The following is a 102,479-nucleotide window of genomic DNA, read 5'->3' as shown; positions in this document are numbered from 1 at the left end:
CGAACACCCTGACGGGTGTCGGGGTGCGCTCGTTCTCCCAAACCTCATCACAATCCACGTCTAAGGTCTCTCTGAGCAGGTTGGCGAGTTGCATTGGACACTTCTCGCCACCACCTGCTCGTTCCTCAAACTCTCATCTAGACAGTGCCTCTATCGGTCAATAACCACGAGTAACGAATGATCTGTTTCTGGGAAGTTGAACTGGGTCCAGAGAGCCCTTCTGTGACACGCTACGACCCCGTTACGACGACCGACAGTTCGTCCCTGCCCCGATAGTAACAATTGCAACGATTCACACACCGCTCACAGACAGACCCGGGGACCGGGCCGTTACGTCCGGTCTCCGGGAGACTATCGTGAGTAGGTGTGCAATGACGTTCAGTGGCTACTATAGCAATCGAACAAACCGGTCAGTATCCTAACGTTCTTTACGGATGATTGCGTACCTAATGAATGCGCACGAAAGTGCGCCGAGCCGGAGCCCAAGCGTCCAACAAGCACTCCGGCTCAACGATCCGCCCCCGCGTAGCGGGAGCAATCCATCATTGACGTTGGCGAAATAAAGACCTGCCGACGTCCCGCCGGACCAGAAGCGACTGCATTCGGTTTCCTTGCTGGGTTGCGTTCCGTCGCGTCGGGGCCTGTAGACGGAGAACGCTATGGCCTCGAGAATCACCATCCACTGCGAGTGCGGAACCGACCTCCGCGCGACGACGACCGACGGGCCGGTCACCTGCCCCGACTGCGAGTCGACGTTCGCCGCGAGAATCATCCAGCTTCCCGACGATCACGATGCATCCAGCTATTTCCACGGTACTCACACGTGTCGCGGCCCGTGAGGACCGTGACGTCACGGCGCTCCCGCCGCTGTACGAGGTCGTCGACCCCGGCGCTCTGGCCGCCGTCCTCGACGCTCCTGCGGACGTCACCGTCCGCTTTGCGTACGCTGGCTACCTGATCGTGATCGACACCGGGCCGCTCGAGGTGGAGGTGATCGACGAGGATCGGTGACGGCTCTCGAATACCGCCGCCTCGCATCTTCGAACACCACTCTGGACCGTGCCTGAATCGGGAAGGGGTACGAACGGAGTCATATTCACGAGAACCGTCAGACGCTTTCACTCCGCCCCGGAACGGGCCGGCTTTTTCACGACGCCCGTGGACGTCGTACGTCACCGTGGTCGTCGGAGACGTCGCCGCACTCGTCGCCGGAACCCTCGCCCTCTGGATCGGCGCTCGCCTGCTCGTGACCGGTGCCTCGAGACTCGCGGGTGCGGCCGGCGTCTCGCCGCTGGTGATCGGACTCACCGTGGTCGCATTCGGGACGTCCGCGCCGGAGATCGTCGTCTCGACGGGAGCCGCACTCGACGGTCGTGGAACCCTCTCGATCGGCAACGTCGTCGGCTCGAACGTGTTCGACCTCCTCGGCGTGCTCGGAATCGCCGCCGTCATCCGACCGACTGACGTCGGTCCCGTCGTCGGCTTCGCGCTGGCGTGGCTCGCCGTCCTGACCGCGTTCGCGGCGATGGTTCTCGCGACCGGGCAGCGTGTGACGTGACTCGAGGAGACCGCGTTGCTGGTAGCCGACGCGGGCTACTGGATCGCGAGCGCCGCGGTCTGAACCCGGAGAGGACACCCAGCGGTCGCGGAACGCGGTAACACGAACGTTAGCGGGCTCCTATTACTCCTCGACACGTACGACGTGTATGAACATGCTCGTCGACGGCGAGTGGCGAACCGACGCGTACGAATCGACCGACGACGACGGCGCGTTCGAGCGGGGCGAGACGACGTTTCGCGACTGGATCGAGAACGACCCCGACGCGACGTTCCAGCCCGAAGCCGGTCGGTATCACCTGTACGTCTCCTACGCCTGTCCGTGGGCCCACCGAACGCTCGTCGTTCGGGCGCTGAAGGGACTCGAGGACGCGATTTCGGTGTCGGTCGTCGATCCCTACCGCGGCGAGGACGGCTGGCAGTTCACTCCCGAGAAGGGGGGTTGTACCCGCGATCGCGTTCACGACGCGGACTACCTCAGAGAGCTGTACGTGCGTGCCGATCCGGACGCGACCTGTCGGGTAACGGTGCCCGTCCTCTGGGACACACGCGAGGAGACGATCGTCAACAACGAATCCAGAGAGATCATGCGGATGCTCGACACCGAGTTCGACGACGTCGCGACCCAGGACGTCGACCTCTATCCCGAGGGGTATCGCGACGAAGTCGACCGAATCATCGACGAGATCTACGAACCGATCAACAACGGCGTCTACCGGGCCGGGTTCGCGACCGAGCAAGAGCCGTACGACGAGGCGATCGACGACCTCTTCGAGGCGCTCGAGCACTGGGACTCGGTACTCGGCGAGCAGCGATACCTCGCCGGCGATCGGCTCACGGAAGCCGACGTCGCTATGTTCACGACGCTCGTTCGGTTCGACAACGTCTATCACACGCACTTCATGTGTAACGTCCAGTACATCCGCGAGTACGACAACCTCTGGCCGTACCTGCGCGATCTGTATCAGACGGGCGTTCCCGTCCGAGGGGAGACGACGTCCGGCGTCGCCGGGACGGTGAACATGAGCCACATCAAGGAACACTACTACACGACCCACCCGGACGTCACCCCCAACCGAATCGTCGCTCGAGGCCCCGACCTCGAGTTCGACGCGCCCCACGACCGGGACGAACTGCCGGGCGATCCGCCGTCGGATCTCGTCCCAGTCGGTGCGGATTGACGCGAACGGTTCGTACGTCGCGGATCACTCATACGGATTACTGTAACTGTTTACCGGCGCACCCGTCGCCCGGGTCGCGGGTGCGCCGACAATGACTTACAGTAAACCGTATCACTTCGGGACTCGATTATTGCTCCGTTCTCGCTCGAGGTCGACGCCGTCGGAGAATCTCGATCCTTGCGATATCTCGCGATCCGTGGGCCGAAACGGGAGGCGAGTGACTGTTGTGAGGTAAAACAAACGAGGAGAGTCAAACGGTTCGGTTCGGTCGACTGAGTCTAGTCGTCTTCGGCGTCGTCGTCCGTCTCCGGTTCGGGCGCCGACGGCCGCAACCGGTCCGGGTCGGTTCGCCACGTTTCGTATCTGGACTCGACCTCGTCGCCCGCGACGAACGCCCGCCAGAAGATCCACGCGAGGACGATGATCGGAAGGACCGGCAGTATGACGATCGCGATAATCGCCGCCATCACGTACCCGAACGCGGACATCTGGATGTTCGGGACGTAGCCGGTCGATTCGGATACCTTGGTCGACATATGAGTGGGTACGAACGTCCCGATATTCGGTCTTTCGATACCAGGAGTCGCGATCGAAACCGTCTGTTGGCCAACTGACAGTAGATTTCTCGCCGATTCTGCTTTCTGGTCGATCACTCAGTTTCGAGTCCCGACCGGCTATTTTCGCCGTCCTCGAGCACCGACTCGGCGTCGTCCTGCGGTCGGTAGCCGAGTTCGAGCATCGTCTCCGACAGCGAGAGGAACCGCTCGGAGTTGGCGGAAATGCCGTGTGCGGTCGCGGGCGTTCGCTCGAGCGTGGTGGACGTGGCCGCTTCGATCAGTCGTCGACAGTCTTCGGGGCTGAGCCACATCGCGCGGGCGAACCGTTCGCCGGGGCCGTCCCGGTCGGCACACTCCTGGCGGAGTTCCTCGCGCGTGAGCAGCCAACCGATCCGGAGATTGACGACGTCCAGACCGTGACGTTTCGCGTAGTAGGTGCCGAGCGCCTCGCCGAAGACCTTCGTCACGCCGTAGTAGGTGTCCGGATCGGGCGGCTCGTCGGGCCGAACGACGTCGGGACGACCGACCGTCGACTCGGGGCGGATCGGCGAGACGGTGTTCGCCATGTTGACCGCGTGATTCGAACTCGCAAAGACCACCCGCTCGAGGTCGTTTTCCACGGCGGCGGCGTAGACGTTGTACAGCCCCTCCACGTTCGGTCCCGAGACGGCGTCCCACTCCGCGCGGGGGTCCGGGTTGGCCGCCAGATGGATCAACACGTCCTGTCCCTCGAGCGCGTCGAAGACCGCCTCGCGGTCCGTTATCTCGATCGGCGTCGTCTCGAGGTCCTCGGTTTCGCTGTGCGAGAAGAGCGTAAGGCTCATCCCCCCGGCCGAAAGCGCCTCGATCGCTTCCCTGCCGACCGCCCCCGATGCGCCCGTGATTGCGACGTTCGTCATAGGCGAGTGACACCGACCGGCCGGAAATAGGTCGGGCCAGCGCCTTCTTGCCCGCTCGAGTGCGGGCGGGTGAATCAGTGTGGAGTCCACCGACACAGGCATGTTCTCCCGTCACGTGAAGTGTTACCATGAGACAGGTAGAGGTGTTCGAGGAAATCGACGCACCGCCCGACGTCGTCTGGGACGTCCTCCTCGAGTTCGACAGCTACCCGGAGTGGAACCCTTTCGTCCGGCGGATCGAGGGAGTTCCGAAGGAGGGTGAGCGACTTCGGGTTCGAATCGAGCCGCCCGACTCCCGTCCTATCACGTTTCGGCCGACGGTCGTCGCCGCCGAGGAGAACCGCCGACTCGCCTGGCTGGGCCGGGTCCTCGTTCCGTTCGCCTTCGACGGCTACCACGAGTTCCGACTCGAGCCGATCGACGGCGGCGATCGGACCCGTCTGCTCCACCGGGAGACGTTCCGTGGGGCACTCGTCCCGCTCCTGTTCGATGCCAGGCGAATCGAGCGCGGGTTCACGGCGATGAACCGGGCCATCAAAGACCGCGCGGAAAACCGGGTTCGCGTGGCAGGGTGAGCCGGACGAACTCGGTTTTCACGTTGCAAGGTGAGCCGGGTGAAAGCGACGGCGAACCCGTTCGATTCTCGCCCCGCCGAACGGCTACACCAGTTCCGGAAGCCCCTCGAGTGAGTCGATCTCGTAGTGGGGCTCGGGGTCGGCCGGAAGGTCGTACCCGACCCGGTGTTTCCGTCGGATGAACGCCGAGTGCACCCCGGCCGCGTCGGCCGCCAGAACGTCGACGCGGCTATCGCCCACGTACAGCGGGTTCGTCGCACCCAGATCGTCGATCGCACGCTCGAGGTAGTGTGGCGTCGGCTTCTTGCGTTCGATCCCCTCGATCGAGGGCTCACGTCCGTACCAGACCTCGAACCCCTCGAGATCACAGCGCTCGAGGATGTTCCGAATCGTCTCGTGCTGGTTGTTGCTCACGATCGCCGTCGGAACCGAGAGTGCCTCGAGCGAGGACACGTCGTCGTAGACGCCCTTCCGTCCGGCCTCGAGTTCCGCGAGTTGGGCCTCGATCGCGGCCCGTTCGCGAGCGTGCCAGAGCCCCTCCGGATCGACGCCGTGATAGTCCGCAATGTGGCGAACCGAGTCGGGGTCCGGGCTGACGAGCGTCCGAACGTGGTCCGCCGGCGGTTCCGTCACGCCGACGTTCGCGAACGCCTCGCCGATCGCCTTGAGCAACACGTCCCGGTCCGTCGGCGTCGTCAACACCCCGTCGTTGTCGAAGATCACCGCATCGTAGCGCGTGTCCATCGGTTCTCGAGACGAACCATTCCATCGACCCTACCTGAGTGTGACGGATTCGCCGGCTCACTACCCCTTTCGGGACGAGACCAACGGGTAGCCGAACGTCGTGGCAACGAAATCGTCCGGGGGTTCAAGTACGGGCGGGCGACCAGAGCCGGTTATGTCCGACGAGATCGGCGTCCGGTTCCGTTCGACTGTCGATGCGAAGCAAGCGCGAGCGTGACCACCATGGGACACAGAGCACTCGTCGCCTACCGGCGACCCGACCGTCTGTTCGACGTCCGCTACAGCCACTGGGGCGGGGAAAACCTCTCTTTGGCCGAACGGATCACCGACGAAACGCCGCTGGCCGAGGGTGCCGTCGAAACCGAACTCCTCACGGGACCGATCGCCCGCGATCGGGTGCTAACTGACCTGCTCGATCCCTGCGTTCACGAAGCGCTGTACATGGTTTCACCCGTCGACGACTACGCCGTCGAGGTGTACCGCGTCTGCTGGCTCGAGTGGGGAGACGGCCGCGACGAAGGACGCGGCGCGATCGTCAGGGCCGATCCCGACCGCGACGGAGAGATCCGTGCCTGGTTTCGAGCCGTCAAGACGACGCTGGGCGATACGATCGAGATGGGGGCGCTCTCGCGGCGGGCGGCACAGGCCTACCTCGAGTCGCGAGTGTGTGAGGACGAACGCGGGATCGTCTACACCTACCGCAACAGGACTGACGACACCGACTCCACGTACGCACCTCGGCCGGATACCTGGCTCGAGGACGACGACCAATGAGGGCCGGGCGAACGCACCGATCACCGCCTGAGCCTGCCGATGTCACGTCAGCGCTTCGGTCACACGCGAAACCCCAACCTCCACTGTCCTCCCCCGTCACTCGCTCCATCGCGCGTCCGCGAGCGTTCGCTGGACGACGTCGTTCCCGACGGCTTCCGCGAGCGTCTCGAAGCCGACGCGCTCGCTCCGATCGTTCGCGTTCGCAACCAGTCGCGAGACGATGAACTCGGGCGTCGACCGCCCGACTGTACCGAACCGCGGCTGGTAGTCGACGAGCAACTCGAGGTCCGGATTCAATCCCTCGGCGAAGATGCCGTCGATTCGCGCCGCCGCCGGCAACGGCTCCAGATCGTCCGCGAGGTGAGTGACGAAGACGCCGAGGGCCTCGCGGTCGACGGTGAGCGTGACCAGTCCGTGCAAGAGATCGGCAGCACTCCCCGGTTCGGTGATCGCCTCGAACTCGTCGACGAGCATCAGCGTCCGTCCGCCCGAGGACAGCGGGGGCACGACCGAACGCAGCGTCGACTCGAGGACGCCCGCGTTGAAACTCGCGTGACGGCGGTGAAAGACCAGCGAGTCGACGGGCGTTACTTCCGCCCGCTCGGCTGGGACCGGAAGCCCCATCGTCGCGAGCAACACGACCTGGCACAGCGTCTCGAGCAGCGTCGTCTTCCCGCCGCTGTTCGCACCCGTGAGGACGGCTACGCGCTCGTCGCCCGGAACCGAGCCGACGTCTTCGGGAACGTCGGTGACGTCATGATTTCCTAACGCGTACGTGACCGGTTGGACCGCCTCTTCGTCGCGGGTGGCAAGCGAGAGGTTTCGCGCGTCGACGACCGAAACCGTGGCCCGCTCGCCGTCGACGAACGTCGGACGGGTACAGTCGTACTCGAGAGCAAATCGGGCGAGCGAAAGCTGCAGGGCGATGTCGTCGACTGCCTCGACCGCCCGGTCTACGGCGTCACGTGATTCCTCGAGAGCGTCCTCGAGGTCGGACGCGACGGCCGCTTCTCGCTCGTCGATCGCCGCCGTGAGGTCGCTGCGAAGCGACCGCAACGTCCCGCCCACGAAGTCGGTCGCGTCGGCCGCGTCGGTCACCATCGCATCCCGAACCCGGTCGATCGTCACGTCCGTCTCGGTCACCAGTCGGTCCTCGAACGCCTCGCGGAACTGGTCGACGTCGCGGACGCCGTCCGATCGAAGCTCGTCGATCACCTCGAGTGCGTTCGCGTCCATGTCCTCGACGGTCCCGAGCGTCCGCCGGAGGCGATCGAGTTCGTCGTCGGCACCCGTTGCCACCCGATCGCCGTCGAACGCGGCGAGGGCGTTTGCGGCCTCCTCGAGTCGATCACTATCGAGGTCGGCGATCGATTCGAACGGGCCGGAGTCGACGCCAGCCTCGAGCAGCGCGAGGGCGGCCCGAACGGCGGCGAGTTCGCTGCCGTCGCGTTCGTCGTACCGGTCGTAGGCGTCGAGGACCGCCGTTCGGTCGTCCTCGGGGAGTTCACGCCAGGCGTCCCGTGCGGCGACGACGTCGTCGAGTCGTCGGTTCATCGCGTCGCGACTCACAAGCGGCGTGAGCACGCGGATGCGATCGGCCGCGCGCTGGGTCACCGCGTGTTCGACGGCCAGATCGAGCAGTTCCTTGTACGCCGATCGCGCGTCGCTCGTTGCCAGGGTCTCCATGCCGTCGCCGCCGGTCGCCCGACGCAGAATGCGGGTCGCTCGACCCCGTGCGAGTCCGGCGTCGGCGAGCGCGCGAACGTCGCCGCTCTCGATCGCCTGGATCGCACGTTCCCTGCCCATCTCCTCGATCAACGTCTCCCGCGTCTTCGGGCCGACCCCCCAGTACTCCTCGAGTCGCATACGAAAGGTCTACGAGCCGATACTCTTGAACACTGTGTCATTCTTCGGAGGCGACGGTCGGCCCGGAACGGCTACGACCCGCTCGGAACGGCAACGATCCGCTCTGAATGGCCACAATAGGCACGAACGTGCATATCATATAGAGTTGAAACGGGGAGAGAAAGCACAAACACGGGGATTTTTATCGGCTCGAAGCCGTACTGACTTCCATGACTGATGGGCGGGGCGAGACTCCCCGGCGAACAGGAATGACCGAAAAGTGCGGCGTCGTCGGCGTCTCACTTGCCGGTCGGGACGCGGCACGACCGTTGTACTACGCACTCTACGCGCTCCAGCACCGCGGCCAGGAGTCGGCGGGGATCGTCACTCACGACGGCTTCCAGCAACACAGCCACGTCGAAATGGGGCTGGTCGGCGACGCCTTCGGTGAGGGTGACCTCGACGTCCTCAACGGGACCTCCGGAATCGGCCACGTCCGGTACCCGACCGCCGGATCGGTCGACTCGAGCTGTGCCCAGCCGTTTTCCGTCTCGTTCAAAAGCGGCTCGCTCGGGCTGAGCCACAATGGAAACCTCGTCAACGCCGACGAAATTCGTGACGAACTCGCGGCCGTCGGCCACGCTTTCACAAGCGACGGTGATACGGAGGTCATCGCCCACGACCTCGCACGAAACCTGCTCGAGGAAGATCTCGTCCGAGCGGTCAAACGAACGATGCGTCGCGTTCACGGCTCGTACTCGCTTACGATCTGTCACGACGATACGATCCTTGGCGTCCGGGATCCGCAAGGCAACAGGCCGCTGTGCATCGGAAAGCTGGAAGACGGCTACATTCTCGCCTCCGAGTCGGCCGCGATCGATACGCTCGACGGCGAACTCGTCCGCGACGTCGAACCGGGAGAGATGATCGTCCTCGAGGAGGACGGACAGGGGTTCGACTCGTACCAGCTCGTCGAGAGCGAACACACGGCCCACTGCTTTTTCGAGCACGTCTACTTCGCCCGCCCGGACAGCATCATCGACGGGACGCTCGTCTACGAGGCGCGGCGAAACCTCGGTCGGAAGCTCTGGGAGGAAAGCGGGGTCGACACGGACGTCGTGATGCCGGTTCCCGACTCCGGGCGGGCGTTTGCCTCCGGCTATGCGGACGCCGCGAGCGAAACGACGGCCGACGGAGAACCACGTGCAGAGGGAGACGACGGCGTCGAGTTTGCCGAGGGACTGATGAAGAACCGATACGTCGGTCGGACGTTCATCATGCCGACGCAGGACGAACGTGAGCGAGCGGTTCGGCTCAAACTCAATCCGATCAAATCGACGGTCGAGGGGAAGACCGTCACCCTCATCGACGACTCGATCGTCCGTGGAACGACCTCGACGCAACTCGTCGGATTGCTCAAAGATTGCGGTGCCAAAGAGGTCCACATGCGCATCGGCGCGCCGGAGATCGTCGCCCCCTGCTACATGGGGATCGATATGGCCACGCGCGAAGAGTTGATCGCCTCGGACAAAACCGTCGCGGAAATCCGGGACGCAATCGACGCGGATAGTCTCTCTTATCTCTCGACTGACGCCGTCGCCGAGGTCCTCGGGAAAGAGCGGATCGACCTCTGTCTGGGCTGTGTGACCGGTCAATACCCCTACGACATCGAGGGCGAGGAGACCGACCGCGACGTGAGCCGCCCCGAACTCGGCGAACGGCCGGTGTTCGCCGACGACTAACGGGACTGACTCTGCGGATTGCTGTCACTGCGTACCGGAGCGACCGGGTGCCGTCCCGCGGTCTTCGGTAACGACTTGCAGTAAACCGTATCAGACGATCTGCCGTGAGTCTTTACTGGTCGATAACCTGCCGTTTTGCGACCGACCGGCAATCACCCATCCCAGACCGTATCAGTCGTTTTCGGCTCGACACCGACCGATCTACGATTTTCCCGGCATACAGCGGTACCAGTCCGTGTGGAACTCCGGTCGAACCTGTCGGTTTTCGCATCCTCGACGTTTTACATCTGCGCCCAGAACCGTACGTCATGACGAGAGAGGGCGAACGGGAAGACAAACCGATCGACATCCTGCTGGTCGAACCGAACCCGGGGGACACCCGTCTCTTTACGGAGTCGTTCGACGACGCGAAGCTCACGAACAACGTCCACACCGTTTCCGACGGCGACGCCGCCCTCGAGTTCCTCCATCGGCGCGGCGAGTACACCGACGAGTCACACCCGGATCTCGTCCTCCTCGAGCCCCAGTTACCTGGGAAAGACGGCATGGACATCCTCTCGGAGATGAACGACGAACCGGTGCTCCGTGACATCCCCGTCGTCATCCTCACGAGTTCAGATGTCGGAGAACAGATCGTCAAATCCCACGGCCTCGAGGCTGACCACTACGTGCAAAAGCCGGTCGAGCCCGAGGACTTCCTCGAATTCGTCCAGGAGATCGAGGATTTCTGGCTCTCTATCGTCCAGCAACCGGCGAGCGACACCTAATACGGGCCGGGATTCGACACGCGGCCGTCTCTGTTCGCGTCGGAACCGGATGCAGGAAGTTAAGTAACAGGCACACCGACGAGTAGGCATGAGTCTGGGACAGCGCGTCTCGAGCGACCACCAACTCGCGCGGCTCCTCCAGATCGGGGTCGTCCTCGAGGAAGTCGTCGAGTCACGCGCCGCCCACCACCTCGAGTCGCTCCCGCCCGAAAAGCGGGAGGCAGTCGACGAGGAGGTGCGGGAGTTGCTCGTCGAAGCCGCTGAAGAGTCGGCCGACCACCGCGAGCGACTCGAGGCGCTTATCGCCGACCTCGACGCCGAAACCGTCGCCTACGAGGAGATCAACGCGTTAGTAGACGCCCAGTACGGTCCGCCGGAAGACACCGACGGCGTCCTCTACGATCAACTGTGTAACGAGGAGACGGCGTACAAATTCTACGACGACCTGATCGACGCGATCGAAGCCTCCGATGCCGAATACGCGCTCGATCGAGATCGACTGCTCGAGACGCTCTCCGAGATCCGCGAGGAGGAAAAAGAGGGAGTCGAAGAGGTAACCGAGATCATGGAGCATCGGGCATGATCGGGGCACAGCTCGAGACGAACACGGAGACCGACGGAGGAACGCGATGAACACCGCAGATCAGTATCTCAAAGCGATCTATCTCGCACAGCGGATGGAAGACGGACCGGCGTCGACCGGAACGCTCGCGGACATACTCGAGGTGAGCCCGGCAAGCGTCAACGAGATGATCGGGAAACTCGAAGAGCGCGGACTCGTCGACCACGAGAAGTACAAGGGAGCCAGCCTGACTGACGAAGGTCTAGAGCGTGCCCACGACGCATTACAGACGTACTGTATCATCGAGCGATTTCTCACGAACGTCCTCGAGGTCGAGGAGTTTCGCGCCGAGGCACGAACCCTCGAGAGCGTCATCGACGACACCGTCGCGGACCGTCTCGACACGATCATCGACCGACCCGAGGAGTGTCCCGACTGTTTCGATCCGGAACGAGACTGTTGTGAGCGTCTCGAGGTCTGCGGGCCAGCGAACTGAGACGGGCTGTCGTCCGTCACTGCCGTGCGAGCGCGACCGGCCCAGCAACTGGGTGGATCGCGGCCGACCGTCCGTTCGACGACGGGTTGTCACCGATCGCCGAACCGAACGTACCGTCTGCCGACAGCCGCCGCACCGGCGAGTGCAACGACGGTCACGAGACTCAGTCCGATCGGGAGACGCCAGGTCGCTCCCTCCCAGTCCGCCTCGAAGACCGTCGCGTAGTAGTCCGCCGCCGACTCGCCGTGGAGGACGACGAGGACCTCGCGGTTGTTCTCGAAGGCGTTGTCGTTCCAGTTGGCGCTCCCGACGACGGCCGCCTCGCCGTCGACGATGGCGCCCTTCGCGTGGATCTTTTCGAACCGGTCCGTCCTGTCGTCGACCAGTTTCGCCTCGAGCGGAAGGTCCTCGTCGGCGGCGGCACGCTCGAGGTCGGCGACCAGTTCCGCGTTCTCGTCTTCGTGATACCAGGTCGCGTCGAGCAGGATGCGGACGTCGACCCCGCGGCGAGCGGCCGCGAGGGTTTCCTCGAGGACCGAGCCGTCCGGGGCGATACTCGCCTGTTTGACGAGGATTTCGTCGTCGGCGTCGCCGAGCAGTTCCTCGAGCCGTCCCGCCGCGTTGTCCGGCGTCACCAGAAGTTCGGCGGAGTCGACCGGAACGGTTTCCGGCCCGTGATCCGTGGCGAACTCGACGTCCCGATCCTCGCCGTCGCCGTCGACGAACGTCGCGTTCGAGCGAAACGCCGCGCCCGTTTCGGTGTCCCACCCCTCGTAGTCGGCCCGGAACGTCTTCGCCAGCGCGTCCGCGAGTTCCGGATCCTCGAGACGGACGCCCCACCCCCGACTCGATTCGCCCCCGGTTCCAGACGGCCCCCAGTTCTCGCTCGTCACCAGCACCCGATCGTCAACCACTGCGTACTTCGCGTGATGGAATCGGTAGCGCGCACCCTCGCCGCCGACCGCTCGCACCCCGACGTCCCCGTCCTCGAGTCGGTCCAGAATCGGTTCCGTTTCGGCAGGCGTCCCGCCGACCGGTCCTGACTCGAGGAGGACCGCGACGTCGACTCCCCGACCGGCCGCGTCGACGAGCGCCTCGGCGACGGCCGGAGACGTGAGCGTGTAGGCCCCGAGAAGGAGCCTGTCGTCGGTCTCGCGGATCGTCTCGAGGGGCACTTCCGGCGAATCGGGAAGGACGAACGTCGTCGCTTCATCGACTGCGACCGTCGCAACGGAAAAACAGGTGCCGTCCCGCGGATGCCACCGCCCCTCCGCGGGATCGATCGACCCATCGTCGCCGCGGGCATCGGCTTCGAGTCGGTACCAGCGTTCCGCGGTCGGCGCGCTGTCGTAGGCGACCGCGTCGACCGTCTCGGTTCCGTTCCGGAGTTCGAGTTCGTCGCCGTCGACTGCGAGCCGGACGGTCCCCTCGAGTTCGAGAACCGGATACTCGGTCAACTCCGCCGTCGCGTCGGGATCGGTGCTGAGGGCTACCCGACCGGCCACGCTCTCGTTGGGAACCGTCGCGGTCGTGTGGCCGTCGGTGATCGTCCAGTTCGCCGGACGCGTCTCGGTCGGCGTCTCGAGGACGAGGTACTCGCCGACGTTTCCGTACGTAGTGGGATTCGGATAGAGTTCGACGATCCGCGGTTCGCTCGCCGGAGCACCCGTCCCGTCAACCGGAACCCACGTGGTATCTGAATCAGATCCCGCCTGCGGAGCGCACTCGAGTCCGTCTGTGACTGGGTCGGTACTCGTCGTCAGTTCGTCTCGGTCGGTGGCTGGCGCTCCGAGTGCAGTCGCGGAACCGACGGCCGACGCGAGAAGGAAGGCGCTAACGAGAGTCGTGACGAGGGCGATACGACGGGCAGTCATTGGTCGGACTGGCCGCCCGATCGTTTAAAAAGATCAGGACGGTGACTTGATGTCAGGCCGCCGGCTCGAGATTCGCCCGTTCGGCTTCGGCCTGCACGAGGTACGCCCGGTCGTCGGCGTACTCGGCGACGACCTCGAGGGCTGCCTCCGTGCCGATCCGGTTGAGCGCCCACGCGGCGCTCGCCCGGACGCGGTCTTCCTCGTCGTCTTCGAGGACGTCCGCGAGCGGGTCGATCGCACGCGTGTCACCGATCAGACCGAGCGCCCGCGCGGCCCAGCTTCGAACGTCGGGGTTGTCCTCGGCGAGTTGATTCGCGATCGGCTGGACCGCCTCCTCGGTCCCGATCTCGCCGAGCGCCCTGAACGCCGGTTTCTGGAGATCCGGGTTGGAGTCGACGTAATCGAGCAGGGTGTCGACGACGTCGTCGTCGGCGACGCCGATCTTTCCGAGAATGCACATTGCGTCCTGATTTCTGCGGTTTGCCTGCTGGAGCATCGGATCGATCGCCTCCTCGGGACCCATCCGCTCGAGCGCCTCGAGGCAGTGTTCTTCCATGAAGTCCGAATCGAGGCTCTCGTAGGCCAGCAAGATCTGGTCGACGTTGCCGCGTTTCTCGTGGACCTTGAGCGCGTGCCACTCCGGCGGGAAGTCCTTGACGTGATCGAGGACGTCGTAAAAGCCCTCACGCCGGAGCTGTTCGCGCACCTCGAGATCCGTCCACTCGGTGGCGTCGTCGACGGCCGACTCGAAGTCGTCGGTCGCCTCGAGCAGCGCCGCGATCGTCTCCGCGTCGTCGTCGGGATCGAGGTCCGCGGCCTCGACCGCCGCGGTGACCTCCTCGAGCGTCTCGGAGAGTCGTTCGGGGACGTTGCCCTCCTCGTCGCCCTTCTCGCCGAGTTCCGCACCGCTTGCGGGCTCGAGATCGCCGGCGGTCGAGACGTCGCTTCCGAGCAGATCGTTCGCGTCCGCGAGGAATGCGTCGACCGCGTCGATCAGCTCCTCGTCGCCCTCGACGGTCCAGCGCGTTCCCGTGATCGTACTCCCGACGCCGTCGATTTCGCCCACGACGTCTTCGGCGTACGGCCCCCGCTGGTCCTCGAGGTCGTCCTCGAGGTCCGAGAGATCGCCCTCGATCTCGTCGTGACGGTCCTGGAGTTGCTCTTCGACCGCTGGTTCGTCGTCCTCGTCGTCTTCGTCCTCGTCGTCGGTTTCCGGCGGATCCGGGATCTCGACCGCCTCGAGGTCCGTTCGGAACGACTCGAGGTCGGCCTCGACGACGTCGAGGTCGTCTTCGGTTTCGGCCGCCTCGAGGTCGGTCTCGAGCGTCTCGAGGTCCGATTCGAACGCCTCGAGGCGGTTCTCGGTGGCCTCGAGATCGACCGACGGCTCCTCGTGTTCCTCCTCGGCGGCGGTCTCGTCGTCACCGTTTGCCCCGTCTTCGCTCATGCTCTCACCCTCGTCGCGAGACGACGCCGACGCGTGACAGTGTCCATACGCTACGGTCGTGTCAGGATCGCCCTAAGCGTTTCCATGCACGTCCGTTTGCGCCGGCGGCGGGTCCTCGCGCCAGTAGAACCAGGGACTGAGCGTCATGTAGGCCATTCCGAGTATCAGGAGTGCGAAGGGAAACGACCGGTTGGCGAAGCCGGGAGCGAGCACCGCGAGGACGTGGACGACGCCCATGATTCCGGCGTCGCGGGCGAGCAGGTCGGGGTACTCGATCCGGGAAACCATCAGGTAACAGAACGCGCCCGTGATCGCGAGGACGAGCCACGGGCCGGCGACGTCCGCGAGGATCGCCGCGCCGAGGATCGTCGCCGCGAGCGTCGTCTGGACGCCCTCGGTGTAGCTGCCGGTAACGTCGTACGCCGTGTACATGCCGAGTCGCGTGACGGCCGTGGCGACGAACAGCGCGCTGACCGCGAGTACGAGGAGCAACTCGCCGGTCACCGCCTCGAAGCCGATGCCGAGGCCGTCGGTGACGACGACGAACGCGAGGACGGCGGGCGCGACGGCGAACGAGGAGACGTCCGCGAGCGAGTCGAGGTAGGGGCCGGCCTCGGTGCCGCCGTAGCGGCGCGCGAGGATTCCGTCGAGTCCGTCCGCGACCGCGGCGAGGAGGATGAGGCGCGCAGCCAGATCGATGTCGACGAACGCGACGACGACGGCGACGAAGCCGAGGGCGGCGTTGGCGATCGTCACTGCGTCGGCGACTCCCAATCGACCGACGAACCGCGGAAGCATAGTCGGCGATTCGGCGGGCGGATACCTTACGTGTTTTCGTTTCGACACGGGCAAACGAACGGAAACAGTCGGCCGGTACTGACGCATCCCGGGCCGTCTCAGCGCGTCTCGAGTCGATCATCCCGGTGACACGTGAATTCAGTCGCATCAGCGTCTCGAGAGCGCCATTCCAGCAAATCGAGAACGAATCGGGGGGGTTATATTTCGACTCTCCCAAGTCGAGCCATGAACCGGCGCGTCTACCTCGCGGCCGTCGGAACCGCCGCCTCGAGCGGGCTGGCGGGCTGTACGTCCATCCTCAGCGCCTTCGAGAGCGAGCCCTGCGATGGCGAGAGCTGTGACATCGGGATGACTCGAAACGAGTTCGTCCCGGTCGAGTACGAGACGACGGTCGGCGAACCGGTCGTCTGGAAGAACACGAGCGGTGCGGATCACACCGTCACCGCCCTCGAAAACACGCTCCCCGACGGCGCTGCGTACTTCGCGACCGGAGATTACGAGGACGAAGAGACCGCCCGGAGCGCCTGGCACGAGTACCGCGGCGGGTACCTCGGCACTCGAGAGACGTACGAACACACGTTCGAGGTCCCGGGGCGATACGATTACATCTGCGAACCGCACGTCAAAGGCGGAATGGTCGGGACGGTTATCGTCACCGAGTGACTCGGAGACGACCACTCCCTTCTCGACGGAGAACGCGCCGAAGCCCCGTTGTGAATCGCGCTTCACAGAACGACTATTGAGTGAGCCCGAGTAGCCGGTTCCGTGAATGCAACGATAATCGGCTCCCAGATGGGAGACGAGGGCAAAGGTGGTATCGTCGACGTCTTCGGCGACGGCGCGGACGTCGTCGTTCGCTACCAGGGCGGGGACAACGCCGGGCACACCGTCTCCGAGGACGGGACGGAGTACGCGCTTCGGCTGCTCCCCAGCGGCGTCGTCCGGGGAAAAACCGGCGTGCTGGGCAACGGCTGCGTCGTGAACCTCGAGACGCTGTTCGACGAGATCCGACGGCTACGAGAACGCGGTCTCGATCCCGATATCCGCGTCTCCGGACGGGCGCACGTGGTATTACCCTACCACCGACTGCTGGACGAAGCGACGGAATCCTCGAGGAGCGAGCACGCGACCGCGGTCGGGACGACCGGAAACGGTATCGGCCCCGCTTACGAGGACAAGGCGAGCCGTCGCGGGATTCGGATCGCGGACTTGCGTTCCTCGTCGGTCCTCCGAACCCGCCTCGAGTCCGCGGCGGACCGGGCACGACGGATCGCCGAGAACACTTCAGAGATCGAACCGGGGAACGCGTTCGACGCCGATCACCTGCTCGAGACGTATCGAGCCTACGGCAGGCGACTCGAGGAAGAGCGAATGATCGTCGACGTCGGCGAGTACCTCACCGAGCGCTCGCGCGAGGGGAGCACGATCCTGTTCGAGGGTGCCCAGGGAACCCACATCGACGTCGACCACGGGACGTTTCCGTTCGTCACCTCGTCGAATCCGACCGCGGGCGGTGCCATCGTCGGCACGGGCGTGAGTCCGTCGATGGTCGCGGACGGCCACGTGATCGGCGTCGTGAAGTCCTACCTCAGCCGGGTCGGGAACGGTCCGTTGCCGACGGAGTTCGACGAGGAAGTCGCCGCCGAGTTCAGGGACGCAGTCGGCGGCTTCGGCACCGTCACCGGCCGCCCTCGCCGGATCGGCTGGCTCGACCTCCCGATGCTTCGGGCCTCGGCGCGGCTGAACGGCTTTACGGGGCTCGCGTTGAATCACGTCGACGCCCTCGCCGGACTCGAGGAGCTTCGGGTCTGTACGGCCTACGAACTCGGCGGCGAAACCCTGCGAACGCCGCCGTCGACCGTCGAGGAGTGGCGGCGGTGTACGCCGCGATACGAGCGCTTCGAGACGTGGTCCGACCGCGACTGGTGGGCGGTCGCCGACGACGGGTACGACGCTCTGCCGGCGGCCGCTCGAGCCTACGTCGAGTACGTGCGAGACGACCTCGAGTGTCCGATCTTCGCGGTGGGCGTCGGACCGGACCGGGAAGAGACGATCGTTCTCCGGAGCCCGTTCGAACCGGCCGAACGCGACAGCGACGAACGAAGTCTCCGAGACGATCACCCGGTTTCATCGTAATCGAGTGCACTATACAGAGAAACAACGGTCGTCCCAGCAGGATACCGGCGGTACGCCGGCCGTCCGGGACGGCGGTCGCCGGAGGATCCATCTCCGGGAGGACCACGATCGAATGCCACCGATGACGAACACCAATCGATGACGAACACCAATCGATGACGGACGAATCTCTCGATACGGACGCAGCGTTCTCGCTGCTCGCGGACGAAACCCGCGTCCGCATCCTCGAGGAACTCGGTTCCGCGACCGCGTCACCGGAAACCGGCATTCCGCGGCTTTCCTACGCCGACCTCAAATCTCGAGTGGGTATCCGAGACTCCGGGCGATTCAACTACCACCTGACGAAACTGGTGGGTAACTACGTCGCGAAGGAGGACGAAGGGTATCGACTGCGGTGGCCCGGCCTGGTACTCTACCGGACGCTCGTCGCCGGTCACCTCACGGACGAGGCGGGGTCGGCCGTCGACCGCTTCGCGGTCGGGACCGACTGCCATCGCTGTGGCGACTCGATCGAGGCCTACCGCTACGAGACGCTCTTTCGAGTCCGGTGTTTCTCCTGCGAGGCCACGTACACCGACGTCTACGTGCCCTCCCACGGGCTCGTCGACCGCGATCGGACCGCGATCCTCGAGGCCGTTCACCGGCGTACCCGGACGATACTGGACTCGATGACTTCAGGCCAGTGTCCGTGGTGTGCGCGGGAAGTCAGCCCGGAGATCCACGAAGGCGACGGATCGCTCCCCTCGCTCCACGACACCCGAGACCTCGAGCCGTACGTCGTCTACCACTGCACCGACTGCACCGGCTTCCAGTACGTGCCGGTGTCAGGGGTACTGCTCTATCACCCCGCGACCGTCGCCTTCTACTACGATCACGGGCTGGACCTCACCGAGATTCCGGCGTGGGAACTCCCGTGGGCGGTGACCGACGACGCGACGACCGTCCTCGAGACCGACCCCTGGCGGTTTCGCGTCAGGATCGACCTCGCGGACGAGTCGTTCGTCGCGCACCTGGACGAGGATCTCGAGGTCGTCGACGCCGCTCGAGAACCGCGGATCGACGAGTGACGGCCCGTCCGAACCTCTCGTACGGCTGTCTATCCGGACGACCGTCACGACAGACTTTTCACCACCGACTGTTACCACCTAGTTGTATGAGCGACTTCGAGCAGTTCAGTCAGGTCGGCGAAGCGGACGTCACACGAGCGATCGGCCAGGAGTGGACCGAGGAGTTCATGGACTTCTCGGATTCGGACGTGATCGTCGTCGGCGGCGGGCCATCGGGGCTGACGGCCGCGAAAGAACTCGCCGAGCGCGGCGTGAAAGTGATGGTCGTCGAGAAGAACAACTACCTCGGTGGCGGTTTCTGGCTCGGCGGCTTCCTGATGAACAAGGTCACCGTGCGCGATCCCGCCCAGCAGGTCCTCGAGGAACTGGACGTCTCCTACAAGCAGTCCCAGGACAGCGAGGGACTGTACGTCGCGAACGGTCCGGAGGCCTGTTCCGGCTTGATCAAGGCCGCCTGTGACGCGGGCGCGAAGATGCAGAACATGACCGAGTTTACGGATATCGTCATCCGCGAGGATCACAAGGTTTCGGGGATCGTCATGAACTGGACGCCGGTTCACGCCCTGCCCCGCGAGATCACCTGCGTCGATCCGATCGCGGTCGAGGCGGATCTGGTCATCGACGCCACCGGCCACGACGCGATGGCAATCACCAAACTCGACGAGCGCGGCGTCCTCGACGCGCCGGGTATTCAGGACGCAAAAGAGCGCGGAAAGGTCATGGACCAGACCGACGACGACACCTACGGTGCGCCCGGCCACGACTCGCCCGGCCACGACTCGATGTGGGTCGGCAAGTCAGAAGACGCCGTCGTCGAACACACCGGTCTCGTCCACGAGGGGCTGATCGCGACCGGCATGGCGACCGCGACCACCTACGGCCTGCCGCGGATGGGTCCGACCTTCGGTGCCATGCTCGTCTCGGGCAAACGCGCCGCCCAGGTCGCGCTCGACGAACTCGAGATCGACGCGCCTGAAGTCGAACTCACCTCTCGAGCGCAACCCGCCGACGACTGACGTCGTCTCAAGCGCGTCATCCGGGGGACGACACGACGTCTCACGAGTTTCGGCTCTTGAGCCACGTCGCGCCTTCCTGCTGAAACCGTTCGAACCACTCGAGATCGTCGTGGAGGACGCGGTAGACGACGTCGTGATCGATGGTTCCGTCTGGTGGGCGAGGACGTTCCAAAATCCGACCGCCTCCTCGAGGTGCGTCTGCGTCCCGTCCGAGATGACGTCTAACTCCGCGAGCGCCAGTATCTCGGATTTTGCGGTTCCGCTGGACTCGATCCCCTCGCTCGAACGGACGTGCTGTGAGAGATCGATGCATGCCTGGATTGTAGTAACAACTGGAACTATTTACACGCTGATCGTACAACCGTCGTGCGATCAAGTCGGTTCGACGAACGGATCGAGATGCCGCCGGATCCCGGCGCACGAAGGGCGATTCTCGAGGTCCACCTCCGCGGCCGGCCGCCGAGAACTGCCGCTGAGACGACGTCGTCGAGTACACCGACGGATACGCCGCGAGCGACCTCGCGTTGCTCGCGGACAACGCCGCCCGGAAGGCGATGCAGGCCGGCGACCGCGTGCGCGAACGTCACCTCCTCGAAGCCGTCTCCGAAACGACTGCAAGCATCGGTAGTTGATCCCTCGATCGACGGCCGACCGCAAGGGTTTCACCCGGTGGTACGACTAGGTAGTACATGGTCGATCGAGTGACTCTCTATCGCGCCCCCTCGACCGTCGCCGACGTCGACGAGATCGCCGACTGGCTCGAGACCCGCGTCGACGCCGAACTCACGGTCCGCGATCGCGTTCTCGACGTTCACCGGACCGACGATCTTCCGGAGCAGTTCGCGGAGGCGCGCGTAACGTCCCCGTACGACCGGTCGACGGGAAACACGATGCTCGGGACGATCCGCTACGAGGAACGTGCATTGGACAACCCCGAACGAGAGGGAGGTGTCCTCTACGACGGTCTGCAGGTCCAGCGGGCGCTCAACGCGGCGCTGCCGGACGACGAGCGCGGCCTCGAGACGGCTCACGTCGCCGTCCTCGATCGGGCAATCGGAACGTGGGGGGACCACGACGGCCGCTGGCACAAGCGAGTGAACGTCCTCGGACAGCCGGCGCTGGTTTCCGTTCCGGGGCTGTACGAGGCACCTGCAAAGCCCGAATCGTACTACAAGGAAAAGCAACGCCACGCGTTACTGTCCGGCGACGCCCCGCCGCGTGAGGTCCTCGAGAACCAGGTCGACGGGGAGTTTCTGATCGAGGACGATCCGCGGACGACCGACGCCCTGAAAGGGTACGCTCTTCAGGCCTATCACTACCTCGAGACGGGCGAGGGGTTCTGTGACCGGCCGGAGTGTCGACTCTTCAACGCACACTATCACGAGGACCTGATCGGGGCGCAGTTGCGCGACCCCACCTTCTGTACGGAGCATGCACAGCTCTACGGTACCGGCTGACCGACCGGTCGCTCAACTGTGACAGCTGTTCGAGGTAACGGAAACGAATCCGGTATCGACGTGACACTGACTGCAGTCAGAGAGTACACCGGAGGGACCGACCAGTCGTTCGAGTTCGTTCTCGAGTACCGCGCCGGTCCACAGTAGTGAGCACTCGAGCGGTTTGTCACAGTAGTCATCCGGTCAGACTCGAGAAGCCGATTCGAAAACGCCCCACAGTTCGTTATAGCGATATGTGGTTTACATAGAGAGTTCGGCGACGGTTTCGAACGTATCCCCGGCGACCGACTCGGCGACGGCTTCGACACTGAGGTTTTCGGGGACCCGTCCGGGATACTTTCGCCTGAAATACCCGAGCGTGTTCTCGAGGTCTCGCCGGAGGAACTCGTCTGCGTTCTCGTGATCGGTCGGGACGGCCTGGGGCCAATCGAAGATTTTCACGCCGTCCTCGCTGAGGAAGACGTTGTACTCGCTCATGTCGGCGTGGACGAACCCCTTCGCGTACGCGCGCGTAATCTCGGCCAGCAGCAGATCGAGGACACCCAGAACCTGATCGTCCTCGAGTCTGGTTCGGGAGAGTTCGACGCCGTCCATCTTCTCCATGACGATCGCGTGGCGGTTCTGGTCGATCGGCTGAGGGACGGCCACGTCAGGGTAGAGCTCCTCGAGCGTCTCGTACTCGCGTTCGGCGGCTTTCCGTGCGGTGTACATCCAGGAGACGTGTTCGTTGTCCGAGGCGTAATCGCGTTCTTTGTGGACCTCCCGGAAGTTGGTGTACCCCTCGCGGTGGTACTTCAGCGCGAGCGGTTTGTACGATCGAACTTCGTACACGTCGCTTTCCTTGCCAACGCCGAGTGGCGACCCGAACTCGGATATCGTCTCCCGTTCGGCGAAGGCTCGCAACGCGAGCGCGTCGTACCCCTCGAACTGGAGGGTGTACCCCTCGTACTGGATCGTCTTCTTCTCGATCAACCCCCGTTTGAGACAGCGCTCGAGGCGGTAGTCGACTTCCTCGTCGGTCAGACTGGAGAACTTCGGGAGTTTCTCCCGCTGGACCCACTCCGAAAAGCGCATCCCCTGTTCGACCCCGGAGAGGAGATAGAAGTCCTGCTCGTCGAGTTCGGGTAGTAACCCGGCTACGTTCCGCACCATGAGCGGACGTAGCCGGTGGGTACGTAAAAACGTCGTGACGCTCCGCGACGGTCGCCGTGGGGGTTCGGCCCACTCGATCGGACCGTCGAAGTCGTTTGCAGTGGACCCGCAGGGTATAGCGTGGATGCGCCGCGTGATCGATCGGTTGGCCGGGGGGACAGCCGCCCGTGTCACCCTGGCTTTCTTGACTGGAGAGCGGGTAGGGCGTCCAAAACAGGACTGATAAATCAAATAACGATATATCAAATCCGAGGGGCCGGGGAAATCGATTTCTTCTCTCCGACATCCCGTCGTTCGGGAGGGATCCGCCGACTCGAGCACCGAGATGGGCGAACCCGTGGCGGAGTCGTTCAGCCGCCAGTGCAACCGCACGGACGATTCGCCAGCCGCCGGTCCGACCGCACATTCAAGTCGGTCGCCTCCGACCGATCCAGTATGTCCGACTTCGCAGACGAGCAGTGGCGACTGATACGGGACGACCCCCGCGACGGAGCCACGCAGATGGCACTCGAGGAGATCGCCGCCGAGACGGCTCTCGCGGACGACCTCAGAACGGTTCGAGTGTACTCGTGGGAACCGAGTACGCTCTCGCTCGGCTACCATCAAGACGCCGACACGGTCGACTGGGAGTACTGCGAACGGGAGGGAATCGACGTGACCCGCAGGCAGACCGGTGGCGGCGGGATCTATCACGACCGGTACGCCGACATCTCCTACACCATCGTCGCGCCGGCAGCCGAGGTCCCCGGCGACCTGATGGCGTGTTACGAACTGTTTTGCGAACCGATCCTCGAGGCGTTCGATCGGATGGGCGTCGACGCCGACTTCGCGGCGTCCGAGCAGGACGCGATCTACAAGCCGTCCTGTTACCTTCGAGACATCAATCCCGCACACGACATCGTGGCCCCCGCAAGCACGGACGGACCGGGTGGAAAGATCAGCGGCAACGCCCAGTACCGCCAGCGCGACGTCGTGATTCAGCACGGCTCGATCAGTTACGACCTCGAGCCCTCCCGCCACGTCGGCGTCTTCGAAGGTGACGTCGACGAATCGACCTTCCTGGATCGGGTCACGAGCGTCCGCGAGCAGGCCGGGATCGAACGCGACGAAGCGGTCGACGCCCTCGCCGCATCGCTGGGCGAGTGGTGTGACGCAGAGAGCTCGGACTGGCGACGGTCGGAACTCGAGGCTGCAAGAGAGCTCGCCGAAGCGAAGTTCGGCGCGGATGGCTGGGTGAGAGAGCGCTCGGAACCCGAGTCGGTCGAACGCTGAGACGGGGTATCGTAACGACGCGCCGATGGAACCGCGATTCGTCTGCGGCCTCACCTGACGGCCCCGGAGATGACATCGCGTTTCGAACTGGTCGAAACGGTAGACGCGGTCACGCCACGCCCCGACGACGCTTCGGTATCCCTATCACGGATCGGTACTGACTGGCGTCTATGAACGTCGGCGCACACGTCTCGATCTCAGGCTCGCGCGTCTCATCGGACGACGAAACGCCACCGTACGACGACATCAGAAACGCGATCCCGCGGCAACTCGCCTTCGGCGGCAACTGCGGGCAGATTTTCACGACGTCGCCGCAGGTCTGGGCCCAGCCCGACATCGGCGACGACGCTGCCGCCGGGTTCCGCGAGAAAACCGACGAGAAACTCGAGGGGCCGTGGGTGATCCACACCTCGTACCTGGTCAACCTCTGTACGCCGAAAGAGGACCTGCGGCGGAAGTCCACAGAGAGCATGCAAGCGGAACTCGACGCCGCCGAGAAACTGGGCGTCCCGTACGTCAACGTCCACCTCGGCGCTCACACCGGCGCGGGCGTCGAGAGCGGTCTCGACAACGCCGCGAGCGTCATCGACGACCTCGACGTTCCCGACGATGTCCAGATCCTGATCGAATCCGACGCCGGCAGCGGGACGAAACTCGGCGGCGAGTTCTCCCACCTCGCGGGCGTCATCGACCGGACGGACACGGAGATCGGGATCTGTATCGACACGGCCCACACCCTCGTGGCGGGCAACGACCTGACCACGCCCGAATCGGTCGACGAAACTGTCGGACGATTCGACGACGAGGTCGGCCTCGAGTACCTCGAGTACATCCACCTCAACGACTCGAAACACGACGTCGGAACCCACAAGGACGAACACGCCCACATCGGTGAGGGCTACATCGGCGAGGACGGCATGAAGGCGATCGTCAACCACCCCGACCTTCGGGATCTGCCGTTCGCCCTCGAGACGCCGACCGAGGACGGACGCGGCTTCGCCTGGAACGTAAAGAAGGTCAAAGAGCTTCGCGAGGAGTAACGAGCGGTCTCGGCTCCGTCGCGAAATCGACCCGCTTTTCACTCGAGACGGACGTACTGTCGGTCGTGCGCGAGTTCTCCGAAACCTACCTACGCCGAACCCGCGAGGGGATGTGGGACGACTCTCGAGTCCCCCTCGAGCCCCTCGACCTCGAGACTCGCGAGCGCGTCCTCGACGTCGGCTGTGGGACCGGCGAGTTGAGTCGGGTTCTCGCGTCCGAGTGTTCGGGCGAAGTGATCGGCAGTGACGTCGACCGGCGATTGCTCTCGGTCGCGGGTGAGCACGTTCCGGTCGTCGCCGGCGACGCCTTCCAGCTGCCGTTTCCGGACGACTGTTTCGACCTCGTCGTCTGTCAGGCGCTGTTGATCAACCTCCCCGAGCCGGCGGCGGCGCTCGCGGAGTTCGCACGGGTTTCGAGCGAACTGGTCGCAGCCGTCGAACCGAACAACGCCGCCGTCGACGTCGACTCGAGCGTCGACGCCGAGAACGACCTCGAGCGTCGCGCTCGAGCGGCCTACCTCGAGGGGATCGAAACCGACGTCGCGCTCGGGTCCGACGCCCGCGAAGCGTTCGAGGCGGCCGGGATCGACGTGCTCGAAACCAGGCAGTACGACCACGTCCGGACCGTTGAACCCCCCTACAGCGAGCATTCGTTGACCGCGGCCCGCCGCAAAGCGACCGGGGCGGGACTGGCCGACGACCGCGAGACGATGCTCTCGGGCGAGATGACCGAGGCCGAGTACGACGACCTCCGGAGTGAGTGGCGCCAGATGGGACGTACCGTGATCGACCAGATGGAAGACGGTGAGTATCGCCGAACGGAAGCGGTCCCGTTTTTCGTCACGGTCGGACGCGCGTAGACAACTTCCCTGTAGTACTGTGGCACTCGTGGAACCAAGCCGCCCTCGCCACCGGCGACGACGGCCGGTCAGACCACGTCCCCGCGTACCGTCGCCCCCTCCTGTGATTCGCGCCAGGTGTGAAGTTCTCGTGCAGCGTCCGTCGCCTCCCCCTCGTCCATGCCGAGCATCTCGAGGGCGGCGGAGAGCGTCGGCAAGGCGAGTTCGCTCTCACGAAGCTTCCGGAACGCCTCGTCGCTTCGGGTGCCGTCGACCCACAGGCAGACGCCGCGGGGATCGAGCAACTGGGTGTAATCCTCGCGTAGTTTCGCCCCGCGAAGCCGCTGCGTGACGTTGTCTTCGAAGGAGGCGTTGCACACTTCGAGGTGAATCGGTTCGTCTCCCTCGAGTACGTGTGCGGCGAGACACTTCTCGGGAGCCGCGTGGCCGTTCGCGTTGGCTCGCAGATAGTCGGGGAACTCCGCTGCCCAGTCGGCCCGGACCGACTTGCCGACGCCGGCGATCCCGTGGGAGTCGCGAAACGCCGCGTCGGGATCGGACTCTCGCTCGCTCGAGCCGTCTTTCCCACCCGTCCCGTCGACGGCCGCGCTGTCGTCGCGAACGAGAACGTCCTTGGTCAGGTAGACGTCGAGGCGTTCGATCGGATCGAGCCCGAGCGCGACGTCGCCGAACGCCCACACCTCGCGAACCGGGACCGGCATCCGCTCGTTCTCGACGGTGTCGACGAGTTCCTCGAGGCGGTCGACCGCGTCAGCGCGACCAATGTCGCTCATCGGCGGGAGATGGGGGCTCGAGGCGCAAAACCGTTTCTCATACGAACTGTATCAGGCTGCCTTCGACCGATCCGTCGTCACGTAGACCGTCTTCCGGACCGTCGCGTGGACGGTTCCCTCCGCGTCGACCAGATCGACCGTGTAGTGGCGATCGATCGACTCCGTCCCGTCGGCCTCGAGTTCGGCTCGGATTGCCGCGATCTCCTCGTCGGAGAGCGAGAATTTCGCGTACAACGTCTCTCGACCCGGCTTCTTGAACCGAATTTCAGCTTCCTTGTCCCAGACGACGTACCCGTCCCCGAGGCTTTTCATCAGCATCATCATGTAGAACGGATCGACGGCACCGTAGAGACTGCCGCCGAAGGTCGTCCCGACGTAGTTTCTGGTCCGCCAGTTCAGGGGGAGTTTGATGCGAACCTCCTGCCAGTCGGGAGCGACGTACGTGACGCGGCCACCGGTTCGACGGTACGCGGGAAAGAGATTGAACCCGATCCGATAGAGCCGGGAACGCAGGGCCGAGAGCATAGAGCAGCTACGCCCACTCGCCTCGAAAGTGTTGGCAAACGCCCCGTCAGTGGACGGCGGTTCACACTACTCGAGTCCGAACCCGACAGCGTGGGTTCCCGCTCGTGACCGACGCCGATTCGACACGTCTCTCTTCCCGTCCGGTTCTGTCAAGAGAGCAGGTTTTTATCCGTTCCGGGTGAACGAACACCCATGCGACACCGCGTCTTCAACGAGGACGGCGAGGAAGAACTCGTCTTCGTCATGGGCTGGGGCAACCGCTGGACCCACGAGAACGTCAGCTGGCTCGTCGGAACGCTGACCGACGCCGACTACCGGGTCCACGCGTTCGAACTCCCCACCAACATCGACGACTTCAAAGCCGACTGGCTCGAGCCGATCGCGGAGTACGTCCTCGACCTCGAGGGCTACCAGTTGCTCGGTCACAGCGCCGGCGCGCTCGTCGGACAGGCGTTAGACGGCGCGGACAACCACGTCTACCTGAGCCCCTGGTGGGGATTCGGCCCACGACATCCCGATCAGTTGCTCGAGGCAATCTCCAGAGTCCCGACGACGCTGCCGTGTCTCCCGGTCGGCGAGATGGACGAGCCGACCCTCGGCGAGTTGGCGACCGACCACCAGATCGCGACGATGCCCCGGTGGGTCTCGCCCGCGTTCGTTCGGGAGATCCGTCACGCACAGCAAGAGATGCTGGCGATCGATCACGACGCCGTCGTCTTCTGTTCGCTTCGCGACCCGATGATCGACCACCGGCCGATCGGCGAGCGCGTCCCGGCCGAACACGTCGTCCTCTACGACGGCGGTCACGAACTGTTCTCCTCGCCGACTCGAGAGCGGTACACCGACCTCCTGCTCGATTCGCTCGAGGAGGGTGCGTCGGTCGTCGAAGAACGCGCCCGGATACCCGTCTGATACGGATCTACGGTTCGGGGACGGACGGCAGTGAGCGGATCCGACGGTGAGCGCGCGTAGACGAAACCGTGATGCGTGCCCGCCCACAACGGTCCGACGATGGAGTGCAACCGGTGTGACGAGGAAGCGATCATGCACGCCGCCTACTCCGGGGCTCACCTCTGTCCGGATCACTTTCGCGAGTCGGTCGTAAAGCGGGTCCGGCGCAGGGTCCGGCGGGACGACCTCGTCCCCCACGACGTCACCCCCGAGGACCCACAGACGTGGGTGATCGGCCTCTCGGGTGGAAAAGACAGCGTCGTCCTCACGCAAATCCTCCACGACACGTTCGCCGAGGATCCCCGGATCGAACTCGTCGGACTCACGATCCACGAGGGGATCGAGGGTTACCGCGACGAGAGCCTCGAGGCCTGTGTCGAACTCGCCAACGACCTCGAGATTCGCCACGAGGTCGTCAGTTACGAAGAGGAGTTCGGTATCCGGATGGACGACGTCGTCGAGGACGACCCGGAGAACATGGCCGCCTGCGCATACTGCGGGGTGTTCAGGCGGGACGTCCTCTCGCGGTACGCCGAGGAACTCGAGGCTGACCTCCTGTTGACCGGCCACAATCTGGACGACGAGGCACAGACCGCGATGATGAACTTCCTCGAGGGTGACGTCGAGCAGATCGCGAAACACTTCGACGCCAGTCTCGGCCCACTCTCCGAACGCGAGGAGCAATCGGAGTTCGTCCCGCGCGCAAAGCCGCTTCGGGACGTTCCGGAGAAGGAAGTCGCCCTCTACGCCCACGTCGAGAACCTCCCCGCCCACATCACGGAGTGTCCCCACTCGAGCGAGGCCTACCGCGGCGAGATCCAACAACTCCTCTACGGCCTCGAGGAGAACCACCCCGGGACGCGCCACTCGATTCTCGCCGGTTACGAGGACCTGGCCTCGATCGCCGCCGAGGAGTTTAGCGGCGACGACGGGGCCGAGCTTCAGGACTGCGTCGAATGCGGCTCGACGACCACCCGCGACGTCTGTCGAAAGTGTTCGTTGCTCGAGTCACTCGCCTGAGACGGATTACTGTAACTATTTACCGGCGCACCCGCCGCCCGGGTCGCGGGTGCGCCGACAATGACGTACAGTAAACCGTATGAGACGGCCCGGTTATCGGCGTTGAAACTCAAGCCAACGGGTAGAACAGGTCGTCCGGATCGGGCCAGTAGATGCGGCCGTCGTAGACGATCGGGTCGTCGGTGTGTCGGACGAGCGCCTTGATGCCGGCGGCGTCGGTCGTGTTCCGGACGACTTTTCCCGTAAACGTCGACTCCGCGTCCGGGAAGTCCGGATTCCAGTAGTAGCCCGGACGCTTGACGTACGCGTAATCCTCGACGACGAAGCGACCGTCTCCGGCTGGTTCGATACCGTGTAGATGGCCGTAGTTACCAGGGTCGTTCTCGGCGATTCGGGCCAGGCCAGCGCCGACGATTCCGAGATCCGAGCGACCCGCTGCGTACTGTTCGGCCACCAATCGGGCGTAGTTCAGGGGAAACCCCGCAGCGAGCAGGTTGAAAAAGAGCCGACGGACGTCAGACGAAAGCGTCGGTTCTCGATCCGGCTGTCGAACGACGGCGGCGACGCTCCCGTGCTCGATTACGGCTTCCCCGACGTCGACCGAATCCGGGCCGTCGAGCACGAGCAGGCGAGCGTCGACGTCCTCGAGGTGTGCTGGATCGAGCGTCCCATCCGGACACGCGAACGAGCCATCACAGTCCCCGACGAAGTGTAGGAGGTCGGTTGGCGTCGACAGCAGGTCGGCGAGTTCGTCGTGGGAGACGTTCCGATGGACCTCGACCGGCAACGGATCGGGCGGCCGCTCTCGAAAGCTTTCGGTCGTCGCTTCGGCGGCCGAGGCTCGATCAGGGTCGTTTACGACCACGACCCGACGGACGTCCGCGTCCCGGTACTGCACGAACTCGAGTTCGTTCTCGAAGCCCTGTATTCGACCCTGATAGGCGTGATCCGGCTCCGAATCGGCGAACCAGCCGACGAACGGCTCGAAGTCCACTGGATCACCGCGACCGACGCCGGTCTCGTTCTGGCCGGGTGCGTCGCCGAACCGATCGGCGACGTCGGGCTGGAGGACGAGGCCGATGTCGTTTAATGCAAACGGAAGCACCGTCGCGTTCTCGATCGTCGGATCGACGTACCAGCGACGTTTCCACTCGGGGAGAGCGGTTTCGAGCGCAGACTCGGGCAGCTCGAGGTAGGTTCGGAGGCGTTCGGCGTTGGTCGCGCCCTCGAGTCGATCGACGTCTAACGACTCCTCGGAGAAGTGGCTCCACTCGGAGAGAGACAGAGCGTCGTAGCGCGTCTTGACCAGTAGATCGAGCTGGAACGTCCGGCGAACGAGCTTCCCCACCTGGATCTGGAACTCAGGAAGCGGATCGAACTCGTGGGTCAATCCGACTGCAGGGGCACGGATCACCGGTCGGTCCCGATCGGCCGTGGTGACGGTTGCGCCGAGGTAGTACGCAAACGGTGTGGCGGGGAACAGCCACTCCGGCCCGTCGGGTACGATCAGTTCGATGCCCGTTTCTGGAACCGATCCGGCGACGGCATCGGGAACGACCGTCTCGTCGCCGAACTCGAGCAGCGGTGGATGTCCCTCGCGAGCGAGACTCGCGTTTTGAACGCCGCTATCGCCAAGGGGTGCCGAGAGGTGTGAGAGGGCCGTCGCAAGGCCGTCAGTCGTCGGTGCGACAGTGATCGTGTGTCTGGGATAGCTCGGGGCGTCGCTGAATCCGAGCGTGACGACCGTGGAGTGATCGAACGAGAGGCCGAGGCGCTGGTCGGATCGCCGCTGCAGGGTCGCGGTGCCGTCGAAGCGGACCACCGTCAACGGTCTCGACAGGAGGAAGAAGTAGTAGCACCGTTCGGGCAGTTCGACGGTTTCTCGCTCAGTTTCGACGTCGAACAGGTGGACGATCGAGTCGTCCTCGATCGCGAAGACGTTCGCGTGAACCGCAGGGAAGACGAGTTCGGACGCGCGACCGCTCACCGAGGCGTGTATTCGTCTGGGAATCGGATCGAGGTCGACCGCCGGGGCCGGGGTATCCCAGCCCATGGTTTCGATCTCGACGGTGCTATCCGAGAGATCGACTGCCCGAACGGTCGGTCCCGACACGTCGACGTCGATGGGGTCCATCACCGGTTTCAGGGCGTGATACACTGAAAGTCTATTGGCCCAGTAGTACCACCCGGTACGGTTCGGTACCGGAACACCCGATCGAGCGACCGGTCACCGACTACCTTCCTGTGTGGAACCGACCGGATCGACGGCCGGGTGCCCGCCGAACTGAAACTCGAGCCGTGCGCCGCCCGTGGATCCGTTCGCCGTAACGACCGACCAGCCGTGGGCGGCCGCGATCTCGTCGACGATCGCCAGTCCGAAGCCGGTTCCGTCGTCGTCGGTCGTAAACCCGTACTCGAGGACCTCGTCGACGTGGCCGGCGGGGAAGCCAGGACCGTCGTCTTCGACGACGAACCCGACGATCTCGTCGCTGGGGACGCCGCCCGATTCGCCGAGCGGTGACGCGTCCGACCCGACCGATTCGCGGTCGATCGGTCCGACGGTGACGGATACGTCCGTGCCGCCGTGCTCGATGGCGTTCCGGTAGCAGTTCTCGAGCAGTTCCTCAATCCGGGAGCGGTCGCCGTCGACCGTCGGGAGGTCACCGACGTGCAGCCTGGCGTTCGCCGTCTGAACGTGGGTCCAGGCTTCCTCGGCCGCAACGCCGAGGTCCACGGGCGACGGGTCGCCGACGACGTCGCCCTGGCGGGCGAGCGAGAGGAGCTCCTCGATCATCCGCTCCATTCGCTCGAGTTCTTCGGAGATGATCGTGAGCGGTTCGAGTGACTCCCGCTCGAGTGCGAGTTCGGCGTTCCCGATCGCGATCGACAGGGGGTTCCGGAGGTCGTGACTGACGAGGCTGGCGAACTCGTCGAGGCGTTCGTTCTTCCGCTGGAGTTGCCGCTCACGCCGCTTCTGGATCCGGATGTCGGTGTAGATTAGATACCCCCGACGATCGGCACCGTCGGTCGAGACGGGGACGCTTCGCAGGAGAAACGGCTGCTGTCCGTCGACCGTCGACCGTCTCACCTCCTCCTCGAAGCGCTCCGCCGAACGAGCCGATTCGAGCGACGCTTCGACGGGAGCCTCGACCCCCGAAGGCACGATGAGATCGAGTACCGACTCGCCGACTGCATCGTTCGGCTCGTATCCGAACAGTCGGACGAACGCAGCGTTTGCGTCTTTGATGCGGAGCGTGTCCTCGTCGACGACGTATTGAATCGCGGCGTCGGGGATGTTTTCGAACAGTGCCTCGAACCAATCCCGTTCGGCCGTGAGTACCGCCTTGGATGCGGTTCGGCCGACAGCGTGCTCCGCGATGGTACACAGCAGCTCCGCGAGCCACGTGTCGGTTTCGTCGTAGGCCGCAGCCGTCGTCGAAATGAGCTGGAATGCGGCGGTGTCCCCGAGCGGCACCGACAGCACCGCACGGTAGCTATCGACGGTCGGTCGAGCCCAGTTTACCTCGCGGACGTCGTCGACCGTGATCGTCCGGCCCTCGGCGATCGTTCGCCCGACGATCCCCGCATCCGCCTCGAGCGGTTCCGCGTCGAGTTGCAGGTCCGTCCCTCGGGCGGCCCGTACCGCTATTCTGTCGCCGTCCCCGTCGGCGATCGTACACGCGTCGAACGAGAAGACGGTGTCTGCACCCTCGACGAGCAGATCGTACACGACGGCTCTGGACTCGGCGTCGCCGAGTTCCGACCCGAGGTTTCGGAGCCGCTCGAGCCGTTCACCGGTCTCGAGCCATTCGGAATGTCCAGACGACGTCTCCCGCTCACTGTAGGCAGAGGACTCGCTCACGGCACGGCTGACCCGCCGGGCGAGGAGATGGACGTCATCGTCGTTCGGCGTCGGCTCCCGTCTGACGACGTCGGTCGCTCCCGCCGCGAACAGGTCACGCACCACCGGCGACCACTCACGGTTCGCAAACGCCACGACCGGGCTGGAGAAATCGCGGCCGCCGATCGACGATAGTCGCTTCTCGAGGGCCGCCATCCCCCCGGCATCGACGACGACGCATTCGACGGCCGTCGCGTCCTCGACGGCGATATCGTCGGCGAGAATAACCTCGTACTCGTCGAGGGCGATCGACAGCGTCTCGGTCGTCCGGTCGTCGGTCCCAACGCAGATGATCCGGGACGACGAGGTCATTGATTGCAAAACGCAACGTACCGGGGGTGGTTAGCGTTTGTGGCGGCCTGACAGGCCGATGACTCGAGTTCGTCGCTGTCGCTCGTTTTCCGGACGACGCGACCACAGCGTTCGTGAGACGATCACGGTCCTGCGATTCGCTGCTGGCACCTGCATCGACGCCAATCTCGGCCCTCTCCAAACGCGAGAAACGGGACGGTGGTCGTTCATGCGCGACTGAGGCTACCGTGGGGAGACCCAGTAGTTGCGCTCCGGCCTCGAGGAGACCAACTCCGGAACGCTACTCGGTGCGCTCGAGGTGCGAAAAGTTCGCCGGAATCCCCTCCGACGAATACACCGGCGACGACGGTGCAAGCCTCGGGGAGCGGACCGAGCGTGGCTCGACAGCCGCGAAATCCGGCGGACGTGATCGGTGCTCGAAGCGCCCGCCTGTCCGACCTGCGGCCAGTACTCGCGTCGTACGACGTGTCTTACATCAGGTGATGCCGACAATACGGGCGGCCCCGAGCAGTCCCCACGCCGTCGCGAGCAAGACTCCGACGTACAGACAGTTGCCGACTCCGGAAACGAAGAGGAACCGTCGGAGTGGATAGGCGCTCACCCCCGCAACGATCGTCATCAACCCCCGAATTCCGGGGACAGCGTTCGTCACACAGATGGCCATCCCGCCGTAGGACTCGAACTGGCGTTCGACGAACGCGAGGCGGCGCTCGCTGATTCGACCCTGAACGACCTCCGGAAGCGACTCGAGGTACGGCACCGTCCGACGGAGCCCGAAGAACTCCGAAGACTCCTCGTTGAACCCCCGATAGAGCGTCCACTGCCCGACCGTCGCCGCGCCGACACAACCGACGACGGCCGCGAGCGTTAGCGCACTACCGGGGTCGGCCACCGTCACGTACCCGACGAAGACGACCGGCGGCTGCAACAGTTTTCCGACGACCAGCCCCTCGAGATAGAAGAGGACGACGAGAATCGGAACGCCGATCGAGACGGCAATCGCTACGAGGTCCATCCACCACCTCCGCGTGCGGGCCACCGCTTTCTCCATCCGCGTGCGGGCCACCGCTTTCTCCAGCTCCGGTATCGGTCACCCACCGCGCAGCCTCGCCGACTCCGCATAGTGGAGCAGTGTAACTGATACCACATGTGTTCTCTGATGTCAGGATGGATTGGCTATTCGGACGCCTTAAAGCACGAGCGGTGCGTTTACGGAAGTGTTCGGACGCACCATCGACACTCCTGGGAACGAGACAGTCCGTGAAAATCACGCCAGCCTGTCGTCATACGGTCTGCCCGCAGTCAGTTCCAGCACGGCCGCAGCCCGTCTTGCGGTCACGCGGATAAATCGGTCCGTCGGTCCACTTCCCCTCGAACGCGATCGCGGCGAAGGGTTATCGGATGACGTCGACGCCGTTCTGTTTCTCGAGTTCCTCGCGGCCGCCGTCGCTCTGGGCACCGAACCCGGAGTTCGACTCGACGTTGTTGCTCGCGTCGAAGTCTGCCTCGTTCAGCCCCTCGATGCTCGCACGCGACTTGTCGGCCTGTTTCTGCGTCGTCGGGCCGAGCACCTGTGCGCTCTGGACCCCCGTCATGATCGCCATCACGCGCACTTTTCCTTTGTAGTTCTCCTGGATACGCGCGCCCCAGATGACGTTCGCCGAGGCCTCGAGGCGCTCGGTGATGTTATCGGCGATGCCTTCGGCCTCCTTCAGCGTGAGGTCGGGACCGCCAGTGATGTGGACGAGTCCGCCCGAAGCGCCGCGATAGTCAACGTCCAACAGCGGGTGGTTCATCGCGTCCTTGACGACCTCGTTGGTCTTGTTCTTGTCCTGTGTTTCGCCGACGAGCATCACCGCAACGCCGCCCTGGTTCATGATCGTGGACATGTCCGCGTAGTCCAGGTTGATCAGCGAGGGCTGGGTGATCGTCTCCGAAATACCTTTGACGGTCTCTGCGATGATCTGGTCCATCACCGAGAACGCTTTGCCGATCGGGAGGTTCGGGACGTAATCGAGCAGCCGGTTGTTGTCGAGGACGATGATCGAGTCGGCCTGCTCGCGCAGCTTCTCGAGGCCTTCCTCGGCTTTCACCGTCCGGGCACGCTCGACGTTGAATGGCGTCGAGACCATGCCGACGACGATCGCACCCTGTTCTTTGGCGATCTTCGAGACGACCGGTGCCGCACCGGTCCCGGTACCGCCACCCATGCCCGCGGTCACGAAGACGAGGTCCGCATCCCCAAGGACCTCCTTGACCGTGCTCTGGGCCATCTCGGTGGCGCGTTCGCCCATCGACGGGTCGCCACCCGCACCGAGTCCGTTCGTCAGCGACTTGCCGACGAGAATCTTCGTGTCGGCCTCTATCATCTTCAGGTGCTGTTTGTCCGTGTTGACCGCCACGGTGTCGGCACCGTCGACGCCGATATTGTACAGACGATTGATCGTGTTGTTCCCGGCACCGCCACAGCCGACGATGACGATTCGTGGATCACCGAACTCGTCGTCGTCGAGTTCGGCGTCCATCTCGCGGGCCTCCTGTTCTGCGTTTTCGAGGGCGTCCTGAACGATATCCTGCATCGTTACACCTTGGCCCACGTTCGTTTGCCGGTCTGCTCGGTCTGTCCGTCGTACTGTTCGTTGATCATCTCGCGTACTGCCGACCGGATTGCTTCACTTCGGTTCGGGAACTCACCCGAATCGACGAGCTGTTCGACCTCCTCGATCTGCTGTTTCGGAATTCGCAGTGTCACACGCTCCATTGTTGTATTCCCCTGTGGGTAAGACGTCGCGCGCCCCTGTCAGACGCAGCGTGTCTTACGCTGGAGAGGACCTGGTTCGCACGTTTTCGCCATTTCCTCGCCGTTGTAAGACAATCGTCTTACGCGAATAAACGGAATAGTGGCAAGGGTAATAAAACTATCGTCAGACGTGACTTTCAACGTCTTACGACACTCGTCGATTCGTACTACCCCGACTCGAGGACGTCCGCAGCGGGCGTTCGACGGCCACAGCTCGGGCAAAACGCCCAGTCGGATCGGAGTTCGTCACCACATTCACAGAACAGGCGGTGTGAGGCTTTTTCGCCGCAGTTCGGGCAGTACACGTGGTCGTCGTCGACGTGTTCCCCGCACTGGCCGCATTGCGTTCCGCCGGAGCCGGGGTTTGGAGTACCGACTCGTCTGTCGCCGTCCGACGGCGGCACTCGTTCGCGTTCGTTCGTCGTCTCGACCGCTCGGTCGTCGACCCCCTCGAGCGAGATTGTGACGTTGACGTCCTGTGGCTCGCGTGCGTGTGTACGACGCGTCCTGTCGACTGGTTCGAGGCGGTCCGTGAGCAGATCGTCGACGCGTTCGCGGACGAGGTCGTCGATCGCCGTCTCCTGAGAGTCACGTTCCGGCGATCGCTCGCTCTCGGACGGCGCGTCGAGGTACGACCTGAGCGCCTCGCGCATCGCTTCGCTTTTGGACGTCTCGAGGGCCTCGAGTTCCTCGACGAGGTCGTCGTCCGCGCGGAACGTGATCTTGCTCATGCGTTCGGGTTACTCCCGTGTTATGGGCCATCCTATATCAATCATTCTTCCGTTCATCGATACCGACACGTTCGCTGTCGGCGAGAATGATAACCCTTATGTTTGCTTCCGGGTCTACGTTGACGTGCGACCGCCCTTAGCTCAGACTGGTAGAGCAGTCGACTGTAGATCGACTTGTCCCCCGTTCAAATCGGGGAGGGCGGATCCAGTTTCTCGCCGTTTTGTAGTCGGAGTGTATAACGGCGTTTACAGCCATTTTAGACAATCTGCCCCAGAGGTTCTCGTTCGCATGATCGGGCTGAAAATGTGGATTTGGGCTTGAAACCAGTTGGGAGGTCGCTGCCGTGTGCCGATTTTTGTAGTCGAAATACGGGGTGGTCGGAGTGACACACCCTTGACCTCGCCCGGGACGTCCACCCGCCGCCGTTGTAGAGCCCACGTTGCCAACCAGTTCGCTCGGGAGTTCGGTGACGATCGCAACCGCGCCCACCACTGCGGCGACTGTGACAGCTACACCCGTCTGAGCCGAGGCTCCGCCGCCGGACTCGAGTCGGTCCCGACATCGGCCATCGTGTCAACGAAGGCCCCCTCGAATTTCTTGACTGCTGATGGATGCGCCGAGAAGTCTGCCGGCGAAAACACCCTGCAGAAGAAAGCAAAGAACCATGCTACCCGTCGAGGTCGAAACCTTGAATGACGGGTTTCCCTCGCCGTCGAGCGATACAACTCGGCGGCACCGCCGCTGCACTCGCACTGACCGGACGGACCGCCGCGGACGCTGACGACGAGTCCGAAGATGATTCGGATCCAAACGACGAATACACCATCGGCATCTCGGTGGGCGTCGACAGGGACGACCTCACAGAGATGCAAGCGGAGATCGTAGAACGGCTGGAAGAGGGTGAAATCGAAGAGAACGAGGCACAGGAGGAGCTAGAAGAGGGTCAACTCGAGCTCTTCGAAGCAGCGATTGAGGAAGTCGAATCTCATCTCGAGGAAACCGACCACGTAACCGTCGTCGACGCCGCACCCGGCAGCGGCCTCGTCCTCGTCGACGGTGAACCGGCCGCGTTAATCGAGGCCCTCGAAATAGACGAGGTCCTGGCACTCGTCCCCGAAGAACAGTTCGAAGGGGCCGACGGAGAGTCCTGACTCTCTGTTTCTCGTACGGTCGGTCGCCTCTGTACACCACGCTCACACCGCATCAACGGCTGTCGAGTCAAGATCACGCAGATTTTGGACGCCGCCTCGCTGCGTTTCCCACGATGGATCGATCGTCGCAACCAGGCGGTTCTCGAGTTTCGGCGCCGTCACGATCGGACGATCAACGCGGCCACGAAAACGATTACGAACGCAACATAGAAACTCGTAAAATTATGGATGAGTGATTTATTCGTGGGCAATATCAGCGTTCTCATCGTCGGCATCGACGGTGTCGACGAGGACGTCGTTCGTTACTCGTCATCGTCGTTTTCATCGTTATCGCCGAGTGTCACAGTTCCCGAAACGTCTTCATCGTCGATTTCCACGGTGCCCTCGTGTTCTCCTACTTCGTGTTCGACGCTGACCGTGTACTCCCCTTCCCCGAGATCGGCGAACTCGACCTGTCCGTCCTCGCCAGTTTCATCCTCTTCGTCGACGTCCGCTCCATCGACGTGGACGGTGGCACCCTCGAGTGGTTCTTCGTCCTCGTCTTGAACGTCAATCGTTAGTGTGTACGTTTCCACTTCTTCGTCGTCCTCGTCGTCCACTTCATCGTCGTCCTCGTCGTCCACTTCATCGTCGTCCTCGTCGTCTACTACGTCATTTTCGTCTTCCTCGTCGTCTACTACGTCATTTTCGTCTTCCTCTTCGCCAGGACCCTCGTCGGCACAACCCGCCAAGACTGCCACTGCTCCGGTTGCCCCGACAAGTTTCAATACCGTTCGACGTGTGTGTCGATCTCTTCGTGTCATAGTGACCTCGGAGTCGAAGTTCACTCCTTCGGGAGAGGAGTTCGTTCGACTCCTGTGTCAGTTATTATTAACTTCTCCTTTCAGTCGAAGAGACCGTCATCGTTGTCGTTCTCTTCATTATCGTTGACCTCGTCGTTGTCCATGTCATCATTGACTTCGTCGTTGTTCATGTCGTCGTCTACATCATCATCATCATCGACTTCGTCGTCGTCCATGTCACCGTCAACTTCATCATCGTCGTCGACGTCGTTCTCGGGCTCCATCGTGACGTCAATTTCGAGGAGATTGAAATCAGGGTTGAGGAAGGAAGCAGTCGCGTTCATCGTTCCGGTATCTCCCACATTTGCCTCCACGGCGCCGTTGTCGATCATCAGGTGCGCCAGCGTTCCGCCTTCCCCACCGGTTTCGATCCGGATCGAGTACACATCGTAGTCGTCATCGAGTTCTGCTTCATCTGGGTCGTAGTGTTCGATGAAGTCATTCCGCGTGCTAGTCTCGAATTGAGCTATCACAGTGAACTCAGCATCCGGGTAGAAATCGTGTGCTTGAACGACGGCCTCTCCCGTTTCCTCCTCTTGAGCAGCGACGCTACCAGTGGTGCTCGCTGCTCCTGCGCCAACTGCGAGGGCGGTGGCAGCGAGTGTCCCCTTTTTCATGAAGTCTCGTCTCGAGTCGCCCACGGGTTCGTAGTTGTTTTCGGTCATATTGTTTCGATTTTGATTTGTTCGGTCGTTTCGATTCTCGTCAACTGCATCGCAACGCGTTGTTCTCTCGATGCGTCGGTCGCTCATCCTCTTGGTCATCACCTCCGATGATCCGATGAAATGAACCCCACAGTTGTACGTAAACCCCCATAGACACTACTGAACGGGAATCGTACTGAGACTGGTTTACTGGTGAACGGCCAGCAATCGAACCCGCGAAATCAATGGTTCGCTACCGAAGGTTCGTTCTCGAACAATGCAAACGATACAGAAATATCGTATACAGTGCGTTACGTATCACCCGTGGAGGAACAATTACGGCTCCAGAACGTCGATTGTTACCTGAGCGTCGTGTCGCCCAGTTCACTGTCGGCGAGTAGTGTGTGTTCGATGAGGGTCGCAGTGGCTCGCCTGATCCGTTTCGAGAGGGCGCTATCGCTGATATCTTCTTTTTGAGCGAGTTCGGATAGCTGAACCGTTCGGGGAGTATCGTAGTATCCGTTTCGATACGCAAGGAGGAGCGTATCTCGATAATTGGGTTGGAGTGTGGTTTTATCGACTGTGGAACTGGTGTTTTCGTTGGGAACCCCCGAATTGTGCACCTTTTGTAACGTAACCGGGATCTCCCTGTTGGTCGCTTCCATATTAAATTCGGACAGCGCCATATGCGAGTCGAAAAGGAGGTGAAATTCCCATTCGTTTGCTGTACCGGTTGCTTTGAGAACTCGACCTTCGTACTCGATCAATGGTTGAATGATACCATCGATATCGTCGTCGTTCCACTGAATCTCGAACAGCGTTTTCTCTTCGGTGGACGTGATTGCGTCCACGGCGTCGATATCTTCTTCTTCGAGCAACGTCGTTCGAACCTCCGCCGGTTCGATATGGGAAATCCACACTAGTGGCCAGTTTGGTTTGTGCTTGCTTCGAAACGGCACGACCGGTTCGAATTCGATCACTGCGTCAGGGATGGTATGAAATATCTGACCGAGGATAAACGTATCCGCTGGGACAGTTATTTCAGCGATCACAGCCATCGTATCACACTCTTCGATCCAGGATTCGAGATTCTGGTGTGGCGTTCATTTCTTCGTCACCCCCTCGTCAGGTCCAACAGGGAATCGCCACTATCTATTCACTTGAATCCATGCCTTCATTGATGAAGACGGATCTTCCACTAGATTTGCTTCTATTTCTCACTCCGCGATATCCGGGTTCGTAATAGACAGTTCGCTACCGAACTGACTACACCCCCAGTATTTCACCTTCGGTACTGTAGTCCTATCCAGGTTATACATTACAACAGCGTACTGGAATAGCTCTTCAGTCTATAAATAGAATTAACCATGTCAGTTATTGCAGAAATATCCGTTCCCGTAGATGCGTTCGTCCTGGGACGTATACTCGATGACGTTCCAGCGGTGGAGATCGAACTCGAACGTATCGTACCACTCGAGGAAGGCATCACTCCCCTGTTCTGGATTTCCGGAGCAAGTGCCGGCGAGATAGAGGCTATTCTCCGTGATCAACCCGAAATTGAAAACTTCGATGTCGTCACACGCATCGGAAACAGAGCGCTGTTCGAAGTTACGTGGGATCCAGAGATCACCGGGTTAATTCAAGCACTCATGGAAACCCGTGCGAAAATTCTCGAAGCTACCGGTACCGCACGACGATGGGATTTCAAAATCCGATTCCACTCCCACGATAATTTATCTTCGTTTAATGTCCGGCTCACAAATTTGGGTATTACTGTTACACTCCGAAAGATCTATGTGCCGTCACCAGACGACACAACGGACGTCCTCTCCTCCGACCAACGTGAATTACTCTTACTGGCGCACCGAGAAGGGTACTTCAAGGTCCCTCGGCGAACGACACTTTCCGAGTTAGCAACGAAAGAAGGAGTCAGCGATAGCGCAATTTCCCAGCGCCTGCGACGCGCATTGGACTCGTTTATATCGTATGAATTGATCTCTAAAAGACAATGAGCGCGTTTGAGATCCGAGTACGTCGTCGAAAAACACGTTAGTTTCCGCCGTCGTCATCGCCATTCTCGTCATCGTCTTCGAACGTGACGTCGACCTCGATTAGATCCCACTCGGTGTTCTTGAACGAGGGAGAATCGCCCACCGTTCCCCGATCGCCGGGATTCGGATCCACGTCGTTGTCGATCATCAGGATCACCGGCTTGCCCGCCGGTTCACCGACCTCGACTAACGCCGAGTAAACGTCCCAATCGTCGTGGTCGGTGAACACGTCTTCGTCCTCGTCGTACTCCTCGAGGAATTCCCTCCTGTTCCGTTCCTCGAAATCCGACAAGATCACGATCTCCTCGTTCGGGTAGTAATCGGTCGCTTTGAGGATGACTTCCTGAGTATCCTGAGCTGTGGCGTTGGTCGCAGTGGCTGTCACGCCAGCACCAGCCACGAGCGCAGTCGCCCCGGCCGTCCCTCGTTTCCCGAAGCCTGTCGATTCGTCCGCACCATCCTGATTATTTGACGTCATGGTTAGAGGTCGACCTCCGTTTCGATTAGATTCCGTTCGGGATTGCGAAACGAGGCGATGTCGTCCATTGAACCCGAATCGCCAGCTTCGACGTCCGGATCATCGTCGTCGGTGTCGATGAGTAGATGTCCCAGTTCACCTTCACCCTCGCCGATATCGATCCGGATTACGAACACCTCCCAGTCGCCAGGGTCGTCGAACTCCGCTTCGTCCTCATCGTACTGTTGTAAGAAGTTGTTTCGCGTCCTCGTCCCGAACTGAGTTAGAATATCGAAATCGGCCCCCGGGTAGTAATCGCTTCCGTGGAGGACGGCGACTACGCCGTTGACCGCCGTGGCGATAGTAACAGTCGCTCCAGTACCGACGGTGAGAGCGGCGGCCGCGAGACCTCCTTTCTTCATGAACGTTCGCCTCGAGTCGCCTGCTTGGTCCCGGATGTTTTCTGTCATACTGTCTGTAGTCGCGTTTGCCGGTTCTCGGTGTTCTCATTCGTTCGTCTCGCCAGCCCAACTCCTCGCGTCTCGCCTGCAGTATCGTCATCCCCTACTGCCACCGATCCGTCGGGAATCGTTCCATCTCGCTACGTGAAGGGATACTCGTTGTGTGCATAAACCCCCACAGACAATACCGAACGGAGAGCGTTGTCGAAGTGTCTCGCAATTGAATGGCCGACAGTACATTTGAGCCGACCGCTAGTTCGCCATCGAACACGACCCAAGAACCGCGATAGCTTCCTCCTCGGGTCGCTGTCGAAGTTCATCGATATCTCCGACCGCCATCTTCAGAGGTATACCAACCACTGGACGTCACCGCACACCTGATCGCACGACGAGAGCGCGGTTCGGAGCGTGCGCGGTTCGGAGCGTACGCGGTTCGGAGCGAACGGAGTGAGCGAGAACCGCGACGATGCGAACGGGGAACGCAGTGACCCGTGAGCGAGTGGACGAGCGAGAACCGCGGAATGGCGAGCGGGGAACGAAGTGACCCGTGAGCAAGTGTAACGAACGAGAACCGCGATGATGCGAACGGGGAATGCAGTGACCCGTGAGCTGTGCGATCAGTGGGTGAATAGTTCCAGTTGTTACTAGAGAGGTGGAAAATGGTTGTATTCTGCGTACGGTTCCTCGAGTGTACATTGGTTGGATCCTGTGAACGCATCTACGACACCCCCCTTGCGACTAAACCACGTGTCCCGACATGCGCTCCTAAGGGTTGATACGGTTTACTGCAAGTCAGTACCGGAGGACCAGGTGTCGTCCCGCGATCGCTCCGGTACACAGTTGCAGCAATTCGTATGAGACGGTGTAGTACGCCCTAGTTGGTATTGACCCGCGAGATGATCTCTCCGAGGAACGTGTCGTAATCCCGCGTCTGCAGGTAGACGGTTCCGGGTCCCGTAAACGTCATGACGTAACCCTCACCGCTCAACATCGTCTTCTTTAACCCACCGACACGGTGTGTGTTGAAATCGACCGACTCGTCCCACGCAACGGAGTGACCCGCATCTACGGTCAGAGTTTCACCGGGTTCTAACTCCTGTTCGAGGATACCGCCGTAGCTCCCGACGAACAGCGTTCCCGTCCCACTGGCCTCGAGGAAGAAGAGCCCTTTTCCACCGAGTATCGAGTCCAGGCCGCCCGAAACCGAATCGGTCGTAATGCCCGCTTCGTTCGCGACGTACGATCCCGACTGGACGTAGACGGATTCCGAATCGAGACCGACTCCGGTTACGTCTCCCGGTTGCGTGTGTGCGAATCGAACCGTCTGTCCGTTGGCGGTCGCAGTAAACGTGTTCCGAAACAGCGTTTCACCGCTGAGTACGGAGTTCTTTACCGACGAGAACAGTCCGTCGGAACTGCTGTGGGTATCCATTTCGACGTGTTCGCTGTAACTCATCATGGAGCCGGCTTCGACCGTAATCCGCTCGTCGGCATCGAGGGTCGCCGAAACGACCGTGTAGGACGGATCGTGTGTGAATTCGTAGTTCATATGACTGGTTTTCAGTCACAATGTAAGACTAAATATGTTTCCGTCAGTGCCAGCAAGATATATGAAATCTCCCAAACGAGACCGGCGGTATACTACAGTAGCCACTGAACGTCACTGCACACCCGATCGCGGTTCGGAGCGAACGCGGTTCGGAGCGAACGCGGTTCGGAGCGAACGCGGTTCGGAGCAGAACGGAGTGAGCGAGAACCGCGGAACGGCGAGCGGGGAACGCAGTGACCCGTGAGCAGAACGGAGTGAGCGAGAACCGCGGAACGGCGAGCGGGAAACGCAGTGACCCGTGAGCTGTGCGATCGGTGTATAACTCGTTTCAGTTGTTACTATAGCGGTGTGGCGTTTGTTCCGGTGAGAACACGCGAGAGGCGAACTCGAGACCAGTCCGGAGTGAACTGGCCGCGGACGGGCTGGCGACCGGAACATAACGAATTCCGAGCGAGGGCTCGAGTTTTTCGACACCCATTTGCATCTGCTATCCGGACAGCAATCCGGTACTCGTCGCGCAGTTGACTACTCGTCGCGCAGTTGCGTGACGACGGGACAATCCGCGTTCAACAGGACCTGCTGGGTCGCGTTCCCGAAGACGGCTTTTCCCGTTGGCGACTGGCGTCGACCGCCGATGACGAGATATCGCGGCTCGAGAGCGTCGACTTCGGCGAGAATTTCGTCTGTGACGGTCCCGATGCGCCCGCGCGGTTCGATCCGCTCGAGGTCGACGTCGTCGATCGTGTTCGAAACGAACTCGGTGACGAACTGCTCTGCGGTCTCTTCTTCCTGACTGAACGAGAAGTCACCGAAGCCAGGGATTTGCTGGAGGGAATCCCTGTGGGAGGCGTACTCGTCCGGCGGAACGACGTGAAGCGCGACGAGCGTGTCGTCGTACACCGTTGCGAGATCGTAGGCGGTCGTGATGACGTGTTTCGATCGTTCAGTCTCACCGACTGCAGCAAGTATCGTCATACGGTGCAGGAAGGCCCGGAGTTACATATATCTACACGGGACGATCCGACCCACCCGACGGCTGCAAGCGCCTGCCGATTCCTTTTGCAGCGGCTGAGAGTAGATCGACGTATGGCCGAAGAGGGGCCGAACCGCGACCGTGCACAGGACCGATCCGAACAGCGCAAATCCCGTCGAGCCGATCGTAGCGAATCGATCCTCGAGGACGTCGAACGACACCTCGGCGAACTCGAGTATCCGGTCACGAGCGAGGAGATCGCGGCGGAGTACGGCAGCGAGCCGATCGACATGCCAAACGAGACGGAGTCGCTCGGGAGCGTGTTCGACCGACTCGCGGGCGAACAGTACGACGACCCCGAAGAGGTTCGCGAGGCTGTTTACGGCGAGATTACGGGCGAAGCGGGCGACCAGCACGAAGCCAATCCCGAGCGCGACCTCTCGCGACTCGACGAGGAAAAGCAGGGCAATCTCGGCGAGAGCGGAAGCGATACGCTCTGAACCGGGTCGTCGAGAGTGGTACACGGGCTCTCGAGACGGGCTCGAGCGTGTGGGGTCCCACGCGCGCTCAACGCTGGGAGTACACCCGGCGCACACTGGATACTGGGAGTACATCGGCGCACACTCGATACCGGGAGTACATCTAATCCCGGAGACTGCATCTGCTAAGACGGTTCACACTACTCACGCGACGGCTGTTCGAGTAGGGTCTGGGTGTCTGGGCCGACCCGCCGTGACTATCGCAGCCGGTGGAACTACTCTATCGCGGTTGGTTACACCGTTAGCACGCGCGCGGCCAGCACCGAACGTGTGACCGGCAGTTCGCGAACGGAAGTGCATCGACTTTCGACGACTGCTATACGATAGCAGAACGGATTTACGTCAGCGACCACTGTCACCGCGTATGGATTACGAGTCGAGTCTCGACCGGGCGATGGACGACGTTCCCGACATCGGGGGCGACGAACAGCGGCTACAGATCCCCGACGCACAGGCCCAGAAGGACGGGGCGTTTACGCGATTTACGAACCTCGGCGAGATCGCCGACGTCCTCTCGCGCGAGGACGAACACCTCCACCGGTTCATCCAGCGGGAGATGGGAACGAGTGGAAAGTTCGAGGACGGACGCGGCCGGTACAACGGAACGTTCTCGACGACGGACTTCGACGCGGCGGTCGACGCCTACGTCGACGAGTACGTGCTTTGCTCGGAGTGTGGCCTTCCGGACACCCGACTCGTCCGCGAGGACCGAACGCCGATGCTGCGGTGTGACGCCTGTGGGGCGTTCCGGCCGGTGACCAAGCGATCGACGAGCGCACAGCAACAACAACAGACCGAAGCGGTCGAGGAAGGCAAGACGTACACGGTCGAGATCACCGGAACCGGGCGAAAAGGCGACGGCGTCGCGGAGAAGGGCAGCTACACGATTTTCGTCCCCGGCGCGGACGAAGGAGACGTCGTCGAGATCTACATCAAGAACATCTCGGGCAACCTCGCGTTCGCTCGACTCGCCTGATACGGATTGCTGTAACTGTTTACTGGAGCGACCGCGCCACGGTGCCCGGGCACTCCGGAAACGACGTACAGTAAACCGTATGAATCGGGAGTTCCGATCGTCGGTCGATTTCTGGGAACCTCGTACTCGACGTCGGACGGACCGCGAACCTCAAGTCAGTTTGGGTTAGTTACGCGAACGTGGGACTCTCGTTCGATCTCTTCGGAACGCTCGTCGCCGCGGACAGGACCGAAAACCCCGCCGGAGCCGTCGCAACCGAACTCGAGCGCCGCGATGTTCCGGTTCCCGACGACTGGGCCGAAGCCTACGCCGAGCCACACGTCGACGTCCCGGCGGGTGCAGAGGTTCCGCTCACGACTCACGTCCTCGACGCGCTCGCCAGTCGCGGGATCGAAAGCGAGGAACACGTCGTCAGACGTGCGGTCGTCTCGGCGTTCGAGCCGGCGGTCCGAACGAACGCCGGCGCGCTCGAGGCGGTCAGTGCGGCCCGGAGTCGGGGACCAGTCGCAGTCTGCTCGAACTGCAGCGTCTCCGGCCTCGTGGATCGAACGCTCGCCGAGTCCGCACTCGACCGGGACGACTTCGACGCGGTCGTGACGAGCGTCGATTGCGGCTGGCGAAAACCCGCCCCGGAGATATTCGAGACGACGGCGGACGAACTCGAAATCGCTGTCGAGGACCTCCTCCACGTCGGCGACGACCCGCGGGCCGACGGTGGAATCGAGCGCATCGGCGGGACGGCGCTGTTGCTCGAGGAGTCGCCGCTTCGGACGGTTCCCGATCGGTTCGCCGAACGAGGAGGGGAGACCGACCGATGACGGTTCGAAATCTATCGATGACCGCTCGAAACCGATCGATGACCGCTCGAGGCCGACCGGGTCGAACGGCGGTGGTTCGATTCGGGGTCGACGGACCGACGGCCGATCGGACCAGAGACGGCGAAACGAACGCGTTCGTCTGGGGGGTGAAAGCGTGGCGCTGACGACGCTCGCGCTGATCGCCCTCGCGTTCAGCCTCGATCTGCTCGTCGGGGAGCCACGAAACGCCCTCCACCCGGTCGCCTGGTTCGGCCGCCTCGTCGACGCGGTCGACCGGGAGTGGAGCGACGACGAGCGGGGGCAACGACGGATCGGCGTCGCCATCGCGCTGGTCCTCCCGCTCGTCCCGGCCGCGGCCGTCGGCGCTCTCGTCTTTTTTATCGGCGAGTTCCAACCGCTGGCCGGCGCGATCCTCGCCGGAATCGTCCTCTTTCTCTCGATCAGCCTCCGGTCGTTGCTGGAACTCACCGACGAGGTCGTCGTCGCCAGCGACGGCAACCTCGAGACGGCCCGCGAGCGAGTTCGCGGTCTGGTCGGCCGGGACGCCTCGACGCTTTCTCCCGAAGAGATCCGGAGTGCGGCGATAGAGAGCGCGGCGGAGAACCTCGCGGACGGGCTGGTTGCGACGCTTCTGCCGTTTGCCCTGCTCGCGCCGGTGTCGCTACCGCTCGCTGGGGCAGTCGCCGTCTGGGTCAAGGCCGTCAACACGCTGGACTCGATGCTCGGCTACCCCTCGAAACCGATCGGGACCGCGAGCGCTCGACTCGACGACGTCGTGATGTGGATTCCCGCCCGGCTTACGGCGGCCGCGATCGCCGCCGTCGCCGGGGATCCGCTGGCGCTCCGTCGCGCTCGTTCGTGGGCGAAAGCACCTGCCTCTCCGAACTCCGGCTGGCCGATGGCGACGTTGGCCTGCGTCCTCTCGATTCGGCTGGTGAAACCGGGACGCTACGATCTGAACCCCGACGCTGCGTTGCCGACCCTCGAGGACGGCGATCGAGCGCTCGCCGTCGTCGGGACGGCGGCGGTCGTTTCGGTGCTGATCGCCGCCGTCGGTTCGATAGTGGTCGACACGTTCGGGGTCGTCCTCGAGTTCGCGGCGTTCGACCCCATCGACGTTCGCGGTCGGATCGGCGACTGGATTCGGACCCGGACTCGCGTGGCCGAATCGGCTGAGTGGTTCCTCCGTCGGACCGCGGAGGTGAAACGGTGATTCGTCGCTGGCTCCGTGCGACGCGCGGTGCCGTCGCCTTCCTGACCCGTCTTCCGGTAGCCAGCCGCGAGGACCACTGGGAGGCGTTTCGATCGACGCCGGGCGCGTTTCCGCTCGTCGGTCTCCTCACAGGAGCGACCGCGGCGGTTCCGTTGCTCGCATCCGGCGAGCTGTCACCGGCGACCGTCGCGTTCGGGTACCTCGTCGCGGTCTACCTCGTGACCGGGATCAACCACCTCGACGGCGTCGCGGACGTGGGCGACGCGGTCGTCGTCCACGGCGACGTCGAACGCCGACGGGCGGTCCTGACGGATACGACGACCGGCGTCGGCGCGCTGCTCGCGGTGACGGTCGTGATCGTCGGCGTCGCCCTCGGGGGATACGGGCTCGCCGGAACGTCCCCTGTCGTCGCGGTCGGCGTCGCCGTCTCGGTCGAGGTCGGTGCGAAACTCGGGATGGCGGCGATGGCCTGTTTCGGCTCCGCAGGGTACGACGGGATGGGGCGACAGTTCACCGCGTCCTCGACCCCCAACGGGTTCGTCCTCCCAGGGGCCATCGTATTCGCGGTGGTAGCGTTCGTCTGGCCGCACCCGGCCGCGATCGCCCTCTGTGCAGCGATCGGCGGAACGGGGCTCGTCTGGTACTGGGCGAACCGCCACCTGGGCGGCGTCAGCGGCGACGTCTTCGGGGCGGCAAACGAGATCGGACGCGTCGTCGGTCTCCACGCGGGGGTGATCGCGTGGACGCTGTTGTGATGTGTGGTGGAGAGGGGACGCGCCTCAAGAGCGCCCGCGAGAAGCCGCTGTATCCGATCTGCGACATCCCAATGGTCGACCGGGTGACGGCCGCACTCGAGGCTGCAGAACGCGTCGGGACGATCTTCGCCGCGGTGTCTCCGAACGCTCCGGAGACGCGAACACACCTCGAGGAATCGGACGTTCGAAGCCTCGAGGCGATCGAAACCCCCGGAGACGGTTACGTCACCGATCTCCAGGCGGTCCTCGACCGGCCCGAACTCGAGACGCCGGTTCTCACCGTCGCCGCCGACCTCCCGTTGCTCGAGGGCGACGTTGTCGATCGAATACTAGAGAGACACGGCGAGGAAGACGCCTCGCGAACGGTTTGCGTTCCGCGGGCGCTCAAACGACGGCTCGGAGCGAGCGTCGACTCGAGCGAGCACCGAGACGAGAACCTCGTGCCGGCCGGGGTCAACATCGTCGGCAGCGATAGCACATCCATGACACACGTCAGTTACGACGTCCGACTCGCGGTCAACGTGAACAGGATCGAAGACGCCCGACTCGCGGCGGAGTTACTCCCTCGACAGGAGGTGGAGTGACGTGCACCTACTCCTTGCGGCCGGTACGACCGAAACGGCGCTGATCGACGGCATCAGCGCGGCCGGTGCATCGCCGGAGTTGATGGCACACACGCCCTCGGCCGACGTCGAAATCCTCGAGTACGGCGAACCGGTTCTCGCACCCGTGACGCCGGTGAGTCCGACGGGCTGTCCGACGCCCGCGGCGGTGACGCGGGCGGTTCGAGCGGTCGTCGACGTCGATCTCTCGGTGATCGACGCCGGACTGGCCCGGCCGACGGGTGCGCCGACGGTCGGCCTCGGGGTCGAACCGGGTACCGACCTCCGGGAATCCGAGGCGGTTCCGGACGCGGCGGCAGTCTACGAGCGCGCACGCAGTTTCGGGTCGAGCCTTCCGGCCGAGGAGGTCGTCGTCGGCGAAACCGTCCCGGGCGGGACGACGACGGCACTCGGCGTTCTCACCGCACTCGGCGAACCCGCGAGCGTCTCCTCCTCGCTCCCCGAGAACCCGATCGATCGCAAGCAACGGGTCGTCGAGGCGGGACTCGAGGCGAGCGGCCTCGAGCCAGGAGACTGCGCGGGAGAGCCGCTGTCGGCGATCCGGGCCGTCGGCGATCCGGTTCAGCCGACCGTCGCCGGCCTCGCTGCGGGGGTTCTCGACGCCGGCGGCTCCGTGATCCTCGGCGGGGGAACCCAGATGGTCGCCGTCGCTGCGGTCCTCCGACACGCCGGGGTCGACGATCCGATTTCGATCGCGACGACTTCGTTCGTGGCCGGCGAGCAGGGCCGTCGACTCGAGGACGCCTGCGAGCGACTCGAGTGCGACCTCGTCGTGACCGATCCCGGATTCGAGGCGGGTGGTCACGTCGCGATGGACCGATACTGCGCCGGCGAGGCGAAAGAGGGCGTCGCGATGGGCGGTGTACTATCGCTCGTTCCGGACGGGAAGATGGCCGCAGTGAGAGAGCGGTTCGTGGCCGTCTGCGATCGGCTCGGGATCGACTCGAGTGAACCGTCGGCGACCGGAACCGGTCGTGGCGATGGCGGAACATCAGCGCCCGGACGAAGCCAGGAAGGAAGCTGTAGATCTCAGGAGGGAACCCGTGGATCTCAGGAGGGAACCCGTGGATCCTGACGCCGTTCGGACCGTCGGTCGGGTTCCCCACGGCGGCGAGACGGATCCCGACGTCCTCGGCTTCTCGGCGAACACCAATCCGGAGACGCCCGAGGGCGTCGAAACCGTCTACGAGGACGCACTCGAGGAGTCGCGGCGGTATCCCGACGACGAGTATCCGGCGTTTCGGGCCGCCGCGGCCGCGTTCGTCGACTGCGATCCCGGCCGCGTGGTTCCCACGCCGGGCGGGCTGGCGGCGATCCGACTGGCGGTGGAGACGACCCTCGAACCGGGCGACGAGGCGCTGGTTCCGTACCCGAGTTTCGGCGAGTACGCCCGGGAGATTCGCCTCCAAGGAGCGTCACCGCGGTTCGTTCGATACGACGATCTGCCCGAACTGCGCTCAGCCGCGCTCGAGACGGCCGCGCTCGCCGTCGTCTGTACGCCGAACAACCCGACCGGCGACGCGATCCCGTCCGAGACGCTGGAGCGGTTCGCCGCCCGCTGTGCGGATGCCGGGACGACGCTGCTGGTCGACGAGGCCTTTCTCGGCTTCACCGACCTGCCGTCTGTGGCCGGCTTAGACCGGGAGAACGTCGTCGTCGCCCGATCACTCACCAAACTGTTCGGCCTGCCGGGGCTTCGCGCCGGTTTCGCCGTGGCTTCCGGAGACCGACGGGACGCGCTCGAGGCCGCACGCCGGACGTGGTCGGTCGGAACGCCGGCCGCGCGGGTCGGCACGCACTGTCTGGAAGACGCGGCGTTCGTCGCCGCGACCCGAGACCGGGTCGAACGCGAGCGCGAGCGAGTTCGCACGCGTCTCGAGCCCCGATTCGACGTCTATCCGTCTGACGCCCCGTATCTCCTCTGTGACATCGGCGACCGGGACGTCGCGGACGTGATCGAATCGGCGCGCGAGGATGGCGTCGCAATCCGGGACGCGACGACGTTTCGCGGGCTCGACTCTCACGTCCGAATCGCGATCAAGGACCGTCGACGAAACGACCGGTTGCTGGCCGCACTCGGAGTCGAGTGTGGCAACTCGGGGCGATGACCGAACGAGCGCAAGCCTATCGGGCGATTCGACGCGACGGGGTGCTTCGAGTCGACCGACCCGAAACCGAGTGGCTCTCGAGCGGCTGGAACGGCGGCCGGCGACGAACCGACTGCGCGTACAACGTCTCGGTTCCAGAGGGATGGAGCCGGACGGACCTCGCGGCGTACGCCGACGAGCGCCTCGAGAGGGCCGACCTCGAGTGTCTCGAGCGCCACAGTCAGAACGGACTCCGGGATGCGATCGAAGACCGGCCGCCCGTCCTGTTCACCGGCGTCGATCTCGAGCACGCACGTGGCGCGCGATGTGGCTCTGTGACGGTCTATGCGACGGCAGGGATCTCGAATCCGGCAGCGTTGCCGATGGATCCCGACAGTGGAACGCTCCCGACCGATTCCGATTTCGGATCGACGTCCGACGGTCGTCGGGGAGGTGAGCGTGGATCCGAAGCCGACACGCGACCCGATCCGGGAACCGTCAACCTCGTCGTCGGGACGACGCGGGCGCTTGCAGACGGAGCGCTTGCGAATCTCCTCGCGGTGGCCGCCGAGGCGAAGGCGGCCACGCTGCTCGCGACGACCGGGTTCCCCGGAACGACGACCGACGCGATCGTCGTCGGACACGATCCGGCGGGCCGGGCCGCCGCGTTCACCGGAAGCGCGACTCCGGTTGGCGAGGCGACGCGGGCCTGCGTCCGGGAGACGGTTCGTGCATCGCTTCGATCGCGGTACGACGGCGACGGATCGATTCCGGATTCGGTCGCGGACGCAGACCACGGCACAGCCACGGACGTCCGGGCACAGGTATTTCAGCCGGCGCTCGAGGAGAGCGAGGATCGAGCGCAATGACGGGAGGCTGCCCCCGACCGATGGTATAAACCGTCGCGTGCCCAATCCGCGGCCGATGACGGAGGACGACGATCCGACGTCGATCCGCTCGCTCGCAGTGTCGGCCGAGGACGTCGTCGACGCGTACGCGTACAGCCGGGAGAACCCGGGCGATGCGGTTCTCCGCGTGACGCCGCCGTTTCACGGTCGAATGCGCGCGCGTATCCACGTCTACCGGATCGACGACGCCCAGCTCACCGATGCGATCCACGTTTCTCCCGATGCGATCATCGAAGACGACGCCACCACAGCGTATCCGGAGTTCGTGGACGACCACGGGGAGGGCGACCAGGTCGACACCGAAACGATCCGAACCCGTCACGCCGAAGCGATCGAATCGTGGCGAGTACGAGCGCGAAATGCGATCGTCGACGAAGTCGAACTCGAGACCGACGACGGACGCCACCGCGTCGAGATCAAGCGGCTCGAATAAGGTTCCTCCTGGCTTCGAATTCGTCCGCAACCGGTTCCAGTTCGACTACTTTCACTTTCACCTCGCACGGATCGGATTGACGTACCGTCCGTCCAATTGAGAGGTATGTCGCTGATCGTCGACCGAAGCCCGGCACACGAAACGCCTGACAACGAGTGCAGCCTCGAGGAGACGGAACGGACGCGAATCGACGTCACCGACCTACACGCCGGAGGAATCGAAGCGTTCGTCGAATCGAGCGTCGACACCGATTACGTCTCACTCGAGACCCGCGGCGCTCGAACGTACCTCGTGCTCGAGGAGTGATACGGACTGCTGTAACTATAGTAGCTACTGAACGTCATTGCACACCCGATTGCCAGACTGATCGCGATCGGTGTGTAAATCGTTTCAGTTGTTACTATAGCAACCGGAGCGACCCCAGGACGACCGGTCGATCCGGGAATGACGTACAGTTAACCGTCTCAGCCAGTACGAACCCACTCGCACAACCGGTCGGGGAGCGCGTCGCGCGTCTCCGGACCGACCGCGAACCGCTCCACGTCACCCCTCGTTTTGACCTCGCCGAGAAATCCGTCCGTCGAGCGGTCTTTGATCGCGGCGAGGACGGGCACCGGCGCGTCGAGCGCCGATCGGGTCGCCTCGACGAACCGATCGCTCTCGAGTTGCATCGGAGCGATCTCGTCGATCACGAGACAGTCGCAGTCGCCCCGATCGACGGCGGTCTCGAGAGCGACCCGTGAGAGCCGATCGACGGCCGACACGTCGACCTGGTATTTCCCAACCCGTGGACCCGACTCGTACCGAACGTGGGCCATCACGGCCCGTTCGTCGGCCTGGAGCGCGACGATTTCGAACGCGACGCGACCACCGTCGTCGCGGATTTCCGGACAGGAGAGCCCGTCGATCGAACAGCCGCTTTCGCGAAGTGCGGCGACGGTTCGTTCGAGAACGGTCGTCTTCCCGCTCCGTGGCGGACCGGTGATCAGGGCGTTGTTCGGCACGCGTTCTCGATCAATTCGTGGATCCGCAGAATCTAAGCTCCAACGATCGGCGCGTCGCGAAATATACGGGTCGAGTCGCGGATCCGTCCAGTCGATGCCCCGATAACCCCTGCCGGCCCCAGACTTTTCACCGCGTTCGTGGGAGCGAGCGGCATGACTCGGACACCGGAGGACACCCGCGACGATGACGATCAGCGCGTTTCGGGCCGTGAGAGTGCAACGCGGCGACGAGTGCTCGCACGGAGTGTTAGCGCGTCGATCGGCGTCGTGGGAGCGGCGGGTTCGACCACAGCGGGCGAAACCGATCGAGCGCCCGGAGCGGACGCCGCGACGGCCGACCGGGAGGACGATTCCGTGACGGATCCGCCGCTCGAGCCCATGACGGATCTGCCGCTATTCGACGCTCACACGCACGTGATTCCCGAGGAGACGCTGGATCGTCCGCCGCTGAGCGGCGACGAACTCGTCGAGTGGATGGACGACGTCGGCGTCGACCGCGCCGTCGTTCTCGCGCTCGACTCGCCGGAGAGCTACCCGGTTCAGGCACCGAGTTGGTGGGTACTCGAGGAGGTCGAAGCGCACCCGGATCGGCTCGTCCCCTTCTGTACCGTCGATCCCCGGACGCTGGTGTACGGTGACGAGCCGGTCGAGAACCTTATCGAGCGATACGTCGAACGGGGCGCTCGCGGATTCGGCGAGTTGAAAGCGGGACTGCCGATCGACGACTCCCGGCTCGAGACACTTTATGAACGCTGTGCGGAGTACGATCTCCCCATCCTGTTTCACACCGACGAGAAGGCGATGATGGACGAGGTCGGCCTCCCGCGACTCGAGGACGTGCTGGCGTCGTACCCGTCGGTCGACTTCCTCGCACACGCCCACGCGTGGTGGGCACACATCTCCGCGGACGTGAGCTGGGAGGATCGGGGACAGTATCCCGACGGTCCGATCGAACCCGGTGGCCGGGTCTCCGAACTACTCGGTGCGTACGACAACATCTACGGCGACATCTCCGGGTTCTCCGGCTGGAACGCGCTCACCCGTGACGAGGAGTACGCACAGGAGTTTCTCGAGGAGCACTCGGAACAGTTGGTCTTCGGAACGGACTACCTCTATCCGGGTCAGGAGATCAGCCACTTCGAGCTCTTCGATCGGTTCGACCTCGACCGAGACGCGTGGGCCGACCTCAGATATCGGAATCTCGAGGGCGTGTTACGGTGACGTGTTCGGGTCGTGCCGAACCTGTTCGGGTCGTGCCGATCGTGGGGGTGGAGGGGTGTCCGATCGGCAGCCTCACCGGTTAGCGAAGTTTGCGGTACGCTCGAAGGACGAGGGAGACGGCCGTTCCGAACCCCGGAATCCGCGAGGAAACCGCGGCAGCGCCCAGCAGGAGGGCTCCGCTTTTGTGACGTCCCTTCGAGAACTCCATGACGGCATCGATGAGCGTCGTGACGACGCCGGCGTTTTTCAGCAGATTCGATCGGTCGCGTGCACCTGTCGTGGACATATCCCACGAGACGACCAGCGAGGGCAAACGCGTCTCGCTTGCGTACGCCGAGCGCGCGTCTCGGTCGTCCAGTAGTTGGGACGTGGTCGATCCCCGAATCGAACCGGTAGGCTGACGTCTCCGCGGACGGGTTCGTCGATAATGAGACTCGCGAGGGTTTCGACGGACGACGGACCGAGAGCCGGACGGTACGAGGACGGCGTCGTCCACGGTGAGGACGGCAGCTACGAGGTCGGCGTCGACGGCGAGTTGCTCCCGCCCTGTGAGCCGTCGGCGCTGTACTGCGTCGGGCGCAACTACGCCGAAACGCTCGAGCAGATGGAGTACGAGCGACCGGACGAGCCCGACTTCTTCATCAAACCGCCAGCGTCGGTGTGGGCACACGACGCGCCGATTCCCTACCCCTCGTTTACCGACGAGTTGACTTACGCAGGGGAACTGGCTGCGGTCATCGACGAACGGTGTCACGACGTCCCGGAGGCCGAAGTACCCGAGGTCGTCCGCGGCTACACGATCATGAACGACGTCGATGCGTTAGACCAGCAGGGCCGAACCGCACGGAAGGCGTTCGACGGATCCGGCCCGCTCGGACCGTGGCTCGAGACGGACGTCGATCCGACCGATCTCGAGATGCACACGGACGTATCCGGCGAACGGCGACAAGAGGCACACACCGGACTCATGCTGTTCGACCCGGACGAAATAGTCTCGTACCTCTCGAGGCGGTTCACCTTCGAACCGGGCGACGTCGTCGCGTTCGGGAGCCCCGCGAACCCGGGGCTGATCAAACCCGGAGACACCGTCGAAATTACCTACGAGGGCGTCGGAACCCTCAGGAACCCGGTAGCGAACCCGACCGAGTGAGAGTACACTTCGTCGAGCGGGCCATCGAAGGAGCTGACGATCGAGACGGTTCGCGTCGGTCGAAAGGGGCCCACCTCGACGGAAATCGGTCGGAAAGGGGTGGCCACGCCGACCTCGGTCCATTCGCTTACGGGTTCGTGCTGACTCCACCCGAAGAGTGAAGCGAGGACCACGAAACCGGCTGGGACGCATCGGATGGCGGCGAGGGAGACCTGTCGGAAGCGGATCGCGACGAGCTGATCCACTTCGGAATCGGCGTTCGCGGTCAGTTCGACGCCGACGATCGGTGCCGAGGGCGACGAGTTCGAGTGGGAGGCCAGTGAGACCGGCAGGCAGCCTTACTACTGTTCGCCCCACGCCGGCTTCATGTACGGTGCCCTCGAGATCGAGTGAGCGACCGGCGGTGACTCGACCCCCGCTGATCGCCGATCGTCCGATTCCCGCCGATCTCCGGTCACCCGATCCCCGCCAACCGACGGCCCGTTTTGGTCCGTCTCACTCGAGAGGAAAGGCACTTCCATCCGCGGCCCGTGCCGGTGGATGTGAGCGCCGAGTCCCGCCGAGTCGAGGTGTATCCGGGCTGTGAAGCCGTCGTCGAGTTCGATCCGGACCTCACGTTCGAGTGCGTCGAGGACTGTACGTGGTGTTGTCACCACGGTGTCTTGCTCTACGACCGGGACCTGATCGAACTCGCTCAGCGGGCGAACCTCTCCGAGACGACGACCGATTTTCGCGGCGAGAAGTTCGTGACCCGCGAACGAAAGGACCGAGATACGCACGTCGCCGAAGACGGTCACGCCTGCGCGTTCCTCCGCGAGGACGGCCTCTGTTCGCTTCACCTCGAGGACGACTGGAAGCCGACGCGGTGTTCGGTCTTCCCGCTTGCCGTCTGGCTCGAGGAGGACGGCCTCCACGTCGATATTCGCGAATCAGCCCACGACCACTGCGACGGGTTGAACGTCAGCGAACGGACGGTCGTGGACAACCTCGAGGCGTTTCTCCCGGCGGTTCTCTGGGACCTCGAGAATCCGGATTCGGAGCGAGAACTCTGAACGAGAGACCCGACGATTCGCTCCAGTGGACGACGATTTCACTCGTCTGAACGACCAGAACGGTTCTCGGGGCCGGTTGCTCGTTTACTGCGTGAAGTGCTACCGCACGTCTCCAATGATTTAAACGTGTGCCGAGCGTAATTCGTCTGTGACAGAAGAATCCGGGCGACGGAACCTCCGTATGCCCAACAGCGATGAAGTATTCGCCGTCGTAACCGAACACCTTGGTGGCAACCACGTGCAACTGCGCTGTGAGGACGGCGAAGAGCGCCTGGGCCGAATTCCGGGTCGGATGAAGTACCGCACCTGGATCGAGCAAGACGACATCGTCGTCGCCGAACCCTGGGACTGGCAGGACGAGAAAGCCACCATCGAGTGGCGCTACACCAGCCAGGACGCCGATCAGCTCCGCCGCGAAGGTCATATCGACTGAAACGCCAACTTCTCTCGAGTGCAACGCCGATTAGCGACAGCGCTGTGGCGAGTGATTGGTGGACTCGGCCCAGATAAATCCTATCCGGCGATATCGAATCATAGTTCGATCGACAGTAGCGATCAGTAGTCGAGGGTTCGGTACGGGAGTCGAAACGGGCCGAACAGACTTCCTCCCCCGAATTTTATACGATCGGCGGAGAACGTGTAACCGCTCATGAACGACGACGAGCTCCGTCGCGAGGTCGAACGACTTCGCGACGAGGTCGACGCCCTCCATCGTCGACTCGAGGCGATAGAGTCCGAACCGCCGCCCGAATCCGAACCCGGCGAAACCGACGACGTCGACGGTTCGGACGAACCGACTGCCGCCGAAGACGTGGCGACGACGGGGGACGAACCGGACGACCCCCCGGAGTCGCCGGACGCTGCGTCGACGGAGTCGCCGGGCGGCAGTGCGGTCAGCGAACGGCTGGCAGCCGACCGGGACTGGGAACTCGCGCTCGGGGTTCGGTGGCTCGGACTCGTCGGCGCGCTCGCGCTCGTCGTCGGCGTCGTCTTCTTCGTTCGTCTCGCGATCGAGATCGGGTTACTCGGTCCCGCCGGGCGCGTCGCGCTCGGTGCGCTCGCCGGCGTCGGGTTGCTCGCGGGAGGTCGGTTCGCGGCCACCCGGCAGGGGTACGTTCGCTGGGGACGCATCGCCGCCGGAACCGGGCTGGCGATCGCGTACTTCAGCGTCTACGCCGCCTACGGCTTCGACAGCTATCGCGAGGCGATCGGAACGCCGCTGTGGGCAGTTCTCGCCGCATTGACGGCGCTCGTCGCGGTCGCGGCGATCGTTTCGGTCCGCGACGGAGCCCCGCTCGTCGCCGGCGAAGCGTTCCTGCTCGGCTACGTGACCGCCACGCTGAGCACCGACGCCGCGACGGTCGTCCTGACGCCGGCGTACGTCCTCCTGCTCGGCGCGGGACTCGTCGCGATCGCGACGATCCGACCGTGGAGTCGACTCGTAAGCGCCAGCACGTTCGCTACCTACGGCGTCCTCCTGCTGTGGCTCGTGGCGGTCGAACCGCCCGCAGCCGCGATCGGAGCGGCCGGCGGCCTCGCGTTCGTCCTCTACCTGATCGGTGGCTACGTTCTCCGACTGGTCGAACTGCGAACCGAGGGCGTATCCGGACGACTCAACCGGGTCCGGTTGGCCCTCGTAACCGTCGCGAACGCCGCCTTCGCGACGCTGTTTCTCGAGATCGCGTTACGAGATGGGTTTCCCGAGACAGCAATCGACGGCGTCGGCGCGGTCGCGGTCGCTCTCGCGCTCGCGGTGACCTACGCCGCGACGGATCGCGGCCCGGTTCGCCGCGACGGGGCAGCGGCGGCGAGTGCCGTCGCCGTTCTCGCTATCGGAATCGCGATGGCCGCCGGACCGTTCGCGACGACCGTCGGTGCGCTCGCCGTCGTCGTCGCCGCGGTGGCGATCTCGAGGATCGCCGACGCACCCGGGTTCCGAGTCGGAGCCCACGTCGTCGCTGGCGGCGTTCTCCTGAAACTGCTCGCCGTCGACGCCACGAGGCTTTCGGGATTCGACGCCGCCGATCCAGTGGCGACCCTGACCGGCCGTCCCGTCGCGTTCGCGATCGCGATCGGGACGTTCTACGCCCTTTCGTGGTGGCTCCAGCGGACCGACTCGTTGACCGACGTCGAGCGGCGATTCGCCCCGCCGACGGTCGCGGGCTACGCCGTCGCCGCGACGGGTCTCGGCGCCGTCGTTCTCGCCCTCGAGTTGTCGGGTCTGGGAATCTCGGTCGCGTGGGTGTTGTTCGGCTCCGCCCTGCTCGGAGTCGGGCTCGCGAGCGACGTCCGGGGGGTCCGAATGCTGGGGATCACCGTGCTCGGCCTCGCTACCGCGAAGGTGTTCCTCTTCGACACCAGGGATCTGGATACGGTCGCCCGGACGCTGTCGTTTCTCGTCCTCGGAGCCGTGTTGCTGACGGCCTCCTACGTCTACGCCCGATCGCGTGGCGACCTCGAGATCGACCTCGAGTTACCGGACCGGCGTGAGGAGTAGGTGTAGTTTCGCTAGTCAAATCCGTTTCAACCGGACTGTCGTGAAGGGTCGATCATCTGGTCGCGCGTTTCCAGGTGGCGAGATCGAGGACGGCTCCGTCGAGTTCCGAGGCATCGGCGTCGGTCGCCGCCCAGACGAACATCCCCGCGACGGACTCCGGATCGCGACCGGTGTCGTTCGTCAACTCGGTCGCGACCTGTCCGGGGTCGAGACACCACACGACGTGGTCTGTGTCGGCGTCGAATCCTCGAGCGATCGCCTCCGCTGCCGCTTTCGAGACCGCGTACGAGCCGTATCCCGGCTTGCCGGCCCGTGCGACCGAACCGGTCGGAACGAGCACTCGTGCGCCGTCGTTCAGATGCGGGAGCGTTTCCCGTATCGTCGCGAAGACGCCTCGAGCGTTCGTCCGCCAGTGGTCGTCGACCAGCGTGTACGACTCCGCCGTCATCGGCGTCTCACCCGGATCCCCGTGGTAGACGCCCGCAGCGGCGACGACGACGTCGATTCCCTGATGGGAACTGTCACCCGCCTTCGAGGCAGTCTCGGCGAGCCGTTCGACGTCGTACTCGTCGCGGACGTCGGTCCGGATGCCCGCCGCCGTCGCGCCAGCGTCCGTGAGATCCTCTACGACCGTTTCGACCGCCGCGGCGTCTCGAGCCCCGACGACGACGGTTGCTCCCTCGGCGGCGAACGCGTCCGCGACGGCACGACCGATTCCGCGGGTTCCGCCGGTGACGACTGCTGTCTGTCCGTCCATACCCCGTGTACGACGCCGACCGACAAGGAACAACCGGGTGGGCTGCATCGGTATCGGACGACTTCGCATCTGTCGAGATTCCCAGATGTAACCTACCTATGTGTGAAACAGATTTATCACACCGAAAACACTCAACTCGAGTATGCAATCGCTGGCCGGCGAGTCCGTCGTCGTGGTCGGGGCAGGTGTCGGTGGTCTCTCGACGGCGTGTTATCTCGCGGATGCAGGTGCAGAGGTCCGCGTCGTCGAGAAAAACGACCAGCTCGGCGGTCGTGCGAGTCGGCTCGAACGGGACGGGTTCCGGTTCGACATGGGGCCGTCGTGGTACCTGATGCCCGACGTCTTCGAGCGGTTCTTTGCGGACTTCGACCGGACACCGAGCGATTACTACGAGCTGACTCAGCTCGATCCTCACTACCGAATATTCTTCAAAGAAGGGGCAGAGCAGTCGGTCGCTGACGGTTCGGGTACAACACGGAGCGGCGAAACCGGTTCGAGCGAGACGGCTCACCCGTCTGCCGACGCGAGAGTGCCTGGCGATCGGGTCGACATCACGCCCGACCTCGAGCGGACGAAAGCCGTCTTCGAGGAGTACGAGGAAGGGGCGGGCGAGAGCCTCGAGCGCTACCTCGAAACGTCGCGGAAGAACTACGAGGTCGGGATGAAACACTTCGTCTACGAGGACCGCACGCGGGTTCGCGACTACCTCGATCTCGACGTTGCTCGGCAGGCTCGAGGCCTGTCGTTGCTCGGCTCGATGCAGGGTCACGTCGAGGACTACTTCGAGCACCCGAAACTCCAGCAGATCATGCAGTACACGCTGGTGTTTCTGGGCGGGTCGCCGACGAACACGCCGGCGCTGTACAACCTGATGAGCCACGTCGATTTCAATCTGGGCGTCTGGTACCCCCAGGGTGGAATCGGCCGCGTGATCGACGCCTTCGAGGAACTGGGACGGGAGCTGGGCGTCGAGTACGAGACGGGGCGGCCGGTGACGGCGATCAAGGGCCGCGAGGGGGCCTTTCTCGTCGAGACGACAGACGGTCCGCTCCGGACGGATCTCGTCGTGAGCAACGCCGATTACGCCCACACCGAGATGGACCTGCTCACCCCGGAGCGTCGGGGATACGACGCCGAGTACTGGGAGAGTCGAACGTACGCCCCCTCCGCGTTCTTGCTCTACCTGGGCGTCGAGGGCGACGTCGACGAACTCGCCCACCACACGCTCGTCCTTCCGGCCGAGTGGACGGATCACTTCGACCGAATCTTCGAGGACCCCGAGTGGCCCGAGGACCCGGCCTACTACGTTTGTGTCCCTTCGAAGACGGACGACAGCGTCGCTCCGGAGGGACACAGCGCCCTGTTCGTCCTCGTCCCGATCGCTCCGGGCCTCGACGATCCGCCGGAAATCCGCGCGGAGTTCCGCGAGACGATTCTCGCGGATCTCGCCGAGAACGCGGAAACCGACCTCCGGGACCGAATCGTCTTCGAGGAGCGCTTTTGCGTCGACGACTTCGCCAGTCGGTACAACAGCTTTCAGGGGACGGCACTCGGACTCGCTCACACCCTCCGGCAGACGTCGCTGTTCCGCCCGCCCCACCGCTCGAGCGAGGTCGAGGGGCTCTACTTCGTCGGCGGGGATACGACGCCGGGAATCGGGGTGCCGATGTGTCTGATCAGCGGAAAGCTGACCGCCGAGGCGGTCCTCGAAGATTACGGCGGGCCGGAGCGGAGGTGAGACGGGTGGGAAACCGAGAGATCGGAGACCGATCGACGATTCTCGGGGACGTCTCGTACCTGTTGACGCTGTCCCGTCCGCGCTTTTGGCTCTACCTCGCTGGCCCCGTCCTCGTGGGCGTCACCTACGGTGCCCGGACGACCGACGCCCTGTTTTCGCTCGCGGCGATCGTCCTCTTCGGGTACTTTCTCCTCCCGGCGAACGTCTTCCTCTACGGGATAAACGACGTGTACGACCGCGATGTCGACGCGGAGAATCCGAAAAAAGGCGATCGGGAGGCGCGCTACCGGGGTCAGCGGTACGTTCCGGTCGTCACGGGTCTCTGTGGCGGGCTCGTACTGGCCGTCGTGGCGGTCGTCCCGCGGGCCGCCTGGCCGTGGCTCGCCGGCTTTCTCGCTCTCGGGGCCGCTTACAGCGCCCCGCCGCTTCGGTTCAAGACGACCCCGCTGCTGGATTCGCTTTCGAACGGGCTGTACGTCCTGCCGGGGGCGGCCGCCTACGCCGCCATCGCCGGAACCCACCCACCCGTCCTCGCCGTCGTCGGCGGCTGGCTGTGGGCGATGGGGATGCACACGTTTTCGGCGATCCCCGACATTCGGCCCGATCGGGAAAGCGGTATTCAGACGACCGCGACCGTGCTGGGCGAACGCCGGACGTACGCTTACTGTGGTACGTGCTGGCTCGCGAGCGCCGCCGCGTTCGCAGCGCTCGACCCCCGGCTGGGTGCCGTGATGGCCGTCTATCCGGTCCTCGCCGTCTCGATTGCGCTCTCGAGCGTCGCCGTCGACCGCGCGTACTGGTGGTTTCCCGCGATCAACACGGGCGTCGGGGCGGTGATTACGATGGGCGGGCTCTGGAGGCTGATGTATGGATAGTCGGCTCCTCGGGCTGGGCGAGGACGGCGACGCGAGAGCGACGATTCAGCACCGCCTCGAGGCGGTAATCCGGGAGAATCGGTTCACGATCGCGGTCGTGTTCCCGTTCGTCGGTGCGGTGACGCTGGTCGCCAGCGCCGAGGGGCTGTTACCGCAGCCGCTCGCGTACAATCCGCTGTTGATACTGTTCGGAACGCTGGTGATGCGATCGCCACTGGTCGTCGGATTGCTTCCGCGGATCGGTCCGTGGGCCCTCGCCTGCTTCGGGGTCCTCACCGCGTACACGTACGCGATCGAAACGGTCGGCGTCCGGACGGACTGGCCGTACGGCGCGTTCGAGTACACGATTCAACTCGGTCCGATGCTGTTCGGCGAGGTTCCACTCGCCCTGCCGCTGTTTTTCATCCCGCTCGTGGTGAACGCTTACCTGCTCACCCTGTTGATACTCGGCGACTCGAGCGACCACCTCCTCGTCAGGATTCCGACGGCCATCGCGGCCGTCGTAGCCGTCGACCTCGTGCTCGATCCCGCGGCGGTCGCGATCGGCTTCTGGGAGTTCGTCCCGCCCGGTATCTACTACGGCGTTCCCGTCTCGAACTACGTCGGCTGGGTGCTCTCCGGGACCGTCGCCGTCGTTCTCGTCGACCTCGCGTTCGACCGACGACGGTTGATCGACCGCGTTCGGGAGTGTGAGTTCGTCCTCGACGATCTGGTGAGTTTCGTGTTGCTGTGGGGAACGATCAACGTTCTCTACGGTAACTGGCTGGCCGCCGCCGTTGCCGGACTGTTCTGTCTGGGGCTGTTCCGAACCGACCGCTACGACGTCGACATGGTCTACACGGCGATCCCCGGAAACTGGCAGAGTCAACCGACCGAGACGAGTACTGACACCGATGCGTCCGGCCGAGACGAGCACTGACACCCGTGTCCGACCGAGACGAGCACTGATGCCGGTGTCCGACCGAGACGAGAATGAGTCCACCGACCTCTCGCGATCGCTCCCGCACTGGACTGTATCCGCCGAACTATCTTGTCAGAATGAGTCCGCCGGACTATCTGGTCGGCGTGTGGCCGCCGAATCTCGAGTCACGCGAGTCGGCATCCGCCTCGATCGGTGGGACGGCCGAAACCCGCTGGAACACCGCCTCGGGGTCGCGGTTCCAGTGCCAGTGCCAGCGGGTCTTCGCAAGACACCACAGTTTTCGCGACGTCGAGAGCGCCGGTTCGGACTCGAGGACGTCGTATTCCTGGTTCCGGATCAGGGCGTGGTGTTCGGCGTAGAGGACGGCTGCGAGTAACACCGGAAGCTGGCAGTCGGCCGGCAAGTACCTGATGCCGGCGACACCGTCGCGGTAGAGCCGTTCGGCCCGTTTCAGTTCGTCGGCCATCGCCCCGGCGAACCCCTCGGAGTACTCGAGGGATTCGATCTGCTCGGCCGAGACGTCGTGGTTGCTCAGCGTCTCCTGGGGGAGATAGATCCGATCTCGATCGACGACGTCTTCCCGAACGTCGCGAAGGAAGTTCGTCAACTGGAAGGCCTCTCCGAGTTTGGTCGCGTGGGGGAGCGCGGTTTCTTCCATCTCCGGTTCCATGATCGCGGTCATCATCACGCCGACCGAAGCCGCCGAGCCGCGCATGTACGCCTCGAGGTCGGCGTACGTCTCGTACCGACTCGTGGTGATATCGGTCGCCATCGCGTCGACGAACTCCTCGACTTCCTCGTCGGCGATGCCGTAGCGCGCTTTGAGTTCGACGAACGCCTCGAGGACGGGATCGGTGGGTTCGACCTCGCCGAGCGCCTGTGCGCGGAGGTCCTCGAGTTCGGCCCGCTGTTGGGCCGGGGGAGTGCCGTCGGCGTCGTCGACGACCTCGTCCGCGATTCGAAAGAACGCGTAGAGAACGTGCGTGGCGTGACGAACCCGTTCCGGAAGAAATCGCGTCGCGAGATAAAACGTCTTTCCGGTTCGCTTCTGGATCGCCTTCCCCGCGTCGATGTGTTCCTGTTGCATTCTCGGTCTCGCTGACTCCACCAGCGGGCAGTCAGGTGTAGCTCCTACAACAGATTCCTATAAAATACCTACCCCTCACTAGTAGGGTCGCCGTCGAACAGTTCGTCGAGCAGTTTTCGCTGTGCGGCCCGGAGGTGCTGGTGAAACGTCGACCGCGAGATGTCCATCGATTCCGCCAGTTCTTCGCCCGAGACGGGGCGGGGCCACGCGAAGTAGCCGGCGAAGTACGCCTTTCGCAACGCCATCAGCTGTCGGTCAGTTACCGAGGACTCGAGGCGTGCGGCGAGGTCCTGGGGGGTTTCCGTCGGTCGTTCGGTCTCGCGATAGCTACGCAGTTCGACGCGGTCGAACCGGTCGTCCAGTAGGTCGTACACCGATCGAGCCGACTGGCTGCTCGGCAACTCGAGGGCGACGTCGGCGACGGTGGCGTCGGTATCGAACCGACGGAGGACGGCTCCGTGGTCTGCCAGCGCGGTGACGACACCGTCATCGAGCGTCAGTTCGAGAAGCGTCCCGTCGTCGCTACTGGAGATCGTCGTCACGTCGGCGATTCTCTCGAGGTCAGTTACCGCTTCGACGACCCCTGCGGATCGGTCGACGTGGAGGAACACGAGTGGCGTCCCGTCCCCGTCGTACGTCTGTCCGCGAAACGTAACGCTCGCGTCGAGTTCCGACGCGATCGCCGTCAGGAACAGGGACGAATCCTCGATGGCGACCTCGAGTTCGACGACGCCTTCGCTGGTCAGCATCCGCCTCGTCTCGATGGCGTTCATCGCGGTCGCGATCGTTCCCGCAAGCGACTCGAGGACGAGCAGTTCCCGGTCGTCGAAGGCGTCGACCTCGTCGGCGAAGACGACGAGGACGCCGTACGTGACGTCGTTGTACCGGATCGGAACCGCGGCGACGGATTCGACGGCGGTATCGACGCCGACGGGCCACCACCGACTCGCCTCGGCGACCGCCTCGACGTTCTGGACGACCGTCGCTTCGTCGGTTTCGACGGCCCGGACGGCGGGATGACGCTCGTCCGATCCGAGAAGGAGTCCGTCGTCCTCCAGTGGGACGTCGTCCCGCCCGGCCCACTCGCTGGGAGCGATTCGTCCGCTGGTGACGTCGAGACGGCCGATCCACGCGAGGCAATAGGGATCGGTATCGACGAGTCGCCGACAGACGCGGCGTTCGATCTCGTCTCGCGTTCCCGCGCCGACGGCGGCGTCGGTCACGTCCCGAATCAACCCGTCGACCCGGTCGAGAACGTGCTCGAGTGCCCGTCGTTGCTCTCGAAGTCGGTCGGCCGATTCGGCGGCATCGATTTCGGCCAGCTTCCGCTCGGTGATCTCGAGGTGGACGATGGAGACTCGGACGTCACCGTCGACGCGAAAGCGATTCGCCCGCATCAGAAACCACTGCTTTCGGTCGGGCGTGTGACAGGGGTACTCCATCGCGAACGTCTCGCGGCGGCCGTCGAGGACGTCCTCGAGCCCTTCGACTGCGCGTCGGGCGTGTTCGTCCTCGACCGTAGCTGTCGCGAGGTAGTCGGTGCCGACGTGGTCGTCGGGTTCTCCGGGACCGAACTCGCGCCAGGCTTCGTTCGTCAGCAGTATTTCTCCGTCGTGGTCGATAACGGCGACCGTAATCGGAAGCGTTTCGAGGGCCGATTTGGCGATGTCGTCCCGGTTGACCATCGGATTCAGCACCCAACTCCGGTCTACATCAGCAAAAGTCAGTCGGCCTCGGACGAGTGTATCGGGCCGGTTCCGAGACGCCGTTCGACCGACAGAGCGGCCACGAACGGGTGTTGCATCAGTTTCGTAGACTGTTGGGTCGGGAAATACTTATACCCACAGTCGTGGACAGCCCCGACGGAGGTCACACGTGAAAGACGCATCCCCGTCACCACGAACCGTCGAGTTGTGGATCCGATCGTTCGCGCCCGCGACGACCGGGCCGACACAGGAGCGTGCGCTCGAACGGCTCGAGAACGTCGAGTCCACGTCCGGCATCGAGGCGACCGAGGTCAGAATCTGGGGTCCGAAAGTCGAACGGACGGAACGGTCCCGACGAATTCCACAGCTCAGGCGGATCCAGGAGCGCCTCGATTCGTTCGAGGCGTGGGCGACGCGAACGGGTCGTCGGCTCGAGCCGTTTTTCCGCCGGTGTCACGGCGAGTCGACGATCGCGGGCGAACGCCACGACGTCCATCGACTCCCGACGGTCGCGCTCGCCGAGTTCGAAGACGGCGACATCGTTCACGTCGCTCCCTGTCTCGACGGCGACCGAACGGTCGACGTCTTCGATCGATTCGACGAACTCGAGCGCCGGTACCGGGACGATTCCGTTCTCGAGTTCGGCGACGAACGGCGAACTGATGGCGTGATCTCCGAGCAAACCGGAGCGAAAACGAACCGCTCGAGGCCGTCCCCGGAGCTCCCGTCGCCCGATTCGGACTGATACGGATTGCTGTAACGATTTACCGGCGCAACCGCGACCCGGGCGGCGGTTGCGCCGGAAATGACTTACAGTAAACCGTATGAACACCTGTCATACCCGCGAGCACCGGCCGTCACACGCTCGGTCTCGACGGTTCCGTTTTCGGTCCCGACGTCACCCCCGTGCGAACCTATATGGTACTTTGTGACATACAGACGGCTATGCCCAGCGAGCCAGTTACAGCCGATCGATCGCGGTGTCGAAACTGTGGCTTCGAAGCACCGGGCGGTGCCGACGAGTGGCTCCGGATCGACGTTCCGAAGCTGGGGCGGATGACCCAGTGTCCGAACTGCGAGAGCACCGACGTCATGACACATCGGTGAGTCGCCGATCGCTACCGGACGATCTCCGAGTCGGCCCGGAGACAGACTCTTGGTCCTCACGACGCTAGCCACGGGTATGGGAGACGACTCCGCTCGACAGGGGGAAACGGCGTCCGACGAGGAGTGGCGATCGAAGCTCACCGACGAGGAGTATCGAATTCTTCGCGAGGCGGGCACCGAAGCGCCGTTCAGCGGCGAGTACGTAGATCACAAGGCCGACGGCAGTTACGCCTGTGCCGGCTGTGGAGCCGAACTGTTCGACTCCGACACGAAATTCGACTCCGGCTGCGGGTGGCCCAGTTTCTACGACACCGACGACGACCGGATCGAAACGAGACTCGACACCAGCAACGGGATGCGCCGTACTGAGGTGCTCTGTGCGAACTGCGGGGGACACCTCGGACACGTCTTCGACGACGGCCCCGAACCGACCGGCAAACGCTACTGCATCAACTCGGTCGCACTCGAGTTCGACGACGAGTGACCAATCGACCGCGTTCTGACGTCTTCACCACCAGTAGAACACAGCGAGTGCGCCGGGCGGGGAACTGGGCGGCTGTGCATCCTCCCAGATCAGGTACGCGAGTACGACGAAGAGGGCCACGATTGCCACTTTCTCGACCAGGGAGTGTCGCTCCGCCCAGCGACCGAACTCGGGCGACAGTCCGCTGGCGACGCCGGTGAACCCGGCGAACGCGAGGAATCCATTCCCGAACGCCAGAACGGCATTTCCCGTCCACACGCTGTATCCGAGGGCGATCGAGCTCGATATCGCGGTGACGGCCCAGCCTCGAGTCGACATCGACGCCTCCGTAGTATACCCGTCCGACATCTATGGTATCAATGCCCGTCCGACATCTATGGTATCAATGAATGGGATTGTGGCAATAAAGGGTGTGTCATAGAATGGAGATATTGAGAGAGCCGTGCTAAATACAGTGCTCAGTAGGCGTGTCTATCAAGCAACCACCTTGACGAAAATATTGTTCGAGAGCGACTTGCGTTCAGGTGGACATGTGGCCACGAGTCCAGCCAGGATCGTGGCCAGTGCAGTCTATGAGATCGGAGCGACACGCCGGACAGTAGTCAGGGGTGATAGATTCGTTTCGAGGAACGTACACCGCGCCGCCACACTTCACGCATGCATCCGCGACGATGGTCGCGCAGTTCGCACAGATGTTGAAGTCGTCAGCCGTGAATTCGCGCAGAGGTTCGAGTTGTTTATCGAGGAGATACTCGTCAATGACCGTCTGGCAGTTCTGGCACGGTTTCATGGCGATGCATGTCTTACCTCGTGACCGCCCGGTAAATACCTGCGTCTCCGGAATCGAACGGACTGCCGATATCCGAACGAGCTGTACGCGCACCCATCCGTCCGTTTCAAATCAGGAGCCGCGGTACCACAACTCGCGGAAGTGTTATCCGTGTTCTGTGCGTACATTCGTTCGTAATGGCAAACGGAAAGGTTGATTTCTTCAACGACACTGGCGGTTACGGTTTCATTTCGACTGACGACGGCGATCTCGACGACGACGAAGACGTTTTCTTCCACATGGAGGATGTCGGCGGAGAGGACCTGACGGAAGGGACTGAGGTCGAGTTCGACATCGAGTCCTCACCGAAGGGACCCCGCGCCACGAACGTCGTCCGGCTGTAATACCGAGACACACTCGTCGCTTACAGCGACAAGCACCACCCTCGATTTTTCGGATGGCCACACGTTGCAGTCGAGGCCATCTGTCAATCCATATATACCAATATCGAGAACGTTACGTGACCGACTCGCGCCCTGTAGTCGTCACGGCTCTTCGAAAAGATGCGTTGGTTGATAGGAGTTCCAGCAGTCAGTTGGCACGTGTAGATATCGTTGTGCATCTGACCATCCATGACCGGTGGCCCACGCTGTCGAACAACCGACCGAAAGGGAGGGCACTCAGCGAAACCGTGCGAGGTCGTCGCGAACGCGTGAGCGACGGCTCGTCAGCGCCCACGCTGACGGCGGACAGCGCCAGCGGGAGCGTTTGTGCGGAACCGACGGATCCGCCAACCATCCGAATAGTGCGAGACCTTCGGTCTCGCAAACCATGCGAACGGGTGCTACGCGCCCGTGAGCAGACGGCGCGAAGCGCCGTGCGGAGAAACCGGCTGTGGAGGGCGTGGCTACTCCTCGTGTCTACAGGCTGAGCAGGCCGAGTGCCTCGGGGTCGTCCGAAAATCGGAGATTTTCGTGACTGAGCGGAGCGAAGCTCCGCGAGGTCCGCGAGACCGCCGGTCTCGCTTGATGACGAGACGCCAACGGCGTCTGGAACCACTTGACCCCGAGGCGGTTCACGGGTTCCGCTGCCGTCGCGAGCGCGGACGTGGTGGTCTCGGATCGACCGATGGAATTACCGTGATCCGAATTCGCAGACTCGAGGCAGGTGGTGGACGTTACTGTAGGAAGTCCGGTTCCGTCCGCTTCTCGTCGCGTTCGGCCTCGAGGTGGTCCTGGAAGTCGTCGATCGAGACGTCGTACTCCTGGTCTTCGAACCGGTCACGGACGGAGATGTTGCCCGCCTCTTGCTCGTTGTCGCCGACGATGATCTGATACGGGACTCGGTCGTCGTGGGCGGCGCGGATCTTTCGCTCGAGCGTCGAGTCGCGGTCGTCGACCTCGACGCGGAACTCGTCGAACCGGTCGGCGATTTCGGAGGCGTACTCGAGGTTCGCATCCGAGATGGGAAGGACGCGAACCTGCTCGGGTGCGAGCCACAGCGGGAAGTTGCCCTCGTAGTGCTCGATGAGCATCATGAAGAAGCGCTCGTACGAGCCGTACAGCGCCCGGTGGATCATCACCGGTCGGTGTTCCTCGTTGTCCTCGCCGACGTAGGTCAGATCGAAGCGCTCGGGCATGTTGAAATCGAGTTGGACCGTAGGGCCGTCCCAGCTTCGCCCGATCGCGTCCTCGAACGCGAAGTCGATCTTGGGACCGTAGAAGGCACCGTCGCCCTCCTCGAGGTCGTACTCGAGATCACGTTTCTCGAGGACGGACTCGAGTTGGGATTCGGCCTGGTTCCAGATCTCGTCGCTGCCGACGCTCTTCTCGGGGCGGGTCGCGAGCGCCATCTCGTAGTCGAGATCGAACGTCTCGAGGACGTCGACGATCATGTCCATGATGGTCTCGACCTCCCGTTCGATCCCCTCCGGGCGGACGAACAGGTGGCCGTCGTCGATGGTAAACGCCCAGACCCGCGAGAGTCCGGAAAGTTCACCGCGCTGTTCCTTGCGATACACTTTCCCGTTTTCCGCGTAGCGAATCGGCAGATCGCGGTACGACCAGGACTGATCCTGGAAGATGGCGGCGTGGCCGGGACAGTTCATCGGTTTGAGGCCGAACTCGTCGTCGCCGACGTCGAAGATGAACATGTCGTCCTCGTAGTTCTCGTAGTGGCCCGACCGGTGCCAGAGGTCCGTCTTGAAGACGTGGGGCGTCTCGACGTACTCGTAGCCGGCGTCGTGGTTGAGCGTCTCGACGAACGACTCGAGTTCTTTGAGGACGGTCTTGCCCGGCGGGTGATACAGCGGCAGGCCGGGGCCGGTGACGTCCTGGATCGAAAAGAGGTTCATCTCCGAGCCGATCCGGCGGTGATCGCGTTCGGCGGCCTCCCGTCGTTGCTCTATGAACTCCTCGAGATCGCTCTCGTCCTCGAAGGCGGTGCCGTAGATGCGCGTCTGCATCGTGTTCTCCTCGTCGCCGCGCCAGTACGCGCCAGCGATCTCGAGCAGGGAGACGACGCCAATCTCGCCCGTCGAGTCGACGTGCGGGCCGGCACAGAGGTCTTCCCACTCGCCCTGTTTGTAGAACGATACGGTATCGTTCTCGTCGGCGAACTCCTCCAGAAGTTCGAGTTTGTACGGCTCGTCGGCGAGGCGTTCTTCGGCCTCCTCGATCGAGACGTCCTCGCGTTCGATCTCGTAGTCCGCGTCGACGATCTCCTCGATCTCGCCCTCGAGGGCGGCGAGGTCCTCCTCGTCGACGTCCAAATTGTCGAAGTCGTAGTAGAAGCCGTCGTCCGTCGGCGGCCCGATCGCGAGCTCGACGTCGTCGTAGTGGCGCTCGACCGCTTGCGCGAGACAGTGGGAGGCGGAGTGGCGCATCACCCGGAGGGACTCCTCGGAGCCCTCGGTGACGATCTCGAGTTCGACGCCGTCGTAAACGGGCTCTTCCTTGGCGACCAGCTCGCCGTCGAGCTTGCCCGCAACGGTGTCGCGGCCGAGTCCTGGCCCGATTTCGTACGCGCAGTCTTCGACCGTCGCGTCCTCCGGGACCTCGAGTTCGGATCCGTCCGGCAGTACGACCGTTATCGACTCCTGTGACTCCGGTTCTGATTCTGACATGGCTGAGAGAGTTTTCGGTGGCTGTCCGCGCCCGAGTTCGTCGCCCGGACCGTCCGCTGATCGTCGTCGGAATTCGAGTTCGACACAGCGCACGGTAGGTGAAGGTTAGAAACGGGCTGACGCCCCTGTAAAGCGGACACCTACCATCGTGGATACGGATAAACCGGTTCGGGATAAAAGCGTTGTGATGGGCGCGCGGCTCGGTAGTTGCGGTCCACCGCTGTGTGGGACGCTCCTGTGTAGGACGCTCGAGGGAGCCGTCCGCTCCGGCGACCGGTACTCGTTTTGCGATTCGGAGCGCATCGATCCGTATGTCCGCCACGACCGTGTTGTTCGACCTCGACGACACGCTCTATCCGTACCCCCCGTGTAAACGGGCGGGAATCGACGAAGCGCGAGCAACGGCTCGAGAACTGGGATACGACTTCGATCGAGCGGCGTTCGAGGCGTTCTACCAGTCGGGCCGCCGCGAGGTGAAACGCGAACTCTCGGGGACGGCCGCGACCCACGAGCGGTTCCTGTACTTCAAGCGGGCGCTCGAGGAGCACACTGGCGAGCCCAGAGCCGGTGACGCGCTGGCGCTGGGCGAGGCGTTCTGGTCGGCGTACGTCGCGGAGATGGAACTGTTTCCGGGCGTCGAGGAGACGCTGACCAGGCTCAAAGCGGAGGGGATCGACGTCGCTATCGTGACGAACCTCACGACGCGCATCCAGCTCGCGAAGGTCGACCGGCTCGGGCTCGAGGGTCACATCGACCTCCTGCTCACCTCGGAGGAGACCGGCCGGGAGAAGCCGGGTTCGGTCATGTTCACGCTTGCCCTGTCGCGACTGGAGTCCCGGCCGTCGGAGGCGGTGATGGTCGGAGACGACGTCGAGGCGGACGTCGTCGGCGCGAACGCGGTGGGCCTCGAGACAGTGTTGTTCAATGCGGATCCCGACGAACCGCTCGAGGGTCGTCGCGAGCCCGACCACAGGATAGACGCCTTCGAGGAGCTGATGGAGGTGGTGCTGTGATTCTCGAATCGGAGCGGCGAGCGGTCGTCGAGCACGCGTCGGAACTCGCCGGGTTGACGCCCGGTCGGACCGGGAATTTGAGCGTGCGCGAGGGCCGCGACGGGGACACGTTCGCGATCACGCCGACTGGCGTCCCCTACGACGCCTTCGAGGCGGCGGACGTTCCCGTGGTCGACGTCGACGGCGAACAACGCGACGGGCGGATGGCACCCAGCAGCGAGGTGCCGATGCACTCCTCGATCTACCGCCGCGAGGACGTCGGCGCGATCGTCCACACGCACTCGCCGTGGGCGACGGCGATGGCGGTCGCCCACGAACCGCTGCCGCCGGTCCACTACATGATCGTCGCCGTCGGCACGTCGGTTCCCGTCGCCGAGTACGCACCGTACGGCACCGACGCGCTCGCGGAGAACATCGTCCGGGCGATGGACGAGGCCGACTCGACCGCGTCGTTCATCGAGAACCATGGCCTCGTCGTGACGGCGAACGACCTCGAGACCGCACTCGAGAACACGATCCACGTCGAGAGTTTAGCGCGGCTGTACCTCCAGACTCGCGCCGCGGGCCTCGAGCCGACGACGCTTTCCGACGAGCAACTGGAGACGGTGCTCGAGCAGTTCGAGTCGTACGGGCAGTAGGGCGTTCGTCGCCGACCCCGTCTACTCGTCCCGGTTTGCAAGCAGCTCGCTCGCCGTCACGAGCGCCTCCATCTCGACGCCCGCGTCCTCGACGTTCTCACGGCCGCCTTCCTCGCGGTCGACGACGACCAGCGCCCGATCGACCGTCGCGCCCGCCTCGCGCAGCGCTTCGATAGCGTCGACGAGGCTCGTTCCCGTCGTCACGATGTCCTCGAGCACGACGACCTCTTCGCCGTCCTCGAGTCGGCCCTCGATCAGGTTGCCGGTGCCGTACTCCTTGCGCTGTTTGCGCGCGATGACGTAGGGGACGCCGGCCGCTACGCTCGTCGCCGCCGCGAGTGGGACCCCGCCGAGGGCGACGCCGCCGAGTTTGTCGTCGTCGACGCGCTCGGCGAAGGCCTCGGCGATGGCCTCGAGGCACCGCGGATCCGTCTCGAAGAGGTACTTGTCGACGTAATACTCGCTGGTGCCGCCGTGGGAGAGTTCGAACTCCCCGAATCTGACGGCGTCGGCGGCGCGAAGGGCGTCGATGAGGTCCTGGTTGGTCATCGCTCGAAGGAGCGGTCCGAACCGAAATAAACGGTGTGAAACTCCGGTGGTGTCCTGATACTACCGGCTGTAAGTCATTCAAGATTCTCACCGCTCCGGAGGGGCGAGAGTCTTGACACAGTTACAGCCGGCAGTATGAAACGGATTCCGCCGACGAACGCACTTTTTTAGGCGACCCCGCCAAACCCGCGAGCGATGACACCGACGCGCGCGGACGAACCACACCCCGACGTCCAGGAGTTTCTGACGCTGTACGACTCACTCGACGTTCCGTCGTTCGACGAGGTTTCGCCCACGGAAGCGCGACGAATGGTCGCGTCGTTGTATGCGGGTGATGGAGCGGCGATCGCCGTCGATTCCGTCGACGATCGGACTATCGACGGCCCTCGAGGAGAGATTCCGATTCGGATCTACGATCCCGGCGAGGACGTCGTTATGGACGGTCCTGGCGACGATGTCGATGCCGACAGACCGGGCGAGAACGTCAATACGGACGGCCCCGGCAAGGACGTCCACACGGACGAACCCGACGAGGACGTCGATCCAGGCGAGCGCGACTTCGGCGCGGATCCCGATGCGGACACGTCAGCGAGACGCCCGGTCGTTCTCTACTTCCACGGTGGCGGCTGGGTCCTCGGCGGTATCGACACCCACGACGAAACGTGTCGAAAGCTCGCCGCCGACTCCGGGTATCCGGTCGTCAGCGTCGAGTACGGACTCGCCCCCGAACACCCGTTTCCCGACGGGCTCGAGGACTGTTATGCGGCCCTCGAGTGGCTCGCCGACGCCGCCCCGAATCTCGGAGCCGACCCGGATCGGATCGTGCTCGCGGGCGACAGCGCCGGCGGCAATCTGGCGGCTGCGACCGCACTGCTCGCACGCGACCGAGACGGCCCGGACGTCGCCTACCAGCTATTGGTCTACCCGGTTACGGGTCCGGTCGAGGGAACCGACTCGTTCGAGGAAAACGGTCAGGGATACTTCCTGACGGCCGACGAGATACGATGGTTTCGCGGTCACTACTTCGAACGCCACATCGACGAGGGAAACGTCTACGCGCTCCCGCGGCGGGCCGCCGATCTCTCCGGGCTTCCCCCTGCGACGATCGTCACGGCCGGCTTCGATCCCCTCCGGGACGACGGGGCCGCGTACGCTGAGCGCCTCGAGTCCGACGGCGTCCCCGTCACCTACCGGAACTACGACGACGTGATCCACGGCTTCTTCGCGATGATCTCGGAACCGCAGAACTTCGAGCGCGCCCACGAGGCGTATGACGACGTCGTCGCCGACCTCGAGGCGGCTCTCGAGGGGTGACTGATCCCGATCGGGCGACGGTCGTCGTGACGGGTTCCGGTTCGATACCGGTCCTACCCGGCGGCCCACTCGAGGGCGTCGATTCGGTAGTCGAGCAGCGTTCCGAGGTGATCGGTTTCGTCGGTGATCACCGTCGCATCGGCGTCGGCGACGAACCGTTCGACGGGCTCGAGTGGGGCGTTCTCGTCCCGCGTGCCGTGCCAGGCGCGTAGCGGGACGTCGTCGGGGACGGTCACGTCGAACGAGTCGGCCGCGAACAGTCGCGTCTCGCGGACGATCGCGCCTGCGCCCTGCCGCAGGGCCTCGTGAAACTCCGCCGCGACGGCCGTCGCACGGGCGTCCGAGAGCGAGCGGTCGGTCAACTGTCCGACGACCGCGTCCGGTCCGCGGAGACGCGCGACCGGGCCGGACAGTTCGAAGAACAGTCGCAACGCGAACGGAACCGGCGCGAGCCTCGAGAGGGCGTTTTCGATCGGCGGAACGACGCTACTGATCAGGCCAACCCGCGTCGTTCGCTCGGCGGTGGCGGCGGCGAGCGCGAACGGTCCGCCGCCGGAGAACCCGACGAGTGCGGCTCGATCGATCGACTCGTGCTCGAGGAGTTCGCACAGGTCGTCGCGCCAGTGGTGCCAGGTCCAACCGGACGGCGGTGCGGTCGACTTTCCGTAACCGGGTCGGTCCGGAACGATCACTCGAACCCCCCGCTTGGCGGCCGCCTTGTAACACAGCGCCGCGAGTAACCGCGAGCCGGGCGTGCCGTGGTGTACGACGACCGGGTGGCCGTCGGGGGAGCCGCCGGTCGCGTAGGCCAGCGTTCGGCCGTCCGAAAGCGTACACTCGGTGGTCGAGAGCTCCGATCGCAGGCTGGTCATCGAACGATCGAACGGTTGGACCGAGCGGATAACGTTAGTTACGGTATCTCGTACGGACTCCTGTCGTTGGTCCCGGTGGGACCGCGATCGGTCTGCGGTCTCACTGGGAAACTGTTACGAGAGAGCCGATTCCGTCGACGTAGCCGATGATTCTCGTAGTCGTCCGGCTATCACTCTCGAGTCGTTCGAGCGATCGGATCGGCACCGCTCGCCGAAAGCGCGACCAATTAGCCAGGATCTGGTGACAGATGACGTCTTCAGACACGCCGCCACCACGGTCACCCGTTCTGGACCGACGATGACCGATCGAGTGACGGACGGACAGGTAACCGGACCGGGCAAACGGCTGCCTTCGCTCGGGATTTCGGCGTGGCGTGGAGAGTGCAGCCCGTCTCGTACGGGCCGTTGTCGATCGTTACCGGCGATCGGTCGGACGGGGTCGGCGTTCACCGGTACCACGCGACACCAATCCGTACAGGGGTCGTGAGCGTCCTGGGGACACTCGCATCCGACGACGTCAGGTGTCCCCGGCAGTCAGTGATTCACCGGGAATCTCGGCATCCGCCATCAGCAGGACCCGTCGTTCGGTGTACTCGAGCCCGTTCTTGCGCTGGGATTTCTTCCGCACCGCGAGCCGACTCTTCGAGAGCTCGAGCACGGCATCGATCGTCCTCGAGACGAGTTTCTTTGCGTACTCGTCGCTGACGCCACGTTCCTGCCGGCGGATCCAGTGTTTCATATCGCTCGCTGTGACGTACTCACGGACTCCTGTACTGCCCCTCTCCCAGGGGTTGTCACCCACACCGGGATCGGTACGCGCCTTCCAGAGTTTGGCAGCGAGCCGCGAGGGGAGCGACGACGTGGTTGCATGGAGCATGTCGTCGTCCATCTTGGCGAGTTGCTGAATCGGTAGGAGATCGCCGTGAGCCAGCGCGACGTCGCCGCCACGCTCGAGTGGATCGTCGCTCGCTGGGAGTCGGAAGTACTGCCGACCGTCGTCTTTACTGACTCGCTCGAGGCGGCCATCGACGACGTCGATCTCGCTTTCGTCGACGTTCTCCTCGAGGAGGTGTGCTCCCTTCTCGAGTTCGCGGGCCTGGAGTTCGCCGACGCGATCCTTGTTGGCGTCGAGTTTCTTTTCGTGGGCGTCTAGCCGCGCCTCGATCGGGGTCTGTGCGTCTTCGAGTTCCTCGACCCGCGCCTCGAGACGCTCGTTCGCCGCAGGCTCTCCCTCGAGTTCGGTCTCGAGGTGGTCGAGACGCTCGTTTTTCCGTTCGAGGCTGGACTCGAGGTGGTCGAGACGGTCGTCTTTCCGTTCGAGGCTGGACTCGAGCGTGGCGATTCGCTCGCGAAGCGACTCGAGTTCGTTCAGTAGGGTCTGGATGGGCGATTCGTTCGGTAGCGTCTGGATGGGCGATTCGTTCGGCAACGTCTGGGTGGGCGATTCGTTCGGCAACGTCTGGGTGGGCGATTCGTTCGGTCCGGATGGCTCGGGGTTCGTGCTCATGACTTTGGGATCCGTGGATGGGTCGTTGAGAAGGCGATGCAGCTACCGCGTCGCGATCACGCGGGCGTCGGCGAACGGCGGGAGTGAGCGGTGGGATGGGTGGGTTCCACGGCGGCGACTCGAGGCCGCCCGCTCTCGACGCGCTCGTCGCCCCGGGGTTGGTGGGGTTAGGCGTCGTCCTGTGGCAACTGTGGTGGGCCGCCGTCGGCGACGAGTGCTGGACGCTCGGCCGTCGTGTCCGGGGGTGAGGATCGGTACGCACACCGCTGGCCGGAGGAGTAGCGCTGTGCGAGGACCTTCGCAGCGTTGTAGTCGGCGTGGACGACGTCGACGCGACAGTCCGGGTTCGGACAGCGAAGCGTCTTGTCCAGCGGTCGGTCGCCGATGACGCCGCAGCCGTGACACTCCTGAGAGGAGTAGGCTTCGGGCACCGCCGTGACCTCGAGGGCGTACTCGGCGGCGACCGCCCGAAGGCGCAGGTGGGCCATCGCGAGAAGCCACGCCGTCCCGCGGTGGGCGTCGGGATCGGTGAGCCACGCCCACAGGTCCGGCTCGTAGTGGCAGTCCTCGGTGACGAGGACGGGCCGGTCGTAGGCGCTCGCGTACTCGCAGAGTTCTCGTGCCGCGTCCTCGAGGGCCTCGAGCAACTCGTTACGACACTGGCTCACGTACGCGACGACCGTGTCGCGATCGTAGACACTGGCGAGCAGTGCGGCGACCTGTGCGCGGAGTTCGTCCAGCCGAGCGCAAATCTCGTCGCCGGAGATCGTGCAGGCACCTCTCGAGTTCGGCATCGTGGCTGGACAGGCGGTGTAGAGGTTGTACTCGCCGAGGTCGACGCCGATCGGGGTGCGGTCGGGGTTACGCATCGTGACCACCCGGGGAGAGTTCGAAGAGGATTGCGTCCTCGCCAGCAACGAGGATTTCGTCGTACTGCGTGGTGGTGTGGCGTGTCGGTATCTCTGCAGGGAACTGGACGGATGCAGAGGGTGTACTGTTTCCCGTCCGTGCCGCGGTGTGGCGCGGGCCCGTTTTCTGGTCGTCCGGGGTTGTGTGCTGCTCGTGATCGGTAGCCGATACGCCTGGCTCGTGAGCCCTACAGTTATGGGCTCGAGGGCTGTCTTTTCGCATGGCTTCTAGATTCCCTGAAGGGGAGTCGGAAGCCGCGTCCGACGTGCTGCAACACGTCGGGCATTTCTCGACGAATGCCCGCTAGACTGGCTTCCATGCGACTCATGACTCCCTGTCATTAAATAAATTACTCACTATCTCTGAGTTACAATACGATATAACTGACTCGGTAGTAGAATAGGTTGAGTTCTTCTTGCACATCGTAGAGAATATGAGCACGGTCAGAGATACTGAAAACGTGGTCAGACAACCTGCGGAGTGGATGCAGCCTGTTGACGACCGGATCCTCGAGATTTTCCGCGAGCATGGAAATCTCACTCCTGCAGCGGTCGAGGAGTTCGGTGGCCCGTCCAGCAGCCACGCTAGTCGCAGGTGCAAGAAATTGGCTCGCCACGGGCTACTCGAGCAGATTGTTACTGGCCTCTACACGATCACTGACGACGGGGAAGCGTATCTCGACGAGGAACTCGACGCGAGCGAACTCGAGTAGCCCAATCAGTCCAGAGGACCGTCGGCACATGTAGGTGACACCACTAACTCGCGGAGCGGCGAACGTCGTCGTATGGTTGCGAAATTCACCAGCGATGACGAAGGAAAGCGAGTCGTCGACGCGGACGGAGAACAGATCGGTATCGTCGAGACGGTCGAAGGCGGAATTCCCCACGTCGATCCCGATCCGGGAATGACGGACACGATCAAGTCGAAACTCGGGTGGGGCGACTCCGACGAGGAAACGTACCGGCTCAACGAGCAGAACGTCGAATCGATCACGGACGACGAGATCCGCATCGAGCGATTCTGAACGCTCGGGCACGCGTTCGGGCCCCCCGCTCGAGGGGCTCACGGGACGAGACGAGGACCCAATACTCATATCAGGTGAGGACGTACGTCCGGGCATGGCAGACAAGCCGACCTCCGGTGAGATTCTCGGGGTACCGTACAACTTCGATCGTCCCAGCCTGAGCCGTATGATTTCGTCGTACTGGCAGCCCGGAGAGGGCATGCTGGTCGAGAAACCGTTCGGCGTCGGCTACACCCTGAATCTCGCGAACTGGCGGTCGTGGGTCGTCGTCCTCGTCGCCGGAGCGCTCCTCTGGCAGCAAGAACAGAGTTCGTCCTCGAGCGACGACGAAAGCGAGGACGAACCGGTCGAAGTCATCGTCGACGACGACTGACTAGCGCGACAGCGACTGACTAGCGTCGAGGCCGCGCGCGGTCGAACGATGCCGCCGACGTCACTTCCGCCGATCCAGTTTTCGAACGCGACAGTCGGTCCTCGAATGCGACCAACCGGTTTTCGAACGCGACAGTCGGTTTTCGATCCCCCCGTGGCGCTCCGTACCAGGAACGGCTCCAGTACCGGACACGACTCCAGTACCGGGAACGGCACCAGTACCGGGAACGGCTCCGTGCTCGAGAACCGGCGCGTTACCGATCGACCTCACCCATGATACAGTCGAGGCTCCCGATAGCCGCGATGAGGTCGGGGATGTACTCCCCGCGAGTGATCTCGGGGAGGACGGAGAGGTTCGAAAAACACGGACTCCGGATCTTGAACCGGGCGGGGGTCTCGGTCCCGTCCGCACGAATGTAGATGCCGAGTTCTCCCTTCGCACCCTCGACCGCGCGGTAGATCTCCGATCCGGCGTCGGGCTTGAGCGTTCGGGGAACGTTCGACTGGATCTCGCGGTCGTCTTCGGGCCACTCCGCGAGCAGGTCGAGACACTGCTCGACGATTTTTGCCGACTCCTCGAGTTCCTGCATGCGCACGAGCAATCGCGCGTAGTTGTCGCCGGCCGATTCGGTCACGACGTCCCACGCGAGACGGTCGTAGTAGCCGTAGGGGTCGTCCCGCCGGAGGTCGTAGTCGATTCCCGACCCGCGGGCGACGGGGCCCGTACAGCCGTAGCTCTTGGCGACCTCCCGTTCGAGGACGCCGGTGTCGACACACCGGCGTTGGAAGATATCGTTCGTGACGAGCAGGTCGTGGTACTCGTCGATCTTCGCGGGGAGGTCCTCGAGGACGTCTCGAGTGTCGTCGATGAACGCCGCGCGGGGTTCGGGGAGGTCCCAGGCGACGCCCCCGAGACGAAGGTAGTTGAACATCATCCGCTGGCCGGTCAGCTCCTCCAGGATGTCGAGGACGAGTTCACGATCGCGCATGGAGTACTGGAACGTCGCGGTGAACTCGCCGTAGACGTCGAGCGCGTAGGTCCCCATCGCGATGAAGTGAGACGCCATCCGCGAGAGTTCCGCGCCCATGGTGCGGATCACCTGGGCGTACTCGGGCACCTCGAGATCGGCGAGATCCTCCGCGGTGCGGGCGTAGGCCCACTCGTTGAGCAATCCGGAGGACACCCAGTCCCACCGATCCGGATACGGCATGATCTGGTGGCGGTAGGTTCCCTGCTGGCACAGCTGTTCCTCACAGCGGTGCATGTAGCCGATGTCGGGTTCCGCGTCGAGAACCGTCTCGCCGTCGAGGACCGCCTTGACGTGCATGACGCCGTGAGTTGCGGGGTGGTGAGGACCCAGGTTCAGAAAGAGGGTTTCGGACTCGGCGTCGCGTTCGTCCGGCGCGATCGGGTTCGCGTGCTCGGAGAGCGTGACAATCTGGGGGGTCTGTCGATCGTACTCGAGCGACAGCGGGTGACCTTGCCACGTTTCGGGCAGGAGGATGCGCCGGAGGTCGGGGTGGCCGTCGTACTCGATTCCGACGAGGTCGTATGCCTCGCGCTCGTGCCAGTTCGCCGTCTCGAAGACGGGGGCGGCGGACTCGCTTTTCGGGTCGTCGATCGACGTCGGAACGACGAGACTCACCTCTCGCGTCGGATCGGCGTACGACCGGAGGTGGTAGATCGTCTCGTACCGATCGGGGTACTGCTGGGCGGTGACGCAGGCGCAGTGATCCAGTTCGGCCTCGTCCCGGAGGATCGAGAGCACCGCCCGGACGTAGTCCGGACGGACCACGAACGCCGGTGCGTTCAGGTGGTCGTCACGAGAGCACACGAACTCCCCCAAAAGGTCCTCGAGTTCGCCCGCAGTCCATCTCTCCCTCGTCGGTTCCGCCCTGCCGGCGTGCTCGAGTGTCAACTCCGAAAGCATCCCGTTCGACGATGGACGCCCGTCGTGGGAATCGATTCTGGGTCACAGGCTAGGCCATTTATATCAGGGCAGCCGAACGACGACCGATGAAGTCGGTTCGACTGACCCTCCAACACGGCCCGGAGAACGCCCACCCGATGCACCGCTTCGCCGCCGAACACGACTCGTTCAGCCGGTATCGACTGGTCAACTGGAACCACGCTCACGACGGCTACAACGTCTTTCTCTTTCACGTCGTCGGGGATCGAGCCGCCTACCGCGAGCGACTCGCGGAACTCGAGACTCCCCTCACGGTCGACGTCACGGATGCGGACGGCGACGGGTTCTACGTCTACGTTCGTGAGGAACCCGGCGAACTCGGCGAACAACTCATCGGGGCGTTCGCGCGCGGGAGCCTGGTACCGATCCCGCCGCTCGAGTACCGGATGGACCTCTCGGTGCGGTTCGGTCTGGTCGGCAAGTCGGACGATATCCAGGCCGCACTCGAGGCGGTCCCCGACGGAATCGAGACGACCGTCGAGCGCGTCGGTGAGTACCGCGGCGGCCGCGCGGTCGAAACGCTGACCGACAGACAGCGCGAGGCGCTCCGGATCGCCCGCGACCTCGGCTACTTCGCCGTTCCCCGGGAGGCGAGCGTCGAGGACGTCGCCGCCGAACTCGGCTGTGCGCCGGGGACCGCCGCCGAACACCTCCGCAAGGCCGAACGGCGCGTGGTGGAGCGCCTCGAGTTCTGATACGGATTGCTGTAACGATTTTCCGGCGCGACCGCGTCACGTCCTGCGGTCGCGCCGGCAATGACTTACAGTAATCCGTATGAGAGGGAGTATCGTATCAGTAGTTGGTACTACTGATTGTTTATTCAATCTGAGGTGTGAAACTCGCGTTCAGTACAGGCTGAGAGAGTAATAGGGCAGCAATCGGCCTCACCGATAGCTGTCAAGAATAGCGTGCTGAATATAGTGCTCTGTAGGATCGCTAGACAGCGCCGCCTCAATCGCGTTATCTCCGTAGAAAGCGAAGAGGCAGAGTGTTGTGAAGTCGGAATTCCGCCTCCTCACCCGAGAATCGGTCACGAAAGCTAAAAACGTTGTCGTGAACCCGGACGAACCCGCCGACCCCGAAGGGGGTGGCGGGTTCGCCGAGTGGGCGATGCTCACCCTGCAAGCACTCCGAATCGAGCTTGGAACGTCCTACCGCCAGACGATAGACCTGCTCAGTGAAATGCCCGGCATTCTCGAAGAAATCGGGCTCACACGCCTTCCTCACTTCACCGTGCTCCGTGACTGGTTCGAGCAGATCTCGATGAAGACGTACCGTGCGTTTCTCGGCGAATCAGCCGAGAAACACACTGGTCACGCTGCCATCGATTCAACGGGATTCGACCGTGACCAGCCGTCACGCCACTACGCGCAGCGGGCGCATTATCGTGTTCGGACGCTGAAAGTCACCGCCTTAGTTGACGTCGAAACGCTGTACGTCACCGACGTCCACATCTCGACGAAAACGCCATCCGATTTCAGAATTGGCCCGCAGGTCACCCGCCGAAATGCGGGTGACCTGCTCTCAGTGGCCGCAGACCGTGGTTACGACGATAAAGCATTCCGAGACGAACTTCGCGCAAACGGGATTCGTCCACTGATCAAACATCGCATCTACTGGGCGCTCGATCACGCTCATAACGCCCGCATGGATCGTGATCGATACAACCGCCGCTGGATGGTAGAAACCGTCTTCTCAAGCCTCAAGCGCACGCTCGGCTCCGCCGTGCGTGCGCGAAGCTGGCATCTGGAGTTCCGCGAGATGGTGCTCAAATGTGCCGTCTATAATCTTCGCCGAACGGTCAGATATCCGTAGGATCAACCGCCGTGTCCCGGTTTCTCACTGGCGGCTGGATCAGTGGCGACACCGAAATCAAGCCTCGGCTAGCGATCCTACGAAGCAGAATATAGAGCATGAATTCAGCACGACGACTTCGCTTATTTCTCTCCGAAACGGATGAAGCAGACGTTTAGTAGAATTAGGAACCGACAGTTGAGATTCCTTCCATTCCAGATGATATTCGCCGTGCCGTGAAAGATGTAAAGTTATCACCGTCTAATTCCGTGTCTGATGTGGATTTATATGAGATACCTAGAAAAACAGATGTAGAATGTCATCGATACCTGAGGAGGTGATGGATGAACCACCGGAGGAGGCAGAGGATTACGAACTGTCTGTTGGCGACGTGATGACTGATGGATACGTCGCGGTTCCGGCTGACATCTCCATCGAAGAGGCAACGGATCGATTCCAAGAATTTGCACCCGAAGATCCGACACAGACCACCATTTATTATACGTACATCCTTGACGAGGATGATCGGCTTATCGGAGTTGCCTCACTTCGAGAAATGTTGTCGGCACCCGATGACGATCCACTCTCGTCGATTATGAAAGAAGAGGTAGTGTCGTTTCACGAGACCGCTGACGCCGAGCAGGCTGCGATGGATGTCGCAGACCTTCACTACCCTGCGGTTCCAGTCGTTGATGACGACGGGCAGTTGGTCGGTATCGTTCGGTCGGATACGCTCGTTGACGTGATGGAAGCCGAAAGCAGTGAGGATATGCTTCGGATGCAAGGGATGAACCTCCCAGAACTGGGAGCAAGCGACCTCACTGACGTAGAAGAACAGCGGAGTAAGATCATGCTCGATGCATCTCTCTCCGATATTCTTCGTATCCGGGTTCCGTGGCTCATCGTCGCGCTTGCAGGTGGGTTTCTGGCCGGTGGCGTCATTGGCGTCTATGAGGACACCTTAGAGGCGGTCGTTATTCTCGCGTTCTTCATTCCCGTGGTAATGGACATGGGCGGGAACGTCGGCACGCAGTCTTCGACGATCTTCATTCGTGGCGTGGTGCTTGGCCATATTGATAAGAGTAACGTGGTTCGTCGGATCGGGAAAGAAACCGCCGTCGGGGCGCTCATCGGACTCATGGTCGGTGCTGTCGCCGCCGTTGTCGCGTTCATGTGGCTCGGACGAGCGGATATTGCGTACGTCGTCTTTGGTGCGATGGTTGGAACATCCATCGTTGCGGCGCTGGTCGGTTTCCTCATTCCGTGGCTGGTCTATCTGATCGGTCAAGACCCAGCGGCAGCGTCGAATCCAATCGTCACCACGATCAAGGACGTGAGCGGACTGTTGATCTACTTCGGATTGGCAACGCTGCTCGTGATCGAACTCGGTGTGTAGATACTAGTTTCGTTATAAATCGTTTGCCTTGACGACGACGACAGGCATCGAGGCCCGTCGGACGACTCGTTCGGCAACACTCCCAAGCGCCAGTCGTGAGACACCATCGCGCCCGCGGTTACCGATGACGATCTGATCGAAGTCGTTTTCCTCTGCATACCGCACGATGTATCGAATCGGATCACCGAATTCGTGTGCAGTCTCGATATCGGATCCAAACGATGTAGCTTTCTCACGGGCCGTATCGAGCAGCTCTTCGGCATTTTGTTCCTCCGTCTGTTTCCATTCATGGAAGCTTTCGCCCGCGATGAATCGATTTTGGCCGCTCTTCAGATTGCTCACATACAGTACTGTAATCATCGCGTTTGGATGGTTGGCACAGGCGTATTCAAGGGCAGCCATCGAAGGGTCCGAGCCGTCGATTGGAACGAGAATGTCCATAGTGGAGTCTTCTCACTCATCCGTCTTCAAAAGCGGTGTCGGAGTGATCACTGACGACGTCCGGTGCCGTCCTCATTTCAGCTTGAAGCCCTTACCTTACCGATTCGTTCCAGTGATCGCCTTCGCAGAGATGTACGCTAGAACACTGCTCAACAATCAAGCCGTTTCACTGCTTGGATTTGGTTGTTCGTGGTTCCCCGTGGAAACAGTCTCATCTAACATCATCCCAAACATCAATAATTACTGAGAATCAATATCGCAATATGACCCAAACACCAATCGAGCAAATCCTCAAAAAGGAGGCGGTGAGTGTCGATGGGGAGACAACCGCCGAGCAAGCAATCACAGCAGTGATGGAGTTTACACCCTCCGATGGATCGGTATATTATGTTTACGTGACTGATGATGACGAACTCGTCGGTTCCGTGTCGATGCGGGAATTGTTGAATGCGGAGAATGACGAGCGAGTTGATGCGCTTATAACTTCAGATCCCATGTCTGTTTCGACCGCAGATTCAGTGCCGGATGCAGCACGCCGGATCAAGGAGGCTCAGCTTGCAGTGCTCCCAGTCGTAGATGAAAATCAAGAGTATGTTGGGATCATCCGGGCTAACGATGTGATCCAGGCCCTCGACGAGAAAGCGGCTAAACGACTTTTAACATCCAGTTGGCCGTGGATATAAGACCGAGCCGGGGTAACTGCGCTCAGCATCAATTGTCCGCGTGTATTGAAGACAATCTTTATGTCTCAAATTCCCTTGCGATGTAGGCTATACTCTACGAGAACAAAACCCATTTCTGAATCATATATTATCGCTTCAGAGAGTTTTCGAACCTTACATACGATTACTATCAGCGGTAGGTTAGATCCCGATCTTTCGCGTTGCATCCTTCGCTTGTACTAAGCAACCACTATACTCACAGATCGACGTTCAATCTGTGCCACATTCGCGCCGTCAATCTTGCACACCCCGAATCCAACTATCCAGAAGTTGGTAGAAAGCGCGTGCAAGATACAGAGGATGAGTGCAGCACGCCACCTCCGTTTGTTTCGCGCCGCAGGAAGTGAACCATCCGTACACTACACGTGCGAACTGACCGATTCACGTCAGGAGCATAAACGGAATTGCGAGAAGAGCCCCAATAAATACGAGTGCAGAGAATACGTTCCACGATTGAGTGGTAATACTGTACAGTAAGCCTACAAGAATGAACACATACCCAACAGAGACGAGAGACAATACTGTCCCCCTATTGAGGAGTCCATCTTCCGTTCCGTTTCTCATTAACATACAATCACTTCAACACAGGGGAGTAAAAATGTAGTGCCACTGGGTTGTGCGAACATTGAGTTCCCTGTACTGAGCGATCACTACCTTCGCAGATCGAGCCAAATTTTGTGCAACATTCGCGCTCTGTATTCAGCACGCTTCGCTTGACCTATCCAGCAGCTGGCAGAGTGGTCGTGCAACACCCAGAGGTTATAGGCAGTAAAAACGGGGCCTGTGGAAGGTCGGAGACGGTTTCTGAACCGTCAGTCCGATTCATCAACGAACGCGAGTACTTCACTCGTGAACCAGTCCGGTGCGCTGGCGACTGCGCCGTGGCCGTATCCGTCGATGCCGACGACCCGGACATCCTGGAGCGCGTCGGCGACCGCATACGTCGCCTCGAGGAGCCAGTCTGCCGTCTCGCTGGCCGTCAACAGCAACGTCGGGACGTCGAACTCGGCGAACCGGTCCGGGTCGAACTGGTAGTCGGCTTCGGTTGTGGTTTCCATCTTGGGGATTACGGTCTCGACGAAAGTCTCCACATACTCCGGCCATATCGGATGGTTGCGCAATCCCTCGACCTCCTCTCGAGTGCACCCGGCGGCCTCTTTCAGGAATGTCGCCAGCGCCCGATCGGGGTCTCCCTCGTTCAACATGGCGACCATCGTCTCGAAGCCCCCGTTGGCGCGAGTGCTTTCGAACCCTGGAACGGGGGGTTCGTGCAGGGCCAGTGTGCGGATGTTGTCGGTTCGCAGGGCGGCCTCCAGCGAGTAGAACGCGCCGCCGGACTCCGCGACCACCTGCACGGGCTCGTCGATCGAGTCGACGACCGCGACTATGTCCTCGAACTCCCGTTCCAGTTCGAACTCGCCGGGGTCCTCGCTCGCGCCGTGGCCGCGACCGTCCATCGCGTAGACGGTGTGGTGTTCGGCGAGAGATTCTCGAACGCCGGAGACGTCCCAGAACCTGTGGTCGATGTCCGCGCCGTGGACGAGCACGAGGGGCGGTCCGCTCCCCGTTCGATGGACCGCAAGCTCGGTTCCATCGGTTGAGGTGATCGTTTTCGTGTCGGCTGATGTCGGTTCGGTCATGGGTCGGTCACCTTTCTGCACGTAGGACGACGAAAGGTACGATAATGAGACTATTTAGTGAAATATTGCACGGCGTGCAACCGACCCGCAGAGACGGATCGGTCTGGTCTTCTATGGCGATGTAAATTGCTCCGGTACCGGTGTGGCCAACACCTCCTCGTCGACTGGCCGAGCCTCGCTGCGGTACTCCTGAAAGACGGATTTCGCCCACTCTCTGGCCTCGGGTGCGGCAGTATCGAACCATGCACGGAAGGCCCTGGTTTCTGGATCGTGACAGCAAATCGCGACACGGTCATCAAAGATATCGATGCCACACCGTCGCATGTCGGGGAGGTCGTCGTGAACGAGGATGTTGCAATGCTCTAGGTTGGCCGTTTGCTGGAATAGTTCGGGATTCCAGTTGATGATTGCTGACAGGCACGTTGCGGGGTAGATGAATTCCATTTCCATCCCGTCGAGCGCCTCTCGAGTGAACACCTCGTACGCAGCCCCTTTGAATATCGTCGCCCCAAATCCGCGGAGTGAGTCGTTCTCTTCGTACAGTTGGATGACCCGTTCGAGGGGTTCGTACGGGTAGCCAGTGGGAGGATAGGCGATAACGGCATCTGCAAACAACTCCGGGGAGAACCCCTCCATTTCCCGCGGAAGCCACTGCCAGACATCCCGGAGCTTTCCTTCGATCTCCATCGCGTCGCACAGGTCCGCGAACTGGTCGGCGACGAATTCACCAAGCGGTGTCAGTTCATAGGTCGGCCCGTTCCGTTCGATCCAACGCCGCTCTTCGAAGTCACTGAGTACGCGTCCAATGGTCGAGGAATGGGCTCCAGTCATTGATTCCAGGTCCCGTCGATCATGGCCCCCCTCTGCGAGTGCCTCGAGAACTCCAACGCGATGTTTCGAGCTCGCAATAAATTCGATTTCCTCGATGAACGATTCCATGTTAGTTGTTCACACGGGGACGATATTACATCTTCTGGAGCAGATAGGGCTGTTGTATCACACCGCGCCTGGAAGGTGCCAGAACTATCGATGGCAACTCCGGTACCAATACCATCTGGACTAACCCATTACAACGGATTCAATCGGGCCAATATCCAGTGCAAGACTTGCTCTGTGAGTTCAGCACGAGATATTCGAACTAACGAAATGCTGTCAAAAGTGGCTTGCAACATTCAGAGAATGGATTCATCAGACCTAAACTGTTTGAAATCACAATCTGCCGTCTTTCAAGAGAGTTAAAGTTGTTGGGAGGCGGACATCTATATGTGGTGTGGTAGCGTTTACGGTGCTTGCCGCTACAGCCCTAGCGGTGGAGCCACCATGCCCAAGGAGTACCTCATCTCGGTTAATGGAATCGCGGACATGGATCGGTATCTGAACGAGTATCTGCCAGCCGCCGGTGCCACCGTTGACGAATACGACGGCAAACTACTGGTCAACGAATTCGACCCCGAACCGGTCGAGGGCGAATGGGACCACGCCCACACCATCGTCGCCGAGTTCCCATCCGCAGACGAGGCGCAGGAGTGGTGGAACGATGATACGTACCAATCCGACGAACTCGAACAGATGCGTGAGGAAGTCTTCGACTACGTTAACATCATCTTTGCACCAGAGTTTGAGCCTGAGGACCTGCAGTAAATCTTCCCCCTACACACTCTCCTTCTCGATTGGATTTTACGAATCACTGAATGGTATGATGCTGCATTCGCGCTTTGTATCTTGCACGCCTCGTTCAAACTATCCGGTAGCTGGTAGAAAGCGCGTGGGACATCCAGAGGATGAATGCAACACGTCAATCTCAGGTACAGGTCGGTAATTGAACCTTCTCAAACCAAAACCTCTCAACGGATTGGATTAGTTCGACAAGTGATTCGGGATCGTCAGGCTTCGTAAGGTAAGCATTTGCTTGTTGTTCATAACATGCCCGAATATCCTCACTGGCCGTTGAACTGGTTAAGATAAGCACTGGTAGATGTGAAAGTTCTGAATGGCTCCTGATGTCTTCTAATATGTCAAGCCCATCTTTTCGTGGCAGATTCAAATCTAATAACACTAAATCAGGGCACGGAGTTCCCTTGTTATTCAAGAAATCAACCGCCTCAACACCATCTGTGGTCTTATGCAGTCTCACACCAAACCCAGCCTGTTGAATACCTACTTGAATCAATCGAATATCCCCCGGATTATCCTCGACAAGTAGAACATCCGGTTTGTTATCATTTCGAGTCACACTACTCAATGTCCCCCTCCATTGAAGACAGGTATTGACTCAGTGTTGTAACCCACCTCTATTAAGATCATCTACCAAATAATTTGGTGTGTTGATTGGTGGCTTGGTGCCCCCTGTGGTAGCTACCTCACCCGTGCTGACCGATCCCCACTTTCGCGAATCAATCTGAATATCGTGCGCTATTTGCGTCCTGTATGCAGCAGAGACTGAACGTCCTACACAGATTCTGTCAGAACCTCCCCGCTGAATATAGAGGCTGAGTGCAGCACGACGACTCCATCTGTTTCACGGCGATATCAATGAACTATCTGATCACTGGATGTGCGAACTTGGCGTTACTGGTAGGACTTCCTGGGAGAAAACATATGATGGTACAACTATAGTGACAACTGGAACTATAGTAGACATTAGAAGTAATTACTCACTGTAGGAATAGAGAGTTGATCGAGAGCTGTGTCAGTCGCCGTTGTAAGATCGTCGAGTGACTCAAAGAAGCGGTTGCTAAGAGCGGATTGGAGTTGTCTCCAGCACTCCTCGACAGGATTTAGTTCTGGCGAGTATGCTGGTAACGTAACGAAGGCGAGGTCGTCACGGGCCGCCAGGTCCGTGACAGCCGACGCCTGAAAATACGGTGCACCATCCAGTACGATGAGCAAATCATCTTCGAACCCTTTGCATAATGCAAGAATGAAATGTTTGGCGTGTTCGGCGGTTACGTACTCTTCGAACCGGGCGAAAAAGCGATCACCGTCTTCGGTGATCGCGCCCAAGAGACACGTCCAGCCGCGTTGACCGGATAATTCGACAGACGGCCGCGTGCCGCGAGGAAACCACGCGGCACGCGGCTCGACTTGCACGGATTTCTTGGTTTGATCGATACAGACTACTGTGGCGTCCATCTCCCGCCGCTTTTTTTGAACTCCTCGCGGAACGTTTTTTGCTCGTCTGCATCGGATTCGACGGCTGTACGGCGCGGTTTTTGATAGCTCAATCCCGCTTCTTTGAGCAACCGCCGGCAACTCGGGATTGAGTATTCGACATCGTACGTCTCGTTAAGATACTGCTGGACGAGCGCCGGCGTCCAAGCTGGTGCGTCGAGCCCAACTTTCTCAGGAGATTCGTGGACAGTTGCTTCGAACTGTTCTTGCACTTTTCCGGAGAGCTTTCGATTTCTCCCAGACCGGTGAGCATCAGAAACAGCCTGCTCAAGCGACTCATCAGTATCGAGTCGCTTGAGCCAACTATAGATCGTCCGTCGCTCCACGCCGTACCACTCGGCTAGTTCAGTCTGCTGAATGCCGTTTTTGTACGCTATTGCGGCTAAAAGCCGTTGTGTCGGCTTCTTTCCGTCCGCGTTGTCGAGAGCATCTTGCAACTCCTCAACTGAGATCTCGTCGAGGTGATCCACTGTCTGTTGGAAGGATCTACGAGTAAATAATTCTAATGGTTACTATAGTTACACACTGATCGCACAGCTCACGGGTCACTGCGTTCCCCGTTCGCTATATCGCGGTTCTCGTTCGTTACACTCACTCCGAACCGCGCTCTCGTCGTGCGATTAGGTGTGCATTGACTTCCAGTGGCTACTATAGTAACAGCTGAAACGATGTACACACCGATCGCCAATTCATCTGGCGATCAGGTATGGGATGACGTGCAGTGGCAACGATGAGGTCCCATAGCGTTGTAACGACAAGCCAAAAGAGCCGCAGTCACTCTCCCGGTCTCGAGGTGGGGAATACTACTGGGAGCGGTCCGAGCAAGCAACTTATCCGGGTCGAGGGCCTCGACGTGTACATGAGTGAACGGGCCGGGTCTTCTGAAGTGGCGTTCTGGGGAGATGCGGACGACACCGAGGCCCTCCAGCACTATCGCACTCTCGTCAATACGATCGACGATGGGATCTATCGACTCGACGCCGAAGGCCGCCTCGTCTCGGTCACCGACGCCATCGTGGAGATAACCGGGTACACGCGTGAGGAACTGCTCGGTGAGCACGTGTCCGTACTCTTCGACGACAGTGTGTCGATCGACCACGAGACCGACAATCACCGAGCGAACGCCGCCGACCGGAGCGAGCCACTCGAGCGCACCGTGGAGACCGCGGAGGGGGAACGAATTCGCTGTCAAGTGCGGACAAGTGTGCTCGACGCTGGTGACACTGTACAGGGAGCAGTCGGGATCGTTCGCGAAATAGGCGAACGCGAACGGTCGGAAACCGAAGCCGCCGAAGCGACCTTTCGTCGACTGTTCGAGAACGTGCCCGGCAACTACCTCATCGTACAGCCCGATGACTACGAAATCGTGGCCGTGAGCGATGCGTATCTTGACGCGACGATGACCCAGCGGGCGGAGATCATGGGGAAGACGTTGTTCGAAATCTTTCCGAACAACCCCGATAACCCGGCCGATGGCGTCGAGAACCTCCGTGAGTCACTCGAGAGAGTAGCGAAGACCGGAGAAGCGGACACCATGTCGGTAACGCACTATCCGATCCCCGATCGCGAGTCCGGTGGTGGTGAGCCGAGCGAAGCAAGGCGATCCTCATCGGGCGAGCGCAACGAGTTCGATGGGGACGAATTCGAGGAGCGCTGGTGGAACCCGATCAACTCGCCGGTGTTCGACGCGACTGGCGAGATCGACTACATCGTCCACAGCGTCGAGGACATCACGCCGATCGTACAGGAACTTCAGGCAGACTGTGAGCAAGAGTTGCTACCGGATCCAGACACGGCGGATCCACAGCTCGCATCGGATATCGTGCTACGCGGCCAGGAGCTACTCCAACAGGCAAAGCAAGAGGCGTACGAACGACTACACGAGAGCGAAGAACGCTTTCGCGCGCTGGTCACCACCACGTCTGACGTGGTGTTCAGTACGAACGCGGACTGGAGCGAGGTGCGCAGTTTAGAGGGGTCGGATCTTCTCGCCGACACCGACGAGGACGGGCCGTCGTGGATCGAAAAACACGTTCCTCCCGAAGACCAGCCGCGCGTTCGGAAAACCATCGACGAAGCCGTTCGCACGAAACGCAGCTTCGAGTTGGAACACCGGGTCGTTCGTGAAGACGGCACCGAAGCCTGGGTCGTCTCTCGTGCCACACCGCTGCTGGATGAGGACGGAGAAGTGACTCGGTGGTTGGGAGCGGCCAACGACGTCACCGAGCGGGTCGAACGCGAGCGCTATCTCGAGGATGCGAAAGAGCGACTGGAGGCGGCGGCCGAAGCCGGCGCTGTCGGGACCTGGGAGTGGCATATTCCGGATGACCAGATGGTCACAACCGTTTCGTTCGCGAAGAAGTTCGGGATCGATCCCGACGCGGCCACCGAGGGCGTCCCGCTCGAGGAGTTCACCTCGGCTATTCACGACGACGATCGCGAACGCGTGAACCGAAAGATCGAGGACGCCATCGAATCGGGAGACGAGTACGTCGCGGAGTACCGCGTCTGGGACGCAGACGACGACCTCCGGTGGGTCGTTGCGCGCGGCCACGTCGAGTACGACGAGGACGGAACACCAACCGTGTTCCCCGGGGCCCTGGCCGATATCACCGAGCGCAAGCAGTTCGAGCGGCGACTCGAGGAATCCAACAGGCGTCTCGAACAGTTCGCGTACGCCGCCTCACACGATCTACAGGAGCCTCTACGGATGATCACGAGCTACCTCCAGTTGATCGAGCGCCGCTACGCGGACGAATTCGACGAGGACGGTCAGGAGTTCATCGACTTCGCCGTCGACGGCGCCGAGCGAATGCGCGACATGATCGACGGGTTGCTCGAGTACTCGCGAGTCGAAACGCGCGGCGATCCCTTCGAGCCAGTCGATCTGGACGACGTTCTCGAGGCCGTTCGTGCAGATCTGCAGGTGGCCATCGAGGAGAGCGATGCGACGATCACGGTCGAGTCGCTGCCACGCGTCGAGGGCGACCCCGAGCAGGTACGGCAGGTGTTTCAAAACGTGCTTTCTAACGCGATCGAATACAGCGACGACCCGCCGCGGGTGGACGTCTCGGCCGTGCAAAACGGCTCGGAGGTAATCGTCTCGGTCTCCGACGAGGGGATCGGCATCGACCCGGAGGACAGAGAGCGTGTCTTCGAGGTATTCCAGAGCCTCCACGAGCGAGACGAACACTCGGGAACGGGAATCGGCCTCGCGCTCTGTAAGCGCATCGTCGAGCGCCACGGTGGCGACATCTGGCTCGAGTCCCAACCGGGCGAGGGGGCGACGTTCTCGTTTACGCTCCCTGCTGCAAGCGGTGACGAGGCGTGAGTGTCGTGTTAGTCCGAGCGTAGTAAAGCGGAAACCGAGGCCAAAGCAGAAAGAGGTATTCGAACCGATAGCACTTCCAGCCTCATACGAGTTAGTGGACCTCGAAACCCTCGATTCGCTGTTTGAACAGCCGGAGGCTGGAACAGTTCGAGAGATCGCAGTTGAATTCGTCTATGACCTCCTCCCCGGCGTAAACACCTCCAGGACAGCACGCGACCGACGCCTATATTCGCCCGGAGCGCGCCGCCTCGCATATGACCGTTCGGTTCGTCACCGGCAACGAGGGAAAGGTTCGCGAGGCTCGAGCGTACCTCGAGGGAATCGACAGGGTCGAACAGATCGACTACGACTACACCGAGGTCCAGAGCGACTCGCTCGAGGAGATCGCCAGCGTCGGCGCGCGGGAAGCGTTCGAAGCGGCGGGAGGCGACGATCCAGTCCTCGTCGGTGATACGGGACTGTTCGTCGACGCGATGGGTGGCTTCCCCGGCCCGTACTCGGCGTACGTCGAGGATACCGTCGGCGTCGAGCGCCTCTGGCGGTTCGTCGAGGCCGAAGACGATCGGCGCGCACGCTTTCGGACGGTCCTCGCGTTTGCGGACGGCGACCGGACGGAGACGTTTACTGGGGCGCTCGCAGGGACGATCGTCGCACCTCGAGGCGACGAAGGCTTCGGCTACGACCCCATCTTCGAGTACAACGGCCAGACGTTGGCCGAGATGAGCCTCGAGGAGAAAAACGCGATCTCACACCGCGGGCGAGCGCTCGCGGCGTTCGCCGAGTGGTACGCGGACTTCGAGTGAGTATCGGGAAATCACAATCTGGCTTCGGATTATATCTCCTATACAGCCGTAATTGTCGTGTTGGGTCGGGATTGTTCGGTTCGGACACGACCATCCGGAACAGTTATATCGAATTATCCCGATGTGTTCCGTGTGTGCTCGAACGATGACGAGTCGACATCTATCGTCCGTTCGTATCGGGAAAGTTCGATACGACCATGACTGACGAAACGCTCGAGGAGGCATGCCGGGCGCTCGAGCAACAGTACGACGCCGAGTCTGACTCGGTCGAGGGGCTCGAGGAGCGCCGACCGGCCGACGAAACGGTGACCACGCAGGAGACGGTCTTCGGCGCGCTCGCGAACGACCACCGCGTTCGAATACTCGAGGCGCTGCGCGACGGCGAACTGTGCGCCTGCGAGTTGCAGGTCGTCCTCGAGGCCCCGCAGTCGACGGTCGCGACCCACCTGCGAACGCTCCGGGACGCGGGCCTCGTGAAGACGCGCAAGAAGGGAAAGTGGACCTACTACCGCATCGCGGACACCGCGGTCTTCGAACTGCTCGACGTCGCCGCCGTCGTCGAGACGCCGACCGAGTAACCCGCTTCAACGATGACAGACCACACCGCACCGACGTGCGATACGAGCACCGACGATACGAGCACCGACGACACGTCCAACCGAACGAACGCAGACTCGGACGTAACCGACGGCACCCCCGACAGACGGGCCCACGTTCGCGAGGAGTACGGCGACGTGGCCGCCGGCGAAGGTGGCTGTTGCGGCTCGGCGACCGCCGAGAACGACGGCGGCGGCGTAACCGCCGATCCCTCTCGAGCGACTGCGCTGGGATACGACCCCGACGACCTGGCGCAAGCGCCGGACGGCGCGAACCTCGGACTCGGCTGTGGAAACCCGGACGCGATGTCGGCCCTCGAGTCAGGAGAGACGGTGCTCGACCTCGGCTCCGGCGGCGGGTTCGACTGTTTCGTCGCGGCGCGGGAAGTCGGTCCCGACGGTCACGTAATCGGCGTCGACATGACGCCGGAGATGCTCGAGCGCGCTCGAGAGAACGCGGCCGAAAGCGAGTTCGACCACGTCGAGTTTCGGCTGGGTGAGATCGAACACCTGCCGGTCGCCGACGCGAGCGTCGATACGATCGTTTCGAACTGCGTCGTCAACCTCTCGCCGAACAAGCCCCAGGTGTTCGCCGAAGCCGACCGGGTGCTCCGGCCCGGCGGCTCGCTCTCGATTTCGGACCTCGTCGCGACAGGGCCGTTACCGCCCGAGGTTCGGAACGATCCCGACGCTATCGCGGAGTGCGTCGGCGACGCGGCGAGGGTGACCGATATCGAGTCGTGGCTCGCTGAGGCGGGATTCGTCGACGTCACAGTCACCGAAGAAGGGGAGTGGAGCGACGATCTTCCGATCGTCTCCGCCCTAATCGAAGCCCGGAAACCGACGTAACTCGCGATGCGGTATCAGGATCGCGGGTCGCAGTCGGGGCCGGGATACTCGCCACCTTCGACCGCCTCGTAGAGGCTCTCGGGATCGAACAGGCGGGCGAACGCGTCCGGCGGACGAACGCTCACCGAGACGCGAGGCTGGAGCGAGAGCCCCGCTTTTGCCGAGCCGAGACGCTCGTCGTAGGAGAGAAGGTGTGCCGCCTCGCCCCGATAAGCCGACGCGAGCGCGGGGTGGTCCTCGGCCGGGTGGTCGACCGCGACGCAGTCGGCCTCGAGTCGCGCCCGGTGATCGCCGGCGAGGTCCGCGTCGGCAAGCGAGGCGACGAGCCGTTCGGTCTCCTCGAGTAAGTGCTCGCTCGCGAGGAGGTCGACCCAGGAGTGACGGCGGACGTAATCGAGCGCCTCGCGGGCGTCGCCGCCGACGAGCAAGTCGGCCGCGAGCACCGCCGGACCGGCGACGACGCGCGTCGGATCGGGCTCGTCGCGACGGTTACTCATCAGTCATCTCCGTCCTCGAATCGTACGTCTCCAGGACGCCCCCGAGGTCGACGTCGTACTCGCCACCGCGGTCGAACAGCTCTTCCCAGCTAGCAGTCATCGTCTGACGTTCGGTCGCCGGCGTGAAAAGTGGTCACCGTCGGACGGTCGGAGGCGTTACGAAAGCCCGTCCACATTTGCGTTGGCCCGTCCACATTCGCGTTGGCCCGTCCACATTCGCGTTGTCCGGGTGGGTCTCGTCCCGCGACGAAACGTCACTCCCCCCTCGAGAGAAGCCAGAATGCGGCGGCCCCGAGGACGAACGCGACGCCGACGTTGATCGCCAGCCCGGCGACGCCGACGCCGACGACCAGCGCGAGCGCCCGCCCGTCGTCGATCGGAGCGAACGCCGCCCGGCCGAGCTCGAGGGCGACGACGGCGAGTAAGACGCCGAGCAGGGCCATCGGAAACGCTGCCAACAACGCGCCGGCGGCCACCAGCGCGAGCGCGAGGTAGCCGAGACCCAGCAGGACGTTCGCGCCGCCGGTGCGCGCGCCGAAGGCGTACTTGCCTGCCAGCCCGCCGCTGCCGTGACACATCGGCACGCCGCCGACCGGGATCGCCGCGAGGCAGGTGACGCCCATGCTCTTCGAAAGCGAATCCGCGGAGACGTCCCGGTCGTAGAGGTCGCCACAGAGCAACGCGGTCGCGATCGCCGCGTTTCCGACCGTCATCCCCAGCTGGGCGACGGTTCCCTCGAGCGCCGCCGCAGATACCGTCGGGACACCAGCGGGGAAGAGCGCGAGTTCGGGGAGACGCGGCGTCGGGAACCCGGTCGTCAGGACGGCCGCGATCCCGCCGAGTGCGAGAACCGCGAGGATACTCGAGCGGCGGTAGCCGACGAGCGCGAGCACCCCGACGACAGCCAGCCCACCGACGGCCACTGGAAGATTCCCGACGGAGAGCCCGACCGCGGCCTCGAGCAACAGCAAGGCGACGGCGAACTGGACGCCGCGGATCACGGGCTCGCCGACGATCCGCTGGAGGCGATCGACGAGACCCAGCGAGCCGACGACGAGCAACACGCCGCCCGCGAGCAGCCCCGCCGCCGCGAGTTCCGGGTACGACAGCGAGCCGACGATCGCCAGCCCGATCAGCGCCTTCATCGGCTCGACGGAGAGCGGCATCCCGTAGTACACCCCCCAGACGATCTGGAAGACGCCGAACCCGATCAGAACGTGGGGCAGCGAGACGGATGTCGTCGCCGCGAGCGCGACGAGCAACGGCAGGACAGTAACCGAATCACCTAGCGCACCCGTCAGTTCCGAGACCGAAAACTCGAGTTCGGATCGGGTTGGATTCCCGGACGAATACGCCATCTATGGCCGTTATCGTCCGTACGCGTTTCACTGTTTCGAGAAACTGGTGTTGGTTATTCCGATCCGTCTCTGAAAGCAGTTTAGCTTACACAGCGTCGAACTGACAGACACCCGAGTGGCAACCGTGTGTCCATCGACGCCGAGTTCGTGTGACGTCGAGGTCCGCCGTTCGTCCGACTTCTGGCGGTCGCGTTCAGGTGGCACAGCGGCCGACAAACGCTACGGCTAAAGGGACGGCGCTGCATCGATCGATCGTGAGTGATCTCGGAAAGATCGATCGGGCGTTCTTCGATCGACACGTCGCGCCGAACCTCGGCGCAGAGCGCACCGACGTCGCCATCGGTCCCCAGCACGGCGTCGACTTCGGCGTGATCGACGTCGACGGGACGGCGCTGGTCACCGCGACCGATCCGCTCTCGATTCTCCCCGCACTCGGCTTCGAGCGGGCCGCGCGGTTCGCCCTCGACCTCGTCCTCGCGGACGTGGCCGTAAGCGGCGTTTCGCCGTCGCACCTCTCGATCTGTTTCACCCTGCCCGAGACGATGACCGACGAGGAGTTCGAGACGGTCTGGACGACCGTCCACGACGAGTGCGCCGACCTCGGCGTCGCCGTCGTCACCGGCCACACAGCCCGGTACTCGGATCCGTCGCACCCGTGGGTCGGCGCGGCAACCGCGATGGGCGTCGGCGAGCACGACGACGTCGTCCGCCCCGACGGCGCGCGCGTCGGCGACCGGCTCCTGTTGACGACCGGGCCAGCCGTCGAGGCGGTCGGCCTCCTGAGCACCCTCTTTCCCGACCAGCTCGAGCTTCCCGACGAGGTCGTCGCGGACGCCCAGGATCGACTCGAGGAGGTGTACTGCGTTCGGGACGCCCTGACCGCGGCCGCGGCCGGCCCCGTCACCGCGATGCACGACGTCACCGAGGGCGGGCTCGCCGGCGCGTTGAACGAGATGGCCGACGGTGCGGACGCGCGGTTCGCTATCGACCGCGATGCCGTCCCGACGCGGCCGGGCGTCCACGAGGTGTGTGAGCGCCTCGAGATCGATCCCTGGGCCGCGACCAGCTGCGGCTCGCTGCTCGTCGCGGTCGAGCCCAGTGGCGTCGACGCGGTCCGAAGCGCGCTCGAAGATCGGGACACCGTCGTCGCCGAGATCGGCCGCGTCGAGGACGGCGAGGGCGTCGTCGTCGACGGCGAGCGACTCGAGCATCCGGCAGTCGATCCGTCGTGGGCGGCGTACGCGGAACTGGCCGAAGCGTCTCGAACCGATCGATAGACGACGTTGTTTTCCGTTCGAACTCGATTCTCGAGGGTATTCTCGCTCGGATAACCGTATTCGAAAGTTATACTCTGTCAGGACAATTCTGACGTATGAACCATCCCCTCCGGTCGGACGGTGTGGGTCAGTCTCGTCGATCGACGTCCCGGCGAGGGCTTCTCGCCGGCCTCGGGACGACAGCGGTTTCGGGGTTTGCTGGGTGTTCGTCCATCATCGAGACCGTGTGGGATCCGTTCGAGGAGTTCAACGTCGGCAACCACGGCGGCGAGACGGTGACGGTGAGTACCAGCGTCGTTTCGCCCGACGGCGACGAACTGTTCGCCGAGACGACGACGTACGACGGCGGCGAGTGGGACGGCTACGAGGACGTATGGGAACGGACGGGCGAGCACACCATCTCGTTCGAGGTCGAGGGCGGTCGACGGGTGAGCGACGACGTTCCGGTGAACTCACTCGACGATCAGTGGGCTGTGACGACCGCAAACGGGTGGCTGTTCGTCTACTCGCCGGGCGATTTCCTCCTCACGAACTACAACGGCGGTTCGGCGACGGTCGACGTTCGAATCGAGGATCCCAACGGCGAACCGCGCCTCGACCAGCGAGTCGTGTTCGAGAAGGAGGGATCCGTGCGGTTCACGGACGTCTGGGAGCGGTCGGGCGAGCACCTCGTCACCCTCGCCGCCGAGGACGGCCCCAGCACGACCGAGACGATGCGTTCCGCCGGCTCCATGTACGTCAACGCGATCGTCCTCGAGGACGACGAGTTCTCGATGGGGTGGGACGAGAGCGCCCTCGAGGACAGCGAGTCCGCGGTAGGATGGAACGCAGGATGACGGCGGCACGGGACACTCGAGTTACCTCCACGGAACCGGACCCGTTCCGATTATCGTAACAACTGAAACGGTTTACACACCGATCGCCGATCAGTCTGGCGATCGGGTGTGCAGTGACGTTCAGTGGCTACTATACCGACGACCCGGGAACCCCGCCCCGACCATCACCGATTTGTATAACCACCGAATAGACTCGAGTATGAAGACGCCAACACCCGAGACGCGTCCGGTGGCGCTGACGATCGCGGGGAGCGACTCCGGCGGCGGTGCCGGCATCCAGGCCGACCTCGCGACGATGGCGAGCCACGGCATCTACGGCACGTCGGCGATCACGGCCGTCACCGCCCAGGACACCCGGGGCGTCGAGTCGTCGTTCGTCCTGCCGACCGCGGAGATCGACGCCCAGATCGACGCCGTCGTCGGAGACTTCGACGTCGGCGCGGCGAAGACGGGGATGCTCGCGACGACCGAGGTGGTCGAACTCGTCACCGAGCGCGCTCGAGCGTTCGCGTTCCCGCTCGTCGTCGATCCCGTGATGGTCGCCACCTCCGGCGACCGATTGCTCGACGAACGCGCCGAACGCGCCTACGAAGCGCTGATCGCCGAGGCCGCGGTTGTCACGCCGAACGCCGACGAGACCGAAGTGCTGACCGGGATCGAGATCGACGGCGAAGAGACTGCCCGCGAGGCCGGCGAGGCGCTCCTCGAGATGGGAGCCGACGCCGCACTGGTCAAGGGCGGTCACGTCCCCGGCGAGACGGTCCGGGACGTCCTCGTCCGCGCGGGCGACCCGGC

111 protein-coding genes, 1 tRNA gene and 3 pseudogenes (1 of these 115 cut by a window edge) are annotated in these 102,479 nt (G+C 62.9%); 69 read left to right on the top strand and 46 right to left on the bottom strand.

The window, feature by feature from the left end:
* Positions 1–94, bottom strand: a pseudogene (locus EA473_RS05980) (IS6 family transposase); the annotation flags it as partial.
* Between the two features lie 565 nt (positions 95–659).
* Between EA473_RS05980 and EA473_RS05975 the strand changes: the two are divergent.
* The 4 genes from EA473_RS05975 to EA473_RS05960 all read left to right on the top strand — a co-directional run bounded on the left by EA473_RS05975 (position 660) and on the right by EA473_RS05960 (position 2,738).
* Positions 660–839 (top strand): hypothetical protein, encoded by a 180-nt coding sequence (locus EA473_RS05975; protein WP_124194746.1) that lies wholly within the window; start codon positions 660–662, stop codon positions 837–839.
* Positions 793–1,011, top strand: coding sequence for a HalOD1 output domain-containing protein (locus EA473_RS05970; RefSeq protein WP_124194745.1), 219 nt, complete (start codon positions 793–795; stop codon positions 1,009–1,011). Before EA473_RS05975 ends, EA473_RS05970 begins: the two co-directional genes overlap by 47 nt.
* A 166-nt stretch (positions 1,012–1,177) precedes the next feature.
* Positions 1,178–1,558: a sodium:calcium antiporter gene (locus EA473_RS05965; protein ID WP_124194744.1), complete on the top strand. Its 381-nt coding sequence runs from the start codon at positions 1,178–1,180 to the stop codon at positions 1,556–1,558.
* A gap of 148 nt (positions 1,559–1,706) precedes the next feature.
* Positions 1,707–2,738: a glutathione S-transferase family protein gene (locus EA473_RS05960; protein WP_124194743.1), complete on the top strand. Its 1,032-nt coding sequence runs from the start codon at positions 1,707–1,709 to the stop codon at positions 2,736–2,738.
* Between the two features lie 278 nt (positions 2,739–3,016).
* On the opposite strand, the gene EA473_RS05955 is transcribed toward EA473_RS05960, so the two are convergent.
* Together EA473_RS05955 and EA473_RS05950 are read right to left on the bottom strand one after the other, a co-directional pair.
* Positions 3,017–3,274, bottom strand: coding sequence for a DUF7535 family protein (locus EA473_RS05955; RefSeq protein WP_124194742.1), 258 nt, complete (start codon positions 3,272–3,274; stop codon positions 3,017–3,019).
* A gap of 113 nt (positions 3,275–3,387) precedes the next feature.
* Positions 3,388–4,194 (bottom strand): NAD-dependent epimerase/dehydratase family protein, encoded by an 807-nt coding sequence (locus tag EA473_RS05950; RefSeq protein WP_124194741.1) that lies wholly within the window; start codon positions 4,192–4,194, stop codon positions 3,388–3,390.
* Between the two features lie 128 nt (positions 4,195–4,322).
* Between EA473_RS05950 and EA473_RS05945 the strand changes: the two genes are divergently transcribed.
* Entirely contained in the window at positions 4,323–4,769 is a 447-nt protein-coding gene (locus tag EA473_RS05945) for an SRPBCC domain-containing protein (RefSeq protein ID WP_124194740.1), read from the top strand.
* An 84-nt stretch (positions 4,770–4,853) separates the two neighbouring features.
* Here the strand turns inward: EA473_RS05945 and EA473_RS05940 are convergent, their stop codons facing one another.
* Positions 4,854–5,513, bottom strand: coding sequence for an HAD family hydrolase (locus EA473_RS05940; RefSeq protein ID WP_124194739.1), 660 nt, complete (start codon positions 5,511–5,513; stop codon positions 4,854–4,856).
* 222 nt (positions 5,514–5,735) lie between these two features.
* Between EA473_RS05940 and EA473_RS05935 the strand changes: the two genes are divergently transcribed.
* Positions 5,736–6,287 carry a DUF6735 family protein gene (locus EA473_RS05935; protein WP_124194738.1) on the top strand — a complete coding sequence of 184 codons (552 nt, stop codon included), beginning with the start codon at positions 5,736–5,738 and terminating at the stop codon, positions 6,285–6,287.
* Between the two features lie 96 nt (positions 6,288–6,383).
* Here the strand turns inward: EA473_RS05935 and EA473_RS05930 are convergent, their stop codons facing one another.
* A complete protein-coding gene (locus tag EA473_RS05930; protein ID WP_124194737.1) occupies positions 6,384–8,153 on the bottom strand; it encodes a MutS-related protein in 1,770 nt (589 codons plus the stop codon).
* A 248-nt stretch (positions 8,154–8,401) separates the two neighbouring features.
* On the opposite strand from EA473_RS05930, the gene purF reads away from it, so the two are divergent.
* From purF to EA473_RS05910, 4 genes are all read left to right on the top strand, one after another.
* Entirely contained in the window at positions 8,402–9,874 is a 1,473-nt protein-coding gene (gene purF / locus EA473_RS05925; RefSeq protein ID WP_124194760.1) for an amidophosphoribosyltransferase, read from the top strand.
* 308 nt (positions 9,875–10,182) lie between these two features.
* Entirely contained in the window at positions 10,183–10,641 is a 459-nt protein-coding gene (locus tag EA473_RS05920) for a response regulator (protein WP_124194736.1), read from the top strand.
* An 88-nt stretch (positions 10,642–10,729) separates the two neighbouring features.
* A complete protein-coding gene (locus EA473_RS05915) occupies positions 10,730–11,224 on the top strand; it encodes a ferritin-like domain-containing protein (RefSeq protein ID WP_124194735.1) in 495 nt (164 codons plus the stop codon).
* A gap of 46 nt (positions 11,225–11,270) precedes the next feature.
* Positions 11,271–11,699, top strand: coding sequence for a metal-dependent transcriptional regulator (locus EA473_RS05910; RefSeq protein WP_124194734.1), 429 nt, complete (start codon positions 11,271–11,273; stop codon positions 11,697–11,699).
* Positions 11,700–11,788: 89 nt separating this feature from the next.
* On the opposite strand, the gene EA473_RS05905 is transcribed toward EA473_RS05910, so the two are convergent.
* The 3 genes from EA473_RS05905 to EA473_RS05895 all read right to left on the bottom strand — a co-directional run bounded on the left by EA473_RS05905 (position 11,789) and on the right by EA473_RS05895 (position 15,818).
* Complete coding sequence (locus EA473_RS05905; protein ID WP_124194733.1) at positions 11,789–13,573, bottom strand: phospholipase D-like domain-containing protein; 1,785 nt, start codon at positions 13,571–13,573, stop codon at positions 11,789–11,791.
* Between the two features lie 52 nt (positions 13,574–13,625).
* Positions 13,626–15,020, bottom strand: coding sequence for a HEAT repeat domain-containing protein (locus EA473_RS05900; RefSeq protein ID WP_124194732.1), 1,395 nt, complete (start codon positions 15,018–15,020; stop codon positions 13,626–13,628).
* A 72-nt stretch (positions 15,021–15,092) separates the two neighbouring features.
* Positions 15,093–15,818: a protein sorting system archaetidylserine synthase gene (locus tag EA473_RS05895; protein WP_124194731.1), complete on the bottom strand. Its 726-nt coding sequence runs from the start codon at positions 15,816–15,818 to the stop codon at positions 15,093–15,095.
* A gap of 225 nt (positions 15,819–16,043) precedes the next feature.
* Here EA473_RS05895 and EA473_RS05890 point away from each other — a divergent pair, with 225 nt between their 5' ends.
* From EA473_RS05890 to EA473_RS05875, 4 genes are all read left to right on the top strand, one after another.
* Entirely contained in the window at positions 16,044–16,481 is a 438-nt protein-coding gene (locus tag EA473_RS05890; protein WP_124194730.1) for a cupredoxin domain-containing protein, read from the top strand.
* 102 nt (positions 16,482–16,583) lie between these two features.
* Entirely contained in the window at positions 16,584–17,954 is a 1,371-nt protein-coding gene (locus EA473_RS05885) for an adenylosuccinate synthase (protein ID WP_124194729.1), read from the top strand.
* A 155-nt stretch (positions 17,955–18,109) separates the two neighbouring features.
* Positions 18,110–19,021, top strand: a complete 912-nt coding sequence (locus tag EA473_RS05880; RefSeq protein WP_124194728.1) for a winged helix-turn-helix domain-containing protein — start codon at positions 18,110–18,112, stop codon at positions 19,019–19,021.
* An 86-nt stretch (positions 19,022–19,107) separates the two neighbouring features.
* Complete coding sequence (locus EA473_RS05875) at positions 19,108–20,037, top strand: sulfide-dependent adenosine diphosphate thiazole synthase (RefSeq protein ID WP_124194727.1); 930 nt, start codon at positions 19,108–19,110, stop codon at positions 20,035–20,037.
* Positions 20,038–20,077: 40 nt separating this feature from the next.
* On the opposite strand, the gene EA473_RS23020 is transcribed toward EA473_RS05875, so the two are convergent.
* Positions 20,078–20,209: a hypothetical protein gene (locus EA473_RS23020; RefSeq protein ID WP_279387647.1), complete on the bottom strand. Its 132-nt coding sequence runs from the start codon at positions 20,207–20,209 to the stop codon at positions 20,078–20,080.
* A gap of 38 nt (positions 20,210–20,247) precedes the next feature.
* Positions 20,248–20,310, bottom strand: a pseudogene (locus EA473_RS23200) (hypothetical protein); the annotation flags it as partial.
* Positions 20,311–20,726: 416 nt separating this feature from the next.
* Here EA473_RS23200 and EA473_RS05865 point away from each other — a divergent pair.
* Together EA473_RS05865 and EA473_RS23015 are read left to right on the top strand one after the other, a co-directional pair.
* A complete protein-coding gene (locus EA473_RS05865) occupies positions 20,727–21,494 on the top strand; it encodes a DUF7001 family protein (RefSeq protein WP_124194726.1) in 768 nt (255 codons plus the stop codon).
* Positions 21,495–21,512: 18 nt separating this feature from the next.
* Positions 21,513–21,641 carry a hypothetical protein gene (locus tag EA473_RS23015; protein WP_279387645.1) on the top strand — a complete coding sequence of 43 codons (129 nt, stop codon included), beginning with the start codon at positions 21,513–21,515 and terminating at the stop codon, positions 21,639–21,641.
* Between the two features lie 93 nt (positions 21,642–21,734).
* On the opposite strand, the gene EA473_RS05860 is transcribed toward EA473_RS23015, so the two are convergent.
* Positions 21,735–22,646 (bottom strand): serine/threonine-protein kinase RIO2, encoded by a 912-nt coding sequence (locus EA473_RS05860; RefSeq protein WP_124194725.1) that lies wholly within the window; start codon positions 22,644–22,646, stop codon positions 21,735–21,737.
* Between the two features lie 435 nt (positions 22,647–23,081).
* On the opposite strand from EA473_RS05860, the gene EA473_RS05855 reads away from it, so the two are divergent.
* The 3 genes from EA473_RS05855 to EA473_RS05845 all read left to right on the top strand — a co-directional run bounded on the left by EA473_RS05855 (position 23,082) and on the right by EA473_RS05845 (position 25,818).
* Positions 23,082–23,918 (top strand): lipoate--protein ligase family protein, encoded by an 837-nt coding sequence (locus EA473_RS05855; protein ID WP_124194724.1) that lies wholly within the window; start codon positions 23,082–23,084, stop codon positions 23,916–23,918.
* A 170-nt stretch (positions 23,919–24,088) separates the two neighbouring features.
* Positions 24,089–24,958: a deoxyribonuclease IV gene (locus tag EA473_RS05850; protein WP_124194723.1), complete on the top strand. Its 870-nt coding sequence runs from the start codon at positions 24,089–24,091 to the stop codon at positions 24,956–24,958.
* A gap of 65 nt (positions 24,959–25,023) precedes the next feature.
* Positions 25,024–25,818, top strand: a complete 795-nt coding sequence (locus EA473_RS05845) for a class I SAM-dependent methyltransferase (protein WP_124194722.1) — start codon at positions 25,024–25,026, stop codon at positions 25,816–25,818.
* Positions 25,819–25,886: 68 nt separating this feature from the next.
* On the opposite strand, the gene EA473_RS05840 is transcribed toward EA473_RS05845, so the two are convergent.
* Together EA473_RS05840 and EA473_RS05835 are read right to left on the bottom strand one after the other, a co-directional pair.
* A complete protein-coding gene (locus EA473_RS05840; protein WP_124194721.1) occupies positions 25,887–26,591 on the bottom strand; it encodes a DUF7095 family protein in 705 nt (234 codons plus the stop codon).
* Positions 26,592–26,642: 51 nt separating this feature from the next.
* Complete coding sequence (locus EA473_RS05835; RefSeq protein WP_124194720.1) at positions 26,643–27,116, bottom strand: DUF4442 domain-containing protein; 474 nt, start codon at positions 27,114–27,116, stop codon at positions 26,643–26,645.
* 192 nt (positions 27,117–27,308) lie between these two features.
* Between EA473_RS05835 and EA473_RS05830 the strand changes: the two genes are divergently transcribed.
* Complete coding sequence (locus tag EA473_RS05830; protein WP_124194719.1) at positions 27,309–28,028, top strand: alpha/beta fold hydrolase; 720 nt, start codon at positions 27,309–27,311, stop codon at positions 28,026–28,028.
* Between the two features lie 99 nt (positions 28,029–28,127).
* Positions 28,128–29,087 carry a tRNA 2-thiolation protein NcsA gene (gene ncsA / locus EA473_RS05825; RefSeq protein ID WP_124194718.1) on the top strand — a complete coding sequence of 320 codons (960 nt, stop codon included), beginning with the start codon at positions 28,128–28,130 and terminating at the stop codon, positions 29,085–29,087.
* A gap of 109 nt (positions 29,088–29,196) precedes the next feature.
* On the opposite strand, the gene EA473_RS05815 is transcribed toward ncsA, so the two are convergent.
* The 6 genes from EA473_RS05815 to EA473_RS05790 form a co-directional block, all read right to left on the bottom strand.
* Positions 29,197–31,221 carry a hypothetical protein gene (locus EA473_RS05815; protein ID WP_124194717.1) on the bottom strand — a complete coding sequence of 675 codons (2,025 nt, stop codon included), beginning with the start codon at positions 31,219–31,221 and terminating at the stop codon, positions 29,197–29,199.
* A gap of 93 nt (positions 31,222–31,314) precedes the next feature.
* Positions 31,315–33,300 carry an ATP-binding protein gene (locus tag EA473_RS05810; protein WP_124194716.1) on the bottom strand — a complete coding sequence of 662 codons (1,986 nt, stop codon included), beginning with the start codon at positions 33,298–33,300 and terminating at the stop codon, positions 31,315–31,317.
* A 475-nt stretch (positions 33,301–33,775) separates the two neighbouring features.
* Positions 33,776–34,315: a DedA family protein gene (locus EA473_RS05805; RefSeq protein ID WP_124194715.1), complete on the bottom strand. Its 540-nt coding sequence runs from the start codon at positions 34,313–34,315 to the stop codon at positions 33,776–33,778.
* 379 nt (positions 34,316–34,694) lie between these two features.
* Positions 34,695–35,879, bottom strand: a complete 1,185-nt coding sequence (ftsZ, locus tag EA473_RS05800; protein ID WP_124194714.1) for a cell division protein FtsZ — start codon at positions 35,877–35,879, stop codon at positions 34,695–34,697.
* Positions 35,880–35,881: 2 nt separating this feature from the next.
* On the bottom strand, positions 35,882–36,061 hold the full coding sequence (locus EA473_RS05795) for a ribbon-helix-helix domain-containing protein (protein WP_124194713.1): 180 nt from the start codon (positions 36,059–36,061) through the stop codon (positions 35,882–35,884).
* Positions 36,062–36,267: 206 nt separating this feature from the next.
* On the bottom strand, positions 36,268–36,831 hold the full coding sequence (locus EA473_RS05790; RefSeq protein ID WP_124194712.1) for a double zinc ribbon domain-containing protein: 564 nt from the start codon (positions 36,829–36,831) through the stop codon (positions 36,268–36,270).
* 130 nt (positions 36,832–36,961) lie between these two features.
* On the opposite strand from EA473_RS05790, the gene EA473_RS05785 reads away from it, so the two are divergent.
* From EA473_RS05785 to EA473_RS05775, 3 genes are all read left to right on the top strand, one after another.
* Positions 36,962–37,035, top strand: a tRNA-Tyr gene (locus EA473_RS05785).
* A 142-nt stretch (positions 37,036–37,177) separates the two neighbouring features.
* Complete coding sequence (locus EA473_RS23360) at positions 37,178–37,528, top strand: DUF7563 family protein (RefSeq protein WP_449289211.1); 351 nt, start codon at positions 37,178–37,180, stop codon at positions 37,526–37,528.
* Positions 37,525–37,983, top strand: coding sequence for a hypothetical protein (locus EA473_RS05775; RefSeq protein ID WP_124194710.1), 459 nt, complete (start codon positions 37,525–37,527; stop codon positions 37,981–37,983). Before EA473_RS23360 ends, EA473_RS05775 begins: the two co-directional genes overlap by 4 nt.
* 302 nt (positions 37,984–38,285) lie before the next feature.
* On the opposite strand, the gene EA473_RS05770 is transcribed toward EA473_RS05775, so the two are convergent.
* The 3 genes from EA473_RS05770 to EA473_RS05760 form a co-directional block, all read right to left on the bottom strand.
* Positions 38,286–38,723, bottom strand: coding sequence for a carboxypeptidase-like regulatory domain-containing protein (locus EA473_RS05770; protein WP_243645196.1), 438 nt, complete (start codon positions 38,721–38,723; stop codon positions 38,286–38,288).
* A gap of 143 nt (positions 38,724–38,866) precedes the next feature.
* Positions 38,867–39,490, bottom strand: coding sequence for a twin-arginine translocation signal domain-containing protein (locus tag EA473_RS05765; protein WP_243645195.1), 624 nt, complete (start codon positions 39,488–39,490; stop codon positions 38,867–38,869).
* Between the two features lie 338 nt (positions 39,491–39,828).
* Complete coding sequence (locus tag EA473_RS05760; RefSeq protein ID WP_124194708.1) at positions 39,829–40,527, bottom strand: helix-turn-helix domain-containing protein; 699 nt, start codon at positions 40,525–40,527, stop codon at positions 39,829–39,831.
* A gap of 309 nt (positions 40,528–40,836) precedes the next feature.
* Between EA473_RS05760 and EA473_RS05755 the strand changes: the two genes are divergently transcribed.
* Positions 40,837–41,481: a helix-turn-helix domain-containing protein gene (locus EA473_RS05755; RefSeq protein WP_124194707.1), complete on the top strand. Its 645-nt coding sequence runs from the start codon at positions 40,837–40,839 to the stop codon at positions 41,479–41,481.
* A 37-nt stretch (positions 41,482–41,518) separates the two neighbouring features.
* On the opposite strand, the gene EA473_RS05750 is transcribed toward EA473_RS05755, so the two are convergent.
* The 4 genes from EA473_RS05750 to EA473_RS05735 form a co-directional block, all read right to left on the bottom strand.
* A complete protein-coding gene (locus EA473_RS05750) occupies positions 41,519–41,998 on the bottom strand; it encodes a calcium-binding protein (protein WP_124194706.1) in 480 nt (159 codons plus the stop codon).
* Between the two features lie 2 nt (positions 41,999–42,000).
* Positions 42,001–42,447: a twin-arginine translocation signal domain-containing protein gene (locus tag EA473_RS05745; protein WP_124194705.1), complete on the bottom strand. Its 447-nt coding sequence runs from the start codon at positions 42,445–42,447 to the stop codon at positions 42,001–42,003.
* An 865-nt stretch (positions 42,448–43,312) separates the two neighbouring features.
* On the bottom strand, positions 43,313–43,987 hold the full coding sequence (locus tag EA473_RS05740; RefSeq protein ID WP_243645194.1) for a TIGR00266 family protein: 675 nt from the start codon (positions 43,985–43,987) through the stop codon (positions 43,313–43,315).
* Between the two features lie 525 nt (positions 43,988–44,512).
* Positions 44,513–44,962 (bottom strand): universal stress protein, encoded by a 450-nt coding sequence (locus EA473_RS05735; RefSeq protein ID WP_124194703.1) that lies wholly within the window; start codon positions 44,960–44,962, stop codon positions 44,513–44,515.
* A 111-nt stretch (positions 44,963–45,073) separates the two neighbouring features.
* Between EA473_RS05735 and EA473_RS05730 the strand changes: the two genes are divergently transcribed.
* From EA473_RS05730 to EA473_RS05680, 12 genes are all read left to right on the top strand, one after another.
* Positions 45,074–45,460, top strand: a complete 387-nt coding sequence (locus tag EA473_RS05730) for a DUF5789 family protein (RefSeq protein ID WP_124194702.1) — start codon at positions 45,074–45,076, stop codon at positions 45,458–45,460.
* A 403-nt stretch (positions 45,461–45,863) separates the two neighbouring features.
* Positions 45,864–46,475 carry a translation initiation factor IF-2 subunit beta gene (locus tag EA473_RS05725; protein WP_124194701.1) on the top strand — a complete coding sequence of 204 codons (612 nt, stop codon included), beginning with the start codon at positions 45,864–45,866 and terminating at the stop codon, positions 46,473–46,475.
* Between the two features lie 179 nt (positions 46,476–46,654).
* A complete protein-coding gene (locus tag EA473_RS05720; protein ID WP_124194700.1) occupies positions 46,655–47,293 on the top strand; it encodes an HAD family hydrolase in 639 nt (212 codons plus the stop codon).
* Entirely contained in the window at positions 47,290–47,457 is a 168-nt protein-coding gene (locus tag EA473_RS22190) for a hypothetical protein (protein ID WP_165875209.1), read from the top strand. The genes EA473_RS05720 and EA473_RS22190 overlap by 4 nt, the downstream gene beginning before the upstream one ends.
* Positions 47,448–48,506, top strand: coding sequence for an adenosylcobinamide-phosphate synthase CbiB (gene cbiB, locus EA473_RS05715; RefSeq protein ID WP_124194699.1), 1,059 nt, complete (start codon positions 47,448–47,450; stop codon positions 48,504–48,506). Before EA473_RS22190 ends, cbiB begins: the two co-directional genes overlap by 10 nt.
* Positions 48,503–49,261 carry an adenosylcobinamide-GDP ribazoletransferase gene (cobS, locus tag EA473_RS05710; protein WP_124194698.1) on the top strand — a complete coding sequence of 253 codons (759 nt, stop codon included), beginning with the start codon at positions 48,503–48,505 and terminating at the stop codon, positions 49,259–49,261. The genes cbiB and cobS overlap by 4 nt, the downstream gene beginning before the upstream one ends.
* Positions 49,261–49,845 (top strand): NTP transferase domain-containing protein, encoded by a 585-nt coding sequence (locus EA473_RS05705; protein WP_124194697.1) that lies wholly within the window; start codon positions 49,261–49,263, stop codon positions 49,843–49,845. Before cobS ends, EA473_RS05705 begins: the two co-directional genes overlap by 1 nt.
* 1 nt (position 49,846) lies before the next feature.
* Positions 49,847–50,959, top strand: coding sequence for a nicotinate mononucleotide-dependent phosphoribosyltransferase CobT (cobT, locus tag EA473_RS05700; RefSeq protein WP_124194696.1), 1,113 nt, complete (start codon positions 49,847–49,849; stop codon positions 50,957–50,959).
* Positions 50,949–51,992 carry a threonine-phosphate decarboxylase CobD gene (gene cobD, locus EA473_RS05695; protein WP_207890145.1) on the top strand — a complete coding sequence of 348 codons (1,044 nt, stop codon included), beginning with the start codon at positions 50,949–50,951 and terminating at the stop codon, positions 51,990–51,992. Before cobT ends, cobD begins: the two co-directional genes overlap by 11 nt.
* On the top strand, positions 51,989–52,840 hold the full coding sequence (locus EA473_RS05690) for an adenosylcobinamide amidohydrolase (RefSeq protein WP_124194694.1): 852 nt from the start codon (positions 51,989–51,991) through the stop codon (positions 52,838–52,840). Before cobD ends, EA473_RS05690 begins: the two co-directional genes overlap by 4 nt.
* Before the next feature lie 55 nt (positions 52,841–52,895).
* Positions 52,896–53,312 carry a hypothetical protein gene (locus EA473_RS05685; RefSeq protein ID WP_124194693.1) on the top strand — a complete coding sequence of 139 codons (417 nt, stop codon included), beginning with the start codon at positions 52,896–52,898 and terminating at the stop codon, positions 53,310–53,312.
* A gap of 105 nt (positions 53,313–53,417) precedes the next feature.
* A complete protein-coding gene (locus EA473_RS05680; RefSeq protein ID WP_124194692.1) occupies positions 53,418–53,618 on the top strand; it encodes a hypothetical protein in 201 nt (66 codons plus the stop codon).
* Positions 53,619–53,776: 158 nt separating this feature from the next.
* Here EA473_RS05680 and EA473_RS05675 read toward each other — a convergent pair whose 3' ends face one another.
* Complete coding sequence (locus tag EA473_RS05675) at positions 53,777–54,316, bottom strand: nucleoside-triphosphatase (RefSeq protein ID WP_124194691.1); 540 nt, start codon at positions 54,314–54,316, stop codon at positions 53,777–53,779.
* A 153-nt stretch (positions 54,317–54,469) separates the two neighbouring features.
* Between EA473_RS05675 and EA473_RS05670 the strand changes: the two genes are divergently transcribed.
* The gene (locus EA473_RS05670) at positions 54,470–55,537 is read left to right on the top strand and encodes an amidohydrolase family protein (protein ID WP_124194690.1); all 1,068 of its coding nucleotides are present in this window, start codon (positions 54,470–54,472) and stop codon (positions 55,535–55,537) included.
* Positions 55,538–55,616: 79 nt separating this feature from the next.
* Here EA473_RS05670 and EA473_RS05665 read toward each other — a convergent pair whose 3' ends face one another.
* On the bottom strand, positions 55,617–55,823 hold the full coding sequence (locus EA473_RS05665) for a hypothetical protein (protein WP_124194689.1): 207 nt from the start codon (positions 55,821–55,823) through the stop codon (positions 55,617–55,619).
* Between EA473_RS05665 and EA473_RS23010 the strand changes: the two genes are divergently transcribed.
* The 6 genes from EA473_RS23010 to EA473_RS05635 all read left to right on the top strand — a co-directional run bounded on the left by EA473_RS23010 (position 55,816) and on the right by EA473_RS05635 (position 60,236).
* Positions 55,816–55,938, top strand: coding sequence for a hypothetical protein (locus EA473_RS23010; protein ID WP_279387641.1), 123 nt, complete (start codon positions 55,816–55,818; stop codon positions 55,936–55,938). The genes EA473_RS05665 and EA473_RS23010 overlap by 8 nt on opposite strands.
* Positions 55,939–55,964: 26 nt before the next feature.
* Positions 55,965–56,687, top strand: a complete 723-nt coding sequence (locus tag EA473_RS05660) for a fumarylacetoacetate hydrolase family protein (RefSeq protein ID WP_124194688.1) — start codon at positions 55,965–55,967, stop codon at positions 56,685–56,687.
* Positions 56,688–56,969: 282 nt separating this feature from the next.
* On the top strand, positions 56,970–57,080 hold the full coding sequence (locus tag EA473_RS05655; RefSeq protein ID WP_243645197.1) for a cupredoxin domain-containing protein: 111 nt from the start codon (positions 56,970–56,972) through the stop codon (positions 57,078–57,080).
* Between the two features lie 149 nt (positions 57,081–57,229).
* The gene (locus EA473_RS05645; protein WP_124194686.1) at positions 57,230–57,739 is read left to right on the top strand and encodes a YkgJ family cysteine cluster protein; all 510 of its coding nucleotides are present in this window, start codon (positions 57,230–57,232) and stop codon (positions 57,737–57,739) included.
* A gap of 148 nt (positions 57,740–57,887) precedes the next feature.
* On the top strand, positions 57,888–58,172 hold the full coding sequence (locus EA473_RS05640) for a translation initiation factor eIF-1A (RefSeq protein ID WP_076609512.1): 285 nt from the start codon (positions 57,888–57,890) through the stop codon (positions 58,170–58,172).
* Positions 58,173–58,388: 216 nt separating this feature from the next.
* Positions 58,389–60,236 carry a DUF2339 domain-containing protein gene (locus EA473_RS05635; RefSeq protein ID WP_124194685.1) on the top strand — a complete coding sequence of 616 codons (1,848 nt, stop codon included), beginning with the start codon at positions 58,389–58,391 and terminating at the stop codon, positions 60,234–60,236.
* 52 nt (positions 60,237–60,288) lie between these two features.
* Here EA473_RS05635 and EA473_RS05630 read toward each other — a convergent pair whose 3' ends face one another.
* Positions 60,289–60,993 (bottom strand): SDR family NAD(P)-dependent oxidoreductase, encoded by a 705-nt coding sequence (locus EA473_RS05630; RefSeq protein ID WP_124194684.1) that lies wholly within the window; start codon positions 60,991–60,993, stop codon positions 60,289–60,291.
* A 142-nt stretch (positions 60,994–61,135) separates the two neighbouring features.
* On the opposite strand from EA473_RS05630, the gene EA473_RS05625 reads away from it, so the two are divergent.
* From EA473_RS05625 to cruF, 3 genes are read left to right on the top strand one after another with little or no spacing between them, the layout of a single operon-like run.
* Complete coding sequence (locus EA473_RS05625; protein WP_124194683.1) at positions 61,136–62,731, top strand: phytoene desaturase family protein; 1,596 nt, start codon at positions 61,136–61,138, stop codon at positions 62,729–62,731.
* A 5-nt stretch (positions 62,732–62,736) separates the two neighbouring features.
* Entirely contained in the window at positions 62,737–63,606 is an 870-nt protein-coding gene (locus tag EA473_RS05620) for a prenyltransferase (RefSeq protein ID WP_124194682.1), read from the top strand.
* On the top strand, positions 63,599–64,525 hold the full coding sequence (gene cruF / locus EA473_RS05615; RefSeq protein WP_124194681.1) for a bisanhydrobacterioruberin hydratase: 927 nt from the start codon (positions 63,599–63,601) through the stop codon (positions 64,523–64,525). Before EA473_RS05620 ends, cruF begins: the two co-directional genes overlap by 8 nt.
* Before the next feature lie 133 nt (positions 64,526–64,658).
* Here the strand turns inward: cruF and EA473_RS05610 are convergent, their stop codons facing one another.
* Positions 64,659–65,615 (bottom strand): phytoene/squalene synthase family protein, encoded by a 957-nt coding sequence (locus tag EA473_RS05610; protein ID WP_124194680.1) that lies wholly within the window; start codon positions 65,613–65,615, stop codon positions 64,659–64,661.
* A gap of 68 nt (positions 65,616–65,683) precedes the next feature.
* Positions 65,684–67,300, bottom strand: coding sequence for a bacterio-opsin activator domain-containing protein (locus EA473_RS05605; RefSeq protein WP_124194679.1), 1,617 nt, complete (start codon positions 67,298–67,300; stop codon positions 65,684–65,686).
* Positions 67,301–67,490: 190 nt separating this feature from the next.
* On the opposite strand from EA473_RS05605, the gene EA473_RS05600 reads away from it, so the two are divergent.
* The 3 genes from EA473_RS05600 to msrB all read left to right on the top strand — a co-directional run bounded on the left by EA473_RS05600 (position 67,491) and on the right by msrB (position 68,912).
* A complete protein-coding gene (locus EA473_RS05600; protein ID WP_124194678.1) occupies positions 67,491–68,066 on the top strand; it encodes an HTH domain-containing protein in 576 nt (191 codons plus the stop codon).
* A 200-nt stretch (positions 68,067–68,266) separates the two neighbouring features.
* Complete coding sequence (locus EA473_RS22185; RefSeq protein WP_165875208.1) at positions 68,267–68,428, top strand: hypothetical protein; 162 nt, start codon at positions 68,267–68,269, stop codon at positions 68,426–68,428.
* A 76-nt stretch (positions 68,429–68,504) separates the two neighbouring features.
* Positions 68,505–68,912 carry a peptide-methionine (R)-S-oxide reductase MsrB gene (gene msrB, locus EA473_RS05595; RefSeq protein ID WP_124194677.1) on the top strand — a complete coding sequence of 136 codons (408 nt, stop codon included), beginning with the start codon at positions 68,505–68,507 and terminating at the stop codon, positions 68,910–68,912.
* 24 nt (positions 68,913–68,936) lie between these two features.
* On the opposite strand, the gene EA473_RS05590 is transcribed toward msrB, so the two are convergent.
* Together EA473_RS05590 and EA473_RS22710 are read right to left on the bottom strand one after the other, a co-directional pair.
* Complete coding sequence (locus EA473_RS05590) at positions 68,937–69,260, bottom strand: hypothetical protein (protein ID WP_124194676.1); 324 nt, start codon at positions 69,258–69,260, stop codon at positions 68,937–68,939.
* A 172-nt stretch (positions 69,261–69,432) separates the two neighbouring features.
* Positions 69,433–69,702 carry a DUF7571 family protein gene (locus tag EA473_RS22710; RefSeq protein ID WP_124194675.1) on the bottom strand — a complete coding sequence of 90 codons (270 nt, stop codon included), beginning with the start codon at positions 69,700–69,702 and terminating at the stop codon, positions 69,433–69,435.
* A gap of 176 nt (positions 69,703–69,878) precedes the next feature.
* Here EA473_RS22710 and EA473_RS05580 point away from each other — a divergent pair, with 176 nt between their 5' ends.
* On the top strand, positions 69,879–70,085 hold the full coding sequence (locus tag EA473_RS05580; RefSeq protein ID WP_124194674.1) for a cold-shock protein: 207 nt from the start codon (positions 69,879–69,881) through the stop codon (positions 70,083–70,085).
* Positions 70,086–70,858: 773 nt separating this feature from the next.
* Here the strand turns inward: EA473_RS05580 and thrS are convergent.
* The gene (gene thrS / locus EA473_RS05575; RefSeq protein ID WP_124194673.1) at positions 70,859–72,805 is read right to left on the bottom strand and encodes a threonine--tRNA ligase; all 1,947 of its coding nucleotides are present in this window, start codon (positions 72,803–72,805) and stop codon (positions 70,859–70,861) included.
* Positions 72,806–73,116: 311 nt separating this feature from the next.
* Between thrS and EA473_RS05570 the strand changes: the two genes are divergently transcribed.
* Positions 73,117–73,818 carry an HAD family hydrolase gene (locus tag EA473_RS05570; RefSeq protein WP_124194672.1) on the top strand — a complete coding sequence of 234 codons (702 nt, stop codon included), beginning with the start codon at positions 73,117–73,119 and terminating at the stop codon, positions 73,816–73,818.
* Entirely contained in the window at positions 73,815–74,456 is a 642-nt protein-coding gene (locus EA473_RS05565; RefSeq protein WP_124194671.1) for a class II aldolase/adducin family protein, read from the top strand. The genes EA473_RS05570 and EA473_RS05565 overlap by 4 nt, the downstream gene beginning before the upstream one ends.
* Before the next feature lie 21 nt (positions 74,457–74,477).
* Here EA473_RS05565 and pyrE read toward each other — a convergent pair whose 3' ends face one another.
* A complete protein-coding gene (gene pyrE / locus EA473_RS05560) occupies positions 74,478–75,005 on the bottom strand; it encodes an orotate phosphoribosyltransferase (protein ID WP_124194670.1) in 528 nt (175 codons plus the stop codon).
* Between the two features lie 195 nt (positions 75,006–75,200).
* Between pyrE and EA473_RS05555 the strand changes: the two genes are divergently transcribed.
* Complete coding sequence (locus tag EA473_RS05555) at positions 75,201–76,319, top strand: alpha/beta hydrolase (protein ID WP_124194669.1); 1,119 nt, start codon at positions 75,201–75,203, stop codon at positions 76,317–76,319.
* A 53-nt stretch (positions 76,320–76,372) separates the two neighbouring features.
* Here the strand turns inward: EA473_RS05555 and EA473_RS05550 are convergent, their stop codons facing one another.
* The 3 genes from EA473_RS05550 to EA473_RS05540 form a co-directional block, all read right to left on the bottom strand.
* Positions 76,373–77,191, bottom strand: a complete 819-nt coding sequence (locus tag EA473_RS05550; RefSeq protein ID WP_124194668.1) for an alpha/beta fold hydrolase — start codon at positions 77,189–77,191, stop codon at positions 76,373–76,375.
* Between the two features lie 517 nt (positions 77,192–77,708).
* Entirely contained in the window at positions 77,709–78,698 is a 990-nt protein-coding gene (locus EA473_RS05545; protein WP_243645192.1) for a hypothetical protein, read from the bottom strand.
* 167 nt (positions 78,699–78,865) lie between these two features.
* Entirely contained in the window at positions 78,866–79,567 is a 702-nt protein-coding gene (locus EA473_RS05540) for a zinc ribbon domain-containing protein (protein ID WP_124194667.1), read from the bottom strand.
* Positions 79,568–80,040: 473 nt separating this feature from the next.
* Here EA473_RS05540 and EA473_RS05530 point away from each other — a divergent pair, with 473 nt between their 5' ends.
* The 3 genes from EA473_RS05530 to EA473_RS05520 all read left to right on the top strand — a co-directional run bounded on the left by EA473_RS05530 (position 80,041) and on the right by EA473_RS05520 (position 81,004).
* The gene (locus EA473_RS05530; RefSeq protein ID WP_124194666.1) at positions 80,041–80,319 is read left to right on the top strand and encodes a MarR family transcriptional regulator; all 279 of its coding nucleotides are present in this window, start codon (positions 80,041–80,043) and stop codon (positions 80,317–80,319) included.
* Between the two features lie 72 nt (positions 80,320–80,391).
* A complete protein-coding gene (locus EA473_RS05525) occupies positions 80,392–80,631 on the top strand; it encodes a PRC-barrel domain containing protein (RefSeq protein WP_124194665.1) in 240 nt (79 codons plus the stop codon).
* Between the two features lie 94 nt (positions 80,632–80,725).
* Entirely contained in the window at positions 80,726–81,004 is a 279-nt protein-coding gene (locus EA473_RS05520) for a DUF5808 domain-containing protein (RefSeq protein WP_124194664.1), read from the top strand.
* 253 nt (positions 81,005–81,257) lie between these two features.
* Here EA473_RS05520 and EA473_RS05515 read toward each other — a convergent pair whose 3' ends face one another.
* Positions 81,258–82,934: an NADH-quinone oxidoreductase subunit D gene (locus EA473_RS05515; RefSeq protein ID WP_124194663.1), complete on the bottom strand. Its 1,677-nt coding sequence runs from the start codon at positions 82,932–82,934 to the stop codon at positions 81,258–81,260.
* Positions 82,935–83,020: 86 nt separating this feature from the next.
* Here EA473_RS05515 and EA473_RS05510 point away from each other — a divergent pair, with 86 nt between their 5' ends.
* The 3 genes from EA473_RS05510 to mgtE all read left to right on the top strand — a co-directional run bounded on the left by EA473_RS05510 (position 83,021) and on the right by mgtE (position 86,163).
* Entirely contained in the window at positions 83,021–83,668 is a 648-nt protein-coding gene (locus EA473_RS05510) for a helix-turn-helix domain-containing protein (protein ID WP_124194662.1), read from the top strand.
* Positions 83,669–83,966: 298 nt separating this feature from the next.
* Entirely contained in the window at positions 83,967–84,788 is an 822-nt protein-coding gene (locus EA473_RS05505) for an IS5 family transposase (RefSeq protein ID WP_124194661.1), read from the top strand.
* Positions 84,789–85,083: 295 nt separating this feature from the next.
* Positions 85,084–86,163, top strand: coding sequence for a magnesium transporter (mgtE, locus tag EA473_RS05500; RefSeq protein WP_243645191.1), 1,080 nt, complete (start codon positions 85,084–85,086; stop codon positions 86,161–86,163).
* A 12-nt stretch (positions 86,164–86,175) separates the two neighbouring features.
* On the opposite strand, the gene EA473_RS05495 is transcribed toward mgtE, so the two are convergent.
* Positions 86,176–86,604, bottom strand: coding sequence for a universal stress protein (locus EA473_RS05495; RefSeq protein ID WP_124194659.1), 429 nt, complete (start codon positions 86,602–86,604; stop codon positions 86,176–86,178).
* Between the two features lie 263 nt (positions 86,605–86,867).
* Between EA473_RS05495 and EA473_RS05490 the strand changes: the two genes are divergently transcribed.
* On the top strand, positions 86,868–87,287 hold the full coding sequence (locus EA473_RS05490) for a CBS domain-containing protein (RefSeq protein WP_124194658.1): 420 nt from the start codon (positions 86,868–86,870) through the stop codon (positions 87,285–87,287).
* A gap of 851 nt (positions 87,288–88,138) precedes the next feature.
* Here EA473_RS05490 and EA473_RS05485 read toward each other — a convergent pair.
* Complete coding sequence (locus tag EA473_RS05485; RefSeq protein ID WP_124194657.1) at positions 88,139–88,966, bottom strand: alpha/beta fold hydrolase; 828 nt, start codon at positions 88,964–88,966, stop codon at positions 88,139–88,141.
* 111 nt (positions 88,967–89,077) lie between these two features.
* Positions 89,078–89,905, bottom strand: a complete 828-nt coding sequence (locus EA473_RS05480; protein ID WP_124194656.1) for a helix-turn-helix transcriptional regulator — start codon at positions 89,903–89,905, stop codon at positions 89,078–89,080.
* Positions 89,906–90,286: 381 nt separating this feature from the next.
* On the opposite strand from EA473_RS05480, the gene EA473_RS05475 reads away from it, so the two are divergent.
* Positions 90,287–90,607, top strand: coding sequence for a DUF1330 domain-containing protein (locus tag EA473_RS05475; protein WP_124194655.1), 321 nt, complete (start codon positions 90,287–90,289; stop codon positions 90,605–90,607).
* Positions 90,608–90,767: 160 nt separating this feature from the next.
* Here the strand turns inward: EA473_RS05475 and EA473_RS05470 are convergent, their stop codons facing one another.
* Together EA473_RS05470 and EA473_RS05465 are read right to left on the bottom strand one after the other, a co-directional pair.
* A complete protein-coding gene (locus EA473_RS05470) occupies positions 90,768–91,199 on the bottom strand; it encodes a response regulator (RefSeq protein ID WP_124194757.1) in 432 nt (143 codons plus the stop codon).
* Positions 91,200–91,606: 407 nt separating this feature from the next.
* Positions 91,607–92,607 (bottom strand): IS630 family transposase gene (locus EA473_RS05465; RefSeq protein ID WP_124194654.1). Its coding sequence is split into 2 segments (ribosomal slippage): positions 91,607–92,115 and positions 92,115–92,607, totalling 1,002 coding nucleotides; the frame shifts between segments, so codons are not numbered across the junction.
* Between the two features lie 389 nt (positions 92,608–92,996).
* On the opposite strand from EA473_RS05465, the gene EA473_RS05460 reads away from it, so the two are divergent.
* From EA473_RS05460 to arsM, 4 genes are all read left to right on the top strand, one after another.
* Positions 92,997–95,468 (top strand): PAS domain-containing sensor histidine kinase, encoded by a 2,472-nt coding sequence (locus EA473_RS05460; protein ID WP_124194653.1) that lies wholly within the window; start codon positions 92,997–92,999, stop codon positions 95,466–95,468.
* A 254-nt stretch (positions 95,469–95,722) separates the two neighbouring features.
* Positions 95,723–96,271 (top strand): RdgB/HAM1 family non-canonical purine NTP pyrophosphatase, encoded by a 549-nt coding sequence (gene rdgB / locus EA473_RS05455; protein ID WP_124194652.1) that lies wholly within the window; start codon positions 95,723–95,725, stop codon positions 96,269–96,271.
* Positions 96,272–96,468: 197 nt separating this feature from the next.
* Positions 96,469–96,849, top strand: a complete 381-nt coding sequence (locus EA473_RS05450; RefSeq protein WP_124194651.1) for an ArsR/SmtB family transcription factor — start codon at positions 96,469–96,471, stop codon at positions 96,847–96,849.
* Between the two features lie 12 nt (positions 96,850–96,861).
* Entirely contained in the window at positions 96,862–97,716 is an 855-nt protein-coding gene (gene arsM, locus EA473_RS05445; protein ID WP_124194650.1) for an arsenite methyltransferase, read from the top strand.
* A gap of 14 nt (positions 97,717–97,730) precedes the next feature.
* On the opposite strand, the gene EA473_RS05440 is transcribed toward arsM, so the two are convergent.
* Both EA473_RS05440 and EA473_RS05435 read right to left on the bottom strand, forming a co-directional pair.
* On the bottom strand, positions 97,731–98,213 hold the full coding sequence (locus tag EA473_RS05440; protein WP_124194649.1) for a DUF7384 family protein: 483 nt from the start codon (positions 98,211–98,213) through the stop codon (positions 97,731–97,733).
* A 254-nt stretch (positions 98,214–98,467) separates the two neighbouring features.
* Entirely contained in the window at positions 98,468–99,571 is a 1,104-nt protein-coding gene (locus tag EA473_RS05435) for a putative sulfate/molybdate transporter (protein WP_124194648.1), read from the bottom strand.
* Between the two features lie 254 nt (positions 99,572–99,825).
* Between EA473_RS05435 and EA473_RS05430 the strand changes: the two genes are divergently transcribed.
* The 3 genes and pseudogenes from EA473_RS05430 to thiD all read left to right on the top strand — a co-directional run.
* A complete protein-coding gene (locus tag EA473_RS05430; RefSeq protein WP_124194647.1) occupies positions 99,826–100,848 on the top strand; it encodes an AIR synthase family protein in 1,023 nt (340 codons plus the stop codon).
* 95 nt (positions 100,849–100,943) lie between these two features.
* Complete coding sequence (locus tag EA473_RS05425; RefSeq protein ID WP_124194646.1) at positions 100,944–101,684, top strand: hypothetical protein; 741 nt, start codon at positions 100,944–100,946, stop codon at positions 101,682–101,684.
* A gap of 199 nt (positions 101,685–101,883) precedes the next feature.
* Positions 101,884–102,479 (top strand): annotated as a pseudogene (gene thiD / locus EA473_RS05420) (bifunctional hydroxymethylpyrimidine kinase/phosphomethylpyrimidine kinase); its annotated part runs 226 nt beyond the window's last position; the annotation flags it as partial.

This window comes from Natrarchaeobius chitinivorans (assembly GCF_003841505.1).
GTDB classification, from domain to species: domain Archaea; phylum Halobacteriota; class Halobacteria; order Halobacteriales; family Natrialbaceae; genus Natrarchaeobius; species Natrarchaeobius chitinivorans.
This window is presented reverse-complemented; position numbering and strand designations above follow the sequence as displayed.

Coding starts and splice junctions, on each gene's coding strand:
- EA473_RS05590 (WP_124194676.1), bottom strand. CDS start 69,260: ATGTCGGACGGGTATACTACGGAGGCGTCGATGTCGACTCGAGGCTGG.
- purF (WP_124194760.1), top strand. CDS start 8,402: ATGACCGAAAAGTGCGGCGTCGTCGGCGTCTCACTTGCCGGTCGGGAC.
- EA473_RS05480 (WP_124194656.1), bottom strand. CDS start 89,905: ATGGAATCGTTCATCGAGGAAATCGAATTTATTGCGAGCTCGAAACAT.
- ncsA (WP_124194718.1), top strand. CDS start 28,128: ATGGAGTGCAACCGGTGTGACGAGGAAGCGATCATGCACGCCGCCTAC.
- EA473_RS05970 (WP_124194745.1), top strand. CDS start 793: ATGCATCCAGCTATTTCCACGGTACTCACACGTGTCGCGGCCCGTGAG.
- EA473_RS05855 (WP_124194724.1), top strand. CDS start 23,082: ATGTCCGACTTCGCAGACGAGCAGTGGCGACTGATACGGGACGACCCC.
- EA473_RS05900 (WP_124194732.1), bottom strand. CDS start 15,020: ATGAGCGAAGACGGGGCAAACGGTGACGACGAGACCGCCGCCGAGGAG.
- EA473_RS05680 (WP_124194692.1), top strand. CDS start 53,418: ATGTCGCTGATCGTCGACCGAAGCCCGGCACACGAAACGCCTGACAAC.
- EA473_RS05435 (WP_124194648.1), bottom strand. CDS start 99,571: ATGGCGTATTCGTCCGGGAATCCAACCCGATCCGAACTCGAGTTTTCG.
- EA473_RS05630 (WP_124194684.1), bottom strand. CDS start 60,993: ATGGACGGACAGACAGCAGTCGTCACCGGCGGAACCCGCGGAATCGGT.
- EA473_RS05755 (WP_124194707.1), top strand. CDS start 40,837: ATGTCAGTTATTGCAGAAATATCCGTTCCCGTAGATGCGTTCGTCCTG.
- EA473_RS22185 (WP_165875208.1), top strand. CDS start 68,267: ATGCCCAGCGAGCCAGTTACAGCCGATCGATCGCGGTGTCGAAACTGT.
- EA473_RS05815 (WP_124194717.1), bottom strand. CDS start 31,221: ATGGACCCCATCGACGTCGACGTGTCGGGACCGACCGTTCGGGCAGTC.
- EA473_RS05740 (WP_243645194.1), bottom strand. CDS start 43,987: ATGAACTACGAATTCACACACGATCCGTCCTACACGGTCGTTTCGGCG.
- EA473_RS22710 (WP_124194675.1), bottom strand. CDS start 69,702: ATGAAACCGTGCCAGAACTGCCAGACGGTCATTGACGAGTATCTCCTC.
- EA473_RS05745 (WP_124194705.1), bottom strand. CDS start 42,447: ATGACAGAAAACATCCGGGACCAAGCAGGCGACTCGAGGCGAACGTTC.
- EA473_RS05450 (WP_124194651.1), top strand. CDS start 96,469: ATGACTGACGAAACGCTCGAGGAGGCATGCCGGGCGCTCGAGCAACAG.
- EA473_RS05810 (WP_124194716.1), bottom strand. CDS start 33,300: ATGACCTCGTCGTCCCGGATCATCTGCGTTGGGACCGACGACCGGACG.
- EA473_RS05490 (WP_124194658.1), top strand. CDS start 86,868: ATGACCCAAACACCAATCGAGCAAATCCTCAAAAAGGAGGCGGTGAGT.
- ftsZ (WP_124194714.1), bottom strand. CDS start 35,879: ATGCAGGATATCGTTCAGGACGCCCTCGAAAACGCAGAACAGGAGGCC.
- EA473_RS05685 (WP_124194693.1), top strand. CDS start 52,896: ATGACGGAGGACGACGATCCGACGTCGATCCGCTCGCTCGCAGTGTCG.
- EA473_RS05975 (WP_124194746.1), top strand. CDS start 660: ATGGCCTCGAGAATCACCATCCACTGCGAGTGCGGAACCGACCTCCGC.
- mgtE (WP_243645191.1), top strand. CDS start 85,084: ATGTCATCGATACCTGAGGAGGTGATGGATGAACCACCGGAGGAGGCA.
- EA473_RS05750 (WP_124194706.1), bottom strand. CDS start 41,998: ATGACGTCAAATAATCAGGATGGTGCGGACGAATCGACAGGCTTCGGG.
- EA473_RS05805 (WP_124194715.1), bottom strand. CDS start 34,315: ATGGACCTCGTAGCGATTGCCGTCTCGATCGGCGTTCCGATTCTCGTC.
- EA473_RS05795 (WP_124194713.1), bottom strand. CDS start 36,061: ATGGAGCGTGTGACACTGCGAATTCCGAAACAGCAGATCGAGGAGGTC.
- EA473_RS05570 (WP_124194672.1), top strand. CDS start 73,117: ATGTCCGCCACGACCGTGTTGTTCGACCTCGACGACACGCTCTATCCG.
- EA473_RS05840 (WP_124194721.1), bottom strand. CDS start 26,591: ATGAGCGACATTGGTCGCGCTGACGCGGTCGACCGCCTCGAGGAACTC.
- EA473_RS05790 (WP_124194712.1), bottom strand. CDS start 36,831: ATGAGCAAGATCACGTTCCGCGCGGACGACGACCTCGTCGAGGAACTC.
- pyrE (WP_124194670.1), bottom strand. CDS start 75,005: ATGACCAACCAGGACCTCATCGACGCCCTTCGCGCCGCCGACGCCGTC.
- EA473_RS05540 (WP_124194667.1), bottom strand. CDS start 79,567: ATGCGTAACCCCGACCGCACCCCGATCGGCGTCGACCTCGGCGAGTAC.
- EA473_RS05690 (WP_124194694.1), top strand. CDS start 51,989: ATGACCGAACGAGCGCAAGCCTATCGGGCGATTCGACGCGACGGGGTG.
- EA473_RS05830 (WP_124194719.1), top strand. CDS start 27,309: ATGCGACACCGCGTCTTCAACGAGGACGGCGAGGAAGAACTCGTCTTC.
- EA473_RS05875 (WP_124194727.1), top strand. CDS start 19,108: ATGAGCGACTTCGAGCAGTTCAGTCAGGTCGGCGAAGCGGACGTCACA.
- EA473_RS05580 (WP_124194674.1), top strand. CDS start 69,879: ATGGCAAACGGAAAGGTTGATTTCTTCAACGACACTGGCGGTTACGGT.
- EA473_RS05945 (WP_124194740.1), top strand. CDS start 4,323: ATGAGACAGGTAGAGGTGTTCGAGGAAATCGACGCACCGCCCGACGTC.
- EA473_RS05905 (WP_124194733.1), bottom strand. CDS start 13,573: ATGACTGCCCGTCGTATCGCCCTCGTCACGACTCTCGTTAGCGCCTTC.
- EA473_RS05510 (WP_124194662.1), top strand. CDS start 83,021: ATGAAGTCGGTTCGACTGACCCTCCAACACGGCCCGGAGAACGCCCAC.
- EA473_RS05895 (WP_124194731.1), bottom strand. CDS start 15,818: ATGCTTCCGCGGTTCGTCGGTCGATTGGGAGTCGCCGACGCAGTGACG.
- EA473_RS05880 (WP_124194728.1), top strand. CDS start 18,110: ATGACGGACGAATCTCTCGATACGGACGCAGCGTTCTCGCTGCTCGCG.
- EA473_RS05530 (WP_124194666.1), top strand. CDS start 80,041: ATGAGCACGGTCAGAGATACTGAAAACGTGGTCAGACAACCTGCGGAG.
- EA473_RS05860 (WP_124194725.1), bottom strand. CDS start 22,646: ATGGTGCGGAACGTAGCCGGGTTACTACCCGAACTCGACGAGCAGGAC.
- arsM (WP_124194650.1), top strand. CDS start 96,862: ATGACAGACCACACCGCACCGACGTGCGATACGAGCACCGACGATACG.
- EA473_RS05460 (WP_124194653.1), top strand. CDS start 92,997: ATGAGTGAACGGGCCGGGTCTTCTGAAGTGGCGTTCTGGGGAGATGCG.
- EA473_RS05520 (WP_124194664.1), top strand. CDS start 80,726: ATGGCAGACAAGCCGACCTCCGGTGAGATTCTCGGGGTACCGTACAAC.
- EA473_RS05890 (WP_124194730.1), top strand. CDS start 16,044: ATGAACCGGCGCGTCTACCTCGCGGCCGTCGGAACCGCCGCCTCGAGC.
- EA473_RS05835 (WP_124194720.1), bottom strand. CDS start 27,116: ATGCTCTCGGCCCTGCGTTCCCGGCTCTATCGGATCGGGTTCAATCTC.
- EA473_RS05495 (WP_124194659.1), bottom strand. CDS start 86,604: ATGGACATTCTCGTTCCAATCGACGGCTCGGACCCTTCGATGGCTGCC.
- EA473_RS05865 (WP_124194726.1), top strand. CDS start 20,727: ATGGTCGATCGAGTGACTCTCTATCGCGCCCCCTCGACCGTCGCCGAC.
- EA473_RS22190 (WP_165875209.1), top strand. CDS start 47,290: ATGACGGTTCGAAATCTATCGATGACCGCTCGAAACCGATCGATGACC.
- EA473_RS05725 (WP_124194701.1), top strand. CDS start 45,864: ATGGATTACGAGTCGAGTCTCGACCGGGCGATGGACGACGTTCCCGAC.
- EA473_RS05545 (WP_243645192.1), bottom strand. CDS start 78,698: ATGAGCACGAACCCCGAGCCATCCGGACCGAACGAATCGCCCACCCAG.
- EA473_RS05670 (WP_124194690.1), top strand. CDS start 54,470: ATGACTCGGACACCGGAGGACACCCGCGACGATGACGATCAGCGCGTT.
- EA473_RS05930 (WP_124194737.1), bottom strand. CDS start 8,153: ATGCGACTCGAGGAGTACTGGGGGGTCGGCCCGAAGACGCGGGAGACG.
- EA473_RS05760 (WP_124194708.1), bottom strand. CDS start 40,527: ATGGCTGTGATCGCTGAAATAACTGTCCCAGCGGATACGTTTATCCTC.
- EA473_RS05525 (WP_124194665.1), top strand. CDS start 80,392: ATGGTTGCGAAATTCACCAGCGATGACGAAGGAAAGCGAGTCGTCGAC.
- EA473_RS05775 (WP_124194710.1), top strand. CDS start 37,525: ATGACGGGTTTCCCTCGCCGTCGAGCGATACAACTCGGCGGCACCGCC.
- EA473_RS05735 (WP_124194703.1), bottom strand. CDS start 44,962: ATGACGATACTTGCTGCAGTCGGTGAGACTGAACGATCGAAACACGTC.
- EA473_RS05485 (WP_124194657.1), bottom strand. CDS start 88,966: ATGACCGAACCGACATCAGCCGACACGAAAACGATCACCTCAACCGAT.
- EA473_RS05610 (WP_124194680.1), bottom strand. CDS start 65,615: ATGCAACAGGAACACATCGACGCGGGGAAGGCGATCCAGAAGCGAACC.
- EA473_RS05850 (WP_124194723.1), top strand. CDS start 24,089: ATGAACGTCGGCGCACACGTCTCGATCTCAGGCTCGCGCGTCTCATCG.
- EA473_RS05960 (WP_124194743.1), top strand. CDS start 1,707: ATGAACATGCTCGTCGACGGCGAGTGGCGAACCGACGCGTACGAATCG.
- EA473_RS05730 (WP_124194702.1), top strand. CDS start 45,074: ATGGCCGAAGAGGGGCCGAACCGCGACCGTGCACAGGACCGATCCGAA.
- EA473_RS05950 (WP_124194741.1), bottom strand. CDS start 4,194: ATGACGAACGTCGCAATCACGGGCGCATCGGGGGCGGTCGGCAGGGAA.
- EA473_RS05940 (WP_124194739.1), bottom strand. CDS start 5,513: ATGGACACGCGCTACGATGCGGTGATCTTCGACAACGACGGGGTGTTG.
- EA473_RS05705 (WP_124194697.1), top strand. CDS start 49,261: ATGTGTGGTGGAGAGGGGACGCGCCTCAAGAGCGCCCGCGAGAAGCCG.
- cruF (WP_124194681.1), top strand. CDS start 63,599: ATGGATAGTCGGCTCCTCGGGCTGGGCGAGGACGGCGACGCGAGAGCG.
- EA473_RS05765 (WP_243645195.1), bottom strand. CDS start 39,490: ATGACCGAAAACAACTACGAACCCGTGGGCGACTCGAGACGAGACTTC.
- EA473_RS05625 (WP_124194683.1), top strand. CDS start 61,136: ATGCAATCGCTGGCCGGCGAGTCCGTCGTCGTGGTCGGGGCAGGTGTC.
- EA473_RS05605 (WP_124194679.1), bottom strand. CDS start 67,300: ATGGTCAACCGGGACGACATCGCCAAATCGGCCCTCGAAACGCTTCCG.
- EA473_RS05635 (WP_124194685.1), top strand. CDS start 58,389: ATGAACGACGACGAGCTCCGTCGCGAGGTCGAACGACTTCGCGACGAG.
- EA473_RS05425 (WP_124194646.1), top strand. CDS start 100,944: ATGAACCATCCCCTCCGGTCGGACGGTGTGGGTCAGTCTCGTCGATCG.
- msrB (WP_124194677.1), top strand. CDS start 68,505: ATGGGAGACGACTCCGCTCGACAGGGGGAAACGGCGTCCGACGAGGAG.
- thrS (WP_124194673.1), bottom strand. CDS start 72,805: ATGTCAGAATCAGAACCGGAGTCACAGGAGTCGATAACGGTCGTACTG.
- rdgB (WP_124194652.1), top strand. CDS start 95,723: ATGACCGTTCGGTTCGTCACCGGCAACGAGGGAAAGGTTCGCGAGGCT.
- EA473_RS05440 (WP_124194649.1), bottom strand. CDS start 98,213: ATGAGTAACCGTCGCGACGAGCCCGATCCGACGCGCGTCGTCGCCGGT.
- EA473_RS05515 (WP_124194663.1), bottom strand. CDS start 82,934: ATGCTTTCGGAGTTGACACTCGAGCACGCCGGCAGGGCGGAACCGACG.
- EA473_RS05915 (WP_124194735.1), top strand. CDS start 10,730: ATGAGTCTGGGACAGCGCGTCTCGAGCGACCACCAACTCGCGCGGCTC.
- EA473_RS05920 (WP_124194736.1), top strand. CDS start 10,183: ATGACGAGAGAGGGCGAACGGGAAGACAAACCGATCGACATCCTGCTG.
- EA473_RS05955 (WP_124194742.1), bottom strand. CDS start 3,274: ATGTCGACCAAGGTATCCGAATCGACCGGCTACGTCCCGAACATCCAG.
- EA473_RS05555 (WP_124194669.1), top strand. CDS start 75,201: ATGACACCGACGCGCGCGGACGAACCACACCCCGACGTCCAGGAGTTT.
- EA473_RS05935 (WP_124194738.1), top strand. CDS start 5,736: ATGGGACACAGAGCACTCGTCGCCTACCGGCGACCCGACCGTCTGTTC.
- EA473_RS05665 (WP_124194689.1), bottom strand. CDS start 55,823: ATGTCCACGACAGGTGCACGCGACCGATCGAATCTGCTGAAAAACGCC.
- EA473_RS05475 (WP_124194655.1), top strand. CDS start 90,287: ATGCCCAAGGAGTACCTCATCTCGGTTAATGGAATCGCGGACATGGAT.
- EA473_RS05660 (WP_124194688.1), top strand. CDS start 55,965: ATGAGACTCGCGAGGGTTTCGACGGACGACGGACCGAGAGCCGGACGG.
- EA473_RS05910 (WP_124194734.1), top strand. CDS start 11,271: ATGAACACCGCAGATCAGTATCTCAAAGCGATCTATCTCGCACAGCGG.
- EA473_RS05550 (WP_124194668.1), bottom strand. CDS start 77,191: ATGACCAGCCTGCGATCGGAGCTCTCGACCACCGAGTGTACGCTTTCG.